This window comes from Pseudonocardia halophobica (genome assembly GCF_050948485.1).
Classification (GTDB): domain Bacteria; phylum Actinomycetota; class Actinomycetes; order Mycobacteriales; family Pseudonocardiaceae; genus Pseudonocardia; species Pseudonocardia halophobica.
Genome location: NZ_CP192046.1, coordinates 5732136 through 5844371, shown reverse-complemented (window position 1 = coordinate 5844371; position 112236 = coordinate 5732136). Strand labels below are relative to the sequence as shown.

The window sequence follows — 112236 nt, the reverse complement described above, 5'->3', positions numbered from 1 at the left end:
GGCGCCTCGAGCGGCATCGGGCGGGCCGCCGCACAGGAGCTGCTGCGGTGCGGCGCCACTGTCGTCGGCGTCGCCCGGGACGCCGGCGCGCTCGCCGAGCTGGAGGGCCGCGGCCTCGTCCCGGCCCCGGCCGACGTCAGCGACTTCGCGGCCGTCGAGGGCGTGGTCCGCGAGACCACCGACCGGTTCGGGCGGATCGACGCGTGGGTGAACTGCGCCGGGGTCGTCGAGTTCGGGGCGTTCCTCGACGTGCCCCTCGACGACGTCCGGCGGGTGCTCGACGTCGACCTCATGGGGTACGTGCACGGCTGCCGCGCGGTGCTGCCCGGAATGGTGGAGCGCGACCGCGGCGTGATCGTCAACGTCTCGTCGATCCTCGGGGTCGTCGCGCTGCCCTACGGCGCCGCCTACTCGATGGCGAAGTTCGCGATCCGAGCGCTGGGCGTGAGCCTGCGCCAGGAGCTGCGCACCTCCGGCGTGTACGGGGTGCGGGTGGGCACGGTCCTGCCGGCGGCGATCGACACCCCGATCTGGCGCGACGCCGCCAACCGGTCCGGTGCCCGGCCGCGGCTGGCGGCGCCGACCTACGCGCCGGAGCGCGTGGCGCGGATCGTCGTGGACCAGATCCGGCGGCCGCGCCGAGAGGTCGTGGCCGGCGGCGTCCTCGGCCGGCTGCTCCTGCTGCAGCACAAGGTCTGGCCGGAGAGCGCCGAGCGGGTGTTCGCCGCGGAGGTGGCCCGCTACGTCCTCGCCCGCGGTGGCGGCGCGGCGGACGACCCGGGCACCCTGTACGCCCCGCCGGACCACCCGCGGCAGGTGCACGACGGCTGGAACGGGCCGGGGCGCGAGCGGGCACGCGCGATCGCGGCCGGCCTGGGGCTCGCGGCCGCGATCGGCGCGGCCGTGGGGCTGGCGCGGCGGTGACGGGCGGACGCCGACTGGCGGACGCCGGCGGGAGTTGTCGAGAGAGGAGTGCGATGCAGGTCGATCGGTTCGTCCCGGTGGAGCCGGCGAGGGTGTGGAAGGTGCTGTCCGACGGGTGGACCTACCCGCTGTGGGTCGTGGGCGCCACCCACATGCGGGCGGTCGACGCCGACTTCCCCGCGGTCGGGACCCGGCTGCACCACAGCGTCGGCGCCTGGCCCGCGCAGATCCAGGACCGCACCGAGGTACTGGCCTGCGAGCCGGAGCGGCTGCTCGAGCTGAAGGCGCACGCCTGGCCGTCGGGTGCGGCGCGGGTGCGGATCACGCTGAGCCCGGAGCCCGGCGGCACCCGGGTCGCCATGAACGAGCACGCCGAGGCCGGGCCCGCGACGCTCATCCCCGACCTGGCCCAGCAGGCCATGCTCGTGCCGCGGAACAAGGAGAGCCTGGCCCGCCTCGACAGCATCGTCCGGAACCGGCCGTGACCGGGACCGCCGACTCCGTTGACGCCGTCGTCGTCGGGGCGGGGCACAACGGCCTGGTGGCCGCGAACCTGCTCGCCGACGCCGGCTGGCAGGTCCTCGTCCTGGAGGCCGCCGACGCCCCCGGCGGGGCCGTGCGCACGGCCGAGATCACCGCGCCGGGCTTCCGCAGCGACCTGTTCAGCGCGTTCTACCCGCTCGGGGCCGCCTCCCCGATCCTGCGCGAGCTCCGGCTCGACGAGCACGGCCTGCGCTGGCGGCACGCCCCCGAGGTCCTCGCGCACGTCACCCCGGACGACCGCTGCGTCGTCCTCTCCCGGGACCTCGACACCACCGCCGGCGCGCTCGACGCGTTCGCCGCGGGCGACGGGGCGGCCTGGCGCGCGCTGGCGGAGGAGTGGGCGCGCATAAGGGACCCGCTGCTGGAGACGGTGCTGCGCCCGTTCCCGCCGGTGCGGGGCACGCCGCGGCTGCTGCGCGCGCTCGGCACCGCCGACGCGCTGCGGTTCGCGCGGACGATCGTGCAGCCCGTGCGCCGGTTCGCCGACGAGCGGTTCGGCGGCGAGGGCGCGAAGCTGCTGCTCGCCGGCAACGCCCTGCACACCGACCTCGGGCCCGACGCCGCGGGCAGCGCGGTCTTCGGGTGGCTGCTCTGCATGCTGGGCCAGGACGTCGGGTTCCCGGTCCCCGAGGGCGGCGCCGGCCGGATCGTCGACGCGCTGGTGGCGCGGCTGCGCGAGCGCGGCGGGCGGGTCGAGTGCGACCGGCCCGTCCGCGAGGTGCTGTTGCGTGGGGGCCGGGCGGTTGGGGTGCGCGACGCCGAGGGCACGCCCGTCACGGCCCGGCGGGCCGTGCTCGCCGACGTCCCGGCCCCGGTGCTGTACCGGGACCTGGTGGGGGAGGCGAACCTGCCGCCGCGGTTCGTCCGCGACCTCGACCGGTTCCAGTGGGACACCGCGACCGTGAAGCTCGACTGGGCGCTCGACGGCCCGGTGCCCTGGACCGCGGAGGCGGCGCGCCGGGCGGGCACGGTGCACCTGGGCGCGGACATGGACGGGCTGCGCGGCTACGCGGCCGACCTGGCGGCCGGGCGGGTGCCGCAGGAGCCGTTCCTGCTGTTCGGACAGATGACCACCGCGGATCCCTCCCGCTCGCCGGCCGGGACCGAGTCCGCCTGGACCTACACGCACGTACCCCGCGGTCTGGGCTGGGACGAGACCGACCTGCTGCGGCACGCCGAGCTCGTCGAGCGCACGGTGGAGCGCAACGCCCCGGGCTTCCGCGACCTGATCCGCGCGCGTAGCGTGGCCGGGCCCGCGGACCTGCAGCGCCGCAATCCCGGCCTGGTCGACGGCGCGATCAACGGCGGCACGGCGGCGGTGCACCAGCAGTTGGTGTTCCGGCCGGTCCCGGGGCTGGGACGGGCGGACACCCCGATCGACCGGCTGTTCCTCTCGGGCTCCTCGGCGCACCCCGGTGGGGCGGTGCACGGTGGGGCGGGCGCCAACGCGGCCCGCGCGGCCCTCGCCGCCTCCGGCCGCCTCGGTTTGGTCTACCGCGGCCTCGTCCGTGCCGCCCACCGCCGCATCTACGCCTGACGCGCCGGCGATCAGTACTCCGGGTCGCCGGGGCGGGGCGGCGAGCAGTTGTTCGCCACGTTCATCTGCGCGGCCAGCTCGTCGACCCGCTCCTCGCGCGCCCGGTCCTCCCGGGCCCGGTCGTCACCGCCGGAGCCGGAGCCGGTCTCGGGAGCGGTGTCGGTGCGGGTGTCGCGGTCCTCGCGGTCCTCGTGGCCGGGGTCCTGCACGACTGGGACCTCCCTCGTGACGTCGTGTCCGTGTGCGGTCCGGCCTCCGCGTACCCGATCACGCCCGGCTCACACGCCGCCCGCCGACCGGAGGGCTCACTCCCGCAGCACCGCCGCGACCGGCGGGGAGCGGAAGGCCGGGCCCTCGCCGTCCGTCCAGCGCCGCAGGTCGGGCTTCTGCGGCCCGGAGCCGCCGAGCAGCAGCGTGCCCGTCAGCACGACGGCGCCGACCCCGGTGAGCACGACGCCGAGCAGGATCGTCCGGTCGATCGAGGACGGAGTGGCGGCGCCCTCAGACATGGCCAGCTTCATCACCACCGGCGCCGCCAGGAACGCCGCCTCCGAGCGCAGCAGCTGGACCAGGGCGAAGGCCGGTCCGAGCCGCGGTGCGGGCACGCTGAGCGCGCCCAGGAACAGCCCCGGCCCGACCCCCGTGCCGGCGCCGACCCCCAGCAGGAACCCGGCCACCGCGGCGCGCACCAGCCCGCCGCCGCTCCACAGCACGGCGCCGGCCGCGCACACCGTGAGCAGCCCGCCGAGGACCAGCACCGGCAGCCAGCGGGTGGGCAGCACGCGCACGATCAGCAGGATCGCCACCAGCATCCCCGCCACCTGGGTGGCGAGCGCCGCGCCGACGACCGCGGGCGGGTGCCCCTCGACCTGCTGCAGCCGCAGCACCGCCAGCTCGGTGAAGGCGGTGAACCCGGCGCCGGTGACCATCGCTGCGCCGATCCCGGTGATGGGCAGCGTGTGCGCGATCAGCCGCACCGGCATCAGCGGGTTCTCCGTGCGGTACTCCCGCACCACGAGGAGGACGAGCGCGGCCAGCCCGAGGGCCGTCGGCACCAGGAACCCGGGCGAGGTGGGCGCGTGCCCGACCAGCACGCTCACGCCCACGAACGGCAGGAACGTCGCGGCCGCGGCCAGCGGGACGCCGGACGGGTCGACCCGCATCCGAGGCGACCCGGGTTCGGTCCGCTCGAAGCCGAGGAGCCCCACCACGAACCCCGCGAGAGCGACGACCGCGGCCGCGACGTGCACCCAGCGCCACGCGCCCGGGGTGGCGGCGAACCCGCCGATCGACGTGCCGAGCACGGACGCGCCGAAGAGCCCCAGGTTGATCAGGGCGACGGTCAGCGGGATCCGCCGCGGGCCGTGCCCCGTGACGGCCGGCGGCAGCGCCACGACCAGCAGCATCCCGCTGCCCAGGCCGAGCAGCACCCGGCCCGCGATCAGCACGCCGTTGGACCCGGAGACCGCGGCCAGCCCGGCCCCGGCCGCGATGAGCAGCGTGCAGCCGAGGTAGATCCGGCGCCGGTCGATGCGGTGCATGAGATCGGCGGCGAGCACCACGGCGAAGGCGTACGACGCGTTGGCCAGCCCCTGGCCGAGCTGCAGCCCCGCGCGGTCGGTGCCGAGCTCGCCCGCCTGCGCCCCGGTGAACAGGAAGGGGGCGGTCGAGAGCAGCACGAACGGCGTCAGGCCGAGGAGGGCCATGGTGATCCCGGTGGACCACCGGCCGGCGAGGCGCGGCGACGGCAGGCTCATCGGGCCCACCGCGGCGCGGCCGCGGGCGACGGCACGGAGATCGGCACGGGGAGCAGGACCATGTCCCCGTCTTCCCGGGGGCCGCGCGACCCAACCGGAGCACGTCCGCCCCGGGAGCCGCCGGGCTCAGTTCAGCCTGCGCGCCTGCGACTCGACGGCCAGGGGCGTGGGTACGCCCGGCAGGGTGCCGATGGCGGCGACGCCCAGGGCCCGCAGGATCATCCGGGCCGGCCGGTGCTCGTCGCAGACCAGGTGCAGCCCGCCGCCGCGGAGCTCGAGCTCGTCCCGCAGCCGCAGCAGCTCGCGCACCCCGGAGGCGCAGAGGTGCTGCAGGTCGTCGAGGTCCACGACGACCACGGTGCGGTCCGCCTCGGCCAGCTCCCGCAGGACCGACCGGAAGCACTCCAGACTCGCGAGATCGACCTCCCCGCGGAGGTGGGCGACGAGGTGGCCCGGCCCCGGGCGGTCCTCGACCTCGATCTCGACCATGGCCCTGTTCTGCATCGTCGGTGCGCCTCCCCGGAGGAGGAGATCGCGCGCTGCGTGGTTGAACGCTGCGACTCCGAGAAACTCCCATGCTGGCACGCCCGTACCGCTCGGCGTAACCCCCCGGATGCGGTGCGCAGCCCGGTCGGGCGTCCGTTTGCCGCGGTCGCGGCCGGGTATCGCCCCCCGCGACCCGAGGATCCGGCGAACGGAAGGTCCGCCATGCTGACCGCCCTGGCCCTGAACTGCACGCTGAACCGGTCGCCGACGGGGTCGAGCACGCAGAAGATGATCGACGAGGTGCTCGCCGCGCTGAAGCAGCACGACGTCGTGGGCGACACGGTGCGGGTGATCGACCACGACGTGCGCCCCGGCGTGCAGCCGGACATGGGCGACGGCGACGAATGGCCGGGCCTGCGGGAGCGGATCCTCGAGTCCGACATCCTGGTGTTCGCCACCCCGACCTGGGTCGGGCACCCGAGCAGCATCGCGCAGCGCGTGCTGGAGCGCCTCGACGCCGAGATCTCCGAGACGGACGACGAGGGCCGGCCGCTGATGTTCGGCAAGGTCGCCGTGGCCGCCGTCGTCGGCAACGAGGACGGGGCCCACAAGATCGCGGCCGACCTGTTCCAGGCCCTCAACGACACCGGCTTCACGGTGCCGGCGCAGGGGTCCGTCTACCGGAACGGCGAGGCGATGTCCGGCACGGACTACAAGGACCTCGACGACACCCCCGAGCCGGTGGCGGCCACGACCGCCACCCTCGCCGCCAACGCGGCGCACCTGGCCCGGCTGCTGAACGAGCACCGGTACCCCGCCTGAGGAAGGCCCTGCGCAAGGGCGAGAGAGGAGGCGTCGTGCGCGCACTCACCTGGCACGGCAAGCGCGACGTCCGGGTGGACACCCACCCGGATCCGTCCATCAAGGACCCCGACGACATCATCGTGCAGATCACCTCGACCGGGCTGTGCGGTTCGGACCTGCACCTGTACGAGGTGCTGGGCCCGTTCCTCGGCGAGGGCGACATCCTCGGCCACGAGCCGATGGGGATCGTCGCGGAGAAGGGCCCGGGCGTGACCTCGCTCGAGGTCGGCGCCCGCGTCGTGGTGCCCTTCAACGTCTCCTGCGGGACCTGCTGGATGTGCGAGCGCGGGCTGCACTCGCAGTGCGAGACCACGCAGAACCGCGAGCAGGGCATGGGGGCGTCCCTGTTCGGCTACACGAAGCTCTACGGCCAGGTGCCGGGCGGGCAGGCGGAGTTCCTGCGCGTGCCGTTCGGCGACCGGCTGCCGATCAAGGTGCCCGAGGGCCCGCCGGACGACCGCTTCGTCTACCTGTCCGACGTGCTGCCCACGGCCTGGCAGGCCGTCGCCTACGCCGACCCGCCGCGCGACGGCAGCCTCGTCGTCCTCGGGCTGGGGCCGATCGGCGACATGGCCGCGCGGATCGCCCGGCACCGCGGCGTCGAGACGGTCATCGGCATCGACCTGGTGCCCGAGCGGCTCCAGCGGGCGCAGAACCGCGGCGTGACCACCATCGACCTGCGCGACGCGGGCAAGGACGTCCCCGACGCGGTCCGCGCGCTCACCGGTGGCCGCGGCGCCGACGCGGTGATCGACGCGGTCGGGATGGAGGCGCACGGCTCGCCCTTCGGCAAGATCGCCCACCAGCTCACCGGGTACCTGCCCGACGCCCTGGCCGCGCCCTTCATGAAGGCCGCTGGCGTGGACCGGATGGCCGCCCTGCAGATGGCGATCCAGCTCGTCCGCCGCGGCGGCACGATCTCGCTGTCCGGCGTGTACGGCGGCATGGCCGACCCGCTCCCGATGCTGCAGATGTTCGACAAGCAGATCCAGCTGCGGATGGGCCAGGCGAACGTGCACCGCTGGGTGCCGGACCTGCTGCCGCTGCTCACGGACGACGACCCGCTGGGCACCGAGGACTTCGCGACCCACCACGTGCCGCTGGAGGCGGCGCCCGACGCCTACAAGATGTTCCAGGAGAAGCGCGACGGGGCGGTGAAGGTCCTGTTCAAGCCCGGGACCGCGACCTCGTGAGCGGCAAGGACGACGAGGACGTCCGCAAGGAGTTCATGCGCAAGGTCGTCGGCTACGTGCACCGCCACCTGGCGCAGAAGCCGAAGGGCGACGTCACCGGGACGAAGTGGCGGTACCCGCTGATGAACTGGGATCACGACCCCCTAAGGATTGACACGAAGGACTGTTGACCGGGCAGGTCGGGAGGAGTTCGCTCGCACAGCAGGAGCGAGGGGGAGCCATGCTCAGCGACGAGGACCGGCGCCGGTTGCAGGACATCGAGGCGGCGATCCGGATGGAGGATCCGCGGTTCGCCGAACGCCTCGCGCAGGGGAGCTTCCCCACGCGTGCCCGGCGGGCGGTGGCGCTGCTCCTCGTCGTGGTCGGCCTGCTGGGCCTGCTCGCGGGAATGGCACTGCTGTCCGGGGTGATGGTGCTGTTCGCCGTGCTGGTCACGGGGATGGGCGTCACCCTGTGGCTCCGGCGGGGCGGCACCCACCGGCCCGCCGGCTGAGTGCCCGCCGGTCAGGCGACCGCGCGGGACTGCTCCACGGCCAGCGCGTCGACGAGGTCGTTCATCTCGTCCCCGGAGTGGCCCTTCACCCAGCGGAAGGACACGTCGCCGCGCTCGTTGACCAGGGTGATCAGCGGCTCCCACAGGTCCCGGCTCACCACCGGCTTGCGCGCGCTCGTGATCCAGCCGCGCGCGAGCCAGCCCTTCCACCAGCCGTCCCGGAAGCAGTTGACGACGTAGGTCGAGTCGCTGACCACCACCAGCGGGCCGTCGAGCGCCCGGACCGCCTCGAGCGCCGCGCGGATCTCCATGCGCTGGTTGGTGGTGCCGGCCTCGCCGCCGCTGTCCTGCCGGCCGTCCCGGGTGGCCCAGGCCCAGCCGCCGGGGCCCGGGTTGCCGGAGCACGCCCCGTCCGTCCACACCTCGAGGGCGCCCTCGGCGGCGGGCATGTCCGGGCGCGGGGCCGACCGGGACGGCCGGGCGGTCAGCGCACCGGGCTCGACCTTCCCGCTGCTCTTCGCGGTCTCGGCACATGCCGAGTGTGCCCAGGAGCTGCCCGCCTTCGCGATCTCCTCACCGGGCCGGACGGGGCCGGAGCAGACGCCGCAGGTGGTGGCGTACTTCGCGGTCATCGGCACCGGGCCAGCCTACGACCCGGCCCGTGCGGCACCGCCCGGGCGCCCGGCATGGTCCGCCGCCCGGCCGGGTACCGACTGCTCCGTGCCGACCCAGGTCCTGCTCGTGGTGCTCGTACTGGCGGCGGGGGTCGTTCTCGGCCGCCTCGTGAGCCGGCGGACGGGGCTGCCCGAGGCCGCCGTGTACGTGCTGCTCGGTGTCGGGGCGGCGTTCATCCCCGGTGTGGGCGAGGTCCGGCTCTCGCCGGACCTGGTGCTGCTGGTCTTCCTGCCGCCGCTGATCTACTACGCCGCGTTCTTCAGCGACCCGCGCGAGACGGCGAACAACCTGGTCCCGATCATCGGGCAGTCCGTCGGGCTCGTCGTGGCGACCGCGCTCGCCGTCGGCGGGTCGCTCCTCCTGGTCTTCCCCGACGTGGGCTGGGCCGCGGCGATCGCGTTCGGCGCCGCCGTCGCGCCGCCCGACCCGGTGGCCGCGGGGTCGGTGCTGCAGCGGCTCGGGGCGCCCCGCCGGCTGGTGACCGTGCTGGAGTCCGAGGGGCTGGTCAACGACGGCGTGGCGCTCACCTTGTTCGCCGTGGCGATCAGCGCGGTCGGCGCGACGACGTCGGTGGGCGAGGTGGGCCTGCAGCTGCTGATCGAGGTCGGCGGCGGCATCGCGTTCGGGCTCGTCGTCGGGATCGTCAGCGCGACGCTGCGGCGGTTCGTCCGGGACACCGCGAGCCACGTGATCCTCTCCCTGGTCACGCCGTACCTCGCCTTCGTGCCGGCGCAGGAGCTGCACTCGTCCGGTGTGCTCGCGACGGTCACGGCCGCCGTGTGGCTCGGGGTCCGCGGCCGCGGGCTGGTCGAGCCGACGGTCCGGCTGCACTCCGAGACCTTCTGGACGGTGCTGAACTCCCTGCTCGTCGCGCTGCTGTTCGTACTGCTGGGGATCCAGGTGCCCGCGGTGATCCGCGAGGTCGGGGCGTACTCGTGGACGGCGCTGGCGGTTGCGGCGGCGGCGGTGGTCGTGGTCGCGATCCTGGTCCGCCTGGCGTGGGTGATGCTGGTGGCGCCGCTGGGCGCGCTGCTGCCGGTTCGGGAGGAGCTGGCCGCGCAGATGCCCTGGCGGGAACGGGTGGTGCTCGGCTGGTGCGGGCCGCGCGGGGCGGTGTCCCTCGCCGTCGCGCTGTCCATCCCGCTGACCGCGGCGGACGGCGCACCCTTCCCGCGCCGGGACCTGCTCCTGTTCCTCACCGTGGTGGTGGTGCTCGTGACCCTCGTCGGCCAGACCGTCCCGCTGCCCCGGCTGCTGAAGGTGCTGAACCTGCGGCCCGACGAGCGCGAGCGCACCGAAGGGGTGCGGGCGCGCCGGGCCGCCGTCGACGCCGCCCTGCGCGAGCTCGACGAGGTCGCCGAGCGGGACGAGCCGGGGCCGGCCGGGGTGGAGGAGCTGCGCCAGGTCCTGGAGCTGCGCCGGGACCACCTGCGCGACCAGCTGGAGGCCACCCGGCACGCCCACCGGCACGGCGACGACGAGGGCGGCCCGGAACCGGAGGCCCACGGCGAGGGCGCGACGGACGTCAGCGCGCTGCGGCTGCGCCTGGTCGAGGTCGAGCGCGAGACGCTGCGCCGGATGCAGGCGAACGGGGAGATCAGCCGGACCACGATGGTGGCGATCAGCCAGGAGCTCGACCTGGACGAGACCCAGCTCCGCCGGCGGCGCTAGCCGCCTGGGCACCTACTCGTGCAGGTAGCTCACGGTGAACGAGCCGCCGCGCACCGGTCCGGTCCTCGTCTGCCGCACGCTCGTCGTGCCGGACTCGAAGCCGACCGGGTCGGTGCTGGCGAGGGGCCTGCCGTCGACGGTGGCGCCGGAGAGCGTGAGGCTGCCGAACGCCGGGAACGCGCCCGTGGGTGACTCGACGACGACCTCCGCCGACGCGTGGTCGTCCTGGAGGTGGGCCGTGTGTGCGGTCCGCGTCCAGCCGCGGGTGGTGTCGGCGATGGTGAGGGTGTAGCCCGTCGCGGTCCGGTGCACGCTCGCGGTCATCCGGTCGCCCGGGCCGACCGGATCGGGGTGGTACACGGGCGGCTGCGGCGCCGTCTCGTACCAGGCGCGGTACACCGGCTTCCCGGACGCGCAGGTGATCTCGAGGCCCGTCTGCTGCACGGTGTTCGTCACGACGCCGCCCAGCCCGACCCACGGCCCGACGACCTGGGTGGGCGCACCGCAGCGGACCGTGGGGGCCGACCAGGCGGCGGCGACCGTGGTGAAGCCGGATCCGACCGCCGCCCAGCCGGACCAGTTGGACCCGGTGACCGGCTGGTAGCCGGCGTGCCCGTCCGGCCCGGACGCCGCCGTCGTGGCGGCGCCCCGGTCGCCCGGCGGGGCGAGCAGCAGCAGGACCGCGCCCGCCGCCGCCACGAGGGCGCCCACCACCCGGCGCCCGTGCCGTCCCCGTGCTCCCGCCATGACGCACCCCCACCTCGCGGCCGGACAGGGGCGCAAGCCAAGCACGCGGCACCGCGTGCAGGACAGGCCGTCGGGCCCTTGTCAGCGGGCGGGATCCGAGGCTCGGCGCCGAGTCAACGCAGCTGCGGCAGCACCGTGTCGGCCCACCCGCGGAAGAAGCCGTCGTGGTCGGCGCCGACCTGCTGGACGTAGACCTCGTCGATGCCCGCGTCGAGGTACTGCCGGACCCGGGCGAGGTGGTCCTCGGGGTCGTCGCCGCACACGATCGCCTCGGCGACCTGCTCGCGCGGCACCAGCGTCATGGCGTCGGCGAAGTCCTGCGGGCGGGGCAGGGTCTGACCGAGCTGACCCGGCAGCGCGTCGTTGGCCCACAGGCGGTGCGCCCGGTCGATCGCGGCCTCGCGGTCGGGCTCCCAGCACACCTTCATGCCGCCCTGGACGGGCTTGTCCCCGCCGCCGGACCCGCGGAAGGTCCGGACCAGGTCGCCGTCGGGCATCGTCGTGCAGTAGCCGTCGCCGATCCGGCCCGCCAGCTCGGTGGCCTGCGGGCCGAAGCCGGAGACGTAGATCGGCACCGGCTGCTCGGGGAGCGTGTAGATCCGCGCCTCCTGCACCTCGTAGTAGGTGCCGTGGTGGCTGATCTGCCCGCCCTTGTGCAGCAGGCGGATCACGTCGACCGCCTCCTCGAGCATGGCCAGCCGCTCGCCGACGGACGGCCAGGCGTCGCCGAGGACGTGCTCGTTGAGCAGCTCGCCGCTGCCGACGCCGAGGACGAACCGGCCGTCGAGCTGCACCGCGGCGGTCGCGGCGGCCTGGGCGATCACGGCCGGGTGGATGCGCACCGTCGGGCAGGTCACCGCGGTCGTGACCGGCAGCGACACCGCCTCGGACAGCGCCCCGATCACGGACCAGACGAACGGGCTCTGGCCCTGCTCGTCGTTCCACGGGTGGAAGTGGTCGGAGATCCAGAGCCGCTCGAAGCCGGCCCGTTCCGCCGCCCGCGCCTGGGCGACGAGCTCCTTCGGGCCGTACTGCTCGCAGGACAGGAAGTAGCCGATGCTCGCCATCGGGGAGCGCTACCCCCACGCGCCCGCGCGAACCGCGGCACCCCGGCACCCGGACTGCTCCGGACGGGGCAACGCGAGCCGTCCTCCACGACCGCGCGCTGCGACGGTCGGGCGGAATCCGCGCGGGACCGCCCGTGCGGTGAGTGGCGCCGACCCGGATCGGGGTAGACGGCCACGAGCGCCGCACGCCCCGGGCGGCGCAGGCGGGGAGGAACACATGCGGCCCATGACGGCGCTGGAGATGGGCGGCGACGCCCCGCGGTCGAGCAACGGGTCGCGCCCGGCGGGCCGCGACGCCGCCGAGCGCCGGAACGCCGCGGTCGCCGACCTCAAGGAGAGCCTGCGCAACCTGCTCCGCACGCTCCTGCGCAGCTCGGTCGGGCTCGTCCTGGAGAACGTGGAGAACCTGGGCGGGCTGGTCCAGAAGATGGCCTCCTCGGGCGGGCTCGCCATGGGCGGGCTGCTGGGCGGCGTCCGTGCCGGGCTGGCCGGGAAGAACCCGATCTGGGGTGCGTTGAAAGGCGCGGTCGGGGCCATGAGCACCGGAATGCGGGTGGCGATCATTCTCGCCCTCGTGCTCGCGATCGTGTTGTTGCCGATCACCGTGGTGCTGCTGCTCGTGGCGCTGATCGTGCTGATCATCGTGGCGGCCGCCAAAGCCGGATCCTCATGATCCGTTCTTCCGGCCCGCGGGGCCCGTTCACGCCGGACTCCGGCGGCTGTCGCCGTTCCTTTCCCGCACGCTGTCCGCACGCCCGATTCCGCACCGTGACCAGCCATTGGGCCGACCGGGCGGTAGGCGCTCGTTCGGCCCAGCGCGGTCACGGAACCGTCGCAGCGGCGCTCACCCGCCTGTTCCAGGAGCATTTCCGGGAAATGGTCCGGGCGGGTGGGCCGAACGGCGCAAAAATGGCTGATGTCGGCGATCAGCGTGTGCGGCCAGATCCGTTCGGGTAGAAGCTGCTGACCCCGGTTCGGGGCTCGGGCGCGAGCGGTTCGGAGACATCGGTCCCTTCGCGCGGGCGCGGGCCGGCCACCACAACATGGAGGCACGATGAAATGCGGCGCACGGGTGGCGCTCGGGGTAGCCGGCGGCTACTTCCTGGGACGCACCAAGAAGATGAAGCTCGCCCTGATGCTCGGCGGGATGGCCGCAGGGCGTCGTGCGGGCGGGCCGGGTGAGCTCCTGGGCCAGGCCACCAAGCTGCTCAACAGCTCGCCCGAGCTCTCGGCGCTGAGCGACCAGGTCCGTGGGCGGCTGCTGGAGGCGGGCAAGGGCGCCGCCATGGCCGTGGCGGCGCGCCAGGTCGCCGCGCTGACCGACAAGGTCGGTCAGCGGGTCGAGACCCTCGCGAGCGGGGCTGCGGGCGCGAAGGACGGCGCGAAGGACGGCGCGAAGGAGAAGCCGGGCAAGGCCGGGGACACCGCCTCCGACGCGGCGTCGGACGCCTCGGACACCGGGGAGGACGCCGCCGGGGCGGGGACGGACGCCGCGCAGAGCGCCGTCGAGAGCGCCCGCGAGGCCACCGGCGCCGACTCCGACGAGGAGACCGACCGGGGCGGCGAGCCGGCCGAGGACGAGCAGGAGGAGCCCGAGGAGGAGCCGAAGCCGCGGCGCCGCACGGCCAAGGCCCAGGGCACGTCGCGCGGGGCGGGGTCCCGGGCCGGCGGCTCCGGGCGTCGTACCGCGGCCGCGGGCACCGCCACGGCCCGGACCGGGGCGCGGGCCGCCGCCGGCGGGGCGAAGGCCGCCTCGGGTCGTGGCAAGGCCGCCGCCAAGCGGAGGAGCAGCGATGCCTGACACGTCGAAACTGGCGGAGGCGCTGCCGTCCGACGCGTTGAAGGACGCCGGCTCGCGGCTGCTGTCGATGCTGGTGCAGCGGGCCGCCGAGGCCGCGACCGACCGGGTCACGAACCTGACCGACCGCCTCGACACCGTCACCGAGAACGGCGGGTCCGGCGTCCGCGAGGCGCTCGGCCGCCATCGCGACGACGACGGGGACGACCCGGACGACGAGGACGGCGACGGCGACGGCGGTGGCAAGGGCGGCGGGTTCTTCTCCGGGATCAAGGAGAAGGTGAGCGGCCTGTTCGGCGGCGGCGGCGAGGACTCCGAGGGCGGAGGCGGCGGCAGCGGCGGCGGCAAGAAGGTCAAGCTGACCAACATCGTCGAGGAGATCGACGTCGGGCTCCCGGTGCGCACCACCTACAACCTGTGGACCCAGTACGCCGACTTCCCGGGCTTCATGAAGAAGGTCGAGAGCGTCGACCAGATCACCGACGAGAAGACCCACTGGAAGGCGAAGGTCTTCTGGTCCCACCGCGAGTGGGAGGCGACGACCATGGAGCAGGTCGCCGACTCGCACGTCATGTGGCGCTCGAAGGGACCCAAGGGGCACGTGGACGGGGCGGTGAGCTTCACCGGCCTGGGCCCGAACCTCACCCGGGTGCTGCTGGTGCTCGAGTACCACCCGCAGGGCCTGTTCGAGCGCACCGGCAACATCTGGCGCGCACAGGGCCGCCGCGCCCGGCTGGAGTTCAAGCACTTCCGCCGGCACGCCATGACCACGGCCATGCTGCACCAGGACGAGATCGAGGGCTGGCGCGGCGAGATCCGGGACGCCGAGGTCGTGACGACCCACGAGGAGGCGCTCGACGAGGAGCAGCGCGCCCGCGAGGAGGAGGGTGAGCCCGAGGAGCGCGACGAGTACGCCGAGGCCGGCGGGGACGAGGAGTACGACGAGGAGGCCGAGCCGGCCGCCGAGTACGACGAGGACTACGAGGAGGAGCCCGCGGAGGAGGCCGACGAGGGCCCGGTCGACGAGTCCGAGGAGTACGCCGACGAGGAGCCCGAGGAGGACTACGAGGAGGCCGACGAGTACGCCGACGAGGAGCCGGAGGAGGAGCCGGACGAGGAGTACGAGGAGGCCGACGAGGCGGACACGGCCGCCGACGAGGACACCGAGCCCGACGAGGAACCCGACGAGGAGCCGCCCCCGGCCCGCCGCCGCACCGCACGCCGGCAGACCGCGGGCGCCGGCGGAAGGAGTCGATGAGCGATGACGGTGGCGACCCAGACGGGCGGCGGGGGGCACGTCGACCGCGGCGGCGGGGGCGGTTCGAGCGGCCTCGCCGACGTCGTCGAGCTGATCCTGGACAAGGGCCTGGTCATCGACGTGTTCGTGCGGGTGTCGCTGGTGGGGATCGAGATCCTCACGATCGACGCGCGCGTGGTGGTGGCGAGCGTGGACACGTTCCTGCGCTTCGCCGAGGCCACCAACCGGCTCGACCTCTACGGCAAGGGCAAGGGCGGCAAGGACCTCACCGAGCTCACCCAGGGGATGATGGAGGGCGGCGCCAAGGGCAAGACCGCCGGCGCCCTCGACGCGGCCGTCGACAAGGTCGGGGAGCTCCTGGGCGGCAACAACCGCGAGGAGGAGCGGGAGGAGGCGCCGCGCCGGCGCCGGCCACAGCGGACGCGGGAGCGTGAGGCGTGAGCGCGACGTACGTCTACGGGCTCGTCCGGGCGGACGCCGAGCTGCCCGACGACCTGGTGGGGCTGGGCCCGTCGGGCACGGTGACCACCGTGGTGCACGAGAAGGTGGCCGCGATCGTGGGCGACGTCCCGCTCGACCGCCCGCTCGGCACCCGGGACGACCTGGTGGCCCACGAGGCCGTGGTGGACTCGGTGGCCGCCCGCACGACCGTGCTCCCGATGCGGTTCCCGGCCGTGATCGAGGAGGAGGGTGTGCTCGAGGAGCTCCTCGCGCCGCACCACGACCGGTTCGTCCGGGCGCTGGACCAGCTCGAGGGCACCGTCCAGTACACCCTCAAGGGCCGCTACGACCAGGACGTCCTGCTCCGCGAGGTCGTGGAGGAGGACTCGGGGGTGCGCGAGCTGCAGGAGCGCATCCGCGGGGTGCCCGAGGACGCGGCCTACTACGACCGCGTCAAGCTCGGCGAGCTGATCGTCAAGGCGCTCGAGGAGCGCCGCGAGGTCGACGCGAAGGACATCGTCGACCGGATCGGCCCGTTCGCCGAGGCGGTCTCGACCACCACGCCGACCCAGCCCGAGGACGTCGTCAACGCGGCGTTCCTGGTACGCAGGGACGGGGCGGAGGAGTTCGAGGCCGCCGTCGAGGAACTGGGTGCGGACACCCACGAGTGGCTGAAGCTGCGGCTGCTCGGGCCGCTCGCCCCCTACGACTTCGTGCCGGAGGAGTGATCGCCGATGGGTCTCGTGTCGGGTCTGCTGGGACTGCCGCTGGCCCCGGTCCGCGGTGTCCTGTGGCTGGCCGAGCAGATCCAGGACCAGGCCGAACAGCAGTACTACGACCCGGCGCGGATCCGCGCGGAGCTGGAGTGGGTCGACGAGGCGCGCCGCACCGGCGAGCTCTCCGACGAGGAGGCCGCGGAGCGGGAGAACGAGCTGCTGCAGCGGCTCATGGTGCGCCGCGCCTGACCGGCGGAGACCGATGACGGACGACCAGGAGCACACCGAGCGGGACGACGCGCCCGCGACCCGGACGAAGAGGACGGCCACGCGGCGGACGGCGTCGAAGGAGGCGTCGGACGGCGCGTCCGACGGCGGCTCCGAGGGCGGGTCGGGCGGCGGCTCGGGCGGCTCGGGCGAGGCCGGGCGCAACGGCCACGCGCTGCCCGCCGAGGCGGCCCGCCGCGCGGCGGAGCAGATCGTCTCGCTGACCGGCCGCGAGCTGGAGTCGGTGGTGTCGATCGAGCGGCGCGACGAGGGCTGGTCGATCGGCGTCGAGGTCGTGGAGACCCGCCGCATCCCGGACTCGGCCGACATCCTGGCCGTCTTCGAGGTGGACGTCGACTCCCGCGGCGACCTCCACGGCTACCGCCGCACCGGCCGCTACAGCCGGGGCCAGATGCACAGAGGAGGACGATGACGACCGGGGGCCTTCCGGTACCGGGCCGCACGGCGCGTCCGCCCGAGCACCGCCAGGAGTCGACGAACCTCGCCGACATCCTGGAGCGCGTGCTCGACAAGGGCATCGTGATCGCCGGCGACATCCGCGTGAACCTGCTCGACATCGAGCTGCTGACGATCAAGATCAGGCTGCTCGTCGCCTCGGTCGACAAGGCCCGTGAGATGGGCATCGACTGGTGGGAGCACGACCCGAGCCTCAGCTCCGGGCAGCGCGACCTGAACGAGGAGAACCGCCGGCTGCGGCAGCGCATCGGCGACCTCGAGGCCGCCCGCACCCGCGGCGAGCTGGAGAACGGATCGGCTCCGGAGGCCGAGGTGGAGTCCGAGCCGGAGCCCGAGGAGGAATCCGGGCCGGAGCCCGAGCCGGAGCCGACGCGCAGGCGGAGCGCCCGGTCCCGGGAGGAGCGCGGATGAGCCTGGTCTGGCTGTACGCGGTGCGCCTCGGCGGGGCGGACCGGCCGCCCGCCGGGCCGGGCGTCGACGGCGAGAGCCCGCGGCTCGTCGTCGAGGGCCCGCTCGTCGCCGTGGTCGGCACGGTGCGCGAGGAGGAGTTCGACGAGGCGGCGCTCGCCCGCGCGATGGAGGACCTGGCCCGTATCGAGCGGCTCGCCCGCGCGCACCACGCGGTGATCGTGGAGGCGGCGGGCGAGGAACCGACGGCGCCGCTGCGGCTGGCCACCGTCTACCGGGACGACGAGGCGGTCGCGCGGATGCTGCGCGAGCGGGCGGTGGAGTTCGGGACCGTCCTCGAGCGCGTCCGGGACCGGCGGGAGTGGGGCGTCAAGGTCTACGTCGACGCGAAGCCCGAGGCCCCGGCCGAGGCGCCGGCGTCGTCGGATCGCCCCGGGACGTCGTACCTGTTGCGCCGGCGGGCCGACCGGGACCGCGGCGCGCAGGCCCGCGAGCGCGCCCGGGCCGTCGCCGACCGGCTCGACGAGGGGCTCGCGCAGGTCGCGGCCGGGGCGCACCGGATGAAGCCGCAGGACGCCCGGCTCAGCGGCCGCGAGCAGGAGATGGTGCTCAACGCGACGTACCTGGTCGACACGGACGGGGAGGACGAGTTCCGGGCGGCGCTCGCCGCGGTCGAGGCGGAGGGGGCGACGGTCGAGCTCACCGGGCCGTGGCCGCCCTTCTCCTTCGCCACGCTGGGGGAGCCGTGACCCTCGCCCACCCGGACGACGAGCTGAGCCTCGTCGACCTGCTCGACCGGCTGCTCGCGGGCGGCGTGATGCTCACCGGCGACATCACGATCTCGCTGGCGGACGTCGACCTCGTGCACGTCTCGCTGCGGGCGCTGATCAGCTCCGTCTCGACCCTGATGGAGGGGCAGGAGCCCGCCGTCCCGGAGTCCGCCCTTTCGGAGTCAGCACGGCAGGAGGCCGAGCTCACGGAGGTCCGGCGTGCCTGAGCTGCCCCGCCGCGTGGAGGCCCAGCCGGACACGGTCGGCCGCGACCTCGGCCGGCTGGTGCTGACGATCGTGGAGCTGCTGCGCCAGCTCATGGAGCGGCAGGCACTGCGCCGGGTCGATGCCGGCGACCTCCCCGACGAGAAGATCGAGCAGCTCGGGCTCGGCCTGATGCGCCTCGAGGAGGCGATGGTCGAGCTGCGCGAGCACTTCGGACTGGAGCCCGGCGACCTGAACATCGACCTCGGCCCGCTCGGTAACCTGCTCGGCCCGGAGGCCGGCAGCCGCTGACGGGTGACGGGGCACCGCGGCGGGTACAGGACCGTCGCCCGGACCGGCCGGGCGGGACGAGGGAGGCGGCGTGGCACGCGCGATCTGGACGGGCTCGATCACCTTCGGGCTGGTGTCGATCCCGGTGGGGCTGTTCACCGCGACGGACGACCACACCGTGCACTTCCACCAGTTCCAGCGGGGCACCTCGGACCGCATCCGCAACCAGCGGGTCAACGAGCGCACCGGCGAGGAGGTCGACTACGGCGACGTCGTCAAGGGGGCGGAGGTCGGCGACGGCGAGTACGTCGTGGTCGAGCAGGAGGAGCTGGACCAGATCGCGCCCGGCCGCTCCCGCACCCTCGACATCACCGACTTCGTCGACCTCGCCGACATCGACCCCGTGTACTACCAGCGCACCTACTGGCTGGCCCCGACCGGCGACGAGTACCGCAAACCCTACGCGCTGCTGCGCGAGGCGATGATGCAGGGCGACAAGGCCGCGATCGGCACGTTCGTGATGCGCGGCAAGGAGTACCTGGCCGCGGTGCGGGCCGACGGTGCGGTCATGGCCCTGCACACCCTGCACTTCGCCGACGAGGTCCGGGACCCCTCGGAGCTGGACAACGTGCCGACGCGCCGGACCAAGCCGGGGGACAAGGAGCTGAAGATGGCCACGCAGCTCATCGAGTCGATGAGCGGGCCGTGGAAGCCCGACCAGTACCGCGACACCTACCGCGACCGGGTCGGGAAGCTCATCGAGGACAAGAAGCAGGGCAAGGAGATCGTCACCGAGGCGGAGCCGCCCGAGCCCACCGAGATGTCGGCGCTGCTGGAGGCCCTGCAGCGCAGCGTCGAGGAGGCCCGCGGGAAGAAGTCGGGCAAGTCCGGCGGGAGGTCGGGCGGGAAGTCGGGCGGGAAGTCGTCCGGCTCCCGACGCAAGGCCTCCTGACCGGCCCCGTCAGTCCCGCGCGGCGAGCGCGTCGAGCACCACGGCGCGGAGGTCGCCGCCCTTCTCGAACGCGCGGCGCTGGTGGGTCGCACCGGGACGGCGTGCCGTCAGGGCGTGCCAGAGCTCGCCGACCGTGTCGAGGTCGCCGGCGTCGTCCAGGGCGGGGCGGACGTGGTCGACCAGGGCACGCACGACGTCCGCCGCCGGCCCGGGGCGCCAGGTGCGGGGATCCAGCAGGTCGTCGTCCAGCCCCGATCGACTCGCGCGCCACGCCGCCAGCCGCAGGACCTCGGTGCGCACCGGGTCGGCGGGGACGCCGGCCGCCCACTCCCGGGCCCCCGTCTCGACCAGCGCGCGGGTCAGGGCGGCGACGAGGACGGCGTCGGCCGGCTCGCGGCAGACGTCCGCCACCCGGACCTCGAGGGTCGGGTGCTGGTGGGAGAGGCGGGCGTCGAAGTAGAGCATGCCCTCGTCGAGCAGGGTGTCGGTGCCGAGCAGGGTCTCGGTGAGCTCGCGGTACGCGGCGGCGGAGCCGTAGGGGCCGGTCGGGCCCGCCGAGGGCCAGCGCCCCCACACCTGGCTGCGGAAGCCCGCGTAGCCGGTGTCGGCACCCGACCAGAAGGGCGAGTTGACCGACAGCGCGATCAGCACCGCGAGCCAGGGCCGGATCCGGTCGAGCGCGCCGACGGCCTCCTCGGCGGAGTCGACGGCGACGTGCACGTGGCAGGCGCAGGTCAGCTGCTGGCGGCCGGTGCGGCCGAAGCGCTCCACCATCGCGCGGTATCGGGGGCTCGGGGAGACGTGCGCGTCGGCGGCGACGGGTGGGGTCGCGAGCGGCACCGCCTCCACGCCCGCGGCCCGGGCGGCCCGGGCCGCCTCCGCGCGCCGGACGTGGATCTCGCCGAGCAGGTCGTCGAGGTCGCGCACCGGGTCGGTCGCCGTCTCGACCTGTTCCGCCTGCAGCTCCGCGGTGAGCTCACCCTCCCCAGCCCGGCGCAGCACGGTCGAGCCGACCGCGCGCGGTTCCCCCGAGTCGGGATCGACCAGCAGGAACTCCTCCTCGACGCCGAGCGTCCGCACTGCCACGCGGTTAGTATCGCGGGCCCGGCAGAGCCCGGCTCGGGCGGTGGGACGATCAGCCGCAGCGCCCGGTCCGGCGCAGGGAGCGGCACCAGAACCCGCCCGCGGCCCCGAGTGCCGCACCGATCAGCGCGTAGCCCGGCCGTCCGGCGAGGAGGCCGACGAGCAGCCCGATCGCGGACATCACGGCGAGTACGGCGATCGCCGCGATCTCGGGGGTGGCAGAGGGCGGCTCCTCCTCGTCGTCCTCCTCCCCGGTCTCGCCGGCGCCGTCGGGGCCGCCGTCGGCCGCCGCCGGGGCGGACGCACCCGCTCCGAGCAGCGGGTCGGGGACCGGGGCCGCGGCCGCGGGCCGGCCGGGGCTCGGCTCGACGGCCCCGGGCACCTCCCTCGGGTCCGCCGTGAGCTGCCGGGCGAGCCGGGGGTCCTCGTGCTCGAGGTACCTGCCGATCGCCGCGAGGGCCGCCCGTTCCTTGCTGCTGAGCACCGTGTGCTCCTCTCGTCCGGATCGCGCGGCACGACTACCCCGGACCGGCGGTCCGAACCGCTCCGGGCGCCACCGGTCGTGACCGAGTCGCCCGGCCCCGGGCGGGTACCCGCCGGCCATGACCTCCTTCGGCTACACCCTGATGACCGAGCAGCGCGGGCCCCGTGAGCTCGTCGCCGACGCCGTCGCCGCCGAACGGGCCGGGTTCGACTTCGAGGTGATGAGCGACCACTACTTCCCGTGGCTCGACGAGATGGGCCACGCCCCGTACGCGTGGAGCGTCCTCGGCGCCGTCGCGACCGCGACCGATCGGGTCGGCCTCATGACCTACGTGACCTGCCCGATCATGCGGTACCACCCCGCCGTCGTCGCGCAGAAGGCGGCGACGGTCGCCCTGTTGTCCGACGGCCGGTTCACGCTGGGGCTGGGGTCCGGCGAGAACCTCAACGAGCACGTCGTGGGGCGGGGCTGGCCGACGGCCGACGTCCGCCAGGAGATGCTCGACGAGGCCGTCACGATCATCCGCGAGCTGTTCGCCGGCGGCTACGTGACCTTCGAGGGCAAGCACTTCCGCGTCGACTCGGCGAAGCTGTGGGACCTCCCGGAGGACGGCGTCCCGCTCGCGCTCGCGGTGTCCGGCGCCCAGTCGGTGAACCGGTACGCGCCCGTGTCCGACGCGATGGTGGCCGTCGAGCCCGAGCCGGACCTGGTGCAGGGCTGGGACCGGGCCTCCGGCGCCGACCTGCCGAAGATCGGCCAGCAGCCGATCAGCTGGGGCCCGGACACGGACGCCGCCGTCGAGCGGGCGCACTCCCTGTTCCGCTGGTTCGCCGGCGGGTGGAAGGTCAACGCCGAGCTGCCCGGCACCGCCGGGTTCGCCGCCGCCACACAGTTCGTGCGCAAGGAGGACGTGGCCTCCGCGATCGCCTGCGGGCCGGACGTCGCGGCGCACGTCGAGGCGGTCCGCCCCTTCGTGGAGGCCGGCTTCACGCACGTCGCGCTGGTCGAGGTCGGCGGCGGGATGCAGCCGGACTTCCTCGAGTTCGCGCGCACCGAGCTGCTGCCGGCGCTGCGCGAGGAGTACGGCGAGGCGAAGGACCCCGCTATCGGCGTGCGAGCGCGCTGACCAGGTGCTCGCGGAGCTCCGGGACGGACTCGAACACCTCCCGGGCGCCCGCCTCCCGCAGCTCGTCGACGGAGAAGCCGCCGGTCCGGATCGCGTAGCCCGCGTACCCGGCCCGGCGGGCCGCCTCGAAGTCCCACACCGAGTCGCCGACGACGAGGGCGTCGCGGCCCTCGACCTTCTCCACCGCCACGCCGATCAGGTCGGGCTGGGGCTTGGTCTGCTCGACGTCCTCGCTGCTGGTCCAGGCGTGGGCGAGCTCGCGGCCGCCGAACAGGTCGAGGTAGGCGTCGACGTGCTCGGGTTTGCCCGAGCTGGCCAGCACGACCTTCAGCCCGGCGTCGCGCAGCGCGGTGAGCAGCTCGCGCACCCCCTCGAAGGGCCGGATCTCCTCGAGCAGGGGCTGGAACTCCTCGGCCCACGCCTTGCGGGCGGCGTCGCCGTGCTCGGACTCGAACTCCTCCCCGGCGACGGCGGGGACCAGCTGGTCGCCGCCCATCCCGATCGCCCGGTGCAGCCGCCAGACCGGCAGCGTGACGTCGAACCGCCGGAACGCGCGGAACCAGGCCAGGGCGTGGTGGTAGTTCGTGTCGACGAGGGTGCCGTCGACGTCGAGCACGGCGGTGTCCACGGCGCTGTCCACGGCGGTGTCCACGGTGGTCTCGGGAGCCATGGGGGCCGGGTACCCGCGCGGCGCCCCGTGACTCGCGCTCACGCCGGGGGTTCCTCGCGCACGACCTCGCGGGGGTCCTTGTCGTCGCGCAGGCCGAGGTAGCGGGGATGCCGCAACCTGCCGTCGCGCGTCCACTCGGTGAACCCGATCTGTGCGACGAGCTCGGGCCGCAGCCAGTGCGTGCCCTTCTCCCGGACGGTGCCGGCGAAGGGCGCGCGGTCGGCCGCGAGCCCGTCGAAGAGCTCCCGCAGCCGGTGCAGCACGCGCCCGTCGAAGCCGGTGCCGACCTTGCCCGCGTAGTGCAGCCCGTCGCCGTCGTACACGCCGACGAGCAGCGCACCGAAGCCCTGCCGCGAGCCCGTCGGGTCGGTCCAGCCGCCGACGACGAACTCCTGCTCGCGGACGCACTTGAACTTCAGCCAGTCGTCGGACCGCTTCCCGGGCCGGTACGCGGAGTCCGCGCGCTTGGCGATCAGCCCCTCCCACCCGCGTGCGCAGGCCTCGGCGAGGTACGCCTCGCCGGCCGTGTTGCGGTGGGTGGAGAAGCGGACCGGGTCGGCGAAGTCGACCGCCGCGCGCAGCAGCCGCTTGCGGGTGCGCAGGGGCAGGGCGGTGACGTCGCAGCCCGAGACGACCATGACGTCGAACAGGTAGACGAACACCGCCACGCCGGTGGCCCGGGCCCGGTCGGGGTCGGGCAGCCCGAGCCGCGCCTGGAGCTTCGAGAAGCTGGTCTGCGGGCCGTCGAAGGCCACGATCTCGCCGTCGGCGACGAGCGCCGGCCCGGGGCCCAGCGCCTCCGCGATCTCCGGGTAGGTGCCGGTCATCGACTTCTCAGAGCGGGACCAGATCGTGGTGCCGTCGCCGTCCCGGACGGCCACCGCCCGCACGCCGTCGAGCTTCCGCTCGTAGATCCACTCCGGGTCGGAGAAGTGGTCGGCGGTCAGCGTGGCGAGCATGGGGCCGACGAACCGGGCCTCGGCGGGCCGCACCCCGGCCCGCTCGTCCGGGTCGAGCAGGTCGAGCGGATCGGTGGTGGCCATGGCCGATGCCTACCGCCTTCCGGCGATCGGCGCACGTCGCCCGTCAGCGGCGCAGCATCCGCAGCAGCGCAGGCGGGCGGCCGCCGAACCCCTCCGCCTCGAGCATGGCGAGCAGCACCCGCGGCAGGTCTCGCACGGCCGGGAAGAGCAGGAAGCGGGGCACCCAGCAGGGCCGGAACTTGGCATTGAACCGGTAGAGGCTCTCGATCTGCCACCACCGCGACGCGACGTGCAGGATCCGCGCCCACAGCCGCGCGACCGGCCCGGCGCCCAGCCGCTGCCCGCGCTCGAGGGCGCCGCGGAACACCGCGAAGTTCAGCGAGACCCGGGCGATCCCGTGTCCGCCCGCCCACCGCACGACCTCGACGACGAGCTGCTCGGTGAGCCCGCCGTCCGCCGCCGGGTCGCGGCGCATGAGGTCGAGGGAGAGCCCGTCGCGGCCCCACGGCACGAACTGCAGCAGGGCGGCCGGGACGCCGTCGCGGTGCGCGACGGCCAGGACCGCCTCGCCGTCCGTGCCGTCGGCGGTGCGGGAGAGGGCCATGGAGAAGCCGCGCTCCTCGGCGTCGCCGCGCCAGCTGCGGGCCAGCCGGGCGAGCTCCGTCCGCTCCTCCGGGTCGATCTCCCGGAGCCGCCGGACGCGGACCGTGAAGCCCGCCCGCTCGGCGCGCGCGACGGTCTGCCGCACGCCGCGCATGGTGCGGCCCTCGAGCGTGAACGCCGCCGTGTCCAGGACGGCCTCGTCGCCGAACTCCAGCACGGAGAACCCGGCCCGGGCCCACGCCGTCGCCCCGTCCTCGGAGCACGCCAGCACGGCCGGCACCCAGGCGTGGGCGACCGCCCGGTCGAGGAACGCCGCGATCGCCGCGTTCCACTCGCCCTGCTCGCCGAGCGGGTCCCCGGAGGCCAGCGCGACCCCGGCCAGCACCCGGTAGGACACCGCGGCCCCGCCGCTCGGCGCGTAGGCGACGGTGCGGTCGCGGCGCAGCGCGAAGTAGTCGAGCGAGTCCGGGTCGGGGCGGCGGGCGAGCATGGCGCGCAGCCGCGCCTCGTCGGCCGGCTCGAGGCGGGACTCGGGCTCGGGGGAGCGGAGCAGGAAGTACCCGGCGCCCAGCACCGCGAGCACGCCGAAGGTCAGCCCGACGGTGGCGGTGAGGTCGTCGAGCCACACCCCGTGGGCGGCGAAGGCGACCGGGCCGGACACCCCGACCAGCGCGAGCAGCGCCTGGTCGAGCTGCGCCGAGGCCGAGGTGCCGGGGGCCAGCCGGTGCGGGTTCAGCGCGAGGAACAGCCACACCACCCCCACGCCCGCCACGGCGAACTGCACCAGCACCCGCGCCGCGCGGGTGACCCCGCCGGGATCGGAGCGGGCCGGGAACGACCGCCGCGTGACGACGAGCAGGCCCAGCAGCAGCGCCGTGACGGCGGCGGCCACCGCGGCGTGCCCGTGCGCCGGGCCGATCACCCGCGCGAGGTTGACGGCCGTGAGCGCCGCGGTGATCACCACGGCGAGCGCCCAGGCCCGCCGCTTCCGGCGGCGCAGCCCCGCGGCCAGCAGCAGCATCCCGACGCCCGCCACCACCGTGACGACGACCTGCCCGACCCCGACGATCTCCGGCAGGCCCACCGAGGCCCGGAACGGTTCGCCGAGCATCCGGCGCGGTCCGGCGAGCAGCCCGCCCGCGAGGGCGAGGATCCCGACGACGCGCGAGGACCACACGACCAGCCCGACCGCGGTCGCCCCGGCCAGGACGCGGGCGGGCACCCGCGGCAGCGTGCGGGCCGGGGCGGGACGGGTCATCGCGCCCGCCCCGGCCTGCGGGACGCGATCGGCGCCGGTGCCATGGGGCGCACCATACGACCTCCCCACGGCGGGCACACCGGTCCCCGGGCCCGGCCGCGCCTCAGCCGCGCAAGCCCGCGGGCACCGGCAGCGGGTCGAGGGGCGGCGGCACGGCCACCGCCGGCCGGCGGGCGGAGAGCAGGCCGACGCCGACGGCCGTCACGACCAGTCCGGCGACGCCGAGGGCGAGGGTCAGCGGGGTGGTGCCGAACGGCTCGCCGAGCACCAGCACGCCCATCGCACCGGCCGTCAGCGGGTCGAGGAGGGTGAGGACGGCGAGCGGGGCGCCCAGCCCCCCGCCGCGGTAGGCGTGCTGCGCGAGCGCGGTGCCGATCAGGGCGGCCGCAGCGGTCACGGCGACCCGCCCGGGGGTGAGGTGGCCGACCAGCAGGGTCTTGGTGGTCGCGGACGCGACGCCGAAGCACAGCGCGGCGCCCACGGCGTAGCAGACCGCGGCGCCGCGGGGCAGCCGGCGACCGCACAGCAGCCCGCCGACCGCCGCGGCCGCGACCAGCGCCGCCAGCACGCCGACGACCGTCCAGAAGCCCAGGCCGGCGCCCGGCGGGGGCGGTGCGCCGTGCGGGCCGTGGTGCGGCACGGCGGCGAGCACCGCGGGCAGGCCCAGCGCCACGCACAGCACCCCGGCCCACGAACGCGGGGTGATCGCCGTGCGGTTCACCCGTGCGCCGAGCACGAGGGCGATCGCCAGGCAGGAGACCCCGATCGGCTGCACGACGACGAGCGGGCCCGCGGCCAGGGCGGCGACGTGGAGCGCCGCCCCGGTCAGCGTGGCCCCCACGGCCGCCCACCACAGCCGGCGGCGCAGCAGCCGGGCCATCAGGCCGAGCCCCGCCGCGGACTCCCGGGACGCCTCGCGCTCCTGCAGCACCGCGGAGATCGCGTAGAACACCGCCGAGGCGACCGCGAGCAGCATCGCGAGGGGGATCAGCACCTCCGCGACGATACGGGCCGCGCCCGGGTGCACAGGGCCGCCCCGCACGGGAATCGGCAGTTTCGATGAACCCGCCGCCGGGATCGTCCCGCCCCGCGCCCGGCCGTCCGCTTCGGGACGCGACCGGATCGGCGCGACGGGGGGGTCGGCGCGACCGCGGTCGGGCGGCCCGGGGTCAGGCGGCCGCCGCGGGTCGCCAGCCGATCGCCGGCGCCAGCCGCGTCGCGATGTCGCCGAGGATCTGGACGTAGTCCTCCTGCGCGAAGCTGAACGGCAGCGCGAACACCACCTCGCGCACCGCCCGGAACCCGGCGTGCGCGTACAGCTGCGCGGCGATCTCCTCGGATGGGCCGACGAGGTCGCGGGCGAACAGCATCCCGGCCGGGCCCTGCGGGGCGAACGTGCGCGGCAGCCGGGCCTCGGCGTAGGCCTCGTACTTCGCGCGCTGTTCCGGCGTGGCCGAGTCGGTGGGCACCACCACGAGCCCCTGCGACACGCGGGCGGCCGCCCCGGCGGGGTGCGCCGCCCGGAACGCGTCGATGTGGCCGCGCTGGATCTCGGCGAAGTCGGTGCCGCCGCCGTCCCCGGCCCGGACCACGCTGCTGGTCAGGAAGTTCATCCCCTGCTCGCCGGCCCGGCGGGCCGAGCCGAGGCCGGCCGCGCCGTACCACATCCGGTCGCGCAGCCCGGGGGAGTGCGGCTCCACCCGGTCGGAGAAGACCTCGATGCCCTGCGTGCCGGAGAACGAGCTCGCGGTCTCGCCCGCGACGAGCCGCAGCAGCCGGGACACCCGCTCGGGGCCGAAGTCCTCCAGGTCCGCCGTGTCCGGGTACAGCGACCCCTTGACGTCGTCGAAGTGCATCGGCGGCCCGACGCTCACGCCCGGGTTGAGCCGGCCGCCGGACAGGACGTCGACCGTCGCCAGGTCCTCGGCCAGCCGCAGCGGGTTCTCCCAGCCCAGCGGGATCACCGCGGTGCCCAGCTCGATGCGCCGGGTGCGCTGCGAGGCCGCGGCGAGCACCGCGACGGGCGAGGAGATGCCGTACTGCAGGTGGCGGTGGCGGACCCAGGCGCTGTCGAACCCGAGCTCCTCGCCCAGCTCGATCATGCGCAGGGTCGTCTCGTGGCCGGCGCCCGGATCGGCGCCGTCGAAGGAGCCGATCGTGAGGAATCCCAGCTTCTCCAGCGGTTCCGACGGCGCGGGCATGCGTCCATCATGATCCGCGGGCGCGCCCGGCGGGTGTGGGGGTGACGGGCGACTCCCGGTCGGTGACCCGGACCGGGCTCAGGGACACATCCCGGGCCGGACGAGGTTGACGGCGAACCGGTCCCGCCACCGCTCCGGCCGCTCACGGGGCACGATCACCAGGCCGACCTTCGGCTCGTCGTCCCCCGGCGGGTTCGCGTCGATCAGCTCCCGCACGCGCTGTCCCACCCGCCGGTAGAACTCGAGCTGGAGGGTGCGCCCGAACAGCCTCCAGCCGAGCCGGAGGATCGGGTTGGGCACGGGACCGCGGCGGGAGTAGGCGTGGATCCAGAAGGTGACGCGCCCGGTCTCCGGGTCCTTGGCCACCTCGTAGCTCAGCCGGCCCTGCTCGAGGTGCCCGCACAGCGTCTGGTAGGTCCAGCCCCACACGCGCGTGCCGTCGCGGACCGTGTCGTAGGCGTCCGTGACCCGGACCGGCATGAGGAAGCGGAGGAACAGGAACCGGCCCTCCAGCACCATGTCCCGGCCGAGCAGCGGGTCGTCGCGCCGGTAGATGCCCCGGAGGATGCGGTCGTCGGTGAACTCGTAGTTGCGCACGATCCGGCAGGCGCGTTCGAAGGGCCCGTCGCGCTCGGGCGGACCCGGGGCCTCGGTGCCGAGTTCGGCGTAGCCGGAGTCGACGTGCCAGTGCGGGTCGTCCGTCGTGGTGGGCGCTTCGTCCTCGGCGTAGTTCACGTCGAGACCGGCGAGGTGGACGACCTCCGCCTCCAGCGCCGCGCGGTTCAGCGGGACTCCTCGCGCCGCACCGACTCGCTGATCAACCAGAAGGTCGGCGGCCAGAGCCCGACGAACAGGGCGCGTCGCTCCGCGTTGCCCCGTTCCTCCTGGTCGACCGTCTTCGCCCGCATCCACAGCCCGATGCAGAGCGCGATGCAGCCCAGCGACACGCTCTGCAGGTGGATCGCGCGCACGCCCGCGCGCCGGAGGATCGTCCCGATGGTCACGGGGCATGGGTTCCCGCTCGTCGGGTACTCACACCCGATGCTCCGTTCCCATGCCCACCGGCCGGCGACGGGCTCGCAACGGTCCCGCCGAGTCGGCGCGGTCGTCCGCTGGCCCGTCGGCGTCGGCATCGTCGTGTGGCGCTACCTCTGGCGGACGACGGTCACCCACCGCAGCGAGGAGCCGGGGGACGACTCCGACCTGCCGAAGCCGCTGCCGGCGGAGGTGTGCGACGATCGCGTCCAGCACGTCGAGGACGGCCACGGGGACCTGCTGCACCGCACCTACTCGGTGCGCATCACCGGTGGCGAGCGCACACCGGAGCAGCTGCTCGAGCTGCTCGCGGCGGATCCCAACGCCTGGTCGCCGTCGGGGATGGCGGTGTTCCGGCGGACGCGGGGCACGGACGGCGCCATGACGGTGGGCGACGAGTTCCTCATCCGGCTGCCCGGGCCGTGGGACGGGCCGGTCCGCATCGTCGGGTCCGGGCCGCGGCACTTCCGCCTCGCGACGCTGGACGGGCACCTGGAGGCCGGGCAGATCGAGTTCCGCACCGAGGAGGTGGAGGAGGACGTCCGGTTCGTCGTCGAGTCGTGGGCCCGCCCGGGCGACCGGCTCTCGCACCTGCTGTACGACCAGGTGCTGATCGCCAAGGAGGTGCAGCTCGTGATGTGGACGCACGCGTGCCTGCGCGCGGCCCGCCTGGCCGGTGGGCGGCCCCGCGGCGGCCTCACCGTGCACACCCGGCGGCTCCGGGTGGACGGGGACGGGACGCCCACGACACGCCCGGGCGACACGGATCGGACGGATTCGCCGGGACAGGTGTAGACGGCGCGCGGGACGGGGATCCCCGGGACCGAGGCACGTACAGAGGCCACGCACAGGGGCACAGAGACCGCGACTGTCCGTCGTTGGGGAGCGGATCGGGCAGTCCTTCGGGCCGGGGTCGCCGTTGATCGGGGTGGCGGCCCCGGCCTCGCCCTGTTCCGGCCGTGACCGGCCCGGGACCTCCGATCCCCGGATGCACCGAGACGCCGAGAGGCGGGGACCGGCCGGTCCCCGCCCCTCGTGCGTGTGCGGGGTCAGCCCGCCGGCATCAGGACCTTGTCGATGACGAAGACGGTGGCGTTGGCGGTCGGGATGTTGCCGCAGAGGACCTTCGCGGTGTTCCCCTGGCCGTCGGTCACGGTCGGCGCCTCGGGGGTGCCGCCGATCGTCACGGTGCCCCCGGCGAGCTCGGTGGTGGTGCCGGCGGCGACGAGGCCCTCGGCGTCGTAGCGCTGCGGCACCACGTGGTACGACAGCAGCCCGCCCAGCTGCTGCTGGTTCGCCAGCAGGCCGTTGAACGCCTGGTCGCCCAGCTGCGTCTGCACCTGGTCGAACGCGCCGTTGGACGGCGCGAACACGGTGATGCCCTGCTGCGAGTTCAGCGTGTCGGCCAGGCCCGGGACCTTCCCGACCGCGGTCACGAGCGTGGTGAGCAGCGGGTTGGTGCCCGCCGCGCTGGCCACCGGCTGCGGGCCCATGTCGTTCAGCGAGCCGGGGGCGTCGCCCTGCGGCAGCTGGTTGCAGGCCGGCCCGAAGACGTCCGCGTCGGTGGTCACGCCCTCGCCCGCCGCGGCCGACATCGGGGCGGCCGTCGTCGGCGCCGAGGCCATCGGCGACGCCGGGGCGGCGGCGGTCGAGGAGCCTGACCCGCCGCACGCGGCGAGACCGAGGCCCAGAGCGGCGACCGCACCGGCGGCGGCGAGCCGGAAAGGCTTCTTCATGGTGTTCTCCCGTGGTTCCCGGCCCGGTTCCTCCGGGCCCGTCGTCGATTTCTTCGACGGGTCCCGGGAATGCGGTTCGTGCCTTTCCGTGCTTCGTTCTCGCCGCCGATCCGGTTCGTCCCCGGAAGGCTGGTTGGTCCCCGGCGACGCCCGTGACCGCGTGCTCCTCGCGAGCGTCACCCAGGACGACGCCGCGCGGGCGATGTGCATCTGGGAGGCACCGAGCCTCGACGGGCTGCAGCAGCTGCTGGACGGGGCGTTCGGCGACGCGGTCGTGAACGACTGCTTCGTCGCGGACCCGGCCCGGTCGGTCAACCTGCCGGCGGCGCGGCCGGAGGCCGCACAGGCCTGACTCGACGGGGCGCGGCAGTGCCGGACGGGCCCGGGCCGGGGAACGCCCCACCCCGGGGCCCACTGCCGTCGACGGCGGTCGTCGGAGCCGTTGCGCCCGGCTCACACGACCTGGCCGCTCGCCACGACCCGGCTCGGGGTCGCGGGGGCGACCCGGCCGGGTTCGAGCGACACGGCGTAGGCGGTGAAGGTGCCGCCCGCCGGCAGGGTGGTGACGTCCGTCTGCCCGGAGGTGGCGTCGAACGTGCCGAGCGGCACGGGGGCCGCGCCGGTGGACGCTCCGACACCCCACAGGACGTAGATCGAGCCCGCGCGGTCGTTGGTCGGGAGGTCCGCGACCACCACGCGCCGGACGCCGGCGCCGGTCACCACGGCCGCCACCGGCCGCCCGTGCCCGTCGGACAGGGTGGCGTGGGTGCTGCCGGGCGCGTCCAGCCCGGTCACGAGCCGCCCCAGGTCGCGGGTCTGGGCCACCTCGGCGTCGCGCTGCTCGTGCAGGTCGGCGGTCTGCCCGGCCAGCCCGCCCACGGCGATCACGCACGCGGCGGCGGCCGCGACGCCCCACCATCGACGGTGCGACCGCCGGGTCCGGGGCTGATCGGACGGTGGGTCGACGCCTACCGGGAGGCCGGACGGGGAGTCCGTCCGTGCGGCGCGCAGGATCCGGTCGCGCAGTCCGACGGGTGGCGGTACCGGCGGCACCGTCCGTGCCAGGCCGGCCAGGACGGCGTCGTGCCGGCGCAGGGCGACGGTGCACTCGGGGCAGCGTCCGAGGTGCGCGTGGACCTCGAGCTCCTCGTCGGGTTCCAGGGCGTGCAGGGCGAAGCCGGCGACCTGGCGGCTCATCGGGCAGGGCGGGGCGGTTGTGTTCACCGGACGTCGTCCTCGCCGAGGACCGGCCCGAGGGCCGTGCGCAGCCGGCCGAGGCCGGCGAACATCCGGGACTTCACCGTGCCGAGCGGCACACCGGTGAGCGTGGCGACCTCGCGCTGGGTGTAGCCGCCGAAGTAGGCGAGGGCGAGGGCGTGCCGCTGGTCGGCGGGCAGCGCGTCGAGCGCGGACCGCACCGTCCCGGCGACGACCGCGCCGAGGGCGTCGACGTCGGCCCCGGGCAACCGGGGGAGCGCGAGGTCGGTGTCGTCCATCGGCACCGTGCGCCGGCGCGCATTGTCCTCGCGCCGCACCAGGTCCACCGCCTTGTGGTGGACCAGCGTCATCAGCCAGGTCGAGGGCCGGCCGCGGCGCGGGTCGAAGCGGCCCGCCTCGCGCCAGACGGCGGTGAAGGCCTCCTGCACGGCGTCCTCGGCCAGCGCGTCGTCGCCGCAGATCCGGCGGGCGAGCGACCAGGCCTGGCGGCCGTAGCGGTCGTAGAGCCGGGCCAGCGCGTCGCGGCGACCCTCCGCGACACCGGCGAGGAGATCGACGGAGTCGTCCGGCGCGGACGCCCGGCCGGTGCGCGGGGCGGCCTCCCTGTGGTTCACGCCCGACGTTCGCGCCCGCCCGTCGGATCGGTTCGGGACGCGTCAGCGGTGCAGCGTGAGGAGCTGCTCGAAGAACCCGCCGAAGCCGCCCTCGCGGTCGACGAGGTGCACCTCGAGGATCCAGTGGCACTGCCGGCCCGAGGGGTCCGTGCGGCGCATGGCGTGGTCGCTGCCGGGCGCGATGTAGCTCTCGATCCGCTCGCCGTCGATCCACTCGTGCGGGAACTCGCCCACCAGGTGGCCGCTGTGCGCGCCGCCGAACTCCCAGCCCGCCTCCTCGGCCAGCCCCACGACGTGCGCGTACAGCTCCGCGCCGCTGATCTCCGGGTGCGCCTCGAAGTGGGCGCGGCCGGCGTCGAAGATGCGCGGCAGGTCGTCGCGCAGCCGGTGCTTGACCGGGTCGTCGCCCAGCACGAAGGTGCGCCCGAAGTCCGCCTCCCACTCGGCGAAGATCGGCCCGAGGTCGAGGAAGACGATGTCGTCCTCCTCGATGAGCCGGTCCGGCGGGTTCTCCTTGTAGGGCAGCAGCGTGTTCGGGCCCGAGCGCACCACCCGCTTGTGCCAGTGCCGGTCGGTGCCGAAGAGCTCCGCGCCGAGGTCGCGCACCCGGTCGCTCACGGTCCGCTCGGACTCGCCCGGCGCGATCAGCCCCCGCCGCCCGGCCTCCTCGAACAGGTGCAGGGCCTTGCGCTCCGCCTCGACGAGGTTCCGGGCCCGGGCCTCCTCGTCGACGGGTGCGGTACCGGTCGCGTCGCTCATCGATCGCCTCCTCGCGTCACCCCGACCCTAGGTCGGCATCGGGCGCGCTTCTAGGCTCGCACCCGGGAGGGGATCGGTGGTCGGCTGGCTGGAACGGCATCAGGTTCCGCTCTACGTCGCCGCGATCGTGGCGGGAGTGGCGCTCGGGCTGCTCGCGCCGGCCGCGGGCCCGGGCCTCGGCCTGGCCGTCGGGCCGGTGCTCGGCGCGCTCCTGTACGTGACGTTCCTGCAGGTCCCGGCCCGGGAGCTCGCCCGGTCGCTGCGGGCCGGCCGGTTCCTGGCGGCGGTGCTGGTCGTCGACTTCGTGGTGGCGCCGCTCGTGGTCGCGGCGATGACGCCGTTCCTGCCCGGGGACGTCGCGGTCCGCACCGGCGTGCTGCTGGTGCTGCTCGCGCCGTGCGTCGACTACGTCGTGGTGTTCACCGGGCTGGCCGGCGGGAGCGCGGGCCGGCTGCTCGCCGCCACGCCGTTGCTGCTCCTGGCCCAGATGGCGTTGCTGCCGGTGCTGTCGGGGCTGCTGCTCGGGCCGGCGGCCGCCGGGGCGATCGAGCCCGGACCGTTCGTCGAGGCGTTCCTCGGGTTCATCCTGCTGCCACTCGCGCTGGCGTGGCTCACGCAGTGGTGGGCGGCGCGGCACCGCAGCGGGGAGGTGGCCGCGGGTGCAGCCGGCGCGGCGATGGTGCCGCTGATGGTGGCGACGCTGCTGCTCGTGGTCGCCTCGCAGGTCCCGGCGCTGGGCGGGGCCGGGGTCGTGCTCGGCGCCGTGCCCTTCTACGTCGTGTTCCTGCTGGTCATGGTGCCGTCGGGGGCGCTGCTGGCCCGGCTGTTCCGGCTCGGTACCGCCGACGCCCGGGCCGTGGCGTTCACCGGTGCGACGCGCAACTCGCTCGTCGTGCTGCCACTGGCCCTCGCGCTGCCCGCCGGGCCCGTCGTCGCGGCGACGGTGGTGGCGCAGACGCTCGTCGAGGTCGTCGGGATGGTCGTGGCGGTGCGGGCGGTGCCCCGGGTGGTGGCGCTGGTGCTCCGCGGGACGCCGGGGCGCCCCGCGGAGCAGCCCGGGCCTACTCGGGGGTGACCTCGGCCATGTCGTTCCAGGCCTCGCCGTCGAGGTCCTGGTAGTTGATCTTCGGGCGCTCGGCGACGACCGTGCCCATCCACGGGAAGAAGTTCTGGGCGTGCTCGGTCTGGACGTGCGCGGAGCCGGCGTCGCCGTCGCGGAACGTCTCGACGATCGCGAACTCGTTCGGCGTGGTGCCGCTCTCGTAGAAGTCGAACGAGACGTTGCCCGGCTCGGCCCGCACGTTGTCGGTGTACTCCTTGATGCCGGTCAGCCAGTCCTCGCGCTTCGCGGGCTTGATCTTCACCTTGAGCACGATCAGGATCACGGCCACCTCCAGGGTCGATGGGGTCGGCCCCGGGCACCCCACCCGGGACGGTGGGGGCAGCCTCTCACCCCCGCGCCACGGGCGGTGTCTCAATCGGCGACGGCCCGCCCGTCGGGTGAGGGCGGCGACGCGGGCCACCGCCCGTCGCGCCGCTTCCGTTCAACGGAAGCTTGCCCTGACAAGCGTCGCGTACCCCGCTCATACTCCGGCGATCCGGACACCGAGGGAGGGTTCCATGACAACGGAGTCAGCAGGGACGTCGGGCGGGGCGGGGGCGCGGGCGGGCTGGGTCGCACCGCTGTGCTGGTCCGCCGTGGCACTCGAGGGGTTCGACCTGGTGGTGCTGGGGGTGGTCCTCCCGTCGCTGCTGCGTGACCCGTCCTGGGGGCTGAACCCCGCGTCGGCCTCGCTGATCTCGGTGGTGGGCCTGGTCGGTGTCATGGTGGGCGCGCTCGCCGCGGGCCCGCTCACGGACCGCTTCGGCCGCCGCTCGATGCTGCTGGTCACCGTGACGTCGTTCTCGGTGCTCACGCTGCTGTGCGCGTTCGCGCCCGGGCCCGTGCTGTTCGGCGTGCTGCGGTTCCTCGCCGGGCTCGGCCTCGGCGGCGTGCTCCCGGTGGCGATCGCGATGGTCAACGAGTTCGCCCGCTCCGGCCGGGGCGGCAGCGCGACGACCGTCCTCATGACCGGCTACCACGTCGGCGCCGTGCTCACCTCGCTGCTCGGCATCCTGGTCATCCCCGGGCTGGGCTGGCGGGCGATGTTCGTGCTCGGCGCGCTGCCCGCGCTGGTGCTGGTGCCGCTGGTCTGGCTCCGGCTGCCCGAGTCGATCCCGGTCGAGCGCGGGCCCGCCGCGCGCCGCAACCCGATCGCGACCCTGTTCCGGGGCGGCTACCTGCGCGCGACGCTCGCCTTCTGGATCACCTCGTTCATGGGCCTGCTGCTGGTCTACGGCCTGAACACCTGGTTGCCGGAGATCATGCGCTCCGCCGGCTACGCGCTCGGCGCCGCGCTGGCCCTGCTGCTGGTGCTCAACGTCGGCGCGATTCTCGGGCTGCTCCTCGCGGGCCGCGTCGCGGACAAGATCGGCGTGCGCACCTCGACGATCGCCTGGTTCACCGCCGCCGCGCTGTTCCTCGCGCTGCTGTCGATCAAGCTGCCGGGCATCGGCGTGTACGTGAGCGTGCTGCTCGCGGGCGTGTTCGTGTTCAGCTCGCAGGTGCTCGTGTACGCCTACGTCAGCCAGTACTACCCGGCCGAGGCCCGCGCCACGGCCATCGGCAGCGCCTCCGGCGTCGGCCGGCTCGGTGCGATCTGCGGCCCGGTGGTCGGCGGCACCCTGCTCTCGGCGGGCCTCGCCTACCCCTGGGGCTTCTACGCCTTCGCGGTCGTCGCGGCGATCGGCGCAATCTCCGTCTCGGTGGTCGGAGGCACCCGCTCCGCCGACACCCCCGACCGCCGGATGGAGACTGCCTGAGGAGGGTCGGACGCCGCCGTCGCCGCTGGTGCGCTCCACCGGACACGTGCGAGCGGGACCGAACGGGGCGGCGGTGGCAGGGGCGCTGGCACAACCGGTCGGGCGCGACGCACCCGGTGAGGCCCTGCGACGCACCCGGGAGGTGCGTCCCACACCAGGTCGACCGGGTGTGAAGCGTTCGGGTGGGTGTGCGAGGGCCTCCTCGCTGAGCGCGGGTCTCGTTCCACAACCAGTGATCGTGGTCGAGCAGCACCGGGGTGGCTGTTTACACCGCAGCTCAGCGGGTGAACCACGAGGGGGCGTCGAGGCGGGGGCCGGAGGTGACCCGGCCGAGCGCGTCCTCCATCGTGCGGACCGCGTCCTCCCCGAGCTCGCCCACCCACCGCGCCCGGAGCTCGTCGAAGATCTCGGCGGAGCGGGCGAGCAGGTCACGGCCCCGGGCGGTCGGGCGCACGACGATCCGGCGGGCGTCGGCCGGGTCCGCACCGCGCTCGACGTAGCCGGCCGCCTCGAGCCCCGCGATCGTCTTGGCCGCCGCCTGCTTGGTCACGCCGAGCCGCCGGCCGAGCTCCGCGGCGGTCGTGCCCGCGCCGACGGCCTGCAGGGCGAAGCCGTGCATCGGGCGGGCCTCGGGGTGGCCGCGCTCCGCGAGCTCCTCGTGGAGCGCGTCGACCAGTGTCTGGAACCCGGCCAGGAGCAGCAGGGGGAGCGCGAAGCCGGGGCGCTCAGTTGACACGGTCGACAACCAGGTTCACCATGTGGACAACCATGTTGTCGACCCTACCGGAGCCCGCCGTGACCGTCGTCCGCCGCGCCGACCAGCGCACCCACGAGACCCCGAACGCCGTGATGACCACCCTCGCGTCGCCCACGCTCGGCGATGCCGCGCAGTCGCTCTGGCAGGTGCGGATGCGGCCGGGGCAGGCGGGGCCGGACCACCTGATGGACGTGGAGCAGGTGTGGACCGTCGTCGACGGCGGAATGGCGCTCCGCACCGTCGACGGCGAGACCGTGCTGACCACGGGGGACACCGCGGTGCTGCCGGCGGGTCTGGTCCGGCGCATCGTCGCCGACCCCGAGCGCGGGCTGACCGCCCTGGTCACCGGCGCCGGCGCGGGGCGGGCCCTGCTCCCGGACGGGACCGACCGCGGCGTGCCGGACTGGGTCCGCTGAGCACACGGAAGACGGGCGCGCCGGGGACCCCTCGACCCCGGCGCGCCCGCGAACCCGCGGTTCCGCTCAGCGGCGGAACAGCGCCGCGATCTCGTGCCGGCGCACCCACGCGATCAGGGCGAACAGCACGCCCAGGATGATCGGCGTGTAGACGTACTCGGCCATGCCGATCACGAAGACCTGGAAGAGCGCGGCGCCGATCATGAGCGCCACGAGGCAGGCGGCGGCGAGGCCCGCGAGCACCGGGATCATCAGTCCGATGCCGCCCGCGACCTCCAGCGCCCCGATGACGTAGCGGAACCAGTCGCCCGCGCCGATGGCGTCGAAGGTCTGCACGGCCGTGGCCTCGCCGAACAGCTTCGGCGCGCCGGAGGCGACGGCCATGAACAGGCCCAGCACGACCTGCAGGACGTACAGGGCGATCCGGCCCTTGCTGCGGGCGGGGGCGGCGGTACCGGCGGCGGTCATGGTCTCGGTCCTCTCGGTCGGTGCGGCCTCTGCCGCGCTGTCAGAGGGGAGACCGCACCTCCGCCGGGAACTCATCGCCGCCTGCCCGGAGTCCCCCGCCGAGGATCACCTCGGGGTCCGCCGACCGCTCCAGCAGCGTTTCGTCCGGCGGCGCGAACCCGAAGCGCGCGTAGAGGCCGTGCGCGTCGCGTGTGTGCAGCGACCACCGCATGCCCGGGCCGCCGGCGAGCATCGCCTCGACGAGCCCCACGCCGAGCCCATGGCCGCGGACCGACGGGTCCACCCAGACGTCGGCGAGGTAGGCGAACGACACCCCGTCGGACACCGCGCGCGCCGACCCCAGCGTGTCGTCGCCGCGGTACAGCCCGACCACCCGCCAGGCGGCGTCGAGCTGGTGCTCCAGGTGCTCGCGGTGCCGCCAGGTGCCCCAGTACGCCTCGGTGGACAACCAGGCCCAGACGGCGTCGCGGTCCAGCCGGGTGGGGTCGTCGTCGATCTCGAACTCGCCGATCACGCGCTTCACCCGGCCACCCTCGCAGGCGCTGCGCGGCGGGGCAGCCGGATTCGGCGCGCGGCCTCCCTACGGCAGCATCCAGCCCAGTACCGGCGTGGACTGCAGGTAGATCAGGATCGCGAGCAGCAGCAGCATGCCGAGGCTCCACCCGACGACCTTCCGCAGCAGCACGCCCTCCTGCCCGTCGAGCTTCACCGCGGCGACGGCGATCGTCAGGTTCTGCGGCGACAGCATCTTCCCGAGCACGCCGCCCGACGAGTTCGCGCCGGCCAGCAGCTCCGGCGGCAGCCCGGCCGAGTTGGCCGCGGTCACCTGTAGGGAACCGAACAACGCGTTGGCCGACGTGTCCGAGCCCGTCACGGCGACGCCGAACCAGCCGAGGATCGGGGACAGGAAGGCGAGGGCGCCGCCCGCGCCGGCGATCAGCAGGCCGATGGCGGTGGTCTGGGCCGAGGCGTTCATGACGTATGCCAGGGCCAGGACGGCGGCGACCGTGAGGATCGCCCACTTCAGGTCCGCGACCGTGCGCCCCCAGATCCGGACGGCCTCGGCGGCACCGATTCCGAGCACCGCCGCGACGATCACCCCGGCGATGAGCATCAGGGTCCCGGCGGTCGACAGCCAGGTCAGCGAGTACTGCGTGGTGCTGCTGGGCTTGCCGTTGGCGGCCACGACGTCGAGGCCCGGCCAGTGGAACGCCAGCTTCAGCTTGTCGACGGCCGGCTTGATCCCCGGCAGCTGCACGAGCGCGAAGACCAGCACGATGATCACGTAGGGGGCGTAGGCGCGGCGGATCTCGCGGGGATCGTCGACCCTGGCGCCCGACCGCACCGTCGCGACCGCCTCGCCGCCCTCGGGCGAGCTCTCGGCGGGGACGGGCCCACCGGTCGGCCGGGGCCCACCGCGGCCGGACCCGCCGGTCCCCTCGCCGGAGGAGTCGGGACCGCCCGCCCCGACGAGGCTCCCGCCGCCGGCCTCGGGCTCGGCCTCCGCGCCCGTCCGGCGCGCGGCCCACGGCGCGTGCGGCATCGCCCGGGCGACCACCACGACGGCGATCGCGGAGAGCAGCGCGGCCAGGATGTCCGTCAGCGGCACGGAGATGTAGTTCGACGTGACGAACTGGACGATCGCGAAGACGACGCCGGACACGACCGCCGGCACCCACGCCTCCCGCACACCCCGGCGCCCGTCGACCAGGAACACCAGCACCAGCGGGACGAACAGGGCCAGGAACGGGGTCTGCCGACCGACCATCGAGGCGACGTCGTGGAGCGGCAGCCCGGTCACCTGCGCGAGCGTGATCACCGGGACGCCCATCGCGCCGAACGCCACCGGCGCGGTGTTCGCGACCAGCGCCAGCACGGCCGCGCGGAGCGGCCGGAAGCCGAGCGCCATCAGCATCACCGACGAGATCGCCACCGGCGCGCCGAAGCCGGCCAGCGCCTCGAGCAGGGCGCCGAAGCAGAACGCGACGAGGATCGCCTGGGTGCGCCGGTCGGAGGACAGCGTGCCGAAGCTGCGGCGCAGCACGTCGAAGTGCCCGGTCGCGACGGTCATGTTGAACACCCAGAGGGCGTTCACCACGATCCACATGATCGGGAACAGCCCGAAGAACGCGCCGTGCGCCGCGGCCAGCAGCGACATGCCGAACGGCATCGCGAAGCCCACGATCGCGACGGCGAGCGCCGCGACCAGCCCGGCCAGCGCCGCCCACTGGGCCCGCACGCGCAGCACCCCCAACGAGAGGAGCACCACCGCGAGGGGGATCACGGAGACCAGGGCGGACCAGCCGAGCGATCCGCCCACGGCCTTCGGGTCCTGCTGGTAGACCGCCAGGACCGGCCCCGCCAACTGTCCGGACAACACCGTCGCAGACGTCATGGTCGCGAAGTGTGCGCCGCGTCACCCCACCCGGCAGGGTGGACTGGGCCGAACGGGTGGCGGGGTGGCCCGGTCTCAGTCCTCCGTGATCGACAATGCGCCGGACGGGCAGGCGTCGACCGCGGCGCGCACCTTCCCGTCCGTGTCCGGGTCCTCCTCCAGGAGGACCACGATGCCGTCGTCGTCCTGGTCGAACAGCGCGGAGTCGGTCATCACGCACATGCCCGCGCCGATGCACACACCGCGGTCCGCCCTGAGCTCGCCCATCACGCTCCTCCCCACGTCACGGGCAGGCTCTCCATCCCGTAGACGACGTGGAACGACCGGAACCTACGATCTTCGGCGGCCGGTCGCAGGTCCGGGAAGCGCCGCAGCACGGCGGGGAACGCGATCCGCATCTCCATGCGGGCCAGCGGGGCGCCGAGGCAGTGGTGCACCCCGTGCCCGAAGGCGACGTGCCCGAGCGCGCCGCGGCGGACGTCGAGCCGCTCGGGATCCTCGAGCAGGGCGTTGTCGCGGTTCGCGGCCGGGATCGAGAGCATCACCAGCTCCCCCTCCGCGATCGGCTGCCCGGCGATCTCGGCCGGGCCGGTCGCGGACTTGATCGTGCCGGAGTGCACGATCGACAACCAGCGCAGCAGCTCCTCGACGGCGGGCCCGATCGCGTCCGGGTCGTCCCGCACCAGGGCGAGCTGGTCGGGGTGGTCCATCAGCGCCAGCGTGCCCAGCCCGAGCATGTTCGACGTGGTCTCGTGCCCGGCGATCAGCAGGAGGTTCGCGATGCCGATCAGCTCGTCCGTGCCGAGCTCCTCGCCGTGCTCGCGCACCAGCATGCCGAGCAGCTCCTCGCCCGGCTCCGCCCGCTCGCGCGCGACGAGACCGGCCATGTAGTCGCGCTGCTCCTCCTGGGCCTGCATCCGCTCGTCCATCGGTGACGACAGGTCGAGCAGCCGCGCGCTGCGCCGTTGGAACTCCGCCCGGTCCTCGTACGGCACGCCGAGCAGCTCGCAGATCACCAGCGACGGGACCGGCAGCGCGAAGTCGGCGACCAGGTCCGCGGGCGGCCCGGCCTGCTCCATCGCGTCCAGGTGCTGGTCGACGATCTCGCGCACCCGGGGCTCCAGCCGGGCCATCCGCCGCCCGGTGAACTCCGGGGTGAGCATCCGCCGCAGCCGGGTGTGCGCGGGCGGGTCGAACGCCAGCAGGTTCCCGGCCCGCAGCCGCGCGATCTCCTCCGGGCTCCGCTCCGGCATGCCCGGCGGGCGGAACGCGCCCTGCCACTCGTTGCTGAACCGCCCCGCGTCGCCGAGCACCTCCCGGACGTCCGACCAGCGCGTGACCAGCCACGCCTCCAGCCCGAAGGGCGTGCGGACCTTCCGCACCCCGGCCCCGTCGCGGATCGCCCCCAGCTCGGGCGCCGGGTCGAAGCCCGCCCGCTGCATGTGCAGCGGCAGCTCCTCGACCCCTCGTGCACCCGGCGCCGTGGCGGTCCGCCCGGTGCTCTGCGCGGTGCTCTGCGTGGTGGTCCGTGCGGTCTCCGTCATCCGGCCTCCCCGATCGGCTCGCCCCTCCGGCCACTCTCACACCGCGTCCGCGGCCGGGCACGCAGTGCGCTGAGAAGGCGCTGAGCGAGTCGGACATCCCGGGCGCCGACGCTCATCCGTGCAGGTTCCGGTACAGGTCCCGCAGCAGCAGGATCTCGGCGCCGTGGTGGATGGCCTCGCGCTGGATGTGGAGCACCAGGTCCGCCATCGGGAACTCGGCGAACGGGCCCTCCGCCGGCCCGCACGGCCGGGCCAGGCCTGCGTCGTCGAGCGCCTCGACGCCGCCCGTCCAGGCCGCGTAGGCCCGGTCGAGCTGGCGCAGGGCCTCGGCGGCGGTGCCGGCGTAGGCGTGCTCCTCGTACGAGGTCGGCGGCCCGCCGAAGTGCGCCGCCGCCCGCACGCCGAACACCCCGACGATCAGGTGCGCCATCCGCCACGCGATCGTGGTGAGCGGCGGGGGATCGGGTTCGGGGAAGGCGAAGTCGACCCGGAAGTCACCGGTGCCCGCCTGGACCGCACCCGGCGCGAGCCGCCCGGCGGGGCGGACGCTCCACCCCGGCGCGGGCTCCCAGAGGTACTCCTCGTCCGTCAGCCCCTCGAGCTTCGGCCGCAGCAGCGCCTGCCAGTGCCAGGAGAGCTGCTCGGCCAGCTGGGTGGTGGCGGTGCGGGTCGTGGTGTCCGTCATACCCGCGCACGCTAGCCCCGCCCCACGACAGTTCCGGCACGGTGAGTGGCGATCGCGCACCACTCACCGCGCACGGGTGACCTCAGCTGCGGGGGACCGGGACGTTGCGGATGCTCGCGTCGAGCAGCTGGACCGGGTGCAGCAGCGGCAGGGCCCCGTCGGTGCCGTCCTTGAGGTGCTTGCCGATCTGCAGCAGGCAGCCCGGGTTGGCGGTGACGACGACCGCGGGCTCGACCGACCGGACGTTGTCCGCCTTCCGCTTGCCCAGCTCGTCGGCCGCGTCGGGCATGATCATGTTGTAGATGCCCGCGGAGCCGCAGCACAGCGCCGCCTCCGGGATGTCGAGCAGCTCCAGCCCGGGGATGCTGCGCAGCACCTCCCGCGGCTGCGTGCGCACGCCCTGGGCGTGCCCGAGGTGGCAGGCGTCGTGGTAGGCGACCCGCGCCGCGACGGGCGAGCGCGGGGCGCGCGGGCCCAGCTCGGCGAGCACCTCGTGCACGTCGCGCACCCGCGCACTGAACTCCTTCGCCCGCACCGCCCACTCCGGGTCGTCGGCGAGCAGGTGGGCGTAGTCCTTCATCGAGGACCCGCAGCCGGCCACGTTGGTCACCACGTGGTCGACGTCGAGCCGCTCGAACCGCTCGATCGTCCGCTTGGCCCGGGCCAGCGCCGGGTCCTCGCGGCCGGCGTGCAGCTCGAGCGCCCCGCAGCACTGCTGGTCGCGGGGGACGAGCACGTCGAGCCCCTCGGCCGAGAGCACCCGCACGGTGGCCTCGTTGACCCGGTGGAAGAACACGTCCTGCACGCAGCCGGACAGCAGCGCGACCCGGCCGCGCCGCTCCCCGACGGCGGAGGTGTGCACCGGCAGGGTCGCGAAGGCCTCCCGCACCGTGACGGGCGGGAGCAGCGACTCCAGCGCGGCCAGCCGGCCCGGGAGCTTCGCGGCGAGCTTCCGGACGGCGGGCACGGCGGCGAGCTTCTGGTACAGCGCCCCCGGCAGGGCGGCCGCGCGCAGCCGCCGCTTGTACGGGAACAGCGCGAAGATCGCCTCGCGGAACAGCCGGTCGGAGGGGGTCCGCGGCACGTTGCGCTCGAGCTGCGGGCGCACCGACTCGAGCAGCTTGTCGTACTGCACGCCCGACGGGCACGCCGTCACGCACGCCATGCAGCCCAGGCAGGCGTCGATGTGCTGGCGCAGCGGCCCCGCCAGGCCGATCTCGCCCTTCTCGGCGAGGTCCATGAGGTAGATGCGCCCGCGCGGCGAGTCCATCTCCTCGCCCCACAGCTGGTAGGTGGGGCAGGTCGGCAGGCAGAAACCGCAGTGCACGCAGTCGTCGAGCAGCTCCCGCGAGGGCGGGTGGTGCTCGTCGAAGGCGCTCGGGCCGGTCTGCGGCAGGTTGGTGTCGGCGGAGCCGGCGGGTGTGGTCACGAGATCTCCCACGGGTCGTAGCGGCCCGGGCCGAACCGGCCGTCCGGGTCGAACCGCTGCTTGACGGCCTTGAGCACGGCGAGGGCGGAGGGCGGCGGCCCCCACGCCGGGGCGTCGAGGTCGGCGGGGCGCGACCGCAGGACGCTCGTCCCGCCGGCCGCGTGGACGGCGGTGTGCGCCTCGGCGACCGCCGTCCCGGGCAGGGAGACGGTGGCCACCCCGGTCCCGAGGCCCGCGGTGGCGGCCGAGGCCGGCAGCCCCGCCAGCACGCCCGGCAGGACCGAGGGCTTCACCCCGATCCGCAGCACGGCGGCCCCCTCCGTACCGCGGGTGAGGGCCGCGTGCTCGCCCCACACGTCCGCCTCGGCCTCGGCCGCCCCCTCGCCGAGCAGCCGGATGAGCCGCTCCAGCCGGGCCGGCAGGGCCTCCTCGGTGGAGTCGATGCGGACCAGCAGCCGCCCGGAGCTCAGCCACTCGACGGCCGTCGGCTCCAGCTGCGAGGCCAGCACCTCGCGCCCGAGCCGGGCCGCCTCGGCGAGGTCGCACTCCACCACCACGGTGCCGACGGCCTTCGGCACCGGGTGCAGCCGCAGCACGACCTCGACCAGCGCCCCGAGGGTGCCGTAGGAGCCGTGCAGCAGCTTGGCCAGGTCGAACCCGGCCACGTTCTTGATGACGTGCCCGCCCGAGCGGACCACCGCCCCGTCGGCGAGCAGCGTGGTGGCCCCGATGACGAGGTCGCGCAGCGTGCCGTGGACCAGCGCGGACGGCCCGGCGTCGGCCGTGGCCACCAGCCCGCCGACCGTCGCCCCGTCGGCCACCCGCGCGGCGTCGAACGACAGGTGCTGGCCGTGCTTCGCCAGCTCCTCCTGCAGCGCCCGCAGCGGCGTCCCGGCGTGCACCGAGACCGTCATGTCGCCCGGGTTGTGGGTGATGACGCCGCTCAGTCCGGTGGTGTCGAGCACGGCGTCGACGGGCCCGAGCCGGCCCGCCCAGTCCGCGGCCGTCCCGGCCCCGGCGACGGAGATCCGGCCGGCGGTGTCGAGGACGGCCGCGCGGGCCTCCTTCAACGACGTCGGCTGCAAGGCCGTCAGGGTCCCCTCCCGATCACTCATAGCCGCTCGATCACTCCCGACTCCTCCAGCGGGTGCGGCCGGTACTTCCCGGGCCGTTCGCCGCACAGCCGCGGCGTGGGCAGGACCTTGCCCGGGTTGCAGATGCCCTCGGGGTCGAAGGCGTCGCGCACCCGCTGCATCACCGCGAGGTCCTCCTCGCCGTACATCTTCGGCATCGAGCACGCCTTGTCCGTGCCGATGCCGTGCTCGCCGGACAGCGACCCGCCCAGCTCCACGCAGAGCTCCGCGATCGCCCCGGACAGCTCCTCGGCCCGCTCGGTCTCGCCCGCGGCGGCGCTGTAGAGGACCAGCGGGTGGAGGTTGCCGTCGCCGGCGTGGAAGACGTTGGCCACCCGCAGGCCGGCCTCGTCGCCCATGTCGGCGATGCGGCCGAGCACCTCGGCGAGCCGGGTGCGGGGGACCACGCCGTCCTGCACGAAGTAGTCCGGCGAGATCCGGCCGACCGCGGCGAAGGCGGCCTTGCGCCCGCGCCAGATCGCCGCCCGCTCCTCCGGTGAGCCCGCGATGTGCAGCCGGGTGCAGCCGTGGGCGTCGCAGATCTCCTTGACCTGCGTGAACTCGGCGTCGCATTGCTCGATCGGGCCATCGAGCTCCACGACCAGCGCGGCCGGGACGCCCACCGTGTAGCCGGCGTGCACCGCCTCCTCGGCCGCCTCGATCGCGAGCGTGTCCATCATCTCGACGGCCGCGGGCACGATCCCGGCCGCGACGATGTCCGAGACCACCTCGCCCGCCTCGGCGACCGACGGGAAGTCCGCCAGCAGCGTCCGCACCGTCTCCGGGGTGCGCAGCAGCCGCACGGTGATCTTCGTGGTGATCCCCAGCGTGCCCTCGGAGCCGAGGAACACCCCGCGCAGGTCCGGGCCCTGCTGCTCGGGGGAGTCGCCGCCGAGGGTGACCAGCTCGCCGTCGGGCAGCACGACCTCCATCGACAGCACGTGGTTCGTGGTGAACCCGTACTTGAGGCAGTGCGCGCCGCCGGAGTTCTCGGCGACGTTGCCGCCGATCGTGCACACCTGCTGCGACGAGGGATCGGGCGCGTAGTAGAGCCCGTGCGCCGCGACGGCCGCGGTGATCTCCAGGTTGGTGACCCCGGGCTCGACGACGGCGCGCCGGTTCTCCGGGTCGACCTCCAGCACCCGCTTGAGGCGGGCCAGGGAGATCACCACGCCGTCGGCCACCGGCAGCGCGCCGCCGGAGAGCCCGGTGCCGGCGCCGCGGGCGACGAACGGGACCCCGTTGCGGTGGCAGGCCTTCACCGCCCGGGCGACCGCCTCCGCGTCGCGGGGGATGAGCACGATCTCGGGACGGACCCGGTACCCGGTCAGTCCGTCGCACTCGTAGGCGCGGGTCTGCACGGGGTCGTCGACGACGTCGTCGGGGCCCAGGGCCGCGACGATCGCGGCGCGGGCCACGGGATCGAGGGCCATCTGACCTCCTTGTCACGGCTCGTGGTGGGAACGGGGAAAGCGTAGGGCGGCACGGGCGCCGCGGCCGTCTCGAATCGGCCGCGGTCGGGGTCAGGCGGTCGCGAGCAGGGTGCCCAGCCGTCGGCCGGCCGCGACGACCAGCGGCGCGATCCTGGCGACCGCCGTGTCGTCCATGCGGGAGAGGGGGCCGGAGACCGAGACGGCCGCCGAGCCGTGCGGCCCGGTCACGGGCGCGGCCACGCAGCGCACGCCGGTCTCCTGCTCGCCCTCGTCGAGCACGTAGCCGCGCTCGCGGGCGACGGTCAGCTCGCGGGCGAGCACGTCCGGGTCGGTGATCGTGGTCGGCGTGACGGCGGGGAGGCCGGTGCGCGCGACGACCGCGGCGGCGTCGGCGGGCGGCAGCGCGGACAGCAGCGCCTTGCCGACGCCCGTGCAGTGCACCGGCACCCGCCGCCCGATCTCGGTGAACATCCGCATCTGGTGCGGCGAGGGGACCTGCGCGACGTAGACCGCGCGGTCGCCGTCGAGCACCGCGAGGTTCGCCGTCTCGCCGATCTCGGCGACGAGGTCCGCGAGTACGGGGGTGGCCCACCGGCCGAACTGGCGCGCGGCCGTCTCGCCCAGGCCGACGAGCTTCGGGCCGAGCGTGTAGCGCCGCGAGGGCAGCTGTCGCAGGTAGCCCAGGTCGACGAGGGTGCGCACCAGCCGGTGGATCGTCGCCGGGGCGAGCCCGGTGCGGTCGGCGAGCTCGGACAGCCCGGCCTCGCCGCCCGCCTCCGCCAGCGTCTCGAGCAGCCCGAAGGCCCGGGCCAGCGACTGGACGCCGCCCGCGCGGGGTACATCGGGCCGGGACGTGGTGCCGTCGGTCACAAGTGCCGACCCTACATTCCATGATGCGGAAACTCCAGTCCGTCTGGTAGAAAAGACACCGCAGCAGAGTCGAGGAGAGAGGACGCCGCGATGGCCGGCACCGCAGGACTTCAGGTCGACCCCGAGCTCCGGCGGTTCGTGGAGGGCGAGCTGCTGGCGGGCCTGGACCTGACTCCCGAGGCCTTCTGGGGCGCGCTCGCCGACCTGCAGGGGCGCTTCGCCCCGCGGATCGCCGAGCTGCTCGCCCGCCGGGACGAGATCCAGGCGCGGATCGACTCCTGGCACGAGGCCCACGGCCCCGGCGAGGCCGAGGCCTACGAGAAGCTGCTCACCGAGCTGGGCTACCTCCTGCCCGCCGACGAGCCGGCCTCGATCTCGGTCGGCGACGTCGACGCCGAGATCGCCGAGGTCCCCGGCCCGCAGCTGGTCGTCCCGGCCACCGTGCCGCGGTACGCGCTCAATGCGGCCAACGCCCGCTGGGGCTCGCTGTACGACGCCTTCTACGGCACCGACGCGCTGCCGCTGGACCACGAGCTCGCCAAGGGCTACGACGAGAAGCGCGGCGCGCAGGTCATCGCCGCCGCGGACGAGCTGCTCGACGAGCTGTTCCCGCTGGCCCAGGGCTCGCACGCGGACGTCACCGCCTACTCGGGGTCCGAGCAGGGCCTCGTCGCGTTCACCGGGGGCGGCGAGAGCGGGCTTGCCGACGCCGGGCAGTTCGCCGGCTTCCGCGCGCCCGACGGCGAGGGGCGCGCCGCGATCCTGCTGCAGCGCAACGGCCTGCACGTCGAGCTGACCATCGACCCGACGCACCGCGTCGGCCGGCAGCACCACGCCGACGTGGCCGACGTCGTGCTGGAGTCCGCGGTCACCACCATCGTCGACCTCGAGGACTCGGTCGCGACGGTCGACGGCGAGGACAAGGCCCTGGCCTACCGCACCTGGCTCGGCCTGATGACCGGCGAGCTGGTGGCGGAGTTCCAGAAGGGCGGCGAGACCGTCACCCGTCGGGTGCACGCCGACCGCGAGTACACCGGCGCCGACGGATCGCCGCTCACGCTGCCGGGCCGCTCGCTGCTGCTGGTCCGCAACGTGGGCCACCACATGACCACCAACGCCGTGCGCACGGCCGAGGGCGAGGAGATCGCCGAGGGCGTGCTCGACGCGCTGGTCACGGCCACCGCGGCGCAGTACGACCTACAGGGCAAGGGTCGGTACTCGAACTCCCGCAGCGGGTCGATGTACATCGTCAAGCCCAAGCAGCACGGGCCGGACGAGGTGGCGCTGACCGTCGAGCTGTTCGCCGCCGTGGAGGAGGCCCTCGGCCTGCCCGCGCGCACGCTCAAGATCGGGATCATGGACGAGGAGAAGCGCACCAGCGTCAACCTCGCGAGCGCGATCGCGGCCGCCGCCGACCGGGTCATCTTCGTCAACACCGGCTTCCTCGACCGCACCGGCGACGAGATCCACACCTGCTTCGCGGCCGGCCCGGTGATCCCCAAGGGCGACATGAAGTCGTCGACCTGGCTCAACGCCTACGAGGACCGCAACGTCGACGTCGCGCTCGCCTCCGGGTTCGCGCACACGGCCCAGATCGGCAAGGGCATGTGGGCCAAGCCCGCGGCGATGGCCGACATGCTGGAGCAGAAGGGCGCCCAGCCGAAGCAGGGTGCCAACTGCGCGTGGGTGCCGTCGCCGACCGCCGCGACCCTGCACGCGCTGCACTACCTGCGCACGGACGTGCACGCCGTCCAGGAGGACATCGCGAAGCGGGCCGTCACCGACCGCGCGAAGCTCCTGGTGCTGCCGATCCTCGACGGGGAGCTCACCGACGAGCAGAAGACCCACGAGCTGGAGACGAACGCACAGTCGATCCTCGGCTACGTCGTCCGCTGGGTGGGTCTGGGCATCGGCTGCTCCACGGTGCCGGACCTCGAGGGCGTCGGGCTGATGGAGGACCGGGCGACGCTGCGGATCTCCAGCCAGCTCATCGCGAACTGGCTGCACCACGGCGTGGTCGAGGAGAAGACCGTCCGGGACACCTTCGCCCGCATGGCCGCACTGGTCGACGAGCAGAACGCCAACGAGCCGGGCTACCCGCCGATGGCCAAGGACCTCGAGGGCAGCGAGAGCTTCCAGGCCGCCCTGGAGCTGGTCCTCACCGGCCGCACCGAGCCCAACGGCTACACCGAGCGCGTGCTCACCACCTGGCGGCAGAAGGCCAAGCAGCGCGGATGAGGTCTGCGTCTCCCCAGGGAACGCGGCCCGGCGGCGACGGGTTGGTCCCCGACGTGGGAGGACGGATGAGGTCCTGGGCACGCGTCGCGGCGGTGCTGTTCGCCATCGGCTACGGCGCGAACCAGTTCAGCCCGCTCATGGTCATGTACCGCGAGCAGGGGCAGTACTCGGCCACGGTGGTCGCGGCGTTCTTCGGCGTCTACGTGGCCGGGCTCGCCCCGGGCCTGCTCGTCGGGGGCCCGCTGTCGGACCGGCTCGGCCGCCGGCGGGTCCTGCTGCCGGCGCTGGTCGCGTCGGTGCCGGCGAGCGCGGTCCTCGCCGCCGGGGCCTTCTCCGAGGCGCTGCTGTTCACCGGCCGCTTCCTGTTCGGCGCGGTCACCGGCGTGGCGATGGCCGTCGGGACGACGTGGGTGAAGGAGCTCTCGCAGGCCCCGTTCGACCCCGAGGCGGACCCGGGCTCCGGCGCCCGCCGCGCCGCGCTGGCGCTCTCCGCGGGGTTCGGCGTCGGCCCGGTGGTCGGCGGCCTGCTGGCCCAGTGGGCGCCGCTGCCGATGGAGCTGCCCTACCTGGTGCACATCGTGCTCACCCTCCCGGTGATCGCGCTGGCCGTCCGCGCACCCGAGACGCGGCTGCCGGAGAGGGCGCCCCGGCGGTCGCTCCTCGCGGACCTGAAGGTGCCGGCGGTGGCGCACCCGCGCTTCCGCGGCCTGGTGCTGCCGCTGGCGCCATGGGTCTTCGCCGGTCCCGCGCTGTCCTTCGCGGTGCAGCCGGCCGCCCTCGGGGCGGAGCGCACGGCCGGCTTCGGGCTGATCTTCGCCACCGGACTCACGGCCGTGACGTTGTCGGCGGGCATCGCGATCCAGTCCGCCGCCCGCCGGCTCGACGCCCGCGCCCCGCTCGCCGGCGGCCGGCTCGGCCTGGCGCTGATCGTCGTCGGAACGCTGGTCTCCGGGGGCACGGCGCTGACCGGCTCGCTGGTCGTGGCGTTCGTCGCGTCGGCGGTCCTCGGCGGGGCCTACGGCATCTCGCTGGTCTCCGGGCTGCTGGAGGTGCAGCGGATCGCCGAGCCGGCCCACCTGGCCGGGCTGACCGCCGTGTTCTACACCCTGACCTACGGCGGGTTCCTGCTGCCGGTGATCCTGGCGCCGCTCGCCGTCCACGTGCCGTACGCGGTGCTGCTCATGGTGGTGGCCGCGGCCGCCGCCGTGTGCCTCGCGCTGCTGGTCGCGGCCGGCCGCCGCACGCAGGCCACCGTCGCGGCATGACGCTCGACCTGCGCGCCACCGCCTTCGACCATCCCGACGCGCAGCGGCTGATCGCCGCGGTGCAGCAGGTCTACGTCGAGCGCTACGGCGGCCAGGACGGGACGCGCACCGACCCCGCGGAGTTCGCCGCCCCGCACGGGCTCTTCCTCGTGGGCTATGCCGAGGGCGTCGCGGTCGCGTCGGGCGGCTGGCGGGTGCGCGACGCCGAGGCGGGCGACCCCGAGGTCCGGGACGGCGACGCCGAGATCAAGCGGATGTACGTGGTCCCGGAGGCGCGGGGGAGGGGGCACGCCCGCGCGGTGCTCGCCGCGATCGAGCGCTCGGCGGCGGCCGCCGGGCGGCGCCGGATGATCCTCGAGACGGGCACGAAGCAGCCGGAGGCGGTCGCGCTCTACCGCAGCTCCGGCTACGCGCCGATCGTGCGGTTCGGGATCTACCGGAACGAACCGGACAGCCTCTGCTTCGCCAAGATCATCGACTGACGGCGGGCGGCCGGGAGCGCGACCAGTAGGATCGGGGGCGGCGCCGGTCTCCGGCGCAATCTGTCCGAAGCTCGTCAACGACCCGACGCACCCCTTGAGCCGGGCCGCTCCCTGCGAGCATGCGCGCTGCACGGTGGTCGCGGGACGGAGGTGTCTTGCTCGCGCTCGTCGTCGCCCATCTCGTGGTGGCCGCGCTGCTGCCGCTGGTGTCGCGGCGCAGCCGGCGCGCCGCGTTCGGGATCGCCGCGGTGCTCCCCGCCGCGACGCTGGTCTGGGGGTTCGCCCATCTCGGTGCGGCACTCGGGCCCGGCCTCGAGGAGACGGTGACCTGGTCCACGGCGCTGGACCTGGAGCTCGGGTTCCGGCTCGACGCGCTGGGCCTGGTCATGATCGTGCTGGTCGGCGGGCTCGGGGCGCTGATCCTGGCCTACAGCGCGTGGTACTTCGGCAGGGACAGCCGGGACGCCCCGCGGAACTCGGCGCTGCTGCTCGCGTTCGCCGGGGCGATGCTCGGCCTCGTCCTGGCGGACGACCTGCTCACCCTCTACGTCTTCTGGGAACTGACGTCGATCGCGTCGTTCCTGCTCGTCGGGCAGGGCGGCCTGCACCGGGCCAACCGGCGCGCGGCCGTGCAGGCGCTGCTGGTCACCGTGTTCGGCGGGCTCGCGATGCTGCTGGGGATCGTGTTCGTGGGCGAGTCCGCGGGCACCTACCGGATCTCGGAGATCGTCGCCGCGCCGCCGCCGGGCGGGGTGGCCGCCGCCGGCGTCGCGCTGATCCTGGTCGGTGCGCTCACCAAGTCCGCCCAGGCGCCGTTCCACCCCTGGCTCCCCGCGGCGATGGCCGCGCCGACACCGGTGAGCGCCTACCTGCACGCCGCGTCGATGGTGAAGGCCGGCGTGGTGCTGGTGGGCCGGCTCTCCCCGGGCTTCGCCGACCGGGCCGAGTGGTGGGTGCCGATCGCGGTGCTGGGGCTGGTCACGATGCTGATCGGCGGCTGGCGGGCACTGCACGAGACGGACCTGAAGCGCCTGCTGGCCTTCGGCACGGTGAGCCAGCTCGGCTTCCTCATGGTGCTGTTCGGCTCCGGCGACCGGATCGGCGAGGTCGCGGCGCTGACGATGCTGCTGGCCCACGGCCTGTTCAAGGCGCCGCTGTTCATGGTCGTCGGGATCGTCGACAAGGTCACCGGCACCCGGGAGGTCGGCGCGCTGTCCGGGCTCGGGCGCAGGCTGCCGGGCCTCGCCGTGGCCGCGGTCCTGGCCGCGGCATCCATGGCCGGGGTGCCGTTCCTGCTCGGGTTCCTGGGCAAGGAGGCGGCGTTCGAGGCGTTCGTGCACCAGGGCCTGTACTACGACGCTGCCCGCGGATGGGTTCTCGCGCTCGGCCTGCTCGCCGGGTCGGTCCTCACCGTCGCCTACTCCGCGCGCTTCCTGTGGGGCGCCTTTGCCGACAAGCCCGGCGTCGTGCCCGTCGACCCGAAGCGGCCCGCCGCGGGCCTGCTCGCGCCGACCTGGACGGCCGCGATCGCCGGGCTGGTGCTCGGGTCCGTCCCGCCGCTGGTGAACGCCCTGGCCCAGCCCTACGCCGAGGCCTATCCGGCCACGGACGCGACCGAGGCGGACTACCACCTCGCGCTCTGGCACGGGCTCTCGTTGCCGCTGCTGTTCTCCGTGGTCGCGCTGGCCGGAGGCCTCGCGCTGCACTTCGGGCGCGACCGGATCACGGGCCTGCACCGGGCGCTGCGCCATCCGCTGTCCGCGCAGCGCGGCTACGAGATCGCCGTGGCCGGGCTGGAGCGGGCCGCCACCCAGGTCACCGGTCGCGTGCAGGTCGGTTCGCTGCCCGTCTACCTGGGCGTCCTGCTGTGCACGGTGCTCGTCCTGCCCGGCATCGCGCTGATCGCGGGCGGGACCTGGCCGCAGGACCAGTCGCTGGTGTCGTCGCTGCTGCAACTCCCGCTCGGCCTGATCGTGGTGGCCGCGGCCCTCGCGCTGACCCGGGTCCGCCGGCGGTTCACCGCCGTCCTGCTGGTCGGTGCGATCGGCTACGGCATCGGCGGGCTGTTCGTCGTCGACGGGGCGCCGGACCTCGCGCTGGCGCAGTTCCTGGTCGAGACGCTGACGCTGGTGGCCTTCGTGTTCGTGCTGCGCCGGCTGCCGGCGCACTTCGACCCCCAGAACGGCACCGGCTCCTCGCCCGACGCGAAGCCCCACCGGGGGGTCCAGCTGCGCAAGGCCGCCCTCGCCACCGTGACGGGCGTGTTCGTCGCGGTCGCGGGCGTGGTCCTCACCGGCGCACGGCAGCAGCCCCCCGCCGCCAGCGGCGAGTTCGTGGCCCGCGCCCCGGAGGCCGGGGCGGACAACGTCATCGCGGCGATCCTCGTCGACTTCCGCGCGCTGGACACCGTCGGCGAGATCACCGTGCTGCTCATCGCCGCGGCCGGCACGGCGAGCCTCGTGCTCGCCACCCGCTTCGACCGGAAACGCAAGGCCGGCGGCGGCACCCCCGAGCACGAGAGGGAGGTCCTCGGATGAGCACCCGCGAACCGGTGCCGTTCACACAGTGGGACGAGCCGGAGGGGGAGTGGACGCTACCCGGCGCCTGTCCCGTCCGCTCCAACCGCACTCTGATGCTGGAGGCCGCCGCCCGCTTCCTCTTCCCCACCGTGCTGGTCTTCTCGGTCTACCTGCTGATCGTGGGGCACTACGCGCCCGGGGGCGGGTTCCCCGGCGGGTTGGTGGCCGGGCTGGCCTTCGTGCTGCGCTACATCGCCGGCGGCGAGTCGGAGGGCGCCGAGATCGGCTCGCGGTTCGTCGTGCGCCCGCCGGTACTCATGGGGCTCGGCCTGCTGGTCGCCGTGGTGTCCGCGCTCGCGCCGGTGGCCTTCGGCGCGCCGGTGCTGGCCAGCGCCAAGGTGTCCTTCGACATCCCGCTGATCGGCACCGTCGACCTCGTCTCCAGCCTGCTGATCGACATCGGTGTGTACCTGCTGATCATCGGCGTGGTGCTCGACCTGCTGCGCTCGCTGGGCAGCGGGATCGAGCGGGACGCCCGGGAGGCGGCCGGCGAGGAGGCCGGTCCGTGATCACGATCAACGTGACGATGGCGGTCGTGCTGGCCGTCCTCTACTCCGTGGGCTTCTACCTGCTGTTGCAGCGATCGCTGATGCGGATCCTGATCGGCATCGTGGTGCTCGGGCACGGCGCCAACCTGCTGCTGCAGCTCGCCGGCGGACCGCCTGCGCGCGCACCGGTGCTGGGCACCGCCCTGCCCGAGGAGTTCGCCGACCCGCTCCCGCAGGCCCTCGCCCTGACGGCCGTCGTGATCACGTTCGCGCTCACCACCTACCTGCTGGCCCTGGGCTACCGCAGCTGGGTGCTGACCGGCCGGGACGAGGTCCAGGACGACCTCGAGGACCGCCGTGTCGCCGAGCGGCAGCGTCCCGAGGGCTCGATGGAGGCGGACGCCGAGGGCCCGGACGACGAGGAGGATCCCGGCTCCGCGGCCGCCTCCGACCGGACGGACGAGCCCGCCGAGGTCTCCGGGAGCGGGGCGGCCCGGTGAGCACGCTCGTCACGCTGCCCGTCCTGCTGCCCATCCTGGGCGCGGCCCTGACGGTGCTGGCCGCCCGCTCGGCGCGGACCCAGCGGCTGATCGGGATCGTGGTGCTCGCCGCGGTCTCGGTCGTGGCCGCGCTGCTGCTGGTCGCGGCGGACCGGACCGGCCCCGTCGTCGCCGAGCTGGGCGGCTGGCCCGCGCCCGTCGGGATCGTCCTGGTGGCGGACCGGCTCTCCGCGCTGCTGCTGCTGATCTCGACCGTCGTCACGCTCGCGGTGCTGGTCTACGCGATCGGCCAGCGGATCTCCGACTACGGCCGGGAGACCGCCAGCACGACGTTCCACCCGATCTTCCTGCTGCTCTCGACGGGCGTGTCACTGGCCTACCTCACCGGTGACCTGTTCAGCCTGTTCGTGGCGTTCGAGATCATGCTGGCGGCGTCGTACGTGCTGATCACCCGCCGCACCAACGCGTCCCGGATCCGCTCGGGCATGACGTACGTGATCATCTCCCTCACGTCGTCGCTGCTGTTCCTCACCACGATCGCGCTGGTCTACGCGGCCACGGGCACGGTCAACCTGGCCGACCTCGCCGGCCGGGTGGCGGCGCTGCCGGAGGGGCTGCGGACGCTGCTGTCGATGCTCACGATCGTCACGTTCGGCATCAAGGCGGCGATGGTGCCGCTGCACTTCTGGCTGCCGGACAGCTACCCCAACGCGCCGGCGCCGGTCACCGCGCTGTTCGCGGGCCTGCTGACCAAGGTCGGCGTCTACGCGCTGTTGCGCACCCAGACGCTGGTCTTCCCCGGCACCGGCCCGTCGACCGTGCTCCTGGTGCTGGCCGTGCTGACGATGGTCGTGGGTGCCCTCGGCGCGCTGGCCCAGGACGACCTCAACCGGTTGCTGTCCTTCCTGCTCGTCAGCCACATCGGCTTCATGCTGTTCGGCCTCGCCGTGTACGACGCCCGGGGCGCGGGCGGCACGGCCCTCTACATCGTCCACCACATCACCGTGCAGGCCACGCTGTTCCTGGTCAGCGGCCTGATCACGCGCCGCACCGGCACGGTCTCGATCGACGCGATGGGCGGGCTGGCGAGACGCTCGCCGGTGCTGGCCGTGCTCTTCGCGGTCCCGGCGCTCACCCTCGCCGGCATCCCGCCGACGTCGGGCTTCGTCGCGAAGCTCGCGCTGCTGCAGGCCGGGGCCACGGGCGGGGCGGCCACGGCCGTCGTCGCCGGGTTCGTGGTGCTCGCCAGCCTGCTCACGCTCTACGCCATGGTCCGGGTCTGGGTGCGGGTGTTCTGGGGCACCGAGAAGGAGCCGCTGCCCGACCCCGACCCGACGGACGAGCTGGTCGTCGGCACCGCCCGGGCCTCCCGGCCGATGTACGCCGCCACCGTCGCCCTCATCGCGGTGAGCATCGCGATCGCCGTCGCGGCCGGGCCGCTGTCCGCGATCACCGAGCAGGCGGGCGCGGACCTGCTGGCCCGCACGCCCTACATCGAGGCGGTGCTGGGATGAGGGGGCTGGGATGACCGTGCTGCGCCGCTGGCCGCAGGTGCTCTGGCTGACCGTCGTCTGGGTCCTCCTCTGGGGCACGATCTCGGTGAAGATCGTGATCGGCGGGGTCCTGGTGGCGGTCGCCGTGACCGCGCTGTTCCCGCTGCCGCTGCTGCCGCGGCTGCCCTTCCGGCCGTGGGCACTGCTGCAACTCGGCGGCTATCTGCTGGGCGACCTGGTGGTCTCCGGCGCGCAGGTCGCGTGGGAGACGCTCCGGTACGGCCCGGGCGCGCGGGCGGGGATCGTCGCCGTGCCGCTGCTGACGGAGTCCGAGCGGATCACGACCTTCGTCGCCGCCGCGACGGCTCTGACCCCGGGAAGCGTGGTGCTGCAGATCGACCGGGCGGGCGGCCGCCTGTACGTGTACACGCTGGGCCTGCGCGGGCCGGCCGACGCCTCGCGCGTGCGCCGGCAGATGGAGCGGCTGCAGGACCGGATGATGCGAACCCTGGGGGAGAAGCGATGACCGCCGCCGACGTACTTCTTCCCGCGGAGGCGGCATGAACATCGTCTTCGCGCTGGTCCTCGGCATGCTCGCGGCGGCGGCGTTGATCACCGTCGCGCGCGTGCTGCGCGGGCCGGGCACGCTGGACCGGGTCGCCGCGCTCGACGTGTTCGTGGTCCTGATCGTCGCCGCCTCGGCGGTCTACATCGCCATCTACCGCGACGGGTCGACGATCCCGCTGATGGCGGCCGTCGCGCTCGTCGGGTTCGTGGGGTCGGTCACCGCGGCCCGGCTCGTCGAGCGCTGGGAGCGGCACCGGTGAACGGGCAGGTGGCCACCGACGTCGTGTCGGCCGTGTTCCTGCTGCTCGGCGCCTTGTCCTGCCTGCTCGGCGCGCTCGGGTTGGTCCGGCTGCCCGACCTGCCGGCCCGGCTGCAGGCCGCGACGAAGCCGCAGACCCTCGGTCTGCTGCTGATCCTGCTGGGCACGGCGATCCGGCTGGAGTTCGAGAACGCCGCCACGCTGATCCTGGTGATCCTCTTCCAGGCCGTCACCGCCCCGGTGATCTCGCAGATCGTGGCCCGCTCGGCCTACCGGACGGGCACGCTCGACCGGGACGCCCTCGTCGTCGACGAGCTGGCGGAACGGATGGAGCGCGAGGCCCGGGAGGGCGGGCCCGCCGGGCGAAAGTAGGCTCCGACCGTGGCTGTCTATGCGCTCGGTGACGTCGAACCCGACATCCATCCCGAGGCCTACGTCCACCCGGACGCGGTCGTGATCGGGAACGTGACGCTGGGGGCGCAGGCGTCGGTGTGGCCGACCGCCGTGCTCCGCGGCGACGACGGCTACATCGTGGTCGGCGAGCGCACGAGCATCCAGGACGGCTCGATCATCCACACCACGGCCCGGCAGCCCACGCTGATCGGCAACGACTGCACCGTGGGGCACAACGTGCACATCGAGGCCGCCGACATCGCCGACAAGGTGCTGATCTCGTCGGGCTCGGTCGTGCTCAACGGCTCGACGATCGGCGAGGGCGCGATCGTCGCCGCGGGTGCCGTCGTCTCGCCCAACGCCGTGATCCCGCCCCGGCGGATGGCGCTCGGCATCCCGGCGCGCGTGCGCGAGGGCTACGAGGTGCCGGAGGACCGGTTCCGGTACGCCGTGGACTCGTACGTGCAGCGGGGCAAGCGGTTCCGCGCCGAGCTGCGCCGGCTGGACGTCTGATGGCCGCCAAGCCGCTGGCCGAGGTCGTCGAGGAGGGCTGGGCGCAGGCGCTGGAGCCCGTCGCGCCCGTCGTCGCGGAGATGGGGGAGTTCCTGCGCGCTGAGCTCGCCGCCGGCCGGAAGTACCTGCCCGCCGGCGCGAACGTCCTGCGGGCCTTCCAACAGCCGTTCGACGAGGTCCGGGTGCTGATCGTGGGCCAGGACCCCTACCCGACGCCGGGGCACGCCGTCGGGCTGTCCTTCTCGGTGTCCGCCGACACCCGCCCGCTGCCGCGCTCCCTGATCAACATCTTCAAGGAGTACCAGGAGGACCTGGGGCTGCCGCTGCCGTCGTCGGGCGACCTCACGCCGTGGACGAAGCAGGGCGTGCTGCTGCTCAACAGGTGCCTCACGGTCGAGCCCGGCTCGCCCGGCTCGCACCGCGACAAGGGCTGGGAGGCGGTCACCGAGCAGGCGATCCGCGCGCTGGTCGAGCGGGATGCGGAGCCGCTGGTGGCGATCCTGTGGGGGCGGGACGCGCGCAACCTTGCGCCGCTGCTCGTCGACGTCCCGATCATCGAGTCGGCGCACCCGAGCCCGATGTCGGCGGACCGCGGGTTCTTCGGCTCGCGGCCCTTCAGCCGGGCCAACGACCTGCTCGAGGAGATCGGCGGGGACCCCGTCGACTGGCGCCTGCCGTAACCCGGGCGTGTGTGTCCTGGTTCACAATCTCCCCCGCGTGCGCGAGGTGTGCCCGGATCACGCCGCCATCGGCGGCGACCACGCGCACTGCGGCACCTTCGTCGAGATCTCGTTCCGCGGCGGGCTCGGCCGCAACGGCATGGTCGGCGCCTGCCACCGGTCCGAGTGCCGGCACAACGAGAACCTCGAGTGCACGCCCCGTCCGTCGAGATCGGGGAGGACCAGGACGTCGCGGACTGCCTGACCTACGAGGCCAGGTAGTCGACCGCGTCGATCGGCTCCGCCGCGACGGCGCCCTGCCGGTCGGTGCGGAGCGCGCCGTCCGCCAGCGCCAGCGCCGCCACCGGGTCGGCGTCCTCCACCAGCACCGCACGGTCCGGCCGGGCGAGCCGCCGGGCCGCGCGCAGCACCAGCCGCCGCTCCGGGGCGTCCAGGCCGTCCGTGAGGCGGTCGACCAGCACGAGCGCGGCGTCGGACGCGGCGGCACGCTCGATCATGGCCATGCGCTCCGCCAGCGGGTCCGCCACGCGGGCCGTGAGGCGCAGGGCGCCGGTCTCGTGCCCGTCGGCACATCGGGCCCGGTCCTCGTCCAGCGAGTACATGAGCCGGCGCCGGGCCACGGCCGGGCCCAGGATCACCGTCACCTCGCCGAGCGGCAGTCGCAGCCCCACCGGCAGGCCTCCCTCAGGTCGACGTCGACTGAGGTGAGGCTAACCCTCGTACCCGGTCCCGGTCGAGGTCTCCTCGGCCACCCGCGGCGCACGACGACGGGGCGGCCTCCTCGGTGGAGGAGGCCGCCCCGTTCGTGTCTCGCGGGTCGCTCGCCGTCAGGCGCGCGCGACCTTGCCCGCCTTGAGGCAGGAGGTGCACACGTTCAGGCGCTGACGGTTGCCACCGTCGACCTTGGCGCGCACGGTCTGGATGTTCGGGTTCCAGCGACGGTGGGTACGGCGGTGCGAGTGCGAGACGGACATGCCGAAGCCCGGACCCTTGCCGCAGACGTCGCAGACGGCAGCCACGTCGGACACTCCTCGGGGTAGACAGACAACGATGCGAGGCCCGGGTAACCCCGGGCACGTGTCGTCCAGCGTAACCGCCCGTCCGCCGGTCCTCCCACCGGCCCCCCGCCCGCGACGGACCGCGATCGCCCGACGCGCCCGCTCGCTAGGGTGAACGCGTGCCCCCGACGCTCGACGCCGCCCTGCTCCGGCGCTGGGCCGCCGCCGCCGTGGCGGGGCTCGACCGGCACCGCGGCGAGCTCGACGGGATCAACGTCTTCCCGGTCGCCGACGCGGACACCGGCACCAACATGCTCCTCACCATGCGGGCCGGCGCCGACGCCGTCGACCAGGGGTCGGGCGACGCCGCGGAGGTCGCCGCGGCGCTGGCCAAGGGTGCGCTGCGCGGCGCCCGCGGGAACTCCGGGACCATCCTCTCCCAGCTGCTGCGCGGGCTCGCCGAGGCGCTCGGCGCGGGCGAGGACCTCGCGGGCGCACTGCGCCGGGCCTCCGAGCTGGCCACCGCCGCGGTCGCCGAGCCGCGCGAGGGCACCATGCTCACCGTCATCGCCGCCGCGGCCGAGGCGGCCGCCGAGCTCGACGGGGACCCGGTCGCGGTCGCCGACGCCGCCCACGCGGCCGTCGCCCGCACCACGGGCCAGCTCGCCGAGCTGAGCCGGGCCGGAGTGGTCGACGCGGGCGGGCTCGGCGTCGCCGTGGTGCTCGACGCCCTGGTCGAGGCCTGCGCGGGCCGGGTCCCCGAGCGCTCGCGGGTGGTCGTCCGGGACCGGGCGGCGCTCACCGCGGCCCGCGAGTCCGGGTCGGAGCAGTACGACAGCGAGGTCATGTACCTCCTCGACCGGACCACGGACGACGCGGTGACCGCCCTGCGCGCCCGGCTCACCTCGCTCGGGGACTCCGTGGTCGTCGTCGGCGACGGGTCGGGGACCTGGAACGTGCACGTCCACTGCACGGACGTCGGTGCGGCGATCGAGGCCGGGATCGAGGCGGGCCGGCCGCACCGGGTCACCGTCATGCGCTTCGACGACCGTCCGCCCGAGCCCGAACGCCCCACCTTCCGGCGGCCGCGCGCGGTGCTGATGATCGCCTCGGGGGCCGGGGTGGCCGAGCTCGCCCGCGCGGCCGGGGCGGACGTGCTGGAGACCCGGCCCGGGCACACCGTCTCCGGCAGGGAGCTGGCCGACTCCGTCGAGGCCACCGGCGCCGCGCACGTCGCCCTCATGACCTGCGACGTCGGCCTGCTCGACCTGGCCTCCCGGGTCGCCGGCGCGGCGCGGGACGAGGGCCGCGAGGTGGTCGTCGTCCCCACGACGTCCGTGCCGCAGGGCCTCGCCGCCCTCGCCGTGCACGACCTGTCCCGCAACGCCGCCGACGACGTCGTCGCCATGGCCGAGGCCGCCGCCGGCACCCGGACCGGCGGGCTCGTGGTGGCGGAGGCGGAGGCGCTCACCTGGGTCGGCCGGTGCGCACCGGGCGAGGTGCTCGGGATGAGCGAGGGCGAGGTCGTGCTGATCGCCCCCGACCTGACTGTCGGTGCCCTGTGGTTGGCTCACCGCATGCTGACTCCGGGTGGTGAGCTCGTCACCGCGCTGTTGGGGGCGGACGCCCCCGAGGAGCTGGGCAGCGGCCTGGCGGAGGACCTGCGCCGCACCCACCCGGAGGTCGACGTCGTGGTCTACCGCGGTGGCCAGGTGGACTTCCCGCTGGTGCTGGGGGTGGAGTAGTGGTGGCTCCCGAGAGGATCGACGCGCCGAAGATCGACATGGACACCCGGCTGATCGACGTGATCGGCAGGACCTCGGCGAACGCGCTGGGCGGCAAGCTCGAGCTGCACACCGTCGGCGACCTGGTGCGGCACTACCCGCGCCGGTACGTCGAGCGCGGCAAGCTCACCGACATCGCCGGGCTCGAGGTGGGCGAGTACGTCACGGTGATCGCCACGGTGCAGTCGGCGACCACCCGTCCCATGCGCACCCGGCGCGGGAAGCTGATGAACTGCACGATCCGGGACGCCAAGGGCGCCACCCTGTCGTGCACCTTCTTCAACGCGCAGAAGGTGCAGTCCTTCATCCAGGTGGGGCGCACGCTGATGTTCTCCGGCACGGTCTCGGTCTTCCGCACCGGCCGGCAGACCACGCTGCAGCTCACCCACCCCGAGTTCGAGGAGCTGGAGGAGGACGCCGAGGACCGGCCGTACATCTCCATCTACCCGGCCACCAAGGGCGTCCGGTCCCAGGCGATCGCCCGCAGCGTCCGCCAGGTGCTCGCCCTGCTCGACGACCCGACCGACCCGTTGCCCGAGGACCTGCGGCACGAGCACGAGCTCATGCCGCTGGGCGCCGCGCTGCGCAAGATCCACGTGCCGCAGTCCGAGGCGGACCGGCACGCGGCGAAGGGCCGGCTGGTGTGGGACGAGGCGTTCGGCGTCCAGCTCGCGCTGTCGCTGCAGCGGGAGCGGGCGATGCACCGGCCCGCGGCGCCGTCGCCGCGCAAGGCGGGCGGGCTGCTCGAGGCCTTCGACGCGATCCTGCCCTTCCCGCTCACCGCCGGGCAGAAGTCGGTCGGCGAGGAGATCGCGGACGACCTCGGCCGGCCACTGCCGATGAACCGGCTCGTGCAGGGGGACGTCGGCGCGGGCAAGACCGTCGTCGCGCTGCGGGCGATGCTGCAGGTCGTCGACAACGGGCGGCAGGCCGCGATGCTGGCGCCCACGGAGGTGCTGGCCACCCAGCACGCGCGGTCGCTGCGGGCGATGCTCGGGCCGCTCGGCAACGGCGGCGAGCTCGGCTCGTCGGACCGAGCCACGAGGATCACGCTGCTCACCGGCTCGATGTCCACGGCCGAGCGGCGGCAGGCGCTGCTGGACATCCAGTCCGGGGCCGCGGGGATCGTCGTCGGGACGCACGCGATCATCGAGGACACGGTGGGCTTCGCCGAGCTCGGCCTCGTGGTGGTCGACGAGCAGCACCGCTTCGGCGTCGAGCAGCGGGACGCGCTGCGCGGCCGCGGCGAGCGCACCCCGCACCTGCTGGTCATGACGGCCACGCCGATCCCGCGGACCGTCGCCATGACGGTGTACGGCGACCTGGAGGTCTCGGCGCTCACCGAGCTGCCCAAGGGGCGGTCGCCGATCAGGACCACGGTGGTGCCGGCGGGGGAGAAGCCGAGCTGGCTGGAGCGGGTCTGGGCGCGCATCCGCGAGGAGGTCGCGGCGGGCCACCAGTGCTACGTCGTGTTCCCGCGGGTGGGCGGGGAGTACGCCGCGGCGTCGAAGAAGAAGGGCCGGGACCCCGAGGACGCCGACGATCCGGACGACGCCGGGGCGGACGGGGACGACGGCGAGCGCCGCCCACCGCTGGCGGTGCTCGACATCGGGCCCAAGCTGGCCGAGGGGCCGCTGGCGGGGCTGCGGATCGGGATCCTCCACGGCAAGCTGCCGGCGGAGGAGAAGGACGCGGTCATGCGCGCGTTCGACGCCGCCGAGCTCGACGTCCTCATGGCCACGACGGTGATCGAGGTGGGCGTCGACGTCCCCAACGCCACCGGGATGATCATCATGGACGCGGACCGGTTCGGGCTCTCCCAGCTGCACCAGCTCCGCGGCCGCGTCGGTCGTGGGTCGGCGCCCGGGGTGTGCCTGCTGGTCACGGACATGCCGGGCGGCACCACGGCCCGCGAGCGGCTCGACGCCATCGCCTCCACCACGGACGGGTTCGAGCTCGCGCGGCTGGACCTGGAGCTGCGCCGGGAGGGCGACATCCTGGGCTCCTCGCAGTCCGGGCGGCGCTCGGGGCTCAAGCTGCTGTCGCTGCTGCGGCACGAGAAGGTCATCTCGGCGGCGCGGCTCTCCGCGGCCCGGCTGGTCGCCTCCGACCCCGGCCTCGGGAACCACCCCGGCCTCCGCGCCCTCGTCGCCGAGACGGTGGGGGACGAGGAGGCCGCCGCCTACCTCGACAAGGTGTAGCCCGCCGACTCCCCGCGAGTCGGGAGTTCCGGCACCGCGAGTCGGGAGTTCCGGCACCGCGAGTCGGGAGTTCCGGCACCGCGAGTCGGGAGTTTCAGGTGTCCGAAGTGCACATCTCGGAACATCCCGGGATGTGTATCTCGGTGCCCCCAGACCGCCGACTCGCGGGGCTATGCGCTGAGCTGGCCCCGGCCCTCGTTCTCCAGTGCGGCCACGGCGGCGCGCGGCAGGTGCACCACGCCCGCCTTCTCGAGCCGGGCGAGCTCGGACCGGGCCATCGCGTACGCGGCGAGCCGCTCGGCGTCGTTGTCCGAGTCCCGTGCGGTCGTCAGCAGCTTGATCGCCCGCTCCACCGACGCGCGCTCCGAGGCCGACAGCGAGGAGTGCCGGATCCGCTCTGCCGCGTCGCGCGCGGCCTCCCACGCCCGCACCGCCCGGTCGACGGCCGCGACGAACATCTCCGCGTGGTGGCGGTCGGCGGGCCGGTGGTCGGTGTCGAGCGCCTGGGCCTCGGCGAACGCCTCGACGAACCGCCCGGTGCTGGGCACCGAGACGTCCGCGAGGGCGGGCAGGCGGAGCACGGCCATCGGGTCGCACTCGTAGGCCGTGTACTCCTCGCGCAACCGGTCGAACCGCGCCCGGGCCTGCGCCCACGGCGGCGCCGGCGGGGCCTGCGGGCGGGGCGCCGCGACCGGCGGCGGCGGGATCGGGCGGCGCCGCCCGGCCCGGTGTGCGGTGATCGCGACGACGGCGAGCAGGAACAGGGGGGAGAAGGACACCGCGGCGAAGGCGGTCGCGGCCGCGGCGCTGCCCACCAGCCCCACGAGCAGGATGATCAGCGGGAGCGCGATCCACGGCGACGGCACGGCCATCCCGGGGCGGTACGGACCGTGGTGCCGGTGCGGCGGTCCCGACGCCATCCGGCGCACGCGTCGCGCGGTCCGCTCACCCGGATTCTCCCAGCGGGAACCGTGCCCCCGGCCGTAGCCGCCGGGCCCGCCGAAGCCGCCCGGGTGATGCGGACGCCGTGTCATTCCTCCTTGGTACCCGAACGGGTGGTGACGTGCATCGACCCTGCGGGGGAATGCCCCGGTCGGCCGCACTCGCCGCTCCGGCCGATCTCAGCGACGTCTCAGCCGGTCCGCCGCGGACGGGCCGGTTGCGCACTCCGCGCACCCTGTCCCATCTGGTGGTTCTGCGGTCGACGGGTGTTCGGGCCGCGTGCCACGATTCCCCGTCCCCGCCGCCACCGCGGCGCGGACGCGCGTCACGTCCGACGGACCAGGGAGCCGGATGTTCTCGAAAGTGCTGGTGGCCAACCGTGGCGAGATCGCGATCCGGGCGTTCCGGGCCGCCTTCGAGCTGGGGATCTCGACGGTGGCGGTGTTCCCCTACGAGGACCGCAACTCGCTGCACCGGGCGAAGGCCGACGAGTCGTACCAGATCGGCGAGCGCGGCCACCCCGTCCGCGCCTACCTGTCGGTCGAGGAGATCATCAAGGCGGCGAAGAAGGCCGGGGCCGACGCCGTCTACCCGGGCTACGGCTTCCTGTCCGAGAACCCCGATCTGGCCGCCGCCTGCCACGAGGCCGGCATCACCTTCGTCGGGCCCCCGTCGGAGGTCCTGCACCTGACCGGCAACAAGTCCCGCGCGGTCGCGGCCGCGCGCGAGGCCGGGGTGCCGGTGCTGAAGTCGTCGGAACCCTCGGACGACGTGGAGACCCTGCTCGCCGCAGCCGACGACGTCGGGTTCCCGATCTTCGTCAAGGCGGTCGCCGGTGGCGGCGGGCGCGGCATGCGACGGGTGGAGAAGCCGAGCGACCTGCGCGACGCCGTCGAGGCCGCCTCGCGCGAGGCCGAGTCGGCCTTCGGCGACGGGACCGTGTTCCTGGAGCAGGCGGTGGTGAACCCCCGCCACATCGAGGTGCAGATCCTGGCCGACGGCGAGGGCGACGTCGTGCACCTGTTCGAGCGGGACTGCTCGGTGCAGCGACGCCATCAGAAGGTCGTCGAGATCGCGCCGGCGCCGAACCTGGACCCCGAGCTGCGCGAGCGCATCTGCGCCGACGCCGTGAACTTCGCCCGGCACATCGGCTACCGCAACGCGGGCACCGTCGAGTTCCTGGTCGACGAGCGCGGCAACCACGTCTTCATCGAGATGAACCCGCGCATCCAGGTCGAGCACACGGTCACCGAGCAGGTCACCGACCGCGACCTGGTGATCGCCCAGCTGCGCATCGCCTCGGGGATGACGCTGCCGGAGCTGCACCTGACCCAGGACGAGGTCACCCTCTCCGGCGCGGCGCTGCAGTGCCGCGTGACCACCGAGGACCCGGCCAACGGGTTCCGCCCCGACACCGGCGTGATCAGCGCCTACCGCTCGCCCGGCGGCCCCGGCGTGCGGCTCGACGGCGGCACGGTGCACACGGGCGCCGAGGTCTCCGCGCACTTCGACTCGATGCTGGTCAAGCTGACCTGCCACGGCCACGACTTCGCCAACGCCGTGCGGCGCGCCCGCCGGGCGATCGCGGAGTTCCGGATCCGCGGCGTCTCCACGAACCTGCCGTTCCTCGCCGCGGTCCTCGACGACCCGGACTTCGCCGCGGGGCGGATCACCACCAGCTTCATCGAGGACCGGCCGGAGCTGCTCAAGGCGCGCCCGTCGGCCGACCGCGGCTCGCGCATGCTGGCGTACCTGGCGGAGACCACGGTGAACAGGCCGAACGGTCCGCGGCCCGAGGTCGTCGAGCCCGTCGACAAGCTGCCTCCGGTCGACCTGAACGCCGAGCCGCCCGCCGGGTCCGCCCAGCTGCTGCGCGAGCTCGGCCCGGAGAAGTTCGCGCAGCGGCTGCGCGACCAGAAGGCCGTGGCGGTCACCGACACCACGTTCCGGGACGCCCACCAGTCCCTGCTGGCCACCCGGATCCGCACGCGGGACCTGCTCGCGGTGGCCCCGCACGTCGCGCGGATGGCGCCGGAGCTGCTCAGCCTGGAGTGCTGGGGCGGCGCGACCTACGACGTCGCGTTGCGGTTCCTCGCCGAGGACCCGTGGGAGCGGCTGGCCGCGCTGAAGGAGGCCGTGCCGAACATCTGCACGCAGATGCTGCTGCGCGGCCGCAACACCGTCGGATACACGCCGTACCCGACCGAGGTGACGGACGCGTTCGTCGCCGAGGCCGCGAGGACCGGCATGGACATCTTCCGGATCTTCGACGCGCTCAACGACATCTCGCAGATGCGCCCGGCCATCGAGGCGGTCCGCGAGACCGGGACCGCGGTCGCGGAGGTGGCGCTCTGCTACACCGCGGACCTGTCGGACCCCGGCGAGAAGCTCTACACCCTCGACTACTACCTGCGCCTGGCCGAGCAGATCGTCGAGGCCGGCGCGCACGTCCTGGCGATCAAGGACATGGCCGGGCTGCTGCGCCCGCCCGCCGCGCGCACGCTCGTCGAGGCGCTGCGCAGCCGGTTCGACCTGCCGGTGCACCTGCACACCCACGACACCGCGGGCGGCCAGCTGGCCACGCTGATCACGGCGATCGACGCCGGCGTCGACGCCGTCGACGGCGCGGTCGCCTCGATGGCCGGCACCACCAGCCAGCCCTCGCTGTCGGCACTGGTCGCGGCGACCGACCACACCGAGCGGGCGTCGGGGCTGTCGCTGCAGGCGGTCTCGGACCTGGAGCCGTACTGGGAGGCGGTGCGGAAGGTCTACGCGCCGTTCGAGTCCGGGCTCGCCTCGCCGACCGGCCGCGTGTACACCCACGAGATCCCGGGCGGTCAGCTGTCCAACCTGCGTCAGCAGGCGATCGCGCTCGGGCTGGGGGACCGGTTCGAGCTGATCGAGGACTGCTACGCCGCCGCGGACCGGATGCTGGGCCGGCTGGTCAAGGTCACGCCGTCGTCCAAGGTCGTCGGTGACCTGGCCCTGCACCTGGTCGGCGCGGGGGTCACGGCCGACGACTTCGAGTCCGACCCGGGCAAGTTCGACGTCCCGGACTCGGTGATCGGGTTCCTGCGCGGCGAGCTGGGCGACCCGCCCGGCGGCTGGCCGGAGCCCTTCCGGACCCGGGCGCTCGAGGGCCGCTCGCCGGAGGCCGAGCACCCCGAGCTGAGCATCGAGGACCGGCGCGGGCTGCGCGACGAGCGCCGCCAGACGTTGAACCGGCTGCTGTTCCCCGCCCCGACCAAGGAGTTCGACGCCCACCGGGAGCACTACGGCGACACCAGCGTGCTGTCGACGAAGGACTTCTTCTACGGCCTCGAGCCGGACATCGAGCACACGGTCACCCTCGAGCAGGGCGTGACGCTGCTCATCGAGCTCGAGGCGATCTCCGAGCCCGACGAGCGGGGCTACCGGACCGTGCTGACCACGCTCAACGGGCAGCTGCGGCCGGTGTCGGTGCGCGACCAGTCGATCCAGACGGACGTCAAGGTCGCGGAGAAGGCCGAGCGGGGCAACGACCACCACGTCGCCGCGCCGTTCGGCGGCGTCGTCACGCTGCAGGTGGGCGAGGGCGACGCGGTGTCCGCCGGCCAGACCGTCGCCACCATCGAGGCGATGAAGATGGAGGCCAGCATCTCCGCCCAGCGCGGCGGCACGGTCTCCCGGCTCGCCATCGGCAAGGTCCAGCAGGTGGAGGGCGGCGACCTGCTGCTGGAGATCGAGTAGCCGACCCGACGGCACGAACGGCGCTCTCGTGCGCTAGGACTGCACGAGAGTGCCGTTCGAGCGATCGGAGGTGGGCGCGGTGACCAGGATCATCGCGGGGCGCGCCCGCGGGCGGCGGCTCGCGGTGCCGGGTTCGGGCACCCGCCCCACCTCGGACCGGGTGCGCGAGGCGCTGTTCTCCGCGCTCGACCACGACCCGGGCCTCGAGGGCGCCGCGGTGCTCGACCTCTGCGCGGGCACCGGGGCCCTCGGGCTCGAGGCCCTCTCCCGCGGGGCCGCGCACGCCCTGTTCGTCGAGTCCGACCGGAAGGCGGCGGGGGTGCTGCGGCGCAACCTCGCGACCGTCGGGCTGGGCGGGGAGGTCCGGCTCGGCACGGCCGGGACGGTCCTCGCGGGGCCCGCGCCCCGGCCGTTCGACCTCGTGCTGGTCGACCCGCCCTACGCCGTGACCGACGACGAGGTCGCCGCCTGGCTGCACGCGGCCGCCACGCACGGCTGGCTGGCCGACGACGCCGTGGTGATCGTCGAGCGGGGCCGGTCAGGCGGAACCCGCGCCGCCGGTTTCCCCTGGCCGGAACCGCTCGAAGGCGTGCGTGAGCGTCGTTACGGGGACACCGTGATCCACGTCGGCGGCTGTTACGGTCCGGCCATGCCAGCTGAGGCGCAGCGATGAGGCGCGCGGTCTGTCCCGGCTCGTTCGACCCCGTGACGCTCGGCCATCTCGACGTCATCTCGCGGGCCGCCGGCCTGTTCGACGAGGTCGTCGTCGCCGTGCTGATCAACAAGAAGAAGCAGGGCCTGTTCTCCGTCGAGGAGCGCATCGCGATGCTCGAGGAGACGACGGCCGACCTCCCGAACGTCCGCGCGGACTCCTTCCACGGCCTGCTGGTCGACTACTGCCGCGCGCACGACATCAAGGCCATCGTCAAGGGCCTGCGCGCCGTCACCGACTTCGACTACGAGCTGCAGATGGCGCAGATGAACCAGCGCCTCTCGGGCGTCGACACGCTGTTCATGTCGACCAACCCCGAGTTCAGCTTCCTGTCCAGCTCGCTGGTCAAGGAGGTCGCGACCTACGGCGGCGACGTCGCGCACCTGCTCCCGCCCTCGGTACACCGCCAGCTCCTCGACCGGATCGCCGAGCGCAGCTGAGGCCCGTACCCGGGTGTCGCGCGGTCTATGCCGGCGATCACCCGGTCGGAACTTGACACGCCCTGGCGTCGCGAATACGGGGATCCCGGGCGGGCCGGTGAGAGGATCGCGGCCGTGTACAGGGTCTTCGAGTCGCTCGACGCACTGGTGACGGTGGTGGAGGAGGCGCGGGGCGTCCCCATGACCGCCAACTGCGTGGTGCCGCGCGGCGACGTCCTCGACCTGCTGGACGACCTCCGCGAGGCCGTCCCGGGCGAGCTGGACGACGCCCAGGACGTCCTCGACCGGCGCGACGAGATCGTCGGCGAGGCCGAGCGGGAGGCCGAGGAGACCCGGACCGCCGCGTCGACCGAAGCCGAGGAGATGCTCGCCGAGGCCCGCGCCGAGGCCGAACGGCTGGTGGCCGAGGCCCGCGAGGAGGCCGAACGCACCCTGGCCGACGCCCGACACGAGGCGGACACGATGATCGCCGACGGCCGGCAGGAGTACGAGGAGCTCACCGAGCGGGCCCGGCACGACGCCGACCGGCTCGCCGAGGCCGGCCGCACCACGCACGACCGCTACGTCGCCGACGGGCAGGCCGAGCAGGCCCGGCTCGTGTCCGGCACCGAGGTCGTCCGGGCGGCGCACACCGAGGCGGCGCGGATCGTCGACACCGCCGACGGCGAGGCCGACCGGCTGCGCCGCGAGTGCGACGGCTACGTCGACGCCAAGCTCGCCGAGTTCGAGGACACCCTCACCAAGGCGCTGCGCACCGTCAGCCGGGGTCGCAGCCAGCTGTGGAAGGGTGGCTCGCCCAACGGCACCCCCGCCACCGCCCTGCACGGGCGGACGGGAACGGGGATGGACCTGATCGACTGAGCGCCGGTGTTCGTTCGTCTAGCCAGGTCGCGTACTTGTCGACGGTGATCGTCGGTTGTGTGCGCTGAGGGTTGTGTGGAGCGCCGTGGGTGCACGGCAGCGCTGATCATGGGGTGGCGGTCGCCGGGCAAGATCGCCGTTCAGGTGCAGCGAGCGTGGGCTCGGCTGCCTTGAGGGCACGACTTCACCGATCACCGGGCGAGGTTGTCGTGATCGTTGTTGGCGTGCAGCGGGGGCGAGCCCGGCTGCCCTGAGCGCAGGGCATCACTGATGATGCGGCGTGCTTGGCGGTCATGATCGTCTTTGTCGTGCAGGGATGGTGGGGCGGGCAGCCCGAGTGCACCAGATCAGCGATCTTCCGAGCCGGTATCGGGACGTCTCCGGGCTCGGCGGGCTCAGCCGCCTCAGAGCTCGGTTCCCCCGGAAGACGCGGTCGTGATCGTTGATGGCGTGCAGCAAGGGTGGGCTCGCCTGCCCTGAGCACACGGCATCGCCGATCACGGGGGGAGGCTGTCTGCCGTGATCGTCTTTGGGCAGTGATGGTGAGACCCGCTGCCCCGAGTGCATGGAACTGGCGACAACTCGAGCCGGCGTCGAGACGCTCCCAGCGCGGTGGGCCGGGGGCTTGAGCGCAGGGCATCGCCGATCACGGGTCGATCATGATCGCGTTACACGTGCACTGATGGTGAGCTTCGCTGCCCTGAGTTCACGGGGCCAGGGACCTCTTGAGGCCCTTCCGGGCGCGGTGGGCGGTGCCGGATTCGAGAGCCGCGGAACCGGCGCGATCGCGCTGCCGTCCGAGCGCGCATGGATCTCTCCCTACCCTTCCGCGGCTCGGAGGCGACGGCCACCGGCTCGCTCACCCGCGGCGCGCTGCGCGGGCCGCGCTTCCGCAGACTCCTGCCCGACGTCTACGTGCCGGCAGACCTGTCCGTCGATCTCGCACTGCGCGCCCGGGCGGCCGCGGTGTGGGCGGGGGAGGGCGCCGTCGTGGCCGGCTGGGCCGCCGCGGAGCTGCTCGGTGCGTCGTGCGGGCCCCGGGACGCGCCCGTCGACCTGATCGTCCGCGCCGGAACAACGAGGCCGCCGGCGGGTGTCCTGCTCCGGCGGACCGGGCTGTGGAGCGACGAGACCACGCACCGGGCCGGGGTGGTGGTCACGACGCCGGCCCGGACGGCCTTCGACGTGGCCAGGTGGGCTCCGGACCTCGTCGAACGAGTCGCGGGTGTGGACGCGGTGGCCCACGTCTGGCGGCTCGAGGTCGACCGGATCCGCTCGCTGTGGCGACGGCACCTCGGCGCACACGGCAATGCCGATCTCGCGGAGGTTCTCCGGCTCGTCGACCCGCGGGCGGAGTCGCCCATGGAGTCGCGGATCCGCGTCGCGCTGCACCTGGCAGGGCTCCCACGTCCGCGGGTCCAGCACCGGGTGGGGCCGCACCGGCTGGACCTCGCGTACCCGGAGGCGCTGCTCGGCGTCGAGCACGACGGCCCGCACCACCGCGAGGCCGAGCACGCGCGGCGGGATCTGGAACGAGAGGCGTTCCTCGCCCGCGCTGGCTGGCGGGTGGTTCGGTTCGCCTCGTGGACCGTGCTGCACGAGCCGGACCGGATCGCGCGGGAGGTCGGAGCACTCCTCGCGGCGTCGTGATCGGCGACCGCGTGTACTTACGGCGGCGTCGAGGACCGCGACTGCACCGAACCGACGATCATGTTGAAGGGTGGGCGCGTTGCGGCACGTGATCGCCAGTTCCGTGCACTGGGGCAGGCCCGACGACCCCTGCTGCACCACGTCAACGATCATGGCCGACCAGCCCAGCGCTACTGGCGGTGTCGTGATCGACGATCGCGTGCACTCAAGGCGGCGGCTGCCGCCGTGGCTATACCGAGCCGACGATCATGATCAGCTCGCTTCTCGCGCTGGCCGGCCCGCGGGGGCGTGATCGCCAGTTGCGGGCGCTGACGGCGGAGTCGACGACCATCGCTGCACCGAGTCGACGATCATGGCCGCGGCGACCGGCCGCAGGCCTCGTGATCGGCCTTCGCGTGCATCGGCGGCGGTATCAGAGACCCTCATCGCACTGGACCGACGATCATGGTCGGCGGCGGGCGAAGTCGGCGCACAGTAGATCACTATCCGGTCAATCGTCTCAACACGCTGTGCCGAACGGACTACTCTGCGCGCATGGCCCGCCACGACGAGCCGGATCCGGCGACCTGGTGGGAGCGGTACGGCCACCGCCTGCACGGCGAGCCGACGGGGTCCGGTGAGAGGGAGACGACGGTGGCGGACGACAGGGCGGCCGACGACGGGCGCGAGCCGCCCCGCATGGCCTACCCGCAGCGGCAGGGCGGCGAGGCCGGGGCATGGTTCACCGATCCCTCCGGGCTGCCCGCGGTCGGTGCGGAGCCGCGGCGCGCCGCCGGACCGGCGCACCTGCGGTCGTTCGACCCGGACTCGCTGGTCCGGGCGCGCGGCCCGGTGCCCGACCGCGGCTGGCGCAAGATCCTGCACACCGCGACGCTCGGCCGGATCGACCCCGGCCCCAGTGCGGCGCAGCTCGCCGCCCAGGACCGACTGGCGCGGGTGCGCAGCCACCTCGCCGGGACGCACCGGGTCGCGGTGACCTCGCTGAAGGGCGGCGTCGGCAAGACGACCGTGACCGCGTGCCTCGGCCTCGCGCTCGCCGAGTACCGCGGCGACCGCATCCTCGCGCTCGACGCCAACCCCGACGCCGGCACGCTCGCCGACCGGCTGACCGGGCACAGCGACCGGACAGTCCGCGACCTGCTCGACGACCTCGGCGCCGTCGACTCCTGGACCGCCGTCTCGCGCTACACGAGCCTCGCCGGCCGGCTGCAGGTCCTCGCCTCCGAGCAGGACCCCGCGGCGGGGGAGGCGTTCACCCGGGACGAGTACCTGCGGGTCGACGAGGCGCTCGCCCGGTACTTCAGCGTGATGATCACCGACTCCGGGACCGGCATGGTCCACTCGGCGATGTCCGGGACGCTCGACGTGGCCGACTCGCTCGTCGTCGTCGGCGCGCCGACGGTCGACGGGGCCGGCCGGGCCAGCAAGACCCTCGACTGGCTCGTCGCGCACGGGCACGAGGGGCTCGTCGCCGACGCGGTCGTGGTGCTGGTCGGGCGTGCGGGCCGTGAGATCGACGCCCCGGCGCTGCGGGAGCACTTCGGCGGCCGCTGCCGCGCCGTGGTGGAGGTGCCGCACGACCCCCACCTCGCGACGGGCGGGCGGATCGACCAGGGCCGGCTGCGCCCGGCCACGCGGGACGCCTTCCTGGAGCTCGCCGCCGCCGTCGCCGAGGCCTTCCCGGCGCACGTGCGCCGCTGAGCGGAGGGCGGCGTCCGTCTCCCCGGATCGCCGCTCCGGTGACCCGGAACTGCCGACTCGCGCTACCGGATCTGCCGACTCGCGGTGCCGGATCTGCCGACTCGCGCTACCGGATCTGCCGACTCGCGGTGCCGGATCTGCCGACTCGCGCTACCGGATCTGCCGACTCGCGGTGCCGGAACTGCCGACTCGCGGTGCCGGATCTGCCGACTCGCGGGGGTGGGGGTGCGGCTGGTGTGGACGGCGGGTCGTGGACTGCGGGTCGTGGACTGCGGGTCGTGGACTGCGCGTATCCTCGCGCGAGTCATGAGCACGAACCGCGCCCCCGAACCCCGCCCCGAGACCAGCCCCTGGGTGTTCTCCACCCGTGAGATGGGCCGTCGTCCGGGCATCATGCGCACCGTCACCCGGTCCGTCCCCGGACCGGGCGCGGAGCGTGCCGACGAGGCGATCGGCCTGGTCGGCGTCCTCGCCGTGCCGCCGGGCAGCCCCGTCGAGCTGGACCTGCGCCTGGAGTCGGTGAGCGAGGGCGTCTACGTGTCGGGGACCGCTTCCGCGCAGCTGGCGGGCGAGTGCTCCCGGTGTCTCGACGAGCTGGACGAGGACCTCGAGGTGCGCATCGAGGAGCTGTTCGCCTACCCGGACAGCGTCACCGAGGAGACGACCGACGAGGACGAGATCCCGCGGGTCGTCGACGAGCACGTGGACCTCGAGCAGACGGTGCGGGACGCGATCGTCCTCGAGCTCCCGCTCGCTCCGCTGTGCCGGGACGACTGCCCAGGTCTGTGCCCCGAGTGCGGCGGACGACGGGCCGATCTCGGGCCCGACCACCGGCATGAGACACTGGATCCCCGGTGGGCCGCTCTGCGTGAGCGCCTGCCTTCCGATTGAAGACGTTTCGATGTCGTAAGACCTCTCGAGCACAACCGTAGGAGATCTGCCGTGGCCGTACCCAAGCGCCGGATGTCGCGGTCCAACACGCGCTCTCGTCGGGCGCAGTGGAAGGCCACCGCGCCGACCCTCGTCGCCTGCAACAACCGCGCCTGTGGCGAGCTGAAGCCGCCGCACGTCGCCTGCCCCGTCTGCGGGCAGTACGACGGTCGTCAGGTCGTCCGTCCGGCCTGATTTGCCGGTGGGCGACAAGAGCGTCACGGGGCCCCGCGAGGACCGCACCCCGCTGCTGGAGGCACTCGGCGTCGAGATCGGCGCCGAGTTGCTCACCCTCGCCCTCACGCACCGCTCGTACGCCTACGAGCACGGTGGCCTGCCGACCAACGAGCGGCTGGAGTTCCTGGGCGACTCGGTGCTCGGCATCATCGTCACCGAGCGGCTCTACCGGGACCACCCGGAGCTGCCCGAGGGGCAGCTCGCCAAGCTGCGGGCGAGCGTGGTCAACATGCACGCGCTCGCGGGCGTGGCGGCGACGTTGTCCGAGTACGGGCTGGGCGCCTACATCTATCTCGGCCGTGGTGAGGAACTCACCGGCGGCCGGGACAAGGCGAGCATCCTGGCCGACGCCACCGAGGCCCTGATCGGCGCGGTCTACCTCGACCACGGGCTGGAGACGGCCCGGTCGCTGGTGCACCGGCTGTTCGGCGACCTGCTGCAGGGCGCCCCGCTGCTCGGGGCCGGCCTGGACTGGAAGACCAGCCTCCAGGAGCTCACGGCCTCGGAGGGGCTCGGCGTGCCGGAGTACCGGATCGCCGAGGAGGGCCCCGACCACCTCAAGACCTTCACGGCGACCGCGGTCGTCGGGGGGCGCGAGCTGGGTTCGGGGGACGGGCGCACCAAGAAGGAGGCCGAGCAGAAGGCCGCCGCGCTCGCCTGGCGCACCATCACGGACGAGACGCAGAAGTCGGCCCGGGCCCAGAGTTGACGGCCCAGAGTTGACCGCCCGGAGCTGACGTGCCCGAGCTTCCCGAGGTCGAGGTGGTCCGGCGCGGTCTCGCCGATCACGTCCTCGACCGCACCATCGCCGAGGTCACCGTCGCGCACCCGCGCGCGGTGCGCCGGCACGTCACCGGCGGCGAGGACTTCGCCGCCAGGCTGAAGGGGCGCACGATCAGCGCGGCCCGCCGCCGCGGCAAGTACCTCTGGCTCGAGCTGGACAGCGCCGGGCCGGGGGACGACGCGATCCTCGCCCACCTGGGCATGAGCGGCCAGATGCTCGTCGCCACCCCGGACCGGCCGGACGAGAAGCACCTCCGGATCCGTCTGCGGTTCGACGACGAGGGCCCCGAGCTGCGGTTCGTCGACCAGCGGACCTTCGGCGGGCTGTCGGTCCACCCGCTCACCGAGGGGGCGGGCGGCGGGCTGCTGCCCGAGCCCGTCGCGCACATCGGGCGGGATCCGATGGACCCGCTGTTCTCGCTCGACGACGCGGTGGCCGGCATGCGCCGCCGCCGCACCGAGATCAAGCGGGCGTTGCTCGACCAGACCGTGGTGTCCGGGATCGGCAACATCTACGCCGACGAGGCGCTCTGGCGCGCGCGGCTGCACGGTGCGCGGCCGACCGAGAAGCTCACGCGCAAGCAGGGCATGGCGGTGCTCGAAGCCGCCTCCGAGGTGATGGCGGAGGCCCTCGACCAGGGCGGCACGTCGTTCGACGCCTTGTACGTCAACGTGAACGGCGCCTCGGGCTACTTCGATCGCTCGCTGGCGGTCTACGGCCGCACGGACGAGCCGTGCCGCCGCTGCGGCACCCCGATCCGCCGCGAGGCGTTCATGAACCGCAGCTCCTTCTCCTGCCCGCGCTGCCAGCCGCGCCCTCGCGCCGTCCGCTGATCCCGGACGAGCCCTTGACCGGGCCCCGGGTGCGGCGAAGTGTGGACGATTTCTCCGGGTAACGAGGAGGTCGTCCCATGTCGCAGCCGGTCACCGACCCGACGTTCTACCGCTCCGCCGCCGAGGCCGCGGCCGCACCGCCCGAGCGACTGGCGTACGTCGCCGCGTTCGACCGCACCGCCGAACGGCCGGACGCGATGGCCGTGGTCGACGTCGACCCGGACGCCGAGACCTACGGTCGGGTCGTCGGCTGGACGGACATGCCCGGCACCGGCGACGAGCTGCACCACTTCGGCTGGAACGCCTGCTCCTCCGCCCTCGCCCACGCCGGCCACGACACGAACGGCCTCGCGCGACGGTTCCTGCTGGTCCCGGGCCTGCGGTCGTCGAACATCCACGTCCTCGACACCGTGCCCGACCCGCGCGCCCCGCGGGTGGTCCGCACGGTCACGGCCAAGGACCTGTCCGAGGCGGCCGGGTACTCGCGGCCGCACACCATGCACTGCGGGCCCGACGGCGTGTTCCTCACCTGCATCGGCGGACCGCAGGGGAACGACGACGGGCCCGGCGGGATCGCGCTGCTCGACCACACGACGTTCGAGGTGGTCCGGGCGTGGGAGACGGACCGCGGCCCGCAGGAGCTGGCCTACGACGCCTGGTGGCACCTGAACCGCAACGTCCTGATCTCCAGCGAGTGGGGCCACCCGTCGATGATCGAGGACGGCGTGGTGCCCGAGCTCCTGCTCGGCAACGAGTACGGGCACGCCATCCACGTCTGGGACCTGGCCGAGGGCCGCCACCTCCAGCGCCTCGACCTGGGCGCGCAGCACCAGATGGCGCTCGAGGTGCGGCCCAGCCACGATCCCGAGGCGACCTGGGGTTTCGTGGGCGTCGTGATCTCGACCGAGGACCTGTCGGGGTCGATCTGGCGGTGGTTCCTCGACGGCGACGAGTGGCGGGTCGAGAAGGTGATCACGGTCCCGGCCGAGCCCGCCGATCCCGACCTGCTCCCGCCCGCCCTGAAGCCGTTCTCCGCGGTGCCGCCGCTGATCACCGACATCGACCTCTCGGTCGACGACCGGTTCCTCTACGTCTCCTGCTGGGGCACCGGCGAGCTCAAGCAGTTCGACGTCGGCGACCCGGCCGACCCGCGCGAGGTGGGCTCGGTCCGGCTCGGCGGGATCGTCGGCCGCGTTCCGCACCCGGCGGCCCCCGACCTGCCGCTGTCCGGCGGCCCGCAGATGGTCGAGGTCAGCCGGGACGGCCGCCGCGTCTACTTCACGAACTCCCTCTACGGCGCCTGGGACGACCAGTTCTACCCCGACGGCGTGGGCGCGTGGATGGCGAAGGCGGACGTCGGGCCCGACGGCGGGATGACCCTCGACCAGCGCTTCTTCCCCCGCGGCGACGAGTTCCGGGGCCTGCGGGTGCACCAGGTCCGGCTGCAGGGCGGGGACGCCTCGTCGGACAGCTACTGCTACCGCTGAGATCCGGTCACCCCGCGGTCAGTCGCAGGACGGCCGCGGCCTGCGCTCGCCTCTCGGACGTCGAGCGCCAGGTCGTTCACGGCGACCTCGGCGCCGGCGCCTGCGGTGAACCGGACCGAGGAGGTGCCGTCGGAGGTCGTGGTGCGCATGCCCGTGCAGGCGCCGGAGCAGCGGGTGCGGACCTGCCCGCCGGGCACGACCGCGACGAGCTCGACCGTGCCGGCGTCGACCGCCACGACCCGGATCTCGCAGGAACCCTGCGCGCGGCGCCGGATCGGCGAGCCACAGCTCGCCCTCGGCCGCCGCGAGCGCCACGCCGCCGCAGCCGACGCCGGCCAGTTCACCGGAGCGACGGGACAGCCGCCGGGCGAACTCGTCCTCGTCAACCGGCCGCCGAGCGTGTCCGTGAACTCCAGAAGTGCGTGCGCGAGCCACCGTTCGTCCCACATCGGTCCCCCCGACGACGACAACCGCCTCGGCGCGTGGCCGCCTCCGCGCGCTTAGTCCACTACTCGCTGCGAGCACCCGGGACGTTTCGTCCCCGGAGCAGAGAGAAAGTGCCCCTGACCTGGGGAAGATCGCATCCGGTCTAGAGCCAGCCGCGGCGCTTGAAGCCGAGGTAGAGCAGGAGGCCGAGCAACACCATCAACCCGATGGCGAACGGATAGCCGAATTGCCACTCCAGCTCCGGCATGTGCGCGAAGTTCATCCCGTAGACGCCGGCGACGAGGCTCGGGGCGAAGGCGATCGCCGCCCAGGACGACACCTTCTTCATCTGCTCGTTCTGCACGTACCCGGCCTCGGTCAACCGGGTCATCTCCTCGTTCTGCCGCTGGGCGACGAGCGTGGAGTTGACCGTGAGGATGTTCGCGAGCATGTCGCGCAGGCCCTGTGTGCGCTCGCGGACGCGGGTGGCGTGGTCCTGGACGTCGCGCACGAGCCGGCGCAGCTCGAGGTCCGGCGTGGTGCTCTGCTTGCCGAAGCGGGTGCGCAGCTCCTCGAAGATCTCGGCGAGCGGGTCGACCGCGCGCTGGAACTCGAGGACCTCGCGGGAGAGCTGGTAGATGCGCCGCGACACCGCGGGATCGCCGCTCCAGACCTGGCTCTCGATCTGGTCGACGTCGTCCTGCAGGCCGTCGAGCACCGGGCCGTAGTCGTCGACGACCTTGTCGAGCACGGCGTAGAACACCGCGAACGGCCCGTGCGCCATCAGCTCCGGGTCGTGCTCGAGGCGCTGCCGCACGGCGGCGAGGTCGGGCTCCTCGGCGTGTCGCACGGTGACCACGAAGTCCGGGCCGAGGAACAGGTGGATCTCGCCGAGCTCGACCTCCTCCCGATCGTCGACGTACCGCGCCGGGCGGAGCACGGCGAACTCGGTGTGGCCGTAGCGCTCGAGCTTGGGGCGCTGGTGGCCGTGCAGGGTGTCCTCGACGGCGAGCTCGTGCAGCCCGAACTCGTCCTCGATCGCCTTGATGTCGTCCGGCCCCGGGCGCAGCAGCCCGATCCAGCAGAAGGTCTCCTTGCCGTCGCCGCAGCGCCGGAGGGTCTCGACCGTCCGGTCGAGAGAGTCGGGCTCCTCGGCCCGATGGCCCTCGACGTACACCGCGTTGTCCACGACGGACAATACGGACACCTCCCCACCTGCGACTCCGCACCGGAGCGTACGTGGGTCAGCGGCCGAAGTCCTGCGTCCAGTAGTACCCGTCGGTCGCGAGCCCGACACCGATGGTCGTGAGCGAGCAGTCCTCGATGTTGCGGCGGTGACCGGGTGAGTTCAGCCAGGCCTCGACCACGGCGGCCGGGGTGCGCTGACCCATCGCGATGTTCTCGGCGCCGGGGGAGGGGTAGCCGGCGGCGGCGATGCGGTCCGCGAAGCCGCGGCCGTCGGGGCTGTCGTGGTCGAAGTAGTCCTGGGCCGCCATGTCGTCGCTGTGTCCCTGGGCGGCACGGGTGATCCGGGCGTCGGTGGTGAGGGCGCCGCAGCCGGCGGCGGCGCGGGCCCGGTTGGTCAGCGCGACGACCTCGGCGACCGGCCCGGCGGCGACGGGGCGCGGCGCGGTGGTCGACGCGGGCCGGGTGGTGGTCGGCGTCGGCCGCGGGGTCGTGGTGGTGGTCGGCGCGGGGGTCGTGGTCGGCGGCGCCGTCGTGGTGGTCGACGCCGGCGCCGCGACCGGGAGCCACGTGGTCGTGGTCGGCGGGGCCGGTCCGCTGGTGGCCGCGGTGGTCGGACCGGGGGAGGCGGCCCCGGCGAGCGCGACGGACCAGGCGTCGGGCACGAGGGCCGTGACGCCGAGGGCCGCGAGCAGCGCCCCGAGGGCGAGCCCGGCCAGGAGGGGGAGCGCCCGCGTGCGGGGCACCGGACCGGTCACGGCCCGGTAACGTAGCAAGGCGATGAGCAGCAACGACGATTCGACCGTTCGGCTCACCGCGTGGGTGCGGGGCCGCGTGCAGGGCGTGGGTTTCCGCTGGTGGACGCGGTCGCGGGCGCTGGAGCTGGGGCTCGTCGGGCAGGCCCGCAACCTCGACGACGGCCGGGTCGCCGTGGTCGCGGAGGGTGACCGGGAGCGGTGCGAGCGGCTGCTCGGCCTGCTGCGCGGCGGGGAGACGCCGGGGTGGGTCGAGGAGGTCGTCGAGCAGTGGGGCGACCCGAAGGGCGGGTTCGACGGGTTCGTCGAGGCCTGAGGTTCTGTCGGCCCCCGGGTCTACCGTGCGACGCACACCACGACGAGGGGAGCCCTGCATGACCGTCCGGCTGAACCCGTACCTGCACTTCGACACCGAGGCCCGCGCCGCGATGGAGTTCTACCGCTCCGTCCTCGGCGGCGACCTGGAGATCAGCACCTTCGGGGACATGGGGGCCGAGGGGCCCGTCCCGCCGCCGGAGGGCGTCATGCACGCGCAGCTCACCACGCCGGACGGGTTCGTCCTCATGGCCTCGGACGGCGATCCCGAGCGTGCCGCCGGCCGCACCGCGGTCTCGGTCAGCCTCTCCGGGGACGAGGAGGCCACGCTCGAGGGCTGGTTCACCGGCCTCGCCGAGGGCGGGGTGGTCGAGGTGCCCTTCGAGAAGCAGATGTGGGGCGACCTGTTCGGCATGGTGACCGACCGGTTCGGCGTGCGCTGGCTGGTCAACGCCGCGACCACCTCCTGACCAGTCCCGGGGCCCGTGCCCGCGCGGGCCCCGGGACCGTCTGTGCAGGCCGGTACGCTCCGCTCACCCCCGAGACACCCCGGAGACCGCCGCCGTGCACCTCAAGAGCCTGACGCTGAAGGGCTTCAAGTCCTTCGCCTCGGCCACGACGCTGCGCCTGGAACCGGGGATCACGTGCGTGGTGGGGCCCAACGGCTCGGGCAAGTCCAACGTCGTCGACGCGATCTCCTGGGTGCTCGGCGAGCAGGGGGCCAAGGCGCTGCGCGGCGGGAAGATGGAGGACGTGATCTTCGCCGGCACGTCCGGCCGGCAGCCGCTCGGGCGCGCCGAGGTCACGCTCACCATCGACAACTCCGACGGCGCCCTGCCGATCGAGTACTCCGAGGTCTCGATCACCCGCCGGATGTTCCGGGACGGGGCCGGCGAGTACGAGATCAACGGCAGCTCCTGCCGGCTGCTCGACATCCAGGAGCTGCTCTCCGACTCCGGCATCGGCCGGGAGATGCACGTCGTGGTGGGGCAGGGCCAGCTCGACGCGATCCTGCGGTCCAAGCCGGAGGAGCGGCGCGCCTACATCGAGGAGGCCGCGGGCGTCCTCAAGCACCGCAAGCGCAAGGAGAAGGCGCTCCGCAAGCTCGACGCGATGCAGGCCAACCTCACGCGGCTCACGGACCTCACCGCGGAGCTGCGCCGCCAGCTCAAGCCGCTGGGCCGGCAGGCGGAGATCGCGCGCAAGGCGCAGCAGGTGCAGGCCGAGCTGCGGGACGCGCGGATCCGGCTCGCCGCGGACGACATCGTCACCCTGCGGGACGCGCTGGCCCGCGAGGAGGCGGACGAGCGGCAGGCCCGCGAGCGCCGGGCCGAGGTGTCCGAGCAGCTCGACGTGGCCCGCGCGCGGCAGGGCGAGCTGGAGGAGGCCCTGGCCGCCGACGCGCCGCGGCTGCAGCGCGCGCAGGACACCTGGTACTCGCTGTCGTCGCTGGCCGAGCGGCTGCGTGGCACCGTGCGGCTGGCCGAGGAGCGCGCCCGGCACCTGGCCTCCGCGGAGTCCGGGCGCACGCCGGGGCGGGACCCGGACGAGCTGGAGGCCGAGGCCGACCTCGTCGCCGAGCAGGAGGAGGAGCTGGTCGCGGCCGTCGTCGAGGCCCGGCAGCGGCTCGCCGAGGTGCTCGAGGAGCGCGCCGAGCACGAGCGCACCCTGCAGGCCGCCGAGCGCGCGCACATGGCTGCGGTCCGGGCGATCGCCGATCGCAAGGCGGGCCTCGCGACGCTCGCGGGCAAGGCCGAGGCGCTGCGCAGCGGCGCGGCCGCCACCGCCGAGGAGATCGAGCGGCTGTCCGAGGCGCTCGGCGAGGCCGAGGCCCGGATCGTCACCGCGGCCGAGGAGCTGGAGGCCGCGCGGGAACAGCTCGGTGTCCTCGATGAGGCCGACTCGGGCGAGCTGGCCGCGCTCGTGGAGTCCGCCGCCGAGGCGCAGGAGTCCGCGGCGGCCCGGGTCCGCGAGCTCGTCGCGCAGGAGCGGGAGCTGGAACAGCAGCGGGCGCACTGGCGGGCGCGGGTCGACGCGCTGTCGGTCGGGCTCGCGCGCAAGGACGGCAGCGAAGCGCTGCTGTCCGGCGAGCGGGCGGGGGTCGTCGGGGCCGTCGCCGAGCTGCTGGAGGTCGAGCCGGCGGCCCGGACCGCGGTCGCGGCCGTGCTCGGCGAGCTGGCCGAGGGGGTCGCGGTGGAGTCCGCGGGCGCGGCGGTCGACGCGCTCCGCGAGCTGCGGTCGGGTGACCACGGGTCGGCCACGCTGTTGGTGGCCGGGGACGGTGCGGCTCCCGGGGCCGGGCTCGTCGATCTCCGTGCTCCCGCCGCCGGGGCCGCGCCGGCCGGGCGGTGGGCCGCGGACGTCGTGCGCGCTCCGGCGCAGCTGGCGCCCGCCGTCGCGTCCCTGCTGGACCGCGTCGTCGTGGTCGACTCCCTCGACGAGGCACGGACCGTGGCGGAGGCGGGGCTCGTCGCCGTCACGTCCGAGGGTGATGTGCTGGAGGCCTTCCGCGCTCGCGGCGGGTCGGGCGGCGGCTCGAGCGCGCTGGAGGTGCAGGCCGCGGTCGACGAGGCCGTCGCGGCCCGGGACACGAACGACGCCGAGCTGGCCCGGCTGCGTCCCGCCCTCGACGGCGCGCGGGCGGAGGAGGCCGCGCGGAAGGCGGACGTCGAGGCGGCCACGGCCGAGCGCCAGGCCGCCGAGCAGCGGCGCGCGGCGGCGGGCAGCCAGCTCGGCCGGCTGGAGCAGGTCGTCCGGTCCGCGGAGCAGGAGGCGCAGCGGCTGCGCCAGCGGCGGGACGCGGTGGAGGCCCGGCGGTCGGAGTCGTTGCTGGCGCTGGAGGCGGCCGAACAGCAGCTCCTGGTCGCGGAGGGCGAGCCGGTCGACGACGAGCCGGACACCGAGGTCCGGGACACCGCCGCGGAGAAGCTGGCCGAGGCCCGGTCCGAGGAGGTGGAGTGCCGGCTCGCACTGCGCACCGCCGAGGAGCGCGCCCGCGCGATCGCCGGCAGGGCGGACTCGCTGCGGCGGCAGGCGTCGTCGGAGCGGCAGGCCCGGGCCCGCGCGGAGGCCGCGCGGCGCGAGCGGGAGCGCAGCGCCGCCGTCGCCGACCTGGTGGTCGGGGCCGGCGCCCGGGCGCTGGAGCGGATCGAGGTGTCCCTGGGCTCCGCGGCGGCCGAGCGGGACGAGGTCGCCGCCGCCCGCGCCGAGCGGGAGGCCGCGCTGACCGAGGCCCGGGCCACCACCGGGCGGCTGTCCGCGCTGCTCGACAAGCTGGTCGACGCCGTGCACCGGGACGAGGTGGCCCGCGCGCAGTCCCGGCTGCGGCTCGAGCAGCTCACCGAGAAGGCGCTGGCCGACCACGGCATCGCCGTCGACGACCTGGTCGCCGAGTACGGGCCGTCGGTCGGGGTGCCGCCGTCGCCGGCCGAGGTCGCGGAGTACGAGGCGGCGAAGGAACGGGGCGAGGACGTCGTGGCCCCACCCGCCATGCCCTACGACCGCGCCGCGCAGGAGCGTCGGGCCAAGCGCGCCGAGAAGGACCTGGCGCTGCTCGGCAAGGTCAACCCGCTCGCGCTGGAGGAGTTCGCGGCCCTCGAGGAGCGCTACACCTTCCTCTCCACGCAGCTCGAGGACCTCAAGAACACCCGCCGCGACCTGCTCACCGTGGTCCGCGAGGTCGACGACAAGATCCTCGAGGTCTTCACGCAGGCGTACGAGGACGTCGCGCGGGAGTTCGAGACGGTCTTCGCCACGCTCTTCCCGGGCGGCGACGGCCGGCTGGTGCTCACCGACCCCTCGGACATGCTGACCACCGGCATCGAGGTGGAGGCGCGCCCGCCGGGCAAGAAGGTCAAGCGGTTGTCGCTGCTCTCCGGCGGGGAGCGCTCGCTCACCGCGATGGCGCTGCTGGTCGCGATCTTCCGGGCCCGCCCCTCGCCCTTCTACGTGCTCGACGAGATCGAGGCCGCCCTCGACGACGCCAACCTCCGCCGGCTCATCTCGCTGATGGAGGAGCTGCGCGCCACCTCGCAGCTCATCGTCATCACGCACCAGAAGCCGACCATGGAGGTCGCCGACGCCCTCTACGGCGTCTCGATGCGGGGCGACGGCATCACGACCGTCATCTCCCAGCGGCTGCGGCCGGCCTCCTGAGCGCCGCCGCCGGGCGGTTCGCCGACCGCGGCCGGTGGGGTCGTGCGGGGCGTGCAAGGCTGGGGGTGTGACGACGCAGACCCTCTGGATCATCGTGGTCGTGGTCGCGGTGGTCGTGCTGATCGCCCTGGTTGCCGGCCTCACGATCAGCCGCAGGCGCAGGATCAGCCTGCGCGAGCCCGAGGAGCTCGAGACCCCGGCCGCCGAGGAGAAGCCCAGGCAGGGCAACACCTACAAGGCCAGCGGGGGCTTCGACTTCTCCGCCGGCAGTGGGGGCGGGACCGGCACGCCGACGCTGCCGCCGCGCACGGAACCCGGCCCCGACCTGGTGCCGCCCGCCCGCGAGCGGGAGCCCGAGCCGCGCCGCGGGGGTGGTGCGGCCGCTGCCGGCGGGGCTGCGCTCGCCGGTGGGGCCGCCGCGGCCGCTGCTGCGTCGGCACCGGAGAAGGCACCGGAGAAGGCACGCGAGAAGGCACGCGAGAAGGCACCGGAAGCGCCCGAGCGCCCGGGGGCCACGAACGGGGCCGCCGCGACCGCGGCTCCGACCGCCCCGGCCGCTCCGGACGAGGCGCAGCAGGAGGCACCCGAGACCGTCGCGCCGGACACCGCGACCGGGACCGCGGCCCCTGCCGCGCCGACCGCGCCGACAGTTCCTGCGGACACCGCTCCGCCCGCCGAGGCGGCTCCCGCCGCACCGGCGGAGGAGCAGGCCCCGGCCGACGGAGCCGCCCCTGCCGCCGCACCGCCCACCGCGCCCGCCGCACCCACTGCGCCGACCGAGCGCCGGCCCGGTGACGAGCTGACCGGCACCGCCGACGACGTCCGCACCCCGCCCCGCGGCCTCCCCACCGGTGGCACCGCCACCGAGGCGCGCACCCCGGCGGAGGGCATCCCCGCCGTCCGGCCGCCGGACACCGCCACCCCGCCGGCCGGCATCCCGGCCGCCGCGGCGCCCACCGCCCCGGCGCCCGAGGCCCCGCCGACCGAGGCCTCGGGCACGGAGGCCCCCGCCGCCGAGGCGCCGACCACCGAGGCCCCGACCACCGAGGCCCCGGGGACCGGGACCCCGGCCGCGCCGCCCGCCACCGGAGCGGCCGCCGCAGCTGCTGCTGCGGCCGCCCCCACCGCCCCGCCCGCGGAGCGCACCACCGCTCCCACTGCGCCGACTGCTGAGCCCACCACCGAGGCCCCGCCCGCGCCCCCCGCCGCGACCGCGCCGGCGGTACCGACCGCCCCACTCGCGCCCACCGAGGAGATCGCTCCCGCGGAGGGGCGTCTCGAGCGGCTGCGCGGCAACCTCTCCCGCTCCCGCTCCGCGTTCGGCCAGAGCCTGCTCGGCCTGCTCGGCGGCGGTGAGCTCGACGAGGAGTCGTGGGAGGACGTCGAGGCCACCCTCCTGCAGGCCGACCTGGGCCCGGAGATGACCGCCGAGCTCGTCGAGACCCTGCGCGACGAGCTGGCCCGCCGTGCCGTCCGCACCACGGACCAGGCCCGCCAGCTGCTCCGCGAGGTCCTCACCGAGGCCCTCGAGACGGAGGCGAACCGCTCGATCCGCGCGCTGCCGCACGACGGCCGCCCAGGCGTCCTGCTCGTCGTCGGAGTCAACGGCACGGGCAAGACGACCACCACCGGCAAGCTCGCGCGCGTACTCGTCGCGAGCGGCCGACACGTCGTCCTGGGTGCGGCCGACACCTTCCGCGCCGCCGCGGCCGAGCAACTCGCGACGTGGGGCGAGCGGGCCGGTGCCGCCGTCGTCCGCGGTCCCGAGGGGGCCGACCCGGCGGCCGTCGCGTTCGACGCCGTCAAGCGCGGCACCGCCGACGGTGCCGACGCCGTCATCCTCGACACGGCCGGCCGGCTGCACACCAAGACCGGCCTGATGGACGAGCTGGGCAAGGTCAAGCGCGTCGTCGAGCGGCAGTCCGAGGTCGACGAGGTGATCCTCGTCCTCGACGCCACGACCGGGCAGAACGGGCTGATCCAGGCGCGCGTGTTCGGCGAGGTCGTCAAGGTCACCGGCATCGCGCTGACGAAGCTCGACGGCACGGCGAAGGGCGGCATCGTCTTCCGCGTACAGCGCGAGCTCGGCGTCCCGGTGAAGCTCGTGGGCCTCGGCGAGGGCCCGGACGACCTGGCCCCGTTCGAGCCGAAGGCCTTCGTCGACGCCCTGCTGGGCTGAGCTCCCGTTCGGTCCGGCCCGTGCCGGGGGCGGTCACCGGTCGTGACGTCCCCGGCGCACAGGGCACGAAACGGTCACATTTCCCGTCACGTTGTGCGCACGAGCCGCCACGGCCGGAGGGGGAAACCTGGATGTAACCCGCCGGGGGACGGGGTTCATCCCCCGGAAACATAGTGCGATCTTCCCGGAAACATCCCGCTTCGATTATTCCGGCACCTGCCGTACCGAGGGTGCGGCCGAAACGGGAGGGAGATCCGTGGACGCGTTCAACAGCGGCGATACCGCGTGGATGCTCGCCAGTACCGCGCTGGTGCTGTTCATGACGCCTGGGCTCGCGCTCTTCTACGGCGGCATGGTTCGCAGCAAGAGCGTCCTCAACATGATGATGATGAGCCTGTCCTCGATGGGCCTCATCGGCGTCCTGTGGGTGCTCTACGGCTACTCGATGGCGTTCGGGAACGACGTCGGCGGCGGACTGCTCGGCAACCCGACCGAGGCCTGGGGCCTCAAGGGCCTGTTCGTGGGGTCGTACTCCGCGAACGTGGCCGACTCCTCGTACGTGCTCTCCGGGTCGATCCCGGCGCTGGCGTTCGTCGGCTTCCAGGCCACGTTCGCGATCATCACCGTCGCCCTGATCTCGGGTGCGGTGGCCGATCGCATGAAGTTCGGCGCCTGGCTGCTCTTCGCCGGGATCTGGGCCACCATCGTCTACTTCCCGGTCGCGCACTGGGTCTTCGCGTTCGACTCCAGTGACGGCTCGGTCCTCGGTGGCTGGATCGCCAACTCCCTCAAGGCGATCGACTTCGCCGGTGGCACCGCGGTCCACATCAACGCCGGTATCGCGGCCCTGGCGCTCGCGATCGTCGTCGGCAAGCGCCGCGGCTGGCCGCGTGAGCCCATGCGCCCGCACAACCTGACGCTGGTCATGCTCGGCGCCGGCATCCTGTGGTTCGGCTGGTTCGGCTTCAACGCCGGTTCGGCCCTCGGCGCCAACGGCACCGCCGCGTTCGCCATGGTCAACACCATCGTCGCCACCTGCGCCGCGATGCTGGCCTGGCTGCTCGTCGAGCGGATCCGCGACGGCAAGGCCACCAGCCTCGGCGCCGCGTCCGGTGTCGTCGCCGGTCTGGTCGCGATCACCCCGGCCTGCGCCTCGGTCTCGCCGCTGGGCGCGATCGCCGTGGGCGCCATCACCTCGGCCCTGTGTGCCCTGGCCGTCGGCCTGAAGTTCCGCTTCGGCTACGACGACTCGCTCGACGTCGTCGGCGTCCACCTCGTCGGTGGTCTGGCCGGGACGATCCTGATCGGCTTCTTCGCCGACCCGGGCTCCCCGGCGGCCGTCGCGGGCCTGTTCTACGGCGGCGGGGTCGACCAGCTGTGGCGCCAGATCGTCGGCGCCCTCGCGGTCCTCCTCTACTCGGGCATCCTGACCTTCGTCATCGCGCTGATCGTGAAGGCGATCTTCGGCGGCAAGATCCGCCTCAGCCCGGAGGAGGAGACGACCGGCATCGACGAGACCGAGCACGCCGAGACCGCCTACGACTTCTCCAGCCACCGCGGTCTGGCCGGGGTCTCGGCGGGCACGCCGCGCCCGGACGCCGCCACCCCGCAGGCGGCCGCGCACGTCGCCGCAGGCAAGGAGAGCTGAGCCGTGAAGCTGATCACCGCCATCGTGAAGCCGTTCGTGCTGGAGGACGTCAAGGGCGCCCTCGAGCAGATCGGGGTCCTCGGGATGACCGTCTCCGAGGTCCAGGGCTACGGCCGGCAGAAGGGCCACACCGAGGTCTACCGGGGTGCGGAGTACTCCGTGGACTTCGTGCCGAAGGTCCGGGTGGAGGTCGTCGCGGACGACGCCCTCGCGGACAAGGTGGTCGACGCGGTCGTCGAGGCCGCCCGCACCGGCAAGATCGGCGACGGCAAGGTCTGGGTCGCCCCGGTCGAGACCGTCGTCCGGGTCCGCACCGGCGAGCGCGGGACCGACGCCATCTGACGGACCGCCCGAAGGCATCCGTCCGATCTGCCGGGGCCCGTCGTGCCACTCGGCACGGCGGGCCTCCGGCGTCCCGAGAGGGCGTCTGATTCCTCCCGTTCCGTCCCCTCCCGGGGCGGGCGGGTGCCGTCGGTCCGACCGACCCACCACCCATCGGAGAACCGTGATGATGCTCGTGACCGCGATCGTCAAACCCTTCGCGCTCGACGACGTCCGGGCCGGCCTCGAGCGGCTGGACGTGGCGGGGATGACCGTCAGCGAGGTGACCGGCCACGGCCGGCAGCGGGGGCACACCGAGGTCTACCGCGGCGCCGACTACCAGATGGACTTCGTGCCCAAGGTGCGGATCGAGATCGTCGTCGACGACTCGGTGGCCGAGAAGACCGTCGACGCGGTCGTGCAGGCGTCGCGCACGGGGAAGATCGGTGACGGGAAGGTGTGGGTCGTCCCGCTCGAGACGGTGGTGCGGGTCCGGACCGGGGAGCGGGGCCCGGACGCGCTGTGAGACTCGTGGCGGTGACAGCCGTGGCGGTCGTGCCGGGGTCGGGGACGCCCACGGCGGGGTGGAGCGGAGCCGGCCGCGGGCCGGCGGTAACGAGGGCGAGTCGGTGACGGCAGTGGGATCGGGTCCGGGTTCTGGGTCGGGGGCGGGACCGGCGTCGGGTTCGGCGGAGGATCTCGTCCGCGCGAAGGCCGTGCTGCTGGACCGCCAGAACGGCCGGCGGCGGCTCGCCCCGGACGCGCTGCGGACCGCGCTGGTCGACCTGCACGACTTCTGGCTGTCGTCGCGGTGCGCGGCGATCGGGATCGCGGACCGCGCGGCGCTGGTCGCCGTCGGGGCGCTGGGGCGGCGCGAGCTGGCCCCGCACTCGGACCTCGACCTCGTGCTGCTGCACGACGGGCGCAAGGACGTCGACCGGCTCGCCGACCAGCTCTGGTACCCGCTGTGGGACGCCGGCATCGGGCTGGACCACTCGGTCCGCACCCCCGGCCAGGCGGTCCAGGTGGCGGCCACCGACCTGCGGGCCGCCTACGGCCTGCTCGAGCTGCGGCACATCGCGGGCGACCCGGCGTTGTCGGAGAAGGTCAAGCAGGCCGTCCGGCAGGCGTGGCGCGCCGGCATCCGCAACCGCTTCGACGACATCGCCGACTCCGCCCGGGACCGGTGGGCCAAGGTCGGCGACGTCGCCCACCGCATCGAGCCCGACCTGAAGTCCGGGCACGGCGGGCTGCGGGACGTCCAGCTCCTCGACCACCTCGCCGCCGCGCAGCTGGTCGACCGGCCCTCCGGCGAGGTCACCGAGGCCCGGATGCTGCTGCTCGACGTGCGCACCGAGCTGCACCGGATCGCCGGCCGCGCGCGGGACGTGCTGCGCGCCCAGGACGCCGACGAGATCGCCTCGACCCTCGAGCTCGGCGACCGCTTCGACCTGGCCCGGGCGATCTCCGGGGCGGCGCGGGCCGTCGCCTTCTCCGCCGAGGTCGGGCTGCGGGCCGCCAAGGCCGCGCTGCCGCGCCGCGGGCTCTCCGCGCTGCGCCGCGCGCCCGTCCGGCGGCCGCTGGACTCCGGCGTCGTCGAGCACGCCGGCGAGGTCACCCTCGCGCGCGACGCCGCCGCCAACCGCGATCCCGCCCTCGTGCTGCGCGTCGCCGCGACCGCCGCGCGCACCGGGCTGCCGGTCGCCGCCGGGACCCTGCACCGGCTGGCCGAGACCGCTCCCGAGCTGCGCGAACCCTGGCCGCGGGCCGCCCTCGGCGAGCTGCTCTCCCTGCTCGGCACGGGCGAGGGCATGGTCGACGTGATCGAGGCGCTCGACCGGACCGGGCTGTGGGGGCGGCTGTTCCCCGAGTGGGGCGCGGTGCGGGACCTGCCGCCGCGGGACCGGGCGCACATGTGGACCGTCGACCGGCACCTCGTCGAGACCTGCGCGCAGGCCGCCTCGCTGACCACCCGCGTCTCGCGTCCGGACCTCCTGCTGGTCGGGGCGCTGCTGCACGACATCGGCAAGGGCCGCGGTGGCGACCACTCCGAGGTGGGGGAGTCGCTCGCGCTGCAGATCGGGCGGCGGCTCGGGTTCGGCGAGCGGGACGTCGAGACGCTCGGCGCGATGGTCCGCCACCACCTGCTCCTGCCGCACACCGCCACCCGCCGCGACCTCGACGACACGGCCACGCTCACCCGGATCGTCGAGACCCTCGGCGGGAACCCGCTGCTGCTCGACCTGCTCGACGCCCTCGCCGAGGCGGACTCGCTGGCCACCGGGCCGGGTGTGTGGAGCCCGTGGAAGCGGGCGTTGATCCGGGACCTCAGCGGCCGGGTCCGCGCGCTGATGATCGGCGAGCCGCCGCCCGGGCCCGTCCGGATCGCCGACACTGCCGAACAGGCTGCGGCCGAGGTCGTCGCGGGCGTGGAGAAGGAGGGCAGGCCCCAGCTGCGGCTCATCTCGGACCAGGACCTCGCGACGGTCGTGATCGGCACGCCGGACCGGCCCGGGGCGCTGTCCGCCGCGGCCGGGGTCCTCGCGCTGCACTCGCTCGAGGTGCACGCGGCCTCGGTCACGACCGAGGGCGAGGTGGCGGTGTCGAGCTTCGCCGTGTCGCCGCGGTTCGGCGGGCTGCCCGACCCGGCCGTCGTGCGGCACGACCTGGGCCGGGTCCTCGACGGCACCCTCGGGCTCGCCGAGGCGCTGGCCCGCAAGGAACGCGACTACGCCCCGACCACCGAGGCGGTGGAGCGGACCGCCCCGCCCCGCGTGCTCTGGTTCGACGACGAGGCGACCGGCGCCGTCGTCGTCGAGCTGCGGGGGCAGGACCGGATCGGGCTGCTGCACCGGGTCGCCGCCGCGCTCGAGGACTCGGGGCTCGACATCCGGTGGGCCCGCGTGGCCACCCTCGGCGCGTCGGTCGTCGACTCGTTCGGGGTGTCCGGGCCCGGGCCCGACGGGCAGGTGCCCCGCACGGACCGTCGGCGCATCGAGCAGGCGGTCCTCGCCGCGACGGGGAAGGCGCGCGCAACCTCCGCGACACGCTGAGCCCGAGCCGATTCATGCGGTCGTAACATCCCGAAACATTCGGGAAACACGGGGTACGGATCATGCTCCCGGCCGACGGCGGGGAGCGTGATGGACACCGGGATGGGGTTCGTGGCCACCGACGCGGTCAACCCGGCCGGGCGCGACGGGCTGCTCCACGGCGGCGGGTTCGGCCTGCTCGGTGCGCAGGTGGTCGCGATCCTGGTCGCGGCGGGGTGGGCCTTCGCGGGCAGCGCCGGGCTGGCGTGGCTGGTGCGGCGGACCATCGGGTTCCGGGTGCCGGAACACGTCGAGACCGGCGGGATCGACGAGGCCGAGCACGCCGAGAGCGCCTACGAGTACTCCCCGCTGCGCACCCGCGGCTCGGGACCGGAGAGGACCTGGACATGAAGCTGGTGACGGGGATCGTCAAGCCGTTCGCGCTCGGCGACGTCAAGGAGGCGCTCGAGAAGCTCGGCGTCCTGGGCATGACGGTGACCGAGGTGCAGGGCTTCGGCCGGCAGAAGGGCCACACCGAGGTCTACCGGGGCGCGGAGTACGCCGTCGACTTCGTACCGAAGATCCGGGTCGAGGTGGTGGTCGACGACGCGGTGGCCGACCGGGTCGTCGACGCCCTGGTCGACGCCGCCCGCACCGGTAAGATCGGCGACGGCAAGGTGTGGGTCACCCCCGTCGACACCGTCGTCCGGGTCCGCACGGGAGAACGAGGCGCCGACGCCCTCTGAGGCCCCGCGTTCCCGCGAGTCGCGCTGTCGCCCCCCGCGAGTCGGGACTTCCGGCACCGCGGGTCGCGAGCTCCGGCACCGCGAGTCGCGACTTCCGGCACCGCGAGTCGCGAGCTCCGGCACCGCGAGTCGCGACTTCCGGCACCGCGAGTCGGCACTGTGACGTGACCGAATGTGCGATTCCGGGAGGTCGTGGACCCGGTAGCTGTGGCCAGGCTGTGTGGAACCGGGTGGGCGGAACGAACCGGTGGAACCGGACGTTGGGTGCCCATGACCCTCGCGACCGTGCCCGGCGACACCCCGCCCCGCCCGCTGCCCCTCCCGCCGGGGCCCGGGCTCGCCGGAGGTGCCGCGGCACCGGTGCGGCTGTCGGTGCCGGGCCGCGCGCTGGTGCTGGTCGCGGGTGTGCCCGGCGCGGGCAAGAGCACGCTGCTGCGTCGCATGCCGCAGCGGCCCGGGCTGCGGGTGCTGGACTCCGAGACCCAGCGTGACCTGCTGACGCGCGTCCTGCCCGGGGTGCCGTACCCGCGGATCCGGGCGCTGGTGCACTTCCTGCACCGGGTCGCCGCGGTGCTGGCCGCGACGGGGTCCGCCCGCGTCGTCGTCGTGCACCTGCCGGCGACGTCGACGCGGCTCCGGCGCCTGGTCCGCGGCCTGGCCCGGCTCACCGGCCGCGCGGCGTACCTCGTCTGGATCGACGCGGCGCCCGAGGAGGCGTTGCGCGGGCAGGCCGACCGCGGCCGCGTGATCCAGAGCCGGTCCTTCGCCCGTCACGTGGGCCGGGCCGACGGGGTCGCGGCCCGGATCGGCGCGGGCACCCTGGGCGAGCCCTGGGCACGCGCGATCTCCCTCGACCGCCCCACGGCTGCCCGCGGTCTCGCCGTGACTCCCTGAATCGCACACTCGGTCGCCCGGACCTGCCGACTCGCGCTGCCGGAGCTCCCGACTCGCGCTGCCGGAGCTCCCGACTCGCGCTGCCGGAGCTCCCGACTCGCGCTGCCGGAGCTCCCGACTCGCGCTGCCGGAGCTCCCGACTCGCGGGGTGCGGGGACGGGAGCAGGGGTCTGCGTCCCGGGGGCGGGGCCACGTAGACTCGCTGGGGTGTTCGACACCCTGAGCGACCGCCTGTCCGGAGCGCTGCGCGACCTGCGCGGCAAGGGCCGGCTGTCCGACGCCGACATCGACACCACGGCGCGCGAGATCCGCATCGCGCTGCTCGAGGCCGACGTCGCGCTGCCGGTGGTGCGGTCCTTCATCGCCCGGATCAAGGAGCGGGCGAAGGGTGCCGAGGTCTCGCAGGCGCTGAACCCGGCGCAGCAGGTCGTCAAGATCGTCAACGAGGAGCTCATCGGCATCCTCGGCGGCGAGACCCGCCGGATCGCGCTGGCCAAGGAGCCGCCGAGCGTCGTCATGCTCGCGGGTCTGCAGGGTTCCGGTAAGACGACGCTGGCCGGCAAGCTGGCCCGCCACCTCAAGGACCAGGGCCACACGCCCCTGCTGGTCGCCTGTGACCTCCAGCGGCCCAACGCGGTGAACCAGCTGCAGATCGTCGGCGAGCGCGCCGGGGTGCCGACCTTTGCGCCGGAGCCCGGTAACGGCGTCGGCGACCCCGTCGACGTCGCGCGCCGCGGTCTGGCCTTCGCGCGCGAGAAGCAGTACGACGTCGTCATCGTCGACACCGCGGGCCGCCTGGGTGTCGACGCCGAGCTGATGCAGCAGGCCAGCGACATCAAGGCCGCGGTCCGGCCGGACGAGACGCTGTTCGTCGTCGACGCCATGATCGGTCAGGACGCGGTGGCCACGGCCGAGGCGTTCCGGGACGGTGTCGGTTTCTCCGGTGTCGTTCTCACCAAGCTCGACGGCGACGCCCGCGGTGGTGCCGCGCTGTCCGTCCGCGAGGTCACGGGCCAGCCGATCCTCTTCGCGTCGAACGGCGAGAAGCTCGAGGACTTCGACGTCTTCCACCCGGACCGGATGGCCAGCCGGATCCTGGGCATGGGCGACCTGCTCACCCTCATCGAGCAGGCCGAGCGGGTCTTCGACGAGGAGCAGTCGCAGAAGGCCGCGCAGAAGATCTCCACGGGCGAGCTCACCCTGGAGGACTTCCTCGAGCAGATGCTCGCCATCCGCAAGATGGGCCCGATCGGGAACATCCTCAACATGCTCCCGGGCGCCAACTCCGCGCAGATGAAGGAGGCGCTCGCCCAGGTCGACGACCGGCAGCTGGACAAGCTGCAGGCGATCATCCGCGGCATGACGCCGGCCGAGCGCGACGACCCGAAGATCATCAACGGGTCCCGGCGGCTGCGCATCGCGAACGGCTCGGGCGTCACCGTCTCGGACGTGAACGACCTGGTCAACCGCTTCTTCGAGGCCCGCAAGCAGATGAAGATGATGGCGGGCCAGTTCGGCTTCGGCGGCGGCCGCTCGGCCACCCGCAAGCAGACGAAGAACAAGCGCAAGGCCAAGCAGGCCAAGAAGGGCAGCCGGCCGAACCGCCAGCCCGCGGGGGCGAACCCGTTCGGCGCCGACCTCTCGCAGCTGCCGCCGAGCCTGCAGCAGATGCCGCCCGGCCTCGACCAGCTCCCGCCCGGTTTCGACCCGTCGAAGCTGAACTTCGGGAACAAGAAGGGCAAGTAGTGCTGCACCTGCGCGGCACCGTCCTCCCGGACGGTGGCACGGACCTGTACGTCGACGACGCCGGCCGGGTCAGCGCGGAGCCCCTGCCCGGCGCCGAGGCCGTCGACGCGCCGTTCATCCTCCCCGGGCTGGTCGACGCCCACTGTCACGTCGGGATCGCGACCGGCGGCGCGCCCGCCGACCTGGCGGAGTGCGAGGAGCAGGCGGTCGTCGAGCGCGGCGCGGGCGCGCTGCTGCTGCGCGACTGCGGCTCGCCCACGGACACCTCGCCGCTGCGCGGCCGCGTGGACCTCCCGGAGATCATCCGGGCGGCCCGGCACCTGGCCCGGCCCAAGCGGTACATCTCCGGCCTGTCGGTCGACCTCGACGACCCGGCCCTGCTGCCCGACGCCGTCGCCGAGCAGGCCGCGGCGGGCGACGGCTGGGTGAAGCTCGTCGGGGACTGGATCGACCGGGGGATGGGCGCCGACGCCGACCTGGCCCCGCTCTGGCCGGACGACGTGCTGAAGGCCGCCGTCGACGCCGCGCACGCGGCCGGGGCCCGGGTGACCGCGCACGTCTTCGGCACCGAGGCCCTGCCCGGGCTGATCGGCGCCGGGATCGACTGCATCGAGCACGGCACCGGCCTCACGGACGAGCTCATCGCCGAGATGGCGGAACGCGGGACCGCGCTGGTGCCCACGCTGATCAACGTCGACACGTTCCCCGGGATCGCGGACAAGGCCGGCAAGTACCCCGCCTACGCCGAGCACATGCGGGAGCTGCACCGCACCGCCCGGGACACGGTCGGGCGGGCGATCGACGCCGGCGTCCCCGTCTTCGCCGGCACGGACGCCGGCGGCGGCATCCGGCACGGCCGGATCGCCGACGAGATCGAGGCGCTGCGGCAGGCCGGTCACCCCGACGCCGTGGGTGCCGCCTCCTGGACCGCCCGGCGCTGGCTGGGCCGGCCGGGCCTCGAGCCGGGCGCGCCCGCGGACCTCGTCGTGTACCGGGAGGACCCACGCCGGAACCCGGCGGTCCTGCGCGACCCGGCGCTCGTCCTGCTGCGCGGCCGCCGGTACTGAACCCGGAGCCGGAGCGGGGGCGCCCTGCGCGTCCGCGCCCGGTAGCGTCGTGATCGTGGGCCAGCCCGACCCGATCCCGGACCCGCCGTCCGCGCCGCCGCCGACCGGCCCGTTCCCGTCCGCGCCACCGCAGGACCCGCCGCCGTACCCGCCGCAGCAGGCCACGGTCGGCGTGCCGGAGCCGCCGGCCTCGCAGGACCCGCCCCCGCACCGCTGGGGGATCGGGGCGTACGTGCTGGTCGAGATCCTCTTCCTCGGATCGTCGTTCCTGATCGCCGCTCTGCTGGCCGATCCCGAGGGGCCGTCGGTCGCCGCCGTGATCCTCGGGCTGTCCGTGCCGACGGTGCTGGCGGCGGCGACGGCGCTGCTGATCACCCGGGTCCGCGGCAACGGCCCGCGGATCGACCTGGGCCTGACGTGGACCGCCCGGGACGTCGCCGCCGGCCTGCTGTGGGGCCTCGGCGGCCTCGTCGTGAGCGTCCCGGCGTCGCTCGTCTACGTGGCAGTCGTCGGGCCGGACAACGCGACCACGGCCGTCGGGCAGGCGTTCGACGGCATCCGGGTCGGCTGGCCGGTCGCGCTCGGGGTGTTCGTGCTGGTCGCGTTCGTGGCGCCGCTCTGCGAGGAGATCGTCTACCGCGGGCTGCTGTGGGGCGCGGTCACCAAGCACGGGGCGAACCGGTGGGTGGCCTTCGCCATCACCACGCTGCTGTTCGCGATGGCCCACTTCGAGCTGACCCGCACCCCGTTGCTGCTGGTCGTGGCGCTGCCGATCGGGTTGGCGCGGGTGTTCACCAGGCGGCTGCCGGCGAGCATCGTGGCGCACCAGGTCAACAACCTGCTGCCGGCGCTCGGGCTGGCGCTCGCGCTGACCGGAGGGGTGCCCGCGTCCCTGTAGGCGTCTGGCAGAATGGTGCGTCGGGTCCGTGGCCGGCCCTCTACCGATGCCGCGGCCGGGAGCAGTCGAGTGAGCGAGCCGTACCCCCACGCGGTCCTGCGCTGACTCACGAGCAGCACACACGATCCGCGAGGAGCACCGAGAAGCGTGGCCGTCAAGATCAAGCTGATGCGTCTGGGCAAGATCCGTCAGCCGTACTACCGCGTCGTCGTCGCCGACTCGCGCACCCGCCGTAGCGGGCGCGCCATCGAGACGATCGGCAAGTACCACCCGAAGAGCGAGCCGAGCCTGATCGAGATCGACTCGGAGCGCGCGCAGTACTGGCTGGGCGTCGGCGCGCTGCCGACCGAGCCGGTGCAGCACCTGCTCGAGATCACCGGCGACTGGCAGAAGTTCAAGGGCCTGCCGGGCTCCGAGGGCACCCTCAAGCCGCAGCCGGAGAAGGTCGACAAGCTGGCGCGCTTCAACGCCGCCCTGGCCGCCGCCGGCGAGGAGCCGACCACCGAGGCCACCACGCCGAAGAAGAAGGCCGCCAAGGCCGAGAAGTCCGACGAGGCCCCCAAGGCTGACGAGGCGGCGGAGTCGACCGAGTCGTGAGCGTTCTGGCGGACGCCCTGGAGCACCTGGTCCGGGGCATCGTCGACCACCCGGACGAGGTCCGGGTGGACCTCGTCACGAACCGCCGGGGCCGCACGCTCGAGGTCCGGGTGCACCCCGAGGACCTGGGCAAGGTCATCGGTCGCGGCGGGCGGACCGCCACCGCGCTGCGCACCGTGATGGGGGGCATCGGCGGACGGGGTGTGCGGGTCGATGTCGTCGACACCGACCGGTAGGACGCCTGCGGGAGCCCGGCGGCGGGCGTCGGCGGGCATCCGGAGACCGGCCGCGCCGGCCCCTCGGGCCACGGCCGGTCCCGGGGGCGGGGACGTCCTCGTCGGGATCGTCGCGAAGGTGCACGGCCTGCGCGGCGAGCTGGCCGTCGAGGTGCGCACCGACTCGCCGGAGGAGCGCTTCGCCGCGGGCTCCGTGCTGCGAGCCCGGCGGCGGGACGCCCCGGACGCGACGCTGACCGTGGAGAGCAGCCGACCCCACTCGGGGCGGCTGCTCGTCCGCTTCCGCGAGGCGCCGGACCGCACGAAGGCGGAGGAGCTGCGCGGCGCGCAGCTGCTGGTGCCGACGGCCGAGCTGACGCCGCCGGAGGACCCGGAGGAGTTCCACGTCCACCAGCTCGAAGGCCTGCGCGCCGAGCTGCCCGAGGGCACCGTGCTCGGGACCGTGCGCGAGGTCGTCCTCGGCCCGGGCGGCGACCTGCTGGCCGTCGCCCGCGAGGGCCGGCCCGACGCGCTGGTCCCGTTCGTCACCGAGATCGTCCCGACGATCGACCTCGAGGGCGGGCGCGTGGTCGTCGACCCGCCCGAGGGCCTGCTCGATCTCGACACCCCCTGACCTGCCCCTGATCTGCACCAAGAGGCCCCGTCGCACCGCGGCGGGGCCTCTCTCGTGCCGCCATCGTCAACCAAGGTTGACGGCTCGGACGTCGTCAACGTAGGTTGACGGGCATGACAGATGCGACGGCGGTGGCCGCGGCGGCGTCCAGCAAGGACCCGCACGTCGGCCTGGCGGCGGTGGCGGCGCTGCGCGCGCTGCAGGAGTCGCTCGAGGAGCTGCAGGTGGGCAACGCGCGGGCCCAGGGCTGGTCCTGGGCGCAGATCGCGGGCGTGCTGCAGGTGAGCAAGCAGGCGGTGCACAAGAAGTACCGGCGGCTCGGGTACTAAAGGGGGAGACGCGATGTTCGAGAGGTTCACGCTGGCGGCCCGCACCGCGGTGGTGCACGCCCAGGAGGACGCCCGCGAGCGCAGGCAGGCGCAGATCCGGACCGAGAACCTGCTCCTCGGGCTGTACGACGCGCCGGCGACGCCGGAGTCGACGGCCGCCGCGCTCCTGCGCCGCGCCGGCGTGGAGCGGGCGGACGTCGAGGCGGAGATCGCCCACCGCGCGCGGGCCGAGGCGGCGCCCGACGCCGAGAAGCTGGCCCTGCTGGGCATCGACCTGGACGAGGTGCGCCGGCAGGCGGAGGAGACGTTCGGGCCGGGCGCGCTCGACCGGACGCGGGCCGGCAAGCAGCGCCGGATGTTCGGGCACATCCCGTTCGACGACGCCTCGAAGAAGGCGCTCGAGCTCTCGCTGCGCGAGGCGCTGCGGCTCAAGCACAAGGAGATCGGCAGCGAGCACGTCCTCCTCGGCCTGCTGCACGCCGAGGGCGGCGCGCGGGACCTGCTGGCGGCCCGCGGCGTCACGCTCGACGGCATGCGCTCCGCGGTCGAGGGGCTCGGCCGCGGCGAGGCGAGCGGCTGATCAGTCTCCTCGTCGAAGGTGTCCTCGTGCCCGGGGCGGGCGGAGCGGACGCCCTCGACCTCGGCGAGCTCGCTCGCCGGCGCGGTGAGATCACCCCGGCCCGCGAGTCGGAGGGTGACGGCGGCGACCCGGGCGCCGTCGTCGCTCACGCTCTCCCGCGCGATCGCGAGTTCCTGCACCGCCCACCCCCGCCGGGCGCAGGGCTGCAGGACCGTGCGGAGGATGCCGCGGCCGTCGGCGTAGCGGAGCCGCAGCACCGGGGGGTCGCGGCGGTGCCGCTGGGTCGCGCGCGCCAGGGGCAACAGGCCGCGGGTGACCACGAAGTGCCCGGCGGTCGCGGCCACGGCCAGGACGGGCAGGCCGGCCCCGCACGCGGTGCCGATGCCGGCGGCGAGCCAGACGGTGGCCGCCGCCGTCAGGCCGCGGACGACGTCCTACCGGACGAAGATCAGTGCGCCCCCGATGAACCTGATGCCCGAGACGATCTGTGCGCCGATCGGGGACGGGTCGAGCGCGACGTGTTCCGTGCCGAGCAGGTCGCCGAACCCGTAGTTCGACACCAGCATGAAGACCGCCGCGCCCACCCCGACGAGGGTGTGCGTACGCAGGCCCGCGCTCTTCGCGCCCGCCTCGCGCTCCAGCCCGATCACCGTGGTCAGGACCAGCGCGAGCAGCACCGGGAGCAGGAGGGACCACTGCCCGCCTGAGGACCACAGCGAGGGCAGGCCGGTGGGCACCTCGCCACCTCCCCTTTGGCAGGATCCGCCCGGTGCGGATCGACGTCGTGACCATCTTCCCGGGCTACCTTGCCCCGCTGCGCGAGGCGCTGCTGGGTCGGGCGGTCGAGAAGGGCCTGATCGACGTCCGGGTGCACGACCTGCGGCACTGGACGCACGACGTCCACCAGGCCGTCGACGACGCCCCCTACGGCGGCGGGCCGGGCATGGTGATGAAGCCCCAGGTGTGGGGCGAGGCGCTCGACGAGGTGCTGGCGGACGGGCCCGCGCGGCTCGTCGTGCCGACCCCCGCCGGGCGACCGTTCACGCAGGCCGCCGCGCGGGCCTGGGCGGTGGAGGAGCGGCTGGTCTTCGCCTGCGGCCGCTACGAGGGCATCGACCAGCGGGTGGTCGACCACTACGCGGCCCGGATGCCCGTCGACGAGGTCAGCATCGGCGACTACGTGCTGGTCGGCGGCGAGGTGGCGGTGCTGGTCATGGTCGAGGCCGTCGCCCGGCTGCTGCCCGGCGTACTGGGCAACCCGCGCTCCGCGGCCGAGGACTCCTTCTCCGACGGCCTGCTCGAAGGCCCCTCCTACACCCGGCCCGAGGTGTGGCGGGACCTGCCGGTCCCGGCCGTGCTGCGCAGCGGCAACCACGCCGCCGTCGACCGCTGGCGGCGCGACCGCGCCCTCGAGCGGACGGCCGAGCGGCGCCCCGATCTCCTCGCCGCGCTGCCCGAGGGGGCCCTGGACGCGGCCGACCGCGCGGTGCTCGGTACCCTGGGGGCAGCGGAGCGGGGCTGACCGGCCCCACCGGTGTCACCCGCCCGGAACCCGTCTGGCACTATGGACGGGTTGCCACGGGCCGACGAACGTGTGTCGGCGCCTCCCATCGGGGACTGGTGCCCCTTGCCCGAGCCCTGGCACACACGCTTGCACGACGAACATTGGACGAGGACGGACCGCGCGATGAACACCCTGGACGACCTGGACGCACAGATCCTGCGCTCCGACATCCCCAGCTTCCGGCCGGGTGACACGCTCAAGGTGCACGTGAAGGTCATCGAGGGCAACCGCTCCCGGGTCCAGGTGTTCCAGGGCGTCGTCATCCGGCGTCAGGGCGCCGGTGCCCGCGAGACCTTCACGGTCCGCAAGGTGTCGTTCGGCGTGGGCGTCGAGCGCACCTTCCCGGTGCACACCCCGAACATCGAGAAGATCGAGGTCGCGACGCGGGGTGACGTGCGTCGCGCCAAGCTCTACTACCTCCGTGACCTGCGCGGCAAGGCCGCCAAGATCAAGGAGAAGCGCGAGACCCCGACCGCGTCCTGAGCCCGTCACCCCTTCGAGACGCGGCCCTGACGTAGCCTCACCACGTGGCGTCACCCGAGCTCCCCGACGACCGCCGCGCCCCGTCGCGGCGGCACGGGCCCACGGACCCGTCCGACCCCCGGTCGGGCGGTGGCGCTCCCGTCGGTGAGGTGCCCGCGCGGCACGTCCCCGGCACCGGGCCCGCCGGCGCGCCCTTCCCCGGGCCGCAGGGCGGGTTCGACGGGCGCGGGCCCGGTGGGAACGGGCAGCCTCCGTCGAGCGGGTACGTGCCGTCGAACGGCTACCCCCCGCAGAACGGGTACGGACCGGAGTCCGCGCAGGCCCCGGAGAACGCGAACGGGTTCCGGAACGGGCAGGCGCCGCCGAACGGGCAGGGCCCGCAGTTCCCGGGCCCGGCGCCGTACGGAGGCCGGCGGCCCCCGTCGAACGGCCTTCCGCAGAACGGGCGGCCCCCGTCGAACGGCCTTCTGCAGAACGGTGAGCGGCCCTTCCGCCCCGCCGGCCCGCCGCCCGCGCAGAGCAGCCCCGGCTTCCGGCCGGTCGGCGGCCCGCCGGACCCCCGCCGCGGCTCACCCCGGCGCCCCCTCGACGACGACCGCCCCACGGACGTCGTCGGCATGCCGCCCGTGCCCGCGGAGGCGGACGCGGAGGTCACCGAGGAGACCGCACCCGCCGACGCGACCGTCGAGCCCCAACGCCGGGTCGACCCCTCCGCCGCCGAGTCCGACGGCGTCCCCGGCCGGCACCGCCGCCGCGCGGGCGCCACGTCCGGCAGCCACCCCGCGTCGGACTACGTGCCGAAGCGCGGTCCCGGCGGCAGGAAGCCCCGCTCGGGGCGGCGCCGGCGCAACACCTTCTGGAAGGAGCTCCCGCTCCTCGTCGGTGTGGCGCTGGTCCTCACCATCCTCATCCAGGCGTTCCTGGCCAAGGTCTACGTGATCCCGTCGGGCTCGATGGAGACCACGCTGCACGGCTGCACCGGCTGCACCAACGACCGCGTGCTCGTCGACAAGGTCACCTACCGGTTCGGCGACCCGCAGCCCGGGGACGTCGTCGTGTTCCGCGGGCCGGACTCCTGGGTGAACACCGAGTTCACGGTCGACGAGCCCACCAGCACGTTCGGCGAGGTCGTCCAGCAGTTCCTGTCCCTGATCGGCCTCGCGCCGCCGGACGAGAAGGACTTCGTCAAGCGCGTGATCGCCGTCGGCGGGCAGACGGTGTCCTGCTGCGACTCCCGCAACCGGGTCATGGTCGACAACCAGCCGCTCGAGGAGCCCTACATCTACTACCTGCCCGAGGCCGGGCCGGCGCGGCAGATCCCGTTCGGCCCGATCACGGTGCCGCAGGGCGAGCTGTGGGTGATGGGCGACAGCCGCAACAACTCGTCGGACTCCCGCATCGACGGCCACGGACCCATCCCGGTCGACAACGTCATCGGCAAGGCCCGCATGAAGGTGCTGCCGGTCAGCCGGTTCGGCTTCATCGACAGCACGAACCCGCAGCAGTCGCAGGCGACCGCCCTCGGGGTCGCCGGGGACGGCGCGCCGCTCGCCCTGGGGGTGCTCGGCGTGGTGCCGTTCTGGCTGCTCCGCAGGAGATCCCTGCTGGCGGCCGAGGAGGAGTTCCTGCCCCGCCGACGTCGAACCTGAGGTGGCTGCACCCGTCCAGCGGCCCGCCCGCCGCCCCCGCCGGAAGCGTCCCGCCGAGCTCCTGCCCCCGGGGTGGAGGCCCGGCCGGGCGACCGTGCGCGCGTCCGCCGGCACGTGGACCCTGCAGAGCACGCTGCAGCGGCACGGCCTCGGCCCCGTCGCGGGCGTCGACGAGGCCGGCCGCGGGGCCTGCGCCGGTCCGCTCGTGGTCGCGGCGTGTGTGCTGCGCCCCGGCGACGCCAAGCGGCTCGAGGGCCTGACCGACTCCAAGATGCTCACGCACACCGTGCGCGAGGAGTTCTACTACCGGATCCTGCGCCGCGCCGAGGACTTCTCGGTGATCGTGATCCCGCCCACCGAGGTGGACCGGCGCGGCGTGCACGTCGCCAACATCGAGGGCATGCGCCGCGCCGTCGCGGGCTTGAGCCACCCACCCGGCTACGTCCTCACGGACGGCTTCCCCGTCCGCGGGTTCGGCAGGCCGACCCTCGCCGTGCCCAAGGGCGACCTCACGGCGGCCTGCGTGGCGGCGGCGTCGGTGCTGGCCAAGGTGACCAGGGACCGGCTGATGGTCGAGCTGGACGGGCGGTACCCGCAGTACCGCTTCGCCGAGCACAAGGGCTACTGCACGCCGGTGCACGACGCCGCCCTCGCCGAGCACGGCCCGTGCCCCGAGCACCGGTTCTCGTTCGTCAACGTCGCCTCGGTGGCCCGCGTCGGCGATCGCGTGGCGTTGGTCCAGAATGGGGCGTCCGGCGAGGAGACCGGGGACATCGAGGACGCGGAGCTCGCCGCGGACGACGAGGCGTTCCTCGTCGGGGACGCGGGCGAGGACAGGGTCGCAGGGGGAGTGGAGTCGTGAGCGCCGAGGATCTCGAGAAGTACGAGACCGAGATGGAGCTCACGCTCTACAAGGAGTACCGCGACATCGTCTCCCAGTTCTCGTACGTCGTGGAGACGGAGCGGCGCTTCTACCTGGCCAACTCCGTCGACGTCGCACCCCGCAACGCGGACGGCGAGGTCTACTTCGAGGTCCGGATGTCCGACGCGTGGGTCTGGGACATGTACCGGCCGGCGCGGTTCGTGAAGAACGTCCGGGTGGTGACGTTCAAGGACGTCAACATCGAGGAGCTCGACAAGCCGGACCTGCGGTTGCCCGAGGGCGACCAGTTCGGCCACTAGGCGTCCCCTAGCACCTCCCCCCGACGGTTCCGGTCCTCCCGGCCGTCGGCATCGGCGGTTGTCCACCGTCCGCGGCTCCTGTGGAGCACTTTGCGCGTTCCGCCCCACGGGTCGGTGCGGGCGGAGATCGTGTCCGGCATGGCAGCCAAGGACGAGCTCGGACGCCGCGGCGAGGACGTCGCGGTCGAGTACCTCGAACGCAAGGGCCTCGTGGTGCTGTCCCGGAACTGGCGGTGCCGGGAGGGCGAGATCGACGTGGTGGCCACACAGCGGGAGCGGGACGGCACCCGCCTGGTGGTCTGCGAGATCAAGACCCGCTCCGGCACCCGGTACGGCGAGCCCGCCGAGGCCGTCACCGGGCTCAAGGCCCAGCGCATCCGGCGGGTCACCAAGGCCTGGCTCGCGGCGCACCACGTGGCGTGGTGCGAGATCCGGTTCGACGTCGTCGCGGTGCTGATGCGCCCCGGCCGGCCGGTCACCCTGGAGCACTACGAGGCGGCGTTCTGATGGCGCTCGCCCGGGGCTGGTCCGTGGCGCTGCACGGCGTCGAGGGCGTGCCCGTCGAGATCGAGGCGCTGGTGGGCGGCGGGATCCCCGGTGTCCAGATCGTCGGGCTGGCCGACACCGCGCTGCAGGAGTCGGTGCACCGGATGCGGTCGGCGATCGTGAACTCGGGCCGGGAGTGGCCGTCCGTGCGGATCCTGCTCGCGCTCTCCCCGGCCACGCTGCGCAAGACCGGATCCCGCTTCGACCTGGCCCTCGCCTGCTGCGTGCTGGCCGGTGCGGGTGTGGTCGACCCCGACCGGCTCGGGGCGACGGTGCTGCTCGGGGAGCTCGCCCTCGACGGCCGGGTGCGGCCCGTGCGCGGGGTGCTGCCGAGCGTCCTCGCGGCGCGATCGGCCGGGCTGCGACGGGTGGTGGTGCCGGTCGCCGCGCTCGAGGAGGCCGGCCTGGTCGACGACGTCGACGTCTACGGGGCCACCACACTCGACCAGGTCGTGGGCTGGTTCGCAGGGGAGCGCGAGCTGGACCGGCCGCTGGGCCCACCGCCCACGCCGCCCGCCGCGGTGCCCGATCTGGCCGACGTCGTGGGCCAGCCGGACGCGCGCCGCGCGCTCGAGGTCGCCGCCGCCGGCGGGCACCACCTGCTGCTCGTCGGCCCGCCCGGCACCGGCAAGACCATGCTGGCCCGGCGGATCGTCGGGCTGCTGCCGGAACTGAGCCGGGACGAGGCGCTGCAACTGGCGTCGGTTCGCTCGGTGATCGGGGAGGCGGGCGGCGACCCGCTGAGCCGCGTCGCCCCGTTCGTCGCCCCGCACCACTCCTCGTCGATGGCGGCGCTGCTCGGCGGCGGGAGCGGGCTGGCCCGGCCCGGCGCCGTGTCGCTCGCGCACCGCGGGGTCCTGTTCCTCGACGAGTGCGCCGAGTTCCAGCCCCATGTGCTCGACTCGCTGCGAACCCCGCTCGAGGAGGGCGAGGTCCGGCTGGCCCGGGCGGACGGGAGCGTGCGGTACCCCGCACGGTTCCAGCTGGTCCTCGCGGCCAACCCGTGTCCGTGTGCGCCGGCGCGGGACCGGGACTGCATCTGCACGTCGATCGTGCGGCGCCGGTACCTGGGGCGGCTGTCCGGCCCGCTGCTCGACCGCGTCGACCTGCGGGCCCGGATGGTCCCGGTCACCGAGATCGGCGGTGCCGGCGAGGCGGAGGAGGACACCGCCACGGTGCGCGCGCGGGTGCTTACCGCCCGGGCGGCCGCGGCGGAGCGATGGTCGGCGCACGGGTGGCGGACCAACGCCGAGGTTCCCGGCCCGGCGCTGCGGCGCACCTTCGGCCTGCCTCGCGCCGTCGTCCGGCCGTTGGAGGAGCGGATGCGGGCGGGCGAGCTGTCCGCACGTGGCGCGGACAGAGCGCTTCGGGTCGCGTGGACGCTCGCCGATCTGGCAGGCGCGACGTCGCCGGACCGGGAGACCGTGGACAACGCGCTGTACTACCGCGAGCGGGGTGCGGCGTGACCGCCATGGCACCCCGCACGGCCGTGGTGGACGAGGAGGTCCTGCGGGCGCGGGCGTACCTGCTGCGGGTCGCCGAGCCGCCGGCGCTCCACACCAAGATGCTCGTCGACCTGCTCGGCCCGGTCGCGGCGGCCGACGCGATCCGCCGCGGCGACGTCCCCGAGCGCGTGGCGGACGAGACCTCCGCGCGGCGCGGGGCGGACAGAGTCGATGCCGACCTCGCGGCGGCCGCCGCCTGCGGCGCGCGGCTGGTCGTGCCCGAGGACCCGGACTGGCCGCAGTGGCCGTTCGCGTGCTTCGGCCTGACGGACAAGAAGGAGCTGGCACCGCCGCTGGGGTTGTGGGTGCGGGGGAACGGCTCGCTGGCCGATCTCACGGACCGGGCGGTCGCCATGGTCGGCGCCCGTGCGGCCAGCGGCTACGGCACCCACACCGCCGCCGAGCTCGGAGCCGGGCTCGCCGCGGCCGGGCAGACGGTGGTGTCCGGCGCGGCGATCGGGATCGACGGCGCCGCGCACCGTGGTGCCCTGGCCGGCGGCGGACCCACGGTCGCGGTGCTGGCGTGCGGGCTCGACAGGGCCTACCCCACGTCCCATGCCGGCCTGATCGATCGCGTCGCCCGTCAGGGGCTGGTGGTGTCCGAGTACCCGCCGGGCGCGGTGCCGGCGCGGCACCGGTTCCTGGTGCGGAACCGTCTGATCGCGGCGCTGTCGGTGGGCACGGTGGTCGTCGAGGCGGCGCTGCGCAGCGGCGCACAACGCACGGCGTCCGACGCCCGCGAGCTCGGCACGGTGCTCATGGCGGTTCCGGGACCGGTGACCTCGGCGGCTTCCGCGGGCTGCCACGAGCTGATCCGACAGGGCGCCCTCCTGGTCACCCGGGCCGAGGAGATCACCGAGGCGACCGGGCGGCTGGGGGTGGAACTGGCCCGCGAACCGGAGCGGCCGCAGCGGCGCACGGACGTCCTCGACGAGACCCAGGCCCGCGTGCACGACGCCCTGCCCCCGCGCGCCGCCCGCGACATCGCCTGGCTGGCGGTCGAGGCGGGCCTGGAGCAGGACACCGTCCGCTCCGCGCTCGTCGAGCTGGAGCGCCGCGGCCTCGCCGAGTTCCACGAGGGCCGCTGGCAGCGGTCGGTGGGAGGGGGCGGGTGAGGGCCGGAGGCGAGCGGTGCGCCTGTGATCATCGCGTGCGGTGCATCCTGGCCGCCGGCGGCCGGCAGGTACCGCAGGTGGTGATCATCGACGCGGCGCACCGGGGCCGGGACCCGACGAGATGAGCACCAGTGCTGTTCAGGGCCGCCGCGGGAGCGCTGGTGTTCATCTCGGCGTGCGGTCGTGTGCAGGAGAGTGAGGCGAGGACGGCTCGGAGGGGCGACCGGCGTGGGTCGTTGACCCTGGCTCGCCCGACACGCACCGTCGACGGATGGCCCCGCCCGATCGTGAGACGCCGCCGGAGGACAGGTCCGAGGGCGGGTGCGCCGACCCGACCAGGAGCACGTGCGCGAACGAACTCGCCGCTCCGACGGGACGCGGGGCCGCGGACGGGCTCGCCGATCCGAGCGAGAGCGGGGGCGCGGACCGGAGCGCCGCCCCAGCCGGACGCGGCGCCGGCGAGACCGGCTCCGACTCGCCGGAGCGCGCGCTCGTGCCGGAGATCGGGGAGGTGGTGGACCGCTTCCTCCGGCACCTCGAGCTGGAACGGGGCCGGTCCGCCCACACCGTGCGCGCCTACCGCTCTGACCTCGTCGGGATGCTGCGCGGCCTGCCGTCCCTCGCGGCGCTCGACCTGGCGCACCTGCGCCGGCGGCTGGGTGAGGCGCACGCCGCGGGGACGAGCCGGGCCACGCTCGCCCGGCGGGCGGCGGCGGTCCGCACCTTCACCGCGTGGGCGACCCGCAACGGGGTGCTCGCGAGCGATCCCGGGGCGCGGCTGAGCTCGCCCAGGTCCCGGGGTGAGCTGCCCGAGGTGCTGCGGGCGGACCAGGCCGCGGCGGTGCTCGACGCGGCGACCTCCGGCGCGGCCGAGGAACACCCGGAGGCCCTCCGCGACCTCGCGCTCCTCGAGGTCCTGTACGCGACCGGCATCCGTGTGGGCGAGGCCTGCGGACTCGACGTCGACGACGTCGACGACGAGCGCCGCACCCTGCGCGTCCTGGGCAAGGGCGACAAGGAGCGGACCGTGGTGTTCGGGGTGCCCGCGGCCGACGCGCTGCGGCGCTGGCGGGCGCTCGGCCGGCCGGCGCTGGCGCGTCCGGACTCGCCGCCCGCGTTGTTCCTGGGCGTCCGCGGAGGGCGACTGGACCCCCGCGTCGCGCGCACGATCGTGCACCGCGCGATGGCGGCGCTACCCGGCGCACCGGACATCGGCCCGCACGGCTTCCGGCACGCCGCGGCGACACACCTGCTCGACGGCGGCGCGGACCTTCGTTACGTACAGGAGTTGCTCGGTCACGCTACGCTGTCGACTACTCAGCTCTACACGCACGTGACCGTCGACCGTCTGAAGGTGGTCCATGACCAGGCTCATCCCCGGGCATGACGCTCCGGACGTGGAGTCTGCGCAGGTCACGCGGCAGGTCAGCGGCCTGGCAGGAGCCCTGGCCACGGCCCTGACCGCCGCGGACGCGCCCGCGGTCGGCGAACGCAGGGTGTCACTGCGGGCGGTCCCGGCCGGGTTCGGGGTGTCACCGGACGTGGCAGGGGGCGCGGAGTCGAACCTCGGCGGGCCGCACCGGGCCGCCGAGCACGTCGCCCTCGTCGCGCCGTTGCGGCCGGACAGGCGCGACACGCCCGACGCCGCAGCCTGTCCCCCGATCGGGCACCGCGGCTCGGCGGACGGCACCACCCGTCCCGACGCCCCGGCCGTCGACCGACGCGGCACGTCCGACGCCGTCCTGCCCACCGAGAAGGGCACCGTCGCCGTGGGCGAGACGCCCGCGGCGGCGTCTGCCGTCGGCACGCCCGGGAGCGAGGCGCCCGCGGCCGCCGACATCACCTCGACCCTCTGGTCGGACTTCCTCGCGAGCCGTGGGCCGGCCGCCCGGGACCGGCTCGTGATCCACTACCGGGCGCTCGTGCGCGGGGTCGCGGGCAAGATGGCCGGCGGCCTGCCGGCCCACGTCGACGCCGCCGACCTGGTCCAGGTCGGGATGTCCGGGCTGATCGAGGCCGTCGAGCGGTTCGAGCCCGAGCGTGAGGTCCGGTTCGAGAGCTTCGCCGCGCAGCGGATCCGCGGCGCGATGCTCGACGAGCTGCGCGCCCAGGACTGGGTGCCGCGCACCGCCCGGGCCCGCCGCCGCGAGGCCGAGCGGGCGCGCGAGCGCCTGGAGACCCGGCTCGGCCGCACGGTGGACGACCGGGAGATCGCCAACGAGCTGGGCGTCGGGCTCCGCGAGCTGCGCGGCATGCTCCAGCACCGGCAGCTCGTGAGCGTGGAGGCGCTCGAGTCCGGCGGCGACGTGCAGGTGCCCGTCGCGGAGCTGGTCGCGGACGAGTCGGCGCCGGACCCGCTGGAGGTCGTGGAGCACGGCGAGACGGTCCGCGAGCTCGCCCTCGCCGTGGGCGCACTGGGGGAGCGGGACCGCGAGGTCGTGCGCCTCTACTACCTCGAGAACCGGACGCTCGCCGAGATCGGCCGCCTGCTCGGCGTGACCGAGTCGCGGGTCTGCCAGCTGCACTCCCGCCTGGTCACGCGCCTGCGCACCCGCCTGACCGAACCAGCCTGAGCGCGCCGACCCTCACCCCGGCCACGGGTCGGGGAGCGGCAGCAGCCGGACGTGCCGCGGCCGTAGCAGCACCAGCGGGTCCATGTACTCCGACGTCGAACGCACACCGCGCCGCACGCCCCAGTGCAGGCAGGCCTCGGCCGGGCACCCGGCGTGCCCGGCCTCGAGCACGCCGATCGGGTCGCCCCGGGCCACCCGGACCCCGACGGCGACGGTGCCGGTGACCGGCTCGTAGGTCGTCCGCAGCCCGTCGGCGTGCTCCACCGACACCACCCCGCGCCCCGCCACGGGCCCGGCGAACACGACGACCCCGTCCCGTGCCGCGAGCACCGCCTGCCCCACACCTCCGACCAGATCGGCACCGCGGTGCCCGCGGCCGTAGCGGAAGGGCGGCTGGTCGAACGGCCGCGCCACCGCCGGCACCGGCGCGAGCGGCCACCCGTACTCCACCCCGGGCGCGAGCTCTGCCGTCGGTTCCCCGGCCGCCGGTTCCCCGGCCGGTCCTGTGGCCGGTTCCGTAGCGGCCGACCCCGTGGCTGCCGGCCGTGTGGTCGCCCACCCCGCGCCCGCCTGTCCCGCAGTCGCCGAATCGGCCGGAGATGCCGCCGACGCGAAGGCCGTCCGCCCCGCCCCACCCCCCACCCCCACCCCCACCCCGAGCAGCAGTCCGCAGACCACGACCACCACCAGCCGTCGAGTCGCCGTCCGCCGACCCGCGCCGGGCCGCGCCGTCCACGAACCCACCACCCGCCGAGCCCCCGCCCGCTCCATGCGGCCACCCTGCCCCGGAGCAGCGCGGGTCCGCCGTCGAGAGGACGATCGATCCACAGGCCCCCGAACCTGGGGACGGATCGGGTGCGGGCGGCCGTCCCGGGTGAGGCCGATCGGCGGCCGGGCGTACACTCGATCCCGCACCTCGACCGCTCGAGGTGACTTCGCGCGCTCGCGTGCCCTGCGGAAGTGGGGTCGGCGACCGGGCGGTCCTGTACTCCTGCCGACCGGCCGGGTGCGGGTCCGGGAGCCGGCGCGGCGCCAGGGCGGAGCCCCGCAGGGGGCCCCGCGACAACCGCCATGCGCGGACCGGCCGGTGTGATCGGTGATCACCCTCCGCGGCCCGCGCCCGACCGAGAGGTGAACACCGGCCATGGCCGTCGTCACCATGAAGCAGCTGCTCGACAGCGGCGTGCACTTCGGGCACCAGACCCGGCGCTGGAACCCGAAGATGAAGCGCTACATCCTGACCGAGCGCAACGGCATCTACATCATCGACCTGCAGCAGACGCTGTCGTACATCGACCGCGCCTACGAGTTCGTCCGCGAGACCGTGGCCCACGGCGGCACGATCATGTTCGTCGGCACGAAGAAGCAGGCCCAGGAGGCCATCGCCGAGGAGGCGGGCCGGGTCAACATGCCGTACGTGAACCAGCGCTGGCTGGGCGGCATGCTCACCAACTTCCAGACCGTGCACAAGCGCCTCCAGCGCCTCAAGGAGCTGGAGTCGATGGAGCAGACGGGGGGCTTCGAGGGTCGCACCAAGAAGGAGATCCTCATGCTCACCCGCGAGAAGGACAAGCTCGAGAAGACCCTCGGCGGCATCCGCGACATGTCGAAGGTCCCGAGCGCGGTCTGGATCGTGGACACCAAGAAGGAGCACATCGCCGTCGGCGAGGCCCGGAAGCTCAACATCCCGGTCGTCTCCATCCTGGACACTAACTGCGACCCCGACGAGGTCGACTTCCCGATCCCGGGCAACGACGACGCGATCCGTTCCGCGGCGCTGCTCACCAAGGTGATCGCCAAGGCGGCGGCGGACGGCCTCATGGCGCGCTCCGCGCGCGCCCGCGGCGAGG

Annotated in this window: 120 protein-coding genes and 1 pseudogene (2 of these 121 running past the window's edge); 82 read left to right on the top strand and 39 right to left on the bottom strand. The window is 74.4% G+C overall.

Annotated features, from left to right (window positions below):
- The 3 genes in view from ACQP04_RS27780 to ACQP04_RS27770 are tightly spaced (at most 53 nt apart) and all read left to right on the top strand, a layout consistent with a single transcriptional unit that may run on beyond the window.
- Positions 1-924, top strand: partial view of an SDR family NAD(P)-dependent oxidoreductase gene (locus ACQP04_RS27780; RefSeq protein ID WP_433503483.1) — the 3' portion only. The gene continues 33 nt to the left of window position 1, outside the view; the window shows 924 of its 957 coding nt (coding positions 34-957); the start codon falls outside the window, past its left edge; it ends in the stop codon at positions 922-924.
- A gap of 53 nt (positions 925-977) precedes the next feature.
- Positions 978-1409 carry an SRPBCC family protein gene (locus tag ACQP04_RS27775; protein ID WP_433503482.1) on the top strand — a complete coding sequence of 144 codons (432 nt, stop codon included), beginning with the start codon at positions 978-980 and terminating at the stop codon, positions 1407-1409.
- Positions 1406-3004 carry a phytoene desaturase family protein gene (locus ACQP04_RS27770; RefSeq protein WP_433503481.1) on the top strand — a complete coding sequence of 533 codons (1599 nt, stop codon included), beginning with the start codon at positions 1406-1408 and terminating at the stop codon, positions 3002-3004. The genes ACQP04_RS27775 and ACQP04_RS27770 overlap by 4 nt, the downstream gene beginning before the upstream one ends.
- 11 nt (positions 3005-3015) lie before the next feature.
- On the opposite strand, the gene ACQP04_RS27765 is transcribed toward ACQP04_RS27770, so the two are convergent.
- From ACQP04_RS27765 to ACQP04_RS27755, 3 genes are all read right to left on the bottom strand, one after another.
- Positions 3016-3213: a hypothetical protein gene (locus ACQP04_RS27765; RefSeq protein WP_433503480.1), complete on the bottom strand. Its 198-nt coding sequence runs from the start codon at positions 3211-3213 to the stop codon at positions 3016-3018.
- 96 nt (positions 3214-3309) lie between these two features.
- Positions 3310-4761: an MFS transporter gene (locus tag ACQP04_RS27760; RefSeq protein WP_433503479.1), complete on the bottom strand. Its 1452-nt coding sequence runs from the start codon at positions 4759-4761 to the stop codon at positions 3310-3312.
- A gap of 126 nt (positions 4762-4887) precedes the next feature.
- Positions 4888-5265, bottom strand: coding sequence for an STAS domain-containing protein (locus ACQP04_RS27755; protein WP_433503478.1), 378 nt, complete (start codon positions 5263-5265; stop codon positions 4888-4890).
- Positions 5266-5469: 204 nt separating this feature from the next.
- Here ACQP04_RS27755 and ACQP04_RS27750 point away from each other — a divergent pair, with 204 nt between their 5' ends.
- From ACQP04_RS27750 to ACQP04_RS27735, 4 genes and pseudogenes are all read left to right on the top strand, one after another.
- Complete coding sequence (locus ACQP04_RS27750) at positions 5470-6069, top strand: flavodoxin family protein (RefSeq protein ID WP_433503477.1); 600 nt, start codon at positions 5470-5472, stop codon at positions 6067-6069.
- Positions 6070-6104: 35 nt separating this feature from the next.
- Positions 6105-7304 carry an alcohol dehydrogenase catalytic domain-containing protein gene (locus ACQP04_RS27745; protein WP_433503476.1) on the top strand — a complete coding sequence of 400 codons (1200 nt, stop codon included), beginning with the start codon at positions 6105-6107 and terminating at the stop codon, positions 7302-7304.
- A 14-nt stretch (positions 7305-7318) separates the two neighbouring features.
- Positions 7319-7474: pseudogene (locus ACQP04_RS27740) on the top strand (DUF3140 domain-containing protein); the annotation flags it as partial.
- Positions 7475-7524: 50 nt separating this feature from the next.
- Positions 7525-7797: a DUF3040 domain-containing protein gene (locus ACQP04_RS27735; RefSeq protein WP_037046779.1), complete on the top strand. Its 273-nt coding sequence runs from the start codon at positions 7525-7527 to the stop codon at positions 7795-7797.
- Positions 7798-7808: 11 nt separating this feature from the next.
- Here the strand turns inward: ACQP04_RS27735 and ACQP04_RS27730 are convergent, their stop codons facing one another.
- Positions 7809-8429, bottom strand: coding sequence for a ribonuclease H family protein (locus tag ACQP04_RS27730; protein WP_433508454.1), 621 nt, complete (start codon positions 8427-8429; stop codon positions 7809-7811).
- A gap of 88 nt (positions 8430-8517) precedes the next feature.
- On the opposite strand from ACQP04_RS27730, the gene ACQP04_RS27725 reads away from it, so the two are divergent.
- A complete protein-coding gene (locus ACQP04_RS27725; RefSeq protein WP_433503475.1) occupies positions 8518-10143 on the top strand; it encodes a Na+/H+ antiporter in 1626 nt (541 codons plus the stop codon).
- A 12-nt stretch (positions 10144-10155) separates the two neighbouring features.
- Here the strand turns inward: ACQP04_RS27725 and ACQP04_RS27720 are convergent, their stop codons facing one another.
- Together ACQP04_RS27720 and ACQP04_RS27715 are read right to left on the bottom strand one after the other, a co-directional pair.
- Positions 10156-10890: a G1 family glutamic endopeptidase gene (locus ACQP04_RS27720; RefSeq protein WP_433503474.1), complete on the bottom strand. Its 735-nt coding sequence runs from the start codon at positions 10888-10890 to the stop codon at positions 10156-10158.
- Between the two features lie 113 nt (positions 10891-11003).
- Positions 11004-11957, bottom strand: a complete 954-nt coding sequence (locus ACQP04_RS27715) for an LLM class F420-dependent oxidoreductase (RefSeq protein ID WP_433503473.1) — start codon at positions 11955-11957, stop codon at positions 11004-11006.
- A gap of 217 nt (positions 11958-12174) precedes the next feature.
- On the opposite strand from ACQP04_RS27715, the gene ACQP04_RS27710 reads away from it, so the two are divergent.
- From ACQP04_RS27710 to ACQP04_RS27655, 12 genes are all read left to right on the top strand, one after another.
- Complete coding sequence (locus ACQP04_RS27710; RefSeq protein ID WP_433503472.1) at positions 12175-12630, top strand: hypothetical protein; 456 nt, start codon at positions 12175-12177, stop codon at positions 12628-12630.
- Positions 12631-13011: 381 nt separating this feature from the next.
- On the top strand, positions 13012-13758 hold the full coding sequence (locus ACQP04_RS27705) for a hypothetical protein (protein WP_433503471.1): 747 nt from the start codon (positions 13012-13014) through the stop codon (positions 13756-13758).
- Positions 13751-15013, top strand: coding sequence for an SRPBCC family protein (locus ACQP04_RS27700; protein ID WP_433503470.1), 1263 nt, complete (start codon positions 13751-13753; stop codon positions 15011-15013). The genes ACQP04_RS27705 and ACQP04_RS27700 overlap by 8 nt, the downstream gene beginning before the upstream one ends.
- 3 nt (positions 15014-15016) lie before the next feature.
- Positions 15017-15454 carry a gas vesicle protein GvpJ gene (gvpJ, locus tag ACQP04_RS27695; RefSeq protein ID WP_433503469.1) on the top strand — a complete coding sequence of 146 codons (438 nt, stop codon included), beginning with the start codon at positions 15017-15019 and terminating at the stop codon, positions 15452-15454.
- A complete protein-coding gene (locus tag ACQP04_RS27690; protein WP_037046788.1) occupies positions 15451-16182 on the top strand; it encodes a GvpL/GvpF family gas vesicle protein in 732 nt (243 codons plus the stop codon). The genes gvpJ and ACQP04_RS27690 overlap by 4 nt, the downstream gene beginning before the upstream one ends.
- A gap of 6 nt (positions 16183-16188) precedes the next feature.
- Positions 16189-16419 carry a gas vesicle protein GvpG gene (locus ACQP04_RS27685; RefSeq protein ID WP_037046791.1) on the top strand — a complete coding sequence of 77 codons (231 nt, stop codon included), beginning with the start codon at positions 16189-16191 and terminating at the stop codon, positions 16417-16419.
- Positions 16420-16432: 13 nt separating this feature from the next.
- Positions 16433-16870 (top strand): gas vesicle protein GvpO, encoded by a 438-nt coding sequence (gene gvpO, locus ACQP04_RS27680; RefSeq protein WP_433503468.1) that lies wholly within the window; start codon positions 16433-16435, stop codon positions 16868-16870.
- On the top strand, positions 16867-17325 hold the full coding sequence (locus ACQP04_RS27675; protein WP_433503467.1) for a gas vesicle protein: 459 nt from the start codon (positions 16867-16869) through the stop codon (positions 17323-17325). Before gvpO ends, ACQP04_RS27675 begins: the two co-directional genes overlap by 4 nt.
- Positions 17322-18071: a GvpL/GvpF family gas vesicle protein gene (locus tag ACQP04_RS27670; protein WP_433503466.1), complete on the top strand. Its 750-nt coding sequence runs from the start codon at positions 17322-17324 to the stop codon at positions 18069-18071. The genes ACQP04_RS27675 and ACQP04_RS27670 overlap by 4 nt, the downstream gene beginning before the upstream one ends.
- Entirely contained in the window at positions 18068-18319 is a 252-nt protein-coding gene (locus ACQP04_RS27665) for a gas vesicle protein (RefSeq protein WP_433503465.1), read from the top strand. Before ACQP04_RS27670 ends, ACQP04_RS27665 begins: the two co-directional genes overlap by 4 nt.
- Positions 18312-18608, top strand: coding sequence for a gas vesicle protein K (locus ACQP04_RS27660; protein WP_037046795.1), 297 nt, complete (start codon positions 18312-18314; stop codon positions 18606-18608). Before ACQP04_RS27665 ends, ACQP04_RS27660 begins: the two co-directional genes overlap by 8 nt.
- Positions 18609-18678: 70 nt before the next feature.
- Positions 18679-19539 (top strand): Ku protein, encoded by an 861-nt coding sequence (locus tag ACQP04_RS27655; RefSeq protein ID WP_433503464.1) that lies wholly within the window; start codon positions 18679-18681, stop codon positions 19537-19539.
- Positions 19540-19548: 9 nt separating this feature from the next.
- On the opposite strand, the gene ACQP04_RS27650 is transcribed toward ACQP04_RS27655, so the two are convergent.
- Together ACQP04_RS27650 and ACQP04_RS27645 are read right to left on the bottom strand one after the other, a co-directional pair.
- The gene (locus ACQP04_RS27650; protein WP_433503463.1) at positions 19549-20625 is read right to left on the bottom strand and encodes a carboxylate-amine ligase; all 1077 of its coding nucleotides are present in this window, start codon (positions 20623-20625) and stop codon (positions 19549-19551) included.
- A gap of 49 nt (positions 20626-20674) precedes the next feature.
- Positions 20675-21106: a DUF3040 domain-containing protein gene (locus ACQP04_RS27645; RefSeq protein ID WP_433503462.1), complete on the bottom strand. Its 432-nt coding sequence runs from the start codon at positions 21104-21106 to the stop codon at positions 20675-20677.
- 118 nt (positions 21107-21224) lie between these two features.
- On the opposite strand from ACQP04_RS27645, the gene ACQP04_RS27640 reads away from it, so the two are divergent.
- Positions 21225-22232, top strand: coding sequence for a TIGR03557 family F420-dependent LLM class oxidoreductase (locus ACQP04_RS27640; protein ID WP_433503461.1), 1008 nt, complete (start codon positions 21225-21227; stop codon positions 22230-22232).
- Here the strand turns inward: ACQP04_RS27640 and ACQP04_RS27635 are convergent.
- The 7 genes from ACQP04_RS27635 to ACQP04_RS27605 all read right to left on the bottom strand — a co-directional run bounded on the left by ACQP04_RS27635 (position 22210) and on the right by ACQP04_RS27605 (position 28951).
- Positions 22210-22902 (bottom strand): HAD family hydrolase, encoded by a 693-nt coding sequence (locus tag ACQP04_RS27635; protein WP_433503460.1) that lies wholly within the window; start codon positions 22900-22902, stop codon positions 22210-22212. The two genes, ACQP04_RS27640 and ACQP04_RS27635, sit on opposite strands and share 23 nt — an antisense overlap.
- A gap of 38 nt (positions 22903-22940) precedes the next feature.
- Complete coding sequence (gene ligD / locus ACQP04_RS27630) at positions 22941-23945, bottom strand: non-homologous end-joining DNA ligase (protein WP_433503459.1); 1005 nt, start codon at positions 23943-23945, stop codon at positions 22941-22943.
- 43 nt (positions 23946-23988) lie between these two features.
- Positions 23989-25746, bottom strand: a complete 1758-nt coding sequence (locus ACQP04_RS27625; RefSeq protein WP_433503458.1) for a phosphatidylglycerol lysyltransferase domain-containing protein — start codon at positions 25744-25746, stop codon at positions 23989-23991.
- 103 nt (positions 25747-25849) lie between these two features.
- A complete protein-coding gene (locus ACQP04_RS27620) occupies positions 25850-26740 on the bottom strand; it encodes a DMT family transporter (RefSeq protein WP_433503457.1) in 891 nt (296 codons plus the stop codon).
- A 175-nt stretch (positions 26741-26915) separates the two neighbouring features.
- Positions 26916-27947, bottom strand: a complete 1032-nt coding sequence (locus ACQP04_RS27615) for an LLM class flavin-dependent oxidoreductase (protein WP_433503456.1) — start codon at positions 27945-27947, stop codon at positions 26916-26918.
- Between the two features lie 78 nt (positions 27948-28025).
- Complete coding sequence (locus ACQP04_RS27610; RefSeq protein ID WP_433503455.1) at positions 28026-28682, bottom strand: DUF1990 family protein; 657 nt, start codon at positions 28680-28682, stop codon at positions 28026-28028.
- 47 nt (positions 28683-28729) lie between these two features.
- Entirely contained in the window at positions 28730-28951 is a 222-nt protein-coding gene (locus ACQP04_RS27605) for a hypothetical protein (RefSeq protein ID WP_232870421.1), read from the bottom strand.
- 37 nt (positions 28952-28988) lie between these two features.
- Between ACQP04_RS27605 and ACQP04_RS27600 the strand changes: the two genes are divergently transcribed.
- Positions 28989-29777, top strand: a complete 789-nt coding sequence (locus ACQP04_RS27600; protein ID WP_433503454.1) for a DUF1990 family protein — start codon at positions 28989-28991, stop codon at positions 29775-29777.
- Between the two features lie 254 nt (positions 29778-30031).
- Here ACQP04_RS27600 and ACQP04_RS27595 read toward each other — a convergent pair whose 3' ends face one another.
- On the bottom strand, positions 30032-30718 hold the full coding sequence (locus ACQP04_RS27595; protein ID WP_433503453.1) for a fasciclin domain-containing protein: 687 nt from the start codon (positions 30716-30718) through the stop codon (positions 30032-30034).
- A 160-nt stretch (positions 30719-30878) separates the two neighbouring features.
- Here ACQP04_RS27595 and ACQP04_RS27590 point away from each other — a divergent pair, with 160 nt between their 5' ends.
- Positions 30879-31070 carry a hypothetical protein gene (locus tag ACQP04_RS27590; RefSeq protein WP_433503452.1) on the top strand — a complete coding sequence of 64 codons (192 nt, stop codon included), beginning with the start codon at positions 30879-30881 and terminating at the stop codon, positions 31068-31070.
- A gap of 101 nt (positions 31071-31171) precedes the next feature.
- Here the strand turns inward: ACQP04_RS27590 and ACQP04_RS27585 are convergent, their stop codons facing one another.
- The 3 genes from ACQP04_RS27585 to ACQP04_RS27575 are packed head-to-tail and all read right to left on the bottom strand — an operon-like array spanning position 31172 to position 33309.
- On the bottom strand, positions 31172-31942 hold the full coding sequence (locus ACQP04_RS27585; protein ID WP_433503451.1) for an anti-sigma factor domain-containing protein: 771 nt from the start codon (positions 31940-31942) through the stop codon (positions 31172-31174).
- Complete coding sequence (locus ACQP04_RS27580) at positions 31939-32550, bottom strand: sigma-70 family RNA polymerase sigma factor (protein ID WP_433503450.1); 612 nt, start codon at positions 32548-32550, stop codon at positions 31939-31941. The genes ACQP04_RS27585 and ACQP04_RS27580 overlap by 4 nt, the downstream gene beginning before the upstream one ends.
- A 42-nt stretch (positions 32551-32592) precedes the next feature.
- Positions 32593-33309 carry a M24 family metallopeptidase gene (locus ACQP04_RS27575; protein WP_433503449.1) on the bottom strand — a complete coding sequence of 239 codons (717 nt, stop codon included), beginning with the start codon at positions 33307-33309 and terminating at the stop codon, positions 32593-32595.
- 76 nt (positions 33310-33385) lie between these two features.
- Here ACQP04_RS27575 and ACQP04_RS27570 point away from each other — a divergent pair, with 76 nt between their 5' ends.
- On the top strand, positions 33386-34384 hold the full coding sequence (locus tag ACQP04_RS27570) for an arsenic resistance protein (RefSeq protein ID WP_433503448.1): 999 nt from the start codon (positions 33386-33388) through the stop codon (positions 34382-34384).
- Here the strand turns inward: ACQP04_RS27570 and ACQP04_RS27565 are convergent.
- Entirely contained in the window at positions 34371-34694 is a 324-nt protein-coding gene (locus tag ACQP04_RS27565; RefSeq protein ID WP_433503447.1) for a putative quinol monooxygenase, read from the bottom strand. The two genes, ACQP04_RS27570 and ACQP04_RS27565, sit on opposite strands and share 14 nt — an antisense overlap.
- 235 nt (positions 34695-34929) lie before the next feature.
- On the opposite strand from ACQP04_RS27565, the gene ACQP04_RS27560 reads away from it, so the two are divergent.
- Complete coding sequence (locus ACQP04_RS27560) at positions 34930-36171, top strand: MFS transporter (RefSeq protein WP_433503446.1); 1242 nt, start codon at positions 34930-34932, stop codon at positions 36169-36171.
- A gap of 277 nt (positions 36172-36448) precedes the next feature.
- On the opposite strand, the gene ACQP04_RS27555 is transcribed toward ACQP04_RS27560, so the two are convergent.
- Positions 36449-36907 (bottom strand): MarR family winged helix-turn-helix transcriptional regulator, encoded by a 459-nt coding sequence (locus ACQP04_RS27555; protein ID WP_433503445.1) that lies wholly within the window; start codon positions 36905-36907, stop codon positions 36449-36451.
- A 32-nt stretch (positions 36908-36939) separates the two neighbouring features.
- On the opposite strand from ACQP04_RS27555, the gene ACQP04_RS27550 reads away from it, so the two are divergent.
- A complete protein-coding gene (locus ACQP04_RS27550) occupies positions 36940-37344 on the top strand; it encodes a cupin domain-containing protein (RefSeq protein WP_433503444.1) in 405 nt (134 codons plus the stop codon).
- Between the two features lie 66 nt (positions 37345-37410).
- Here the strand turns inward: ACQP04_RS27550 and ACQP04_RS27545 are convergent, their stop codons facing one another.
- The 10 genes from ACQP04_RS27545 to ACQP04_RS27500 all read right to left on the bottom strand — a co-directional run bounded on the left by ACQP04_RS27545 (position 37411) and on the right by ACQP04_RS27500 (position 47301).
- Positions 37411-37812: a DoxX family protein gene (locus ACQP04_RS27545; protein WP_433503443.1), complete on the bottom strand. Its 402-nt coding sequence runs from the start codon at positions 37810-37812 to the stop codon at positions 37411-37413.
- Positions 37813-37852: 40 nt separating this feature from the next.
- Positions 37853-38335 (bottom strand): GNAT family N-acetyltransferase, encoded by a 483-nt coding sequence (locus ACQP04_RS27540; RefSeq protein ID WP_433503442.1) that lies wholly within the window; start codon positions 38333-38335, stop codon positions 37853-37855.
- Between the two features lie 57 nt (positions 38336-38392).
- Positions 38393-40207, bottom strand: a complete 1815-nt coding sequence (locus tag ACQP04_RS27535) for an L-lactate permease (RefSeq protein ID WP_433503441.1) — start codon at positions 40205-40207, stop codon at positions 38393-38395.
- Between the two features lie 75 nt (positions 40208-40282).
- Entirely contained in the window at positions 40283-40474 is a 192-nt protein-coding gene (locus tag ACQP04_RS27530; protein ID WP_433503440.1) for a ferredoxin, read from the bottom strand.
- On the bottom strand, positions 40474-41649 hold the full coding sequence (locus ACQP04_RS27525) for a cytochrome P450 (RefSeq protein WP_433508453.1): 1176 nt from the start codon (positions 41647-41649) through the stop codon (positions 40474-40476). The genes ACQP04_RS27530 and ACQP04_RS27525 overlap by 1 nt, the downstream gene beginning before the upstream one ends.
- 214 nt (positions 41650-41863) lie before the next feature.
- Complete coding sequence (locus ACQP04_RS27520) at positions 41864-42436, bottom strand: DinB family protein (RefSeq protein WP_433503439.1); 573 nt, start codon at positions 42434-42436, stop codon at positions 41864-41866.
- A gap of 82 nt (positions 42437-42518) precedes the next feature.
- Positions 42519-43865 carry a (Fe-S)-binding protein gene (locus ACQP04_RS27515; protein ID WP_433503438.1) on the bottom strand — a complete coding sequence of 449 codons (1347 nt, stop codon included), beginning with the start codon at positions 43863-43865 and terminating at the stop codon, positions 42519-42521.
- Positions 43862-44980 (bottom strand): FAD-binding oxidoreductase, encoded by a 1119-nt coding sequence (locus tag ACQP04_RS27510; protein WP_433503437.1) that lies wholly within the window; start codon positions 44978-44980, stop codon positions 43862-43864. Before ACQP04_RS27510 ends, ACQP04_RS27515 begins: the two co-directional genes overlap by 4 nt.
- A complete protein-coding gene (locus tag ACQP04_RS27505) occupies positions 44977-46431 on the bottom strand; it encodes an FAD-linked oxidase C-terminal domain-containing protein (protein WP_037046850.1) in 1455 nt (484 codons plus the stop codon). The genes ACQP04_RS27510 and ACQP04_RS27505 overlap by 4 nt, the downstream gene beginning before the upstream one ends.
- A 90-nt stretch (positions 46432-46521) precedes the next feature.
- Positions 46522-47301, bottom strand: coding sequence for an IclR family transcriptional regulator (locus ACQP04_RS27500; protein ID WP_433503436.1), 780 nt, complete (start codon positions 47299-47301; stop codon positions 46522-46524).
- Between the two features lie 90 nt (positions 47302-47391).
- On the opposite strand from ACQP04_RS27500, the gene ACQP04_RS27495 reads away from it, so the two are divergent.
- From ACQP04_RS27495 to ACQP04_RS27435, 13 genes are all read left to right on the top strand, one after another.
- Complete coding sequence (locus ACQP04_RS27495) at positions 47392-49539, top strand: malate synthase G (RefSeq protein ID WP_433503435.1); 2148 nt, start codon at positions 47392-47394, stop codon at positions 49537-49539.
- A gap of 65 nt (positions 49540-49604) precedes the next feature.
- Complete coding sequence (locus ACQP04_RS27490) at positions 49605-50804, top strand: MFS transporter (protein WP_433503434.1); 1200 nt, start codon at positions 49605-49607, stop codon at positions 50802-50804.
- The gene (locus tag ACQP04_RS27485; protein WP_433503433.1) at positions 50801-51286 is read left to right on the top strand and encodes a GNAT family N-acetyltransferase; all 486 of its coding nucleotides are present in this window, start codon (positions 50801-50803) and stop codon (positions 51284-51286) included. Before ACQP04_RS27490 ends, ACQP04_RS27485 begins: the two co-directional genes overlap by 4 nt.
- A gap of 155 nt (positions 51287-51441) precedes the next feature.
- Positions 51442-53823, top strand: a complete 2382-nt coding sequence (gene mbhE / locus ACQP04_RS27480; RefSeq protein ID WP_433503432.1) for a hydrogen gas-evolving membrane-bound hydrogenase subunit E — start codon at positions 51442-51444, stop codon at positions 53821-53823.
- Positions 53820-54374, top strand: a complete 555-nt coding sequence (locus ACQP04_RS27475; protein ID WP_379566024.1) for an MnhB domain-containing protein — start codon at positions 53820-53822, stop codon at positions 54372-54374. Before mbhE ends, ACQP04_RS27475 begins: the two co-directional genes overlap by 4 nt.
- Entirely contained in the window at positions 54374-54853 is a 480-nt protein-coding gene (locus ACQP04_RS27470; protein WP_433508452.1) for a Na(+)/H(+) antiporter subunit C, read from the top strand. Before ACQP04_RS27475 ends, ACQP04_RS27470 begins: the two co-directional genes overlap by 1 nt.
- The gene (locus ACQP04_RS27465; RefSeq protein WP_433503431.1) at positions 54850-56367 is read left to right on the top strand and encodes a Na+/H+ antiporter subunit D; all 1518 of its coding nucleotides are present in this window, start codon (positions 54850-54852) and stop codon (positions 56365-56367) included. Before ACQP04_RS27470 ends, ACQP04_RS27465 begins: the two co-directional genes overlap by 4 nt.
- A gap of 10 nt (positions 56368-56377) precedes the next feature.
- A complete protein-coding gene (locus ACQP04_RS27460) occupies positions 56378-56872 on the top strand; it encodes a Na+/H+ antiporter subunit E (RefSeq protein WP_433503430.1) in 495 nt (164 codons plus the stop codon).
- A 34-nt stretch (positions 56873-56906) separates the two neighbouring features.
- Positions 56907-57173: a monovalent cation/H+ antiporter complex subunit F gene (locus ACQP04_RS27455; protein WP_379566026.1), complete on the top strand. Its 267-nt coding sequence runs from the start codon at positions 56907-56909 to the stop codon at positions 57171-57173.
- Entirely contained in the window at positions 57170-57544 is a 375-nt protein-coding gene (gene mnhG, locus ACQP04_RS27450; RefSeq protein ID WP_433503429.1) for a monovalent cation/H(+) antiporter subunit G, read from the top strand. Before ACQP04_RS27455 ends, mnhG begins: the two co-directional genes overlap by 4 nt.
- 9 nt (positions 57545-57553) lie before the next feature.
- On the top strand, positions 57554-58078 hold the full coding sequence (locus tag ACQP04_RS27445; protein WP_433503428.1) for a gamma carbonic anhydrase family protein: 525 nt from the start codon (positions 57554-57556) through the stop codon (positions 58076-58078).
- Positions 58078-58758, top strand: a complete 681-nt coding sequence (locus tag ACQP04_RS27440; RefSeq protein ID WP_433503427.1) for a uracil-DNA glycosylase — start codon at positions 58078-58080, stop codon at positions 58756-58758. The genes ACQP04_RS27445 and ACQP04_RS27440 overlap by 1 nt, the downstream gene beginning before the upstream one ends.
- A 37-nt stretch (positions 58759-58795) precedes the next feature.
- Positions 58796-59002, top strand: coding sequence for a hypothetical protein (locus ACQP04_RS27435; protein WP_433503426.1), 207 nt, complete (start codon positions 58796-58798; stop codon positions 59000-59002).
- Position 59003: 1 nt separating this feature from the next.
- On the opposite strand, the gene ACQP04_RS27430 is transcribed toward ACQP04_RS27435, so the two are convergent.
- Together ACQP04_RS27430 and rpmB are read right to left on the bottom strand one after the other, a co-directional pair.
- Positions 59004-59429, bottom strand: coding sequence for a hypothetical protein (locus tag ACQP04_RS27430; protein ID WP_433503425.1), 426 nt, complete (start codon positions 59427-59429; stop codon positions 59004-59006).
- A gap of 156 nt (positions 59430-59585) precedes the next feature.
- Positions 59586-59777 carry a 50S ribosomal protein L28 gene (rpmB, locus tag ACQP04_RS27425; protein WP_037046883.1) on the bottom strand — a complete coding sequence of 64 codons (192 nt, stop codon included), beginning with the start codon at positions 59775-59777 and terminating at the stop codon, positions 59586-59588.
- A 158-nt stretch (positions 59778-59935) separates the two neighbouring features.
- Here rpmB and ACQP04_RS27420 point away from each other — a divergent pair, with 158 nt between their 5' ends.
- Together ACQP04_RS27420 and recG are read left to right on the top strand one after the other, a co-directional pair.
- Entirely contained in the window at positions 59936-61501 is a 1566-nt protein-coding gene (locus ACQP04_RS27420; RefSeq protein ID WP_433503424.1) for a DAK2 domain-containing protein, read from the top strand.
- A 38-nt stretch (positions 61502-61539) separates the two neighbouring features.
- A complete protein-coding gene (recG, locus tag ACQP04_RS27415) occupies positions 61540-63741 on the top strand; it encodes an ATP-dependent DNA helicase RecG (RefSeq protein ID WP_433508451.1) in 2202 nt (733 codons plus the stop codon).
- A gap of 170 nt (positions 63742-63911) precedes the next feature.
- On the opposite strand, the gene ACQP04_RS27410 is transcribed toward recG, so the two are convergent.
- On the bottom strand, positions 63912-64613 hold the full coding sequence (locus tag ACQP04_RS27410; protein WP_433503423.1) for a hypothetical protein: 702 nt from the start codon (positions 64611-64613) through the stop codon (positions 63912-63914).
- A 421-nt stretch (positions 64614-65034) separates the two neighbouring features.
- Between ACQP04_RS27410 and ACQP04_RS27405 the strand changes: the two genes are divergently transcribed.
- From ACQP04_RS27405 to ACQP04_RS27355, 11 genes are all read left to right on the top strand, one after another.
- Complete coding sequence (locus ACQP04_RS27405; protein WP_433503422.1) at positions 65035-68412, top strand: pyruvate carboxylase; 3378 nt, start codon at positions 65035-65037, stop codon at positions 68410-68412.
- Between the two features lie 79 nt (positions 68413-68491).
- Complete coding sequence (rsmD, locus tag ACQP04_RS27400; protein WP_433503421.1) at positions 68492-69085, top strand: 16S rRNA (guanine(966)-N(2))-methyltransferase RsmD; 594 nt, start codon at positions 68492-68494, stop codon at positions 69083-69085.
- The gene (gene coaD / locus ACQP04_RS27395) at positions 69082-69564 is read left to right on the top strand and encodes a pantetheine-phosphate adenylyltransferase (protein ID WP_037046891.1); all 483 of its coding nucleotides are present in this window, start codon (positions 69082-69084) and stop codon (positions 69562-69564) included. Before rsmD ends, coaD begins: the two co-directional genes overlap by 4 nt.
- Before the next feature lie 114 nt (positions 69565-69678).
- Complete coding sequence (locus ACQP04_RS27390) at positions 69679-70425, top strand: DivIVA domain-containing protein (protein WP_358201177.1); 747 nt, start codon at positions 69679-69681, stop codon at positions 70423-70425.
- Positions 70426-71232: 807 nt separating this feature from the next.
- Positions 71233-72075 carry an endonuclease domain-containing protein gene (locus ACQP04_RS27385; RefSeq protein WP_433503420.1) on the top strand — a complete coding sequence of 281 codons (843 nt, stop codon included), beginning with the start codon at positions 71233-71235 and terminating at the stop codon, positions 72073-72075.
- A gap of 534 nt (positions 72076-72609) precedes the next feature.
- Positions 72610-73776 carry an AAA family ATPase gene (locus ACQP04_RS27380; protein WP_433503419.1) on the top strand — a complete coding sequence of 389 codons (1167 nt, stop codon included), beginning with the start codon at positions 72610-72612 and terminating at the stop codon, positions 73774-73776.
- Positions 73777-74082: 306 nt separating this feature from the next.
- Positions 74083-74667 carry a YceD family protein gene (locus tag ACQP04_RS27375; protein WP_433503418.1) on the top strand — a complete coding sequence of 195 codons (585 nt, stop codon included), beginning with the start codon at positions 74083-74085 and terminating at the stop codon, positions 74665-74667.
- A 51-nt stretch (positions 74668-74718) separates the two neighbouring features.
- Complete coding sequence (rpmF, locus tag ACQP04_RS27370) at positions 74719-74901, top strand: 50S ribosomal protein L32 (RefSeq protein WP_081924191.1); 183 nt, start codon at positions 74719-74721, stop codon at positions 74899-74901.
- 7 nt (positions 74902-74908) lie between these two features.
- On the top strand, positions 74909-75652 hold the full coding sequence (rnc, locus tag ACQP04_RS27365; RefSeq protein WP_433503417.1) for a ribonuclease III: 744 nt from the start codon (positions 74909-74911) through the stop codon (positions 75650-75652).
- Positions 75653-75681: 29 nt separating this feature from the next.
- Positions 75682-76560 carry a bifunctional DNA-formamidopyrimidine glycosylase/DNA-(apurinic or apyrimidinic site) lyase gene (gene mutM / locus ACQP04_RS27360; RefSeq protein WP_433503416.1) on the top strand — a complete coding sequence of 293 codons (879 nt, stop codon included), beginning with the start codon at positions 75682-75684 and terminating at the stop codon, positions 76558-76560.
- 77 nt (positions 76561-76637) lie between these two features.
- Positions 76638-78047 (top strand): selenium-binding protein SBP56-related protein, encoded by a 1410-nt coding sequence (locus tag ACQP04_RS27355; RefSeq protein WP_433503415.1) that lies wholly within the window; start codon positions 76638-76640, stop codon positions 78045-78047.
- Here ACQP04_RS27355 and ACQP04_RS27350 read toward each other — a convergent pair.
- From ACQP04_RS27350 to ACQP04_RS27340, 3 genes are all read right to left on the bottom strand, one after another.
- Entirely contained in the window at positions 78038-78283 is a 246-nt protein-coding gene (locus ACQP04_RS27350; protein WP_433503414.1) for a hypothetical protein, read from the bottom strand. The two genes, ACQP04_RS27355 and ACQP04_RS27350, sit on opposite strands and share 10 nt — an antisense overlap.
- 353 nt (positions 78284-78636) lie before the next feature.
- Positions 78637-79680: a magnesium and cobalt transport protein CorA gene (locus tag ACQP04_RS27345; protein ID WP_433503413.1), complete on the bottom strand. Its 1044-nt coding sequence runs from the start codon at positions 79678-79680 to the stop codon at positions 78637-78639.
- A 37-nt stretch (positions 79681-79717) separates the two neighbouring features.
- Positions 79718-80416 (bottom strand): CAP domain-containing protein, encoded by a 699-nt coding sequence (locus tag ACQP04_RS27340; RefSeq protein ID WP_433503412.1) that lies wholly within the window; start codon positions 80414-80416, stop codon positions 79718-79720.
- 22 nt (positions 80417-80438) lie between these two features.
- On the opposite strand from ACQP04_RS27340, the gene ACQP04_RS27335 reads away from it, so the two are divergent.
- The 19 genes from ACQP04_RS27335 (at position 80439) to ACQP04_RS27245 (ending at position 99769) form a co-directional block, all read left to right on the top strand.
- On the top strand, positions 80439-80729 hold the full coding sequence (locus ACQP04_RS27335; RefSeq protein ID WP_433503411.1) for an acylphosphatase: 291 nt from the start codon (positions 80439-80441) through the stop codon (positions 80727-80729).
- A 58-nt stretch (positions 80730-80787) separates the two neighbouring features.
- On the top strand, positions 80788-81198 hold the full coding sequence (locus ACQP04_RS27330; RefSeq protein WP_433503410.1) for a VOC family protein: 411 nt from the start codon (positions 80788-80790) through the stop codon (positions 81196-81198).
- Positions 81199-81292: 94 nt separating this feature from the next.
- On the top strand, positions 81293-84883 hold the full coding sequence (gene smc / locus ACQP04_RS27325) for a chromosome segregation protein SMC (RefSeq protein WP_433503409.1): 3591 nt from the start codon (positions 81293-81295) through the stop codon (positions 84881-84883).
- 799 nt (positions 84884-85682) lie between these two features.
- Positions 85683-87062: a signal recognition particle-docking protein FtsY gene (ftsY, locus tag ACQP04_RS27320; protein WP_433508450.1), complete on the top strand. Its 1380-nt coding sequence runs from the start codon at positions 85683-85685 to the stop codon at positions 87060-87062.
- A 289-nt stretch (positions 87063-87351) separates the two neighbouring features.
- The gene (locus ACQP04_RS27315; RefSeq protein ID WP_433508449.1) at positions 87352-88710 is read left to right on the top strand and encodes an ammonium transporter; all 1359 of its coding nucleotides are present in this window, start codon (positions 87352-87354) and stop codon (positions 88708-88710) included.
- A gap of 3 nt (positions 88711-88713) precedes the next feature.
- Positions 88714-89052, top strand: a complete 339-nt coding sequence (locus ACQP04_RS27310) for a P-II family nitrogen regulator (protein WP_037046916.1) — start codon at positions 88714-88716, stop codon at positions 89050-89052.
- A 166-nt stretch (positions 89053-89218) separates the two neighbouring features.
- Positions 89219-89557 (top strand): P-II family nitrogen regulator, encoded by a 339-nt coding sequence (locus tag ACQP04_RS27305; protein WP_433503408.1) that lies wholly within the window; start codon positions 89219-89221, stop codon positions 89555-89557.
- 190 nt (positions 89558-89747) lie between these two features.
- The gene (locus ACQP04_RS27300; protein WP_433503407.1) at positions 89748-92084 is read left to right on the top strand and encodes a [protein-PII] uridylyltransferase; all 2337 of its coding nucleotides are present in this window, start codon (positions 89748-89750) and stop codon (positions 92082-92084) included.
- Between the two features lie 90 nt (positions 92085-92174).
- Positions 92175-92474: a hypothetical protein gene (locus ACQP04_RS27295; protein ID WP_433503406.1), complete on the top strand. Its 300-nt coding sequence runs from the start codon at positions 92175-92177 to the stop codon at positions 92472-92474.
- The gene (locus ACQP04_RS27290; RefSeq protein WP_433503405.1) at positions 92471-92809 is read left to right on the top strand and encodes a P-II family nitrogen regulator; all 339 of its coding nucleotides are present in this window, start codon (positions 92471-92473) and stop codon (positions 92807-92809) included. The genes ACQP04_RS27295 and ACQP04_RS27290 overlap by 4 nt, the downstream gene beginning before the upstream one ends.
- Before the next feature lie 270 nt (positions 92810-93079).
- Complete coding sequence (locus ACQP04_RS27285) at positions 93080-93703, top strand: AAA family ATPase (protein WP_433503404.1); 624 nt, start codon at positions 93080-93082, stop codon at positions 93701-93703.
- 207 nt (positions 93704-93910) lie between these two features.
- Positions 93911-95449: a signal recognition particle protein gene (gene ffh / locus ACQP04_RS27280; protein ID WP_433503403.1), complete on the top strand. Its 1539-nt coding sequence runs from the start codon at positions 93911-93913 to the stop codon at positions 95447-95449.
- Entirely contained in the window at positions 95449-96516 is a 1068-nt protein-coding gene (locus ACQP04_RS27275; RefSeq protein WP_433503402.1) for an amidohydrolase family protein, read from the top strand. The genes ffh and ACQP04_RS27275 overlap by 1 nt, the downstream gene beginning before the upstream one ends.
- 55 nt (positions 96517-96571) lie before the next feature.
- Complete coding sequence (locus ACQP04_RS27270; RefSeq protein WP_433503401.1) at positions 96572-97414, top strand: lysostaphin resistance A-like protein; 843 nt, start codon at positions 96572-96574, stop codon at positions 97412-97414.
- Between the two features lie 147 nt (positions 97415-97561).
- Positions 97562-98011 carry a 30S ribosomal protein S16 gene (gene rpsP / locus ACQP04_RS27265; protein WP_433503400.1) on the top strand — a complete coding sequence of 150 codons (450 nt, stop codon included), beginning with the start codon at positions 97562-97564 and terminating at the stop codon, positions 98009-98011.
- Positions 98008-98247 (top strand): RNA-binding protein, encoded by a 240-nt coding sequence (locus ACQP04_RS27260; protein ID WP_037046929.1) that lies wholly within the window; start codon positions 98008-98010, stop codon positions 98245-98247. The genes rpsP and ACQP04_RS27260 overlap by 4 nt, the downstream gene beginning before the upstream one ends.
- A 37-nt stretch (positions 98248-98284) precedes the next feature.
- On the top strand, positions 98285-98860 hold the full coding sequence (gene rimM, locus ACQP04_RS27255; RefSeq protein ID WP_433508448.1) for a ribosome maturation factor RimM: 576 nt from the start codon (positions 98285-98287) through the stop codon (positions 98858-98860).
- Between the two features lie 113 nt (positions 98861-98973).
- On the top strand, positions 98974-99189 hold the full coding sequence (locus ACQP04_RS27250) for an AsnC family protein (protein ID WP_037046931.1): 216 nt from the start codon (positions 98974-98976) through the stop codon (positions 99187-99189).
- 13 nt (positions 99190-99202) lie between these two features.
- Positions 99203-99769 (top strand): Clp protease N-terminal domain-containing protein, encoded by a 567-nt coding sequence (locus ACQP04_RS27245; RefSeq protein WP_433503399.1) that lies wholly within the window; start codon positions 99203-99205, stop codon positions 99767-99769.
- Between the two features lie 434 nt (positions 99770-100203).
- On the opposite strand, the gene ACQP04_RS27240 is transcribed toward ACQP04_RS27245, so the two are convergent.
- A complete protein-coding gene (locus ACQP04_RS27240; protein ID WP_433503398.1) occupies positions 100204-100506 on the bottom strand; it encodes an MgtC/SapB family protein in 303 nt (100 codons plus the stop codon).
- A 32-nt stretch (positions 100507-100538) separates the two neighbouring features.
- On the opposite strand from ACQP04_RS27240, the gene trmD reads away from it, so the two are divergent.
- From trmD to ACQP04_RS27190, 10 genes are all read left to right on the top strand, one after another.
- Positions 100539-101291, top strand: a complete 753-nt coding sequence (gene trmD, locus ACQP04_RS27235) for a tRNA (guanosine(37)-N1)-methyltransferase TrmD (protein WP_433503397.1) — start codon at positions 100539-100541, stop codon at positions 101289-101291.
- A 165-nt stretch (positions 101292-101456) separates the two neighbouring features.
- On the top strand, positions 101457-101816 hold the full coding sequence (gene rplS, locus ACQP04_RS27230; RefSeq protein WP_037046942.1) for a 50S ribosomal protein L19: 360 nt from the start codon (positions 101457-101459) through the stop codon (positions 101814-101816).
- A 44-nt stretch (positions 101817-101860) separates the two neighbouring features.
- Positions 101861-103465 carry a signal peptidase I gene (gene lepB, locus ACQP04_RS27225; protein ID WP_433503396.1) on the top strand — a complete coding sequence of 535 codons (1605 nt, stop codon included), beginning with the start codon at positions 101861-101863 and terminating at the stop codon, positions 103463-103465.
- A gap of 61 nt (positions 103466-103526) precedes the next feature.
- Positions 103527-104327, top strand: coding sequence for a ribonuclease HII (locus ACQP04_RS27220; RefSeq protein WP_433508447.1), 801 nt, complete (start codon positions 103527-103529; stop codon positions 104325-104327).
- Entirely contained in the window at positions 104324-104647 is a 324-nt protein-coding gene (locus ACQP04_RS27215) for a DUF2469 domain-containing protein (RefSeq protein WP_037046945.1), read from the top strand. Before ACQP04_RS27220 ends, ACQP04_RS27215 begins: the two co-directional genes overlap by 4 nt.
- Positions 104648-104785: 138 nt before the next feature.
- Positions 104786-105154 carry a YraN family protein gene (locus ACQP04_RS27210; protein WP_037047145.1) on the top strand — a complete coding sequence of 123 codons (369 nt, stop codon included), beginning with the start codon at positions 104786-104788 and terminating at the stop codon, positions 105152-105154.
- The gene (locus tag ACQP04_RS27205; RefSeq protein WP_433503395.1) at positions 105154-106659 is read left to right on the top strand and encodes a YifB family Mg chelatase-like AAA ATPase; all 1506 of its coding nucleotides are present in this window, start codon (positions 105154-105156) and stop codon (positions 106657-106659) included. The genes ACQP04_RS27210 and ACQP04_RS27205 overlap by 1 nt, the downstream gene beginning before the upstream one ends.
- Positions 106660-106664: 5 nt before the next feature.
- Positions 106665-107813 carry a DNA-processing protein DprA gene (gene dprA, locus ACQP04_RS27200; RefSeq protein WP_433508446.1) on the top strand — a complete coding sequence of 383 codons (1149 nt, stop codon included), beginning with the start codon at positions 106665-106667 and terminating at the stop codon, positions 107811-107813.
- 271 nt (positions 107814-108084) lie between these two features.
- Entirely contained in the window at positions 108085-109200 is a 1116-nt protein-coding gene (locus ACQP04_RS27195) for a tyrosine recombinase XerC (protein WP_433503394.1), read from the top strand.
- A gap of 10 nt (positions 109201-109210) precedes the next feature.
- Positions 109211-110386 (top strand): FliA/WhiG family RNA polymerase sigma factor, encoded by a 1176-nt coding sequence (locus ACQP04_RS27190; protein WP_433503393.1) that lies wholly within the window; start codon positions 109211-109213, stop codon positions 110384-110386.
- Positions 110387-110398: 12 nt separating this feature from the next.
- Here ACQP04_RS27190 and ACQP04_RS27185 read toward each other — a convergent pair whose 3' ends face one another.
- Complete coding sequence (locus ACQP04_RS27185; RefSeq protein ID WP_433503392.1) at positions 110399-110800, bottom strand: M23 family metallopeptidase; 402 nt, start codon at positions 110798-110800, stop codon at positions 110399-110401.
- Positions 110801-111530: 730 nt separating this feature from the next.
- Here ACQP04_RS27185 and rpsB point away from each other — a divergent pair.
- Positions 111531-112236, top strand: partial view of a 30S ribosomal protein S2 gene (rpsB, locus tag ACQP04_RS27180; RefSeq protein ID WP_037046988.1) — the 5' portion only. It continues 164 nt past the right edge of the window; the window shows 706 of its 870 coding nt (coding positions 1-706); it begins with the start codon at positions 111531-111533; its stop codon lies off the right edge, out of view.

Coding starts and splice junctions, on each gene's coding strand:
- ACQP04_RS27535 (WP_433503441.1), bottom strand. CDS start 40,207: ATGACGTCTGCGACGGTGTTGTCCGGACAGTTGGCGGGGCCGGTCCTG.
- ACQP04_RS27715 (WP_433503473.1), bottom strand. CDS start 11,957: ATGGCGAGCATCGGCTACTTCCTGTCCTGCGAGCAGTACGGCCCGAAG.
- ACQP04_RS27675 (WP_433503467.1), top strand. CDS start 16,867: ATGACGACCGGGGGCCTTCCGGTACCGGGCCGCACGGCGCGTCCGCCC.
- ACQP04_RS27640 (WP_433503461.1), top strand. CDS start 21,225: ATGACCTCCTTCGGCTACACCCTGATGACCGAGCAGCGCGGGCCCCGT.
- ACQP04_RS27485 (WP_433503433.1), top strand. CDS start 50,801: ATGACGCTCGACCTGCGCGCCACCGCCTTCGACCATCCCGACGCGCAG.
- ACQP04_RS27315 (WP_433508449.1), top strand. CDS start 87,352: ATGCTCGCCAGTACCGCGCTGGTGCTGTTCATGACGCCTGGGCTCGCG.
- ACQP04_RS27625 (WP_433503458.1), bottom strand. CDS start 25,746: ATGACCCGTCCCGCCCCGGCCCGCACGCTGCCGCGGGTGCCCGCCCGC.
- ACQP04_RS27245 (WP_433503399.1), top strand. CDS start 99,203: ATGTTCGAGAGGTTCACGCTGGCGGCCCGCACCGCGGTGGTGCACGCC.
- coaD (WP_037046891.1), top strand. CDS start 69,082: ATGAGGCGCGCGGTCTGTCCCGGCTCGTTCGACCCCGTGACGCTCGGC.
- ACQP04_RS27405 (WP_433503422.1), top strand. CDS start 65,035: ATGTTCTCGAAAGTGCTGGTGGCCAACCGTGGCGAGATCGCGATCCGG.
- ACQP04_RS27685 (WP_037046791.1), top strand. CDS start 16,189: ATGGGTCTCGTGTCGGGTCTGCTGGGACTGCCGCTGGCCCCGGTCCGC.
- rplS (WP_037046942.1), top strand. CDS start 101,457: ATGAACACCCTGGACGACCTGGACGCACAGATCCTGCGCTCCGACATC.
- ACQP04_RS27545 (WP_433503443.1), bottom strand. CDS start 37,812: ATGACCGCCGCCGGTACCGCCGCCCCCGCCCGCAGCAAGGGCCGGATC.
- ACQP04_RS27285 (WP_433503404.1), top strand. CDS start 93,080: ATGACCCTCGCGACCGTGCCCGGCGACACCCCGCCCCGCCCGCTGCCC.
- ACQP04_RS27440 (WP_433503427.1), top strand. CDS start 58,078: ATGGCCGCCAAGCCGCTGGCCGAGGTCGTCGAGGAGGGCTGGGCGCAG.
- ACQP04_RS27710 (WP_433503472.1), top strand. CDS start 12,175: ATGCGGCCCATGACGGCGCTGGAGATGGGCGGCGACGCCCCGCGGTCG.
- ACQP04_RS27575 (WP_433503449.1), bottom strand. CDS start 33,309: ATGAGCGACGCGACCGGTACCGCACCCGTCGACGAGGAGGCCCGGGCC.
- ACQP04_RS27755 (WP_433503478.1), bottom strand. CDS start 5,265: ATGCAGAACAGGGCCATGGTCGAGATCGAGGTCGAGGACCGCCCGGGG.
- ACQP04_RS27595 (WP_433503453.1), bottom strand. CDS start 30,718: ATGAAGAAGCCTTTCCGGCTCGCCGCCGCCGGTGCGGTCGCCGCTCTG.
- ACQP04_RS27560 (WP_433503446.1), top strand. CDS start 34,930: ATGACAACGGAGTCAGCAGGGACGTCGGGCGGGGCGGGGGCGCGGGCG.
- ACQP04_RS27295 (WP_433503406.1), top strand. CDS start 92,175: ATGGACACCGGGATGGGGTTCGTGGCCACCGACGCGGTCAACCCGGCC.
- ACQP04_RS27525 (WP_433508453.1), bottom strand. CDS start 41,649: ATGCAGCGGGCGGGCTTCGACCCGGCGCCCGAGCTGGGGGCGATCCGC.
- ACQP04_RS27720 (WP_433503474.1), bottom strand. CDS start 10,890: ATGGCGGGAGCACGGGGACGGCACGGGCGCCGGGTGGTGGGCGCCCTC.
- ACQP04_RS27750 (WP_433503477.1), top strand. CDS start 5,470: ATGCTGACCGCCCTGGCCCTGAACTGCACGCTGAACCGGTCGCCGACG.
- ACQP04_RS27335 (WP_433503411.1), top strand. CDS start 80,439: ATGAGCAGCAACGACGATTCGACCGTTCGGCTCACCGCGTGGGTGCGG.
- ACQP04_RS27475 (WP_379566024.1), top strand. CDS start 53,820: ATGAGCACCCGCGAACCGGTGCCGTTCACACAGTGGGACGAGCCGGAG.
- ACQP04_RS27615 (WP_433503456.1), bottom strand. CDS start 27,947: ATGCCCGCGCCGTCGGAACCGCTGGAGAAGCTGGGATTCCTCACGATC.
- ACQP04_RS27455 (WP_379566026.1), top strand. CDS start 56,907: ATGAACATCGTCTTCGCGCTGGTCCTCGGCATGCTCGCGGCGGCGGCG.
- ACQP04_RS27520 (WP_433503439.1), bottom strand. CDS start 42,436: ATGACGGACACCACGACCCGCACCGCCACCACCCAGCTGGCCGAGCAG.
- ACQP04_RS27195 (WP_433503394.1), top strand. CDS start 108,085: ATGGCCCCGCCCGATCGTGAGACGCCGCCGGAGGACAGGTCCGAGGGC.
- ACQP04_RS27510 (WP_433503437.1), bottom strand. CDS start 44,980: ATGAGTGATCGGGAGGGGACCCTGACGGCCTTGCAGCCGACGTCGTTG.
- ACQP04_RS27505 (WP_037046850.1), bottom strand. CDS start 46,431: ATGGCCCTCGATCCCGTGGCCCGCGCCGCGATCGTCGCGGCCCTGGGC.
- ACQP04_RS27410 (WP_433503423.1), bottom strand. CDS start 64,613: ATGGCCGTGCCGTCGCCGTGGATCGCGCTCCCGCTGATCATCCTGCTC.
- gvpJ (WP_433503469.1), top strand. CDS start 15,017: ATGACGGTGGCGACCCAGACGGGCGGCGGGGGGCACGTCGACCGCGGC.
- ligD (WP_433503459.1), bottom strand. CDS start 23,945: ATGGCCACCACCGATCCGCTCGACCTGCTCGACCCGGACGAGCGGGCC.
- ACQP04_RS27460 (WP_433503430.1), top strand. CDS start 56,378: ATGACCGTGCTGCGCCGCTGGCCGCAGGTGCTCTGGCTGACCGTCGTC.
- ACQP04_RS27210 (WP_037047145.1), top strand. CDS start 104,786: ATGGCAGCCAAGGACGAGCTCGGACGCCGCGGCGAGGACGTCGCGGTC.
- ACQP04_RS27490 (WP_433503434.1), top strand. CDS start 49,605: ATGAGGTCCTGGGCACGCGTCGCGGCGGTGCTGTTCGCCATCGGCTAC.
- ACQP04_RS27530 (WP_433503440.1), bottom strand. CDS start 40,474: ATGGGCGAGCTCAGGGCGGACCGCGGTGTGTGCATCGGCGCGGGCATG.
- ACQP04_RS27635 (WP_433503460.1), bottom strand. CDS start 22,902: ATGGCTCCCGAGACCACCGTGGACACCGCCGTGGACAGCGCCGTGGAC.
- ACQP04_RS27550 (WP_433503444.1), top strand. CDS start 36,940: ATGTTGTCGACCCTACCGGAGCCCGCCGTGACCGTCGTCCGCCGCGCC.
- ACQP04_RS27730 (WP_433508454.1), bottom strand. CDS start 8,429: ATGACCGCGAAGTACGCCACCACCTGCGGCGTCTGCTCCGGCCCCGTC.
- ACQP04_RS27250 (WP_037046931.1), top strand. CDS start 98,974: ATGACAGATGCGACGGCGGTGGCCGCGGCGGCGTCCAGCAAGGACCCG.
- ACQP04_RS27700 (WP_433503470.1), top strand. CDS start 13,751: ATGCCTGACACGTCGAAACTGGCGGAGGCGCTGCCGTCCGACGCGTTG.
- gvpO (WP_433503468.1), top strand. CDS start 16,433: ATGACGGACGACCAGGAGCACACCGAGCGGGACGACGCGCCCGCGACC.
- dprA (WP_433508446.1), top strand. CDS start 106,665: ATGGCACCCCGCACGGCCGTGGTGGACGAGGAGGTCCTGCGGGCGCGG.
- ACQP04_RS27330 (WP_433503410.1), top strand. CDS start 80,788: ATGACCGTCCGGCTGAACCCGTACCTGCACTTCGACACCGAGGCCCGC.
- ACQP04_RS27735 (WP_037046779.1), top strand. CDS start 7,525: ATGCTCAGCGACGAGGACCGGCGCCGGTTGCAGGACATCGAGGCGGCG.
- ACQP04_RS27705 (WP_433503471.1), top strand. CDS start 13,012: ATGAAATGCGGCGCACGGGTGGCGCTCGGGGTAGCCGGCGGCTACTTC.
- ACQP04_RS27290 (WP_433503405.1), top strand. CDS start 92,471: ATGAAGCTGGTGACGGGGATCGTCAAGCCGTTCGCGCTCGGCGACGTC.
- ACQP04_RS27305 (WP_433503408.1), top strand. CDS start 89,219: ATGATGCTCGTGACCGCGATCGTCAAACCCTTCGCGCTCGACGACGTC.
- ACQP04_RS27385 (WP_433503420.1), top strand. CDS start 71,233: ATGGATCTCTCCCTACCCTTCCGCGGCTCGGAGGCGACGGCCACCGGC.
- ACQP04_RS27775 (WP_433503482.1), top strand. CDS start 978: ATGCAGGTCGATCGGTTCGTCCCGGTGGAGCCGGCGAGGGTGTGGAAG.
- ACQP04_RS27380 (WP_433503419.1), top strand. CDS start 72,610: ATGGCCCGCCACGACGAGCCGGATCCGGCGACCTGGTGGGAGCGGTAC.
- ACQP04_RS27495 (WP_433503435.1), top strand. CDS start 47,392: ATGGCCGGCACCGCAGGACTTCAGGTCGACCCCGAGCTCCGGCGGTTC.
- ACQP04_RS27760 (WP_433503479.1), bottom strand. CDS start 4,761: ATGAGCCTGCCGTCGCCGCGCCTCGCCGGCCGGTGGTCCACCGGGATC.
- ACQP04_RS27355 (WP_433503415.1), top strand. CDS start 76,638: ATGTCGCAGCCGGTCACCGACCCGACGTTCTACCGCTCCGCCGCCGAG.
- ACQP04_RS27375 (WP_433503418.1), top strand. CDS start 74,083: ATGAGCACGAACCGCGCCCCCGAACCCCGCCCCGAGACCAGCCCCTGG.
- ACQP04_RS27205 (WP_433503395.1), top strand. CDS start 105,154: ATGGCGCTCGCCCGGGGCTGGTCCGTGGCGCTGCACGGCGTCGAGGGC.
- ACQP04_RS27600 (WP_433503454.1), top strand. CDS start 28,989: ATGCTCCGTTCCCATGCCCACCGGCCGGCGACGGGCTCGCAACGGTCC.
- ACQP04_RS27670 (WP_433503466.1), top strand. CDS start 17,322: ATGAGCCTGGTCTGGCTGTACGCGGTGCGCCTCGGCGGGGCGGACCGG.
- recG (WP_433508451.1), top strand. CDS start 61,540: ATGGACACCCGGCTGATCGACGTGATCGGCAGGACCTCGGCGAACGCG.